Source organism: Niallia endozanthoxylica (genome assembly GCF_008710145.1).
Classification (GTDB): domain Bacteria; phylum Bacillota; class Bacilli; order Bacillales; family Cytobacillaceae; genus Bacillus_BD; species Bacillus_BD endozanthoxylica.
In genome coordinates this window covers 1-115,343 of sequence record NZ_VYKL01000010.1, presented here as the reverse complement: position 1 = coordinate 115,343, position 115,343 = coordinate 1, and the positions used below count along the sequence as shown (strand labels likewise).

114 protein-coding genes, 1 other RNA gene and 2 pseudogenes are annotated in these 115,343 nt (G+C 37.4%); 43 read left to right on the top strand and 74 right to left on the bottom strand.

Annotated elements, in window-relative coordinates; translation table 11 throughout:
* Window positions 1–143: 143 nt before the first annotated feature.
* On the bottom strand, window positions 144–1,070 hold the full coding sequence (locus F4V44_RS04060) for a hypothetical protein (RefSeq protein WP_150438708.1): 927 nt from the start codon (window positions 1,068–1,070) through the stop codon (window positions 144–146).
* A 93-nt stretch (window positions 1,071–1,163) separates the two neighbouring features.
* Window positions 1,164–1,685, bottom strand: coding sequence for a TetR/AcrR family transcriptional regulator (locus F4V44_RS04055; RefSeq protein ID WP_223881788.1), 522 nt, complete (start codon window positions 1,683–1,685; stop codon window positions 1,164–1,166).
* A 239-nt stretch (window positions 1,686–1,924) separates the two neighbouring features.
* Here F4V44_RS04055 and F4V44_RS04050 point away from each other — a divergent pair, with 239 nt between their 5' ends.
* Entirely contained in the window at window positions 1,925–2,230 is a 306-nt protein-coding gene (locus tag F4V44_RS04050; RefSeq protein ID WP_150438706.1) for a BC1872 family protein, read from the top strand.
* 330 nt (window positions 2,231–2,560) lie between these two features.
* Window positions 2,561–2,698, top strand: coding sequence for a hypothetical protein (locus tag F4V44_RS27210; protein WP_191090553.1), 138 nt, complete (start codon window positions 2,561–2,563; stop codon window positions 2,696–2,698).
* A gap of 56 nt (window positions 2,699–2,754) precedes the next feature.
* Here F4V44_RS27210 and F4V44_RS04045 read toward each other — a convergent pair whose 3' ends face one another.
* Together F4V44_RS04045 and F4V44_RS04040 are read right to left on the bottom strand one after the other, a co-directional pair.
* Entirely contained in the window at window positions 2,755–3,846 is a 1,092-nt protein-coding gene (locus tag F4V44_RS04045) for a copper resistance D family protein (RefSeq protein WP_150438705.1), read from the bottom strand.
* Between the two features lie 2 nt (window positions 3,847–3,848).
* Window positions 3,849–4,415, bottom strand: a complete 567-nt coding sequence (locus F4V44_RS04040) for a copper resistance CopC family protein (protein ID WP_150438704.1) — start codon at window positions 4,413–4,415, stop codon at window positions 3,849–3,851.
* Between the two features lie 208 nt (window positions 4,416–4,623).
* Here F4V44_RS04040 and F4V44_RS04035 point away from each other — a divergent pair, with 208 nt between their 5' ends.
* Complete coding sequence (locus F4V44_RS04035) at window positions 4,624–5,493, top strand: pentapeptide repeat-containing protein (RefSeq protein ID WP_150438703.1); 870 nt, start codon at window positions 4,624–4,626, stop codon at window positions 5,491–5,493.
* 51 nt (window positions 5,494–5,544) lie between these two features.
* Window positions 5,545–6,030, top strand: coding sequence for a GNAT family N-acetyltransferase (locus F4V44_RS04030; protein WP_150438702.1), 486 nt, complete (start codon window positions 5,545–5,547; stop codon window positions 6,028–6,030).
* An 83-nt stretch (window positions 6,031–6,113) separates the two neighbouring features.
* On the opposite strand, the gene F4V44_RS04025 is transcribed toward F4V44_RS04030, so the two are convergent.
* The 9 genes from F4V44_RS04025 to F4V44_RS03985 all read right to left on the bottom strand — a co-directional run bounded on the left by F4V44_RS04025 (window position 6,114) and on the right by F4V44_RS03985 (window position 14,528).
* Complete coding sequence (locus tag F4V44_RS04025) at window positions 6,114–6,536, bottom strand: pyridoxamine 5'-phosphate oxidase family protein (RefSeq protein ID WP_150438701.1); 423 nt, start codon at window positions 6,534–6,536, stop codon at window positions 6,114–6,116.
* A gap of 41 nt (window positions 6,537–6,577) precedes the next feature.
* Window positions 6,578–6,985 carry a YugN-like family protein gene (locus F4V44_RS04020; RefSeq protein WP_150438700.1) on the bottom strand — a complete coding sequence of 136 codons (408 nt, stop codon included), beginning with the start codon at window positions 6,983–6,985 and terminating at the stop codon, window positions 6,578–6,580.
* Window positions 6,986–7,103: 118 nt separating this feature from the next.
* On the bottom strand, window positions 7,104–7,901 hold the full coding sequence (locus F4V44_RS04015) for a DUF4097 family beta strand repeat-containing protein (RefSeq protein WP_150438699.1): 798 nt from the start codon (window positions 7,899–7,901) through the stop codon (window positions 7,104–7,106).
* Between the two features lie 225 nt (window positions 7,902–8,126).
* A complete protein-coding gene (locus tag F4V44_RS04010) occupies window positions 8,127–9,371 on the bottom strand; it encodes a multidrug effflux MFS transporter (RefSeq protein ID WP_150438698.1) in 1,245 nt (414 codons plus the stop codon).
* A 250-nt stretch (window positions 9,372–9,621) separates the two neighbouring features.
* A complete protein-coding gene (locus F4V44_RS04005) occupies window positions 9,622–10,269 on the bottom strand; it encodes a glycosyltransferase (RefSeq protein ID WP_223881786.1) in 648 nt (215 codons plus the stop codon).
* Between the two features lie 155 nt (window positions 10,270–10,424).
* Window positions 10,425–11,063 carry a pyridoxamine 5'-phosphate oxidase family protein gene (locus tag F4V44_RS04000; RefSeq protein ID WP_150438696.1) on the bottom strand — a complete coding sequence of 213 codons (639 nt, stop codon included), beginning with the start codon at window positions 11,061–11,063 and terminating at the stop codon, window positions 10,425–10,427.
* Between the two features lie 21 nt (window positions 11,064–11,084).
* Window positions 11,085–12,464: a M14 family zinc carboxypeptidase gene (locus F4V44_RS03995; RefSeq protein WP_150438695.1), complete on the bottom strand. Its 1,380-nt coding sequence runs from the start codon at window positions 12,462–12,464 to the stop codon at window positions 11,085–11,087.
* A gap of 28 nt (window positions 12,465–12,492) precedes the next feature.
* A complete protein-coding gene (locus F4V44_RS03990; protein WP_150438694.1) occupies window positions 12,493–13,515 on the bottom strand; it encodes a FecCD family ABC transporter permease in 1,023 nt (340 codons plus the stop codon).
* On the bottom strand, window positions 13,515–14,528 hold the full coding sequence (locus F4V44_RS03985) for a FecCD family ABC transporter permease (protein ID WP_150438693.1): 1,014 nt from the start codon (window positions 14,526–14,528) through the stop codon (window positions 13,515–13,517). The genes F4V44_RS03990 and F4V44_RS03985 overlap by 1 nt, the downstream gene beginning before the upstream one ends.
* A gap of 98 nt (window positions 14,529–14,626) precedes the next feature.
* On the opposite strand from F4V44_RS03985, the gene F4V44_RS03980 reads away from it, so the two are divergent.
* From F4V44_RS03980 to F4V44_RS03970, 3 genes are all read left to right on the top strand, one after another.
* Window positions 14,627–15,598 (top strand): iron-hydroxamate ABC transporter substrate-binding protein, encoded by a 972-nt coding sequence (locus F4V44_RS03980; protein ID WP_150438692.1) that lies wholly within the window; start codon window positions 14,627–14,629, stop codon window positions 15,596–15,598.
* 221 nt (window positions 15,599–15,819) lie between these two features.
* Entirely contained in the window at window positions 15,820–16,653 is an 834-nt protein-coding gene (locus F4V44_RS03975; protein WP_150438691.1) for an ABC transporter ATP-binding protein, read from the top strand.
* A gap of 224 nt (window positions 16,654–16,877) precedes the next feature.
* Window positions 16,878–17,858, top strand: coding sequence for an extracellular catalytic domain type 1 short-chain-length polyhydroxyalkanoate depolymerase (locus F4V44_RS03970; protein WP_150438690.1), 981 nt, complete (start codon window positions 16,878–16,880; stop codon window positions 17,856–17,858).
* Window positions 17,859–17,979: 121 nt separating this feature from the next.
* Here F4V44_RS03970 and codY read toward each other — a convergent pair whose 3' ends face one another.
* The gene (gene codY / locus F4V44_RS03965; protein WP_150438689.1) at window positions 17,980–18,771 is read right to left on the bottom strand and encodes a GTP-sensing pleiotropic transcriptional regulator CodY; all 792 of its coding nucleotides are present in this window, start codon (window positions 18,769–18,771) and stop codon (window positions 17,980–17,982) included.
* 334 nt (window positions 18,772–19,105) lie between these two features.
* On the opposite strand from codY, the gene F4V44_RS03960 reads away from it, so the two are divergent.
* Window positions 19,106–19,858, top strand: a complete 753-nt coding sequence (locus tag F4V44_RS03960) for a coiled-coil domain-containing protein (protein WP_150438688.1) — start codon at window positions 19,106–19,108, stop codon at window positions 19,856–19,858.
* Between the two features lie 61 nt (window positions 19,859–19,919).
* Here the strand turns inward: F4V44_RS03960 and F4V44_RS03955 are convergent, their stop codons facing one another.
* Complete coding sequence (locus tag F4V44_RS03955) at window positions 19,920–20,300, bottom strand: hypothetical protein (RefSeq protein ID WP_150438687.1); 381 nt, start codon at window positions 20,298–20,300, stop codon at window positions 19,920–19,922.
* A gap of 237 nt (window positions 20,301–20,537) precedes the next feature.
* Between F4V44_RS03955 and F4V44_RS03950 the strand changes: the two genes are divergently transcribed.
* Both F4V44_RS03950 and F4V44_RS03945 read left to right on the top strand, forming a co-directional pair.
* Window positions 20,538–20,846, top strand: coding sequence for an MGMT family protein (locus F4V44_RS03950; protein ID WP_150438686.1), 309 nt, complete (start codon window positions 20,538–20,540; stop codon window positions 20,844–20,846).
* An 87-nt stretch (window positions 20,847–20,933) separates the two neighbouring features.
* A complete protein-coding gene (locus tag F4V44_RS03945) occupies window positions 20,934–21,608 on the top strand; it encodes a Crp/Fnr family transcriptional regulator (RefSeq protein WP_150438685.1) in 675 nt (224 codons plus the stop codon).
* A gap of 94 nt (window positions 21,609–21,702) precedes the next feature.
* Here F4V44_RS03945 and yyaC read toward each other — a convergent pair whose 3' ends face one another.
* From yyaC to F4V44_RS03930, 3 genes are all read right to left on the bottom strand, one after another.
* Window positions 21,703–22,305 carry a spore protease YyaC gene (gene yyaC, locus F4V44_RS03940; protein ID WP_223881785.1) on the bottom strand — a complete coding sequence of 201 codons (603 nt, stop codon included), beginning with the start codon at window positions 22,303–22,305 and terminating at the stop codon, window positions 21,703–21,705.
* 246 nt (window positions 22,306–22,551) lie between these two features.
* Complete coding sequence (locus F4V44_RS03935; RefSeq protein ID WP_150438684.1) at window positions 22,552–22,752, bottom strand: cold-shock protein; 201 nt, start codon at window positions 22,750–22,752, stop codon at window positions 22,552–22,554.
* A gap of 168 nt (window positions 22,753–22,920) precedes the next feature.
* Complete coding sequence (locus F4V44_RS03930) at window positions 22,921–23,295, bottom strand: nucleotide excision repair endonuclease (RefSeq protein ID WP_150438683.1); 375 nt, start codon at window positions 23,293–23,295, stop codon at window positions 22,921–22,923.
* Window positions 23,296–23,532: 237 nt separating this feature from the next.
* Here F4V44_RS03930 and F4V44_RS03925 point away from each other — a divergent pair, with 237 nt between their 5' ends.
* Window positions 23,533–23,745 carry a CDGSH iron-sulfur domain-containing protein gene (locus F4V44_RS03925; RefSeq protein WP_150438682.1) on the top strand — a complete coding sequence of 71 codons (213 nt, stop codon included), beginning with the start codon at window positions 23,533–23,535 and terminating at the stop codon, window positions 23,743–23,745.
* 70 nt (window positions 23,746–23,815) lie between these two features.
* Here F4V44_RS03925 and F4V44_RS27205 read toward each other — a convergent pair whose 3' ends face one another.
* A complete protein-coding gene (locus F4V44_RS27205) occupies window positions 23,816–23,968 on the bottom strand; it encodes a hypothetical protein (RefSeq protein ID WP_191090552.1) in 153 nt (50 codons plus the stop codon).
* 421 nt (window positions 23,969–24,389) lie between these two features.
* Here F4V44_RS27205 and yppF point away from each other — a divergent pair, with 421 nt between their 5' ends.
* Window positions 24,390–24,614: a YppF family protein gene (gene yppF / locus F4V44_RS03920; RefSeq protein WP_150438681.1), complete on the top strand. Its 225-nt coding sequence runs from the start codon at window positions 24,390–24,392 to the stop codon at window positions 24,612–24,614.
* Between the two features lie 186 nt (window positions 24,615–24,800).
* On the opposite strand, the gene F4V44_RS03915 is transcribed toward yppF, so the two are convergent.
* Both F4V44_RS03915 and purU read right to left on the bottom strand, forming a co-directional pair.
* The gene (locus F4V44_RS03915) at window positions 24,801–25,304 is read right to left on the bottom strand and encodes a hypothetical protein (protein WP_150438680.1); all 504 of its coding nucleotides are present in this window, start codon (window positions 25,302–25,304) and stop codon (window positions 24,801–24,803) included.
* 305 nt (window positions 25,305–25,609) lie between these two features.
* Window positions 25,610–26,509 (bottom strand): formyltetrahydrofolate deformylase, encoded by a 900-nt coding sequence (gene purU / locus F4V44_RS03910; RefSeq protein ID WP_150438679.1) that lies wholly within the window; start codon window positions 26,507–26,509, stop codon window positions 25,610–25,612.
* 215 nt (window positions 26,510–26,724) lie between these two features.
* On the opposite strand from purU, the gene F4V44_RS03905 reads away from it, so the two are divergent.
* Window positions 26,725–27,288, top strand: a complete 564-nt coding sequence (locus tag F4V44_RS03905) for an HPP family protein (RefSeq protein ID WP_150438678.1) — start codon at window positions 26,725–26,727, stop codon at window positions 27,286–27,288.
* 57 nt (window positions 27,289–27,345) lie between these two features.
* Here the strand turns inward: F4V44_RS03905 and ftsZ are convergent, their stop codons facing one another.
* Window positions 27,346–28,497, bottom strand: a complete 1,152-nt coding sequence (gene ftsZ, locus F4V44_RS03900; protein WP_150438888.1) for a cell division protein FtsZ — start codon at window positions 28,495–28,497, stop codon at window positions 27,346–27,348.
* A 763-nt stretch (window positions 28,498–29,260) separates the two neighbouring features.
* Between ftsZ and F4V44_RS03895 the strand changes: the two genes are divergently transcribed.
* On the top strand, window positions 29,261–29,608 hold the full coding sequence (locus F4V44_RS03895) for a replication initiation and membrane attachment family protein (protein WP_150438677.1): 348 nt from the start codon (window positions 29,261–29,263) through the stop codon (window positions 29,606–29,608).
* 86 nt (window positions 29,609–29,694) lie between these two features.
* On the opposite strand, the gene ssrS is transcribed toward F4V44_RS03895, so the two are convergent.
* The 7 genes from ssrS to F4V44_RS03860 form a co-directional block, all read right to left on the bottom strand.
* Window positions 29,695–29,890, bottom strand: a non-coding RNA gene (gene ssrS, locus F4V44_RS03890) — 6S RNA.
* 161 nt (window positions 29,891–30,051) lie between these two features.
* Window positions 30,052–30,909, bottom strand: a complete 858-nt coding sequence (locus tag F4V44_RS03885) for a YitT family protein (RefSeq protein ID WP_150438887.1) — start codon at window positions 30,907–30,909, stop codon at window positions 30,052–30,054.
* A 129-nt stretch (window positions 30,910–31,038) separates the two neighbouring features.
* Window positions 31,039–31,887 (bottom strand): DODA-type extradiol aromatic ring-opening family dioxygenase, encoded by an 849-nt coding sequence (locus tag F4V44_RS03880; protein WP_150438676.1) that lies wholly within the window; start codon window positions 31,885–31,887, stop codon window positions 31,039–31,041.
* 221 nt (window positions 31,888–32,108) lie between these two features.
* Window positions 32,109–33,056 carry an amidohydrolase family protein gene (locus F4V44_RS03875; protein WP_150438675.1) on the bottom strand — a complete coding sequence of 316 codons (948 nt, stop codon included), beginning with the start codon at window positions 33,054–33,056 and terminating at the stop codon, window positions 32,109–32,111.
* A 418-nt stretch (window positions 33,057–33,474) separates the two neighbouring features.
* Window positions 33,475–34,665, bottom strand: coding sequence for a MalY/PatB family protein (locus tag F4V44_RS03870; RefSeq protein WP_150438674.1), 1,191 nt, complete (start codon window positions 34,663–34,665; stop codon window positions 33,475–33,477).
* Window positions 34,666–34,757: 92 nt separating this feature from the next.
* Complete coding sequence (locus F4V44_RS03865) at window positions 34,758–35,690, bottom strand: D-2-hydroxyacid dehydrogenase (RefSeq protein ID WP_150438673.1); 933 nt, start codon at window positions 35,688–35,690, stop codon at window positions 34,758–34,760.
* Window positions 35,691–35,726: 36 nt separating this feature from the next.
* Complete coding sequence (locus F4V44_RS03860; RefSeq protein WP_150438672.1) at window positions 35,727–36,518, bottom strand: HAD family hydrolase; 792 nt, start codon at window positions 36,516–36,518, stop codon at window positions 35,727–35,729.
* A gap of 169 nt (window positions 36,519–36,687) precedes the next feature.
* On the opposite strand from F4V44_RS03860, the gene F4V44_RS03855 reads away from it, so the two are divergent.
* Both F4V44_RS03855 and F4V44_RS28110 read left to right on the top strand, forming a co-directional pair.
* Window positions 36,688–37,878: a glycosyl hydrolase family 18 protein gene (locus F4V44_RS03855; protein WP_150438671.1), complete on the top strand. Its 1,191-nt coding sequence runs from the start codon at window positions 36,688–36,690 to the stop codon at window positions 37,876–37,878.
* 281 nt (window positions 37,879–38,159) lie between these two features.
* Entirely contained in the window at window positions 38,160–38,288 is a 129-nt protein-coding gene (locus F4V44_RS28110) for a hypothetical protein (RefSeq protein WP_263406654.1), read from the top strand.
* A 172-nt stretch (window positions 38,289–38,460) separates the two neighbouring features.
* On the opposite strand, the gene F4V44_RS03850 is transcribed toward F4V44_RS28110, so the two are convergent.
* A complete protein-coding gene (locus F4V44_RS03850; RefSeq protein ID WP_150438670.1) occupies window positions 38,461–38,688 on the bottom strand; it encodes a DUF2187 family protein in 228 nt (75 codons plus the stop codon).
* Between the two features lie 383 nt (window positions 38,689–39,071).
* Here F4V44_RS03850 and F4V44_RS27200 point away from each other — a divergent pair, with 383 nt between their 5' ends.
* Together F4V44_RS27200 and F4V44_RS03845 are read left to right on the top strand one after the other, a co-directional pair.
* Entirely contained in the window at window positions 39,072–39,245 is a 174-nt protein-coding gene (locus F4V44_RS27200) for a hypothetical protein (RefSeq protein WP_191090574.1), read from the top strand.
* An 87-nt stretch (window positions 39,246–39,332) separates the two neighbouring features.
* The gene (locus tag F4V44_RS03845) at window positions 39,333–40,580 is read left to right on the top strand and encodes an NAD(P)-dependent malic enzyme (RefSeq protein ID WP_150438669.1); all 1,248 of its coding nucleotides are present in this window, start codon (window positions 39,333–39,335) and stop codon (window positions 40,578–40,580) included.
* A gap of 69 nt (window positions 40,581–40,649) precedes the next feature.
* Here the strand turns inward: F4V44_RS03845 and brnQ are convergent, their stop codons facing one another.
* Entirely contained in the window at window positions 40,650–41,993 is a 1,344-nt protein-coding gene (gene brnQ, locus F4V44_RS03840) for a branched-chain amino acid transport system II carrier protein (protein WP_150438668.1), read from the bottom strand.
* Between the two features lie 383 nt (window positions 41,994–42,376).
* Here brnQ and F4V44_RS03835 point away from each other — a divergent pair, with 383 nt between their 5' ends.
* On the top strand, window positions 42,377–43,045 hold the full coding sequence (locus tag F4V44_RS03835) for a GntR family transcriptional regulator (RefSeq protein ID WP_150438667.1): 669 nt from the start codon (window positions 42,377–42,379) through the stop codon (window positions 43,043–43,045).
* Window positions 43,046–43,113: 68 nt separating this feature from the next.
* On the opposite strand, the gene F4V44_RS03830 is transcribed toward F4V44_RS03835, so the two are convergent.
* From F4V44_RS03830 to F4V44_RS03805, 7 genes are all read right to left on the bottom strand, one after another.
* On the bottom strand, window positions 43,114–43,446 hold the full coding sequence (locus F4V44_RS03830) for a YnfA family protein (protein WP_150438666.1): 333 nt from the start codon (window positions 43,444–43,446) through the stop codon (window positions 43,114–43,116).
* Window positions 43,447–43,463: 17 nt separating this feature from the next.
* A complete protein-coding gene (locus F4V44_RS03825) occupies window positions 43,464–43,601 on the bottom strand; it encodes a DUF3934 family protein (RefSeq protein ID WP_150438665.1) in 138 nt (45 codons plus the stop codon).
* A gap of 143 nt (window positions 43,602–43,744) precedes the next feature.
* Entirely contained in the window at window positions 43,745–43,915 is a 171-nt protein-coding gene (locus tag F4V44_RS27195; RefSeq protein WP_191090550.1) for a hypothetical protein, read from the bottom strand.
* An 81-nt stretch (window positions 43,916–43,996) separates the two neighbouring features.
* Entirely contained in the window at window positions 43,997–44,764 is a 768-nt protein-coding gene (locus F4V44_RS03820) for a YhfC family intramembrane metalloprotease (protein ID WP_191090549.1), read from the bottom strand.
* Between the two features lie 284 nt (window positions 44,765–45,048).
* Window positions 45,049–46,185, bottom strand: a complete 1,137-nt coding sequence (locus F4V44_RS03815; RefSeq protein WP_150438663.1) for a zinc-dependent alcohol dehydrogenase — start codon at window positions 46,183–46,185, stop codon at window positions 45,049–45,051.
* Window positions 46,186–46,202: 17 nt separating this feature from the next.
* A complete protein-coding gene (locus tag F4V44_RS03810; protein ID WP_150438662.1) occupies window positions 46,203–46,562 on the bottom strand; it encodes a spore coat protein in 360 nt (119 codons plus the stop codon).
* Between the two features lie 15 nt (window positions 46,563–46,577).
* Window positions 46,578–46,787, bottom strand: a complete 210-nt coding sequence (locus F4V44_RS03805) for a spore coat protein (RefSeq protein ID WP_150438661.1) — start codon at window positions 46,785–46,787, stop codon at window positions 46,578–46,580.
* Window positions 46,788–46,953: 166 nt separating this feature from the next.
* Here F4V44_RS03805 and F4V44_RS03800 point away from each other — a divergent pair, with 166 nt between their 5' ends.
* Both F4V44_RS03800 and F4V44_RS03795 read left to right on the top strand, forming a co-directional pair.
* Entirely contained in the window at window positions 46,954–47,157 is a 204-nt protein-coding gene (locus F4V44_RS03800; protein WP_150438660.1) for a hypothetical protein, read from the top strand.
* Entirely contained in the window at window positions 47,157–47,456 is a 300-nt protein-coding gene (locus F4V44_RS03795) for a spore coat protein (protein ID WP_150438659.1), read from the top strand. Before F4V44_RS03800 ends, F4V44_RS03795 begins: the two co-directional genes overlap by 1 nt.
* A gap of 22 nt (window positions 47,457–47,478) precedes the next feature.
* On the opposite strand, the gene F4V44_RS27190 is transcribed toward F4V44_RS03795, so the two are convergent.
* Window positions 47,479–47,634, bottom strand: coding sequence for a hypothetical protein (locus F4V44_RS27190; protein ID WP_191090548.1), 156 nt, complete (start codon window positions 47,632–47,634; stop codon window positions 47,479–47,481).
* A gap of 180 nt (window positions 47,635–47,814) precedes the next feature.
* On the opposite strand from F4V44_RS27190, the gene F4V44_RS03790 reads away from it, so the two are divergent.
* The 9 genes from F4V44_RS03790 to F4V44_RS03750 all read left to right on the top strand — a co-directional run bounded on the left by F4V44_RS03790 (window position 47,815) and on the right by F4V44_RS03750 (window position 57,695).
* Entirely contained in the window at window positions 47,815–48,513 is a 699-nt protein-coding gene (locus F4V44_RS03790; protein ID WP_150438658.1) for a response regulator transcription factor, read from the top strand.
* On the top strand, window positions 48,503–49,507 hold the full coding sequence (locus tag F4V44_RS03785) for a sensor histidine kinase (protein WP_150438657.1): 1,005 nt from the start codon (window positions 48,503–48,505) through the stop codon (window positions 49,505–49,507). The genes F4V44_RS03790 and F4V44_RS03785 overlap by 11 nt, the downstream gene beginning before the upstream one ends.
* 101 nt (window positions 49,508–49,608) lie before the next feature.
* The gene (locus tag F4V44_RS03780) at window positions 49,609–50,370 is read left to right on the top strand and encodes an ABC transporter ATP-binding protein (RefSeq protein WP_150438886.1); all 762 of its coding nucleotides are present in this window, start codon (window positions 49,609–49,611) and stop codon (window positions 50,368–50,370) included.
* Complete coding sequence (locus F4V44_RS03775; protein WP_150438656.1) at window positions 50,360–52,309, top strand: ABC transporter permease; 1,950 nt, start codon at window positions 50,360–50,362, stop codon at window positions 52,307–52,309. The genes F4V44_RS03780 and F4V44_RS03775 overlap by 11 nt, the downstream gene beginning before the upstream one ends.
* Window positions 52,310–52,441: 132 nt before the next feature.
* Window positions 52,442–53,821 carry a selenium-binding family protein gene (locus F4V44_RS03770; protein ID WP_223881784.1) on the top strand — a complete coding sequence of 460 codons (1,380 nt, stop codon included), beginning with the start codon at window positions 52,442–52,444 and terminating at the stop codon, window positions 53,819–53,821.
* A gap of 15 nt (window positions 53,822–53,836) precedes the next feature.
* On the top strand, window positions 53,837–54,478 hold the full coding sequence (locus tag F4V44_RS03765) for a hypothetical protein (RefSeq protein WP_150438654.1): 642 nt from the start codon (window positions 53,837–53,839) through the stop codon (window positions 54,476–54,478).
* Between the two features lie 179 nt (window positions 54,479–54,657).
* Window positions 54,658–55,119 (top strand): tripartite tricarboxylate transporter TctB family protein, encoded by a 462-nt coding sequence (locus F4V44_RS03760; protein WP_191090547.1) that lies wholly within the window; start codon window positions 54,658–54,660, stop codon window positions 55,117–55,119.
* A gap of 15 nt (window positions 55,120–55,134) precedes the next feature.
* A complete protein-coding gene (locus F4V44_RS03755; RefSeq protein WP_150438652.1) occupies window positions 55,135–56,649 on the top strand; it encodes a tripartite tricarboxylate transporter permease in 1,515 nt (504 codons plus the stop codon).
* Between the two features lie 32 nt (window positions 56,650–56,681).
* A complete protein-coding gene (locus tag F4V44_RS03750) occupies window positions 56,682–57,695 on the top strand; it encodes a tripartite tricarboxylate transporter substrate binding protein (protein ID WP_223881783.1) in 1,014 nt (337 codons plus the stop codon).
* Between the two features lie 51 nt (window positions 57,696–57,746).
* On the opposite strand, the gene F4V44_RS03745 is transcribed toward F4V44_RS03750, so the two are convergent.
* The 3 genes from F4V44_RS03745 to F4V44_RS03735 all read right to left on the bottom strand — a co-directional run bounded on the left by F4V44_RS03745 (window position 57,747) and on the right by F4V44_RS03735 (window position 62,575).
* A complete protein-coding gene (locus tag F4V44_RS03745; RefSeq protein WP_150438651.1) occupies window positions 57,747–58,655 on the bottom strand; it encodes a sulfite exporter TauE/SafE family protein in 909 nt (302 codons plus the stop codon).
* A gap of 350 nt (window positions 58,656–59,005) precedes the next feature.
* The gene (gene cysI, locus F4V44_RS03740) at window positions 59,006–60,721 is read right to left on the bottom strand and encodes an assimilatory sulfite reductase (NADPH) hemoprotein subunit (RefSeq protein ID WP_150438650.1); all 1,716 of its coding nucleotides are present in this window, start codon (window positions 60,719–60,721) and stop codon (window positions 59,006–59,008) included.
* 27 nt (window positions 60,722–60,748) lie between these two features.
* A complete protein-coding gene (locus tag F4V44_RS03735; protein WP_150438649.1) occupies window positions 60,749–62,575 on the bottom strand; it encodes an assimilatory sulfite reductase (NADPH) flavoprotein subunit in 1,827 nt (608 codons plus the stop codon).
* 501 nt (window positions 62,576–63,076) lie between these two features.
* Here F4V44_RS03735 and F4V44_RS03730 point away from each other — a divergent pair.
* The 3 genes from F4V44_RS03730 to F4V44_RS03720 all read left to right on the top strand — a co-directional run bounded on the left by F4V44_RS03730 (window position 63,077) and on the right by F4V44_RS03720 (window position 64,859).
* Complete coding sequence (locus tag F4V44_RS03730) at window positions 63,077–63,979, top strand: LysR family transcriptional regulator (RefSeq protein ID WP_150438648.1); 903 nt, start codon at window positions 63,077–63,079, stop codon at window positions 63,977–63,979.
* A 75-nt stretch (window positions 63,980–64,054) separates the two neighbouring features.
* A complete protein-coding gene (locus tag F4V44_RS03725; RefSeq protein WP_150438647.1) occupies window positions 64,055–64,258 on the top strand; it encodes an H-type small acid-soluble spore protein in 204 nt (67 codons plus the stop codon).
* Between the two features lie 25 nt (window positions 64,259–64,283).
* Window positions 64,284–64,859 carry a GNAT family N-acetyltransferase gene (locus F4V44_RS03720; RefSeq protein ID WP_150438646.1) on the top strand — a complete coding sequence of 192 codons (576 nt, stop codon included), beginning with the start codon at window positions 64,284–64,286 and terminating at the stop codon, window positions 64,857–64,859.
* Between the two features lie 84 nt (window positions 64,860–64,943).
* On the opposite strand, the gene rbsB is transcribed toward F4V44_RS03720, so the two are convergent.
* From rbsB to trhO, 9 genes are all read right to left on the bottom strand, one after another.
* Window positions 64,944–65,864, bottom strand: a complete 921-nt coding sequence (gene rbsB, locus F4V44_RS03715; RefSeq protein WP_150438884.1) for a ribose ABC transporter substrate-binding protein RbsB — start codon at window positions 65,862–65,864, stop codon at window positions 64,944–64,946.
* 17 nt (window positions 65,865–65,881) lie between these two features.
* Entirely contained in the window at window positions 65,882–66,811 is a 930-nt protein-coding gene (gene rbsC, locus F4V44_RS03710) for a ribose ABC transporter permease RbsC (protein ID WP_396897474.1), read from the bottom strand.
* Window positions 66,812–66,848: 37 nt separating this feature from the next.
* Window positions 66,849–68,330: a sugar ABC transporter ATP-binding protein gene (locus F4V44_RS03705; protein WP_150438644.1), complete on the bottom strand. Its 1,482-nt coding sequence runs from the start codon at window positions 68,328–68,330 to the stop codon at window positions 66,849–66,851.
* Window positions 68,331–68,347: 17 nt separating this feature from the next.
* On the bottom strand, window positions 68,348–68,743 hold the full coding sequence (rbsD, locus tag F4V44_RS03700) for a D-ribose pyranase (protein WP_150438643.1): 396 nt from the start codon (window positions 68,741–68,743) through the stop codon (window positions 68,348–68,350).
* A 2-nt stretch (window positions 68,744–68,745) separates the two neighbouring features.
* Window positions 68,746–69,624 (bottom strand): ribokinase, encoded by an 879-nt coding sequence (gene rbsK / locus F4V44_RS03695; protein ID WP_150438642.1) that lies wholly within the window; start codon window positions 69,622–69,624, stop codon window positions 68,746–68,748.
* Window positions 69,617–70,603, bottom strand: a complete 987-nt coding sequence (locus tag F4V44_RS03690) for a LacI family DNA-binding transcriptional regulator (RefSeq protein WP_150438641.1) — start codon at window positions 70,601–70,603, stop codon at window positions 69,617–69,619. Before F4V44_RS03690 ends, rbsK begins: the two co-directional genes overlap by 8 nt.
* Window positions 70,604–70,778: 175 nt before the next feature.
* On the bottom strand, window positions 70,779–71,936 hold the full coding sequence (locus F4V44_RS03685) for a M20 peptidase aminoacylase family protein (protein ID WP_317978300.1): 1,158 nt from the start codon (window positions 71,934–71,936) through the stop codon (window positions 70,779–70,781).
* 36 nt (window positions 71,937–71,972) lie between these two features.
* Entirely contained in the window at window positions 71,973–72,896 is a 924-nt protein-coding gene (locus F4V44_RS03680; protein ID WP_150438640.1) for a DMT family transporter, read from the bottom strand.
* A gap of 180 nt (window positions 72,897–73,076) precedes the next feature.
* On the bottom strand, window positions 73,077–74,027 hold the full coding sequence (gene trhO, locus F4V44_RS03675; RefSeq protein WP_150438639.1) for an oxygen-dependent tRNA uridine(34) hydroxylase TrhO: 951 nt from the start codon (window positions 74,025–74,027) through the stop codon (window positions 73,077–73,079).
* A gap of 233 nt (window positions 74,028–74,260) precedes the next feature.
* Here trhO and F4V44_RS03670 point away from each other — a divergent pair, with 233 nt between their 5' ends.
* Entirely contained in the window at window positions 74,261–75,268 is a 1,008-nt protein-coding gene (locus tag F4V44_RS03670) for an LLM class flavin-dependent oxidoreductase (protein WP_150438638.1), read from the top strand.
* A gap of 53 nt (window positions 75,269–75,321) precedes the next feature.
* Here the strand turns inward: F4V44_RS03670 and F4V44_RS03665 are convergent, their stop codons facing one another.
* Window positions 75,322–76,296 carry a Gfo/Idh/MocA family protein gene (locus F4V44_RS03665; protein WP_150438637.1) on the bottom strand — a complete coding sequence of 325 codons (975 nt, stop codon included), beginning with the start codon at window positions 76,294–76,296 and terminating at the stop codon, window positions 75,322–75,324.
* Window positions 76,297–76,393: 97 nt separating this feature from the next.
* The gene (locus tag F4V44_RS03660) at window positions 76,394–78,436 is read right to left on the bottom strand and encodes a molybdopterin-containing oxidoreductase family protein (RefSeq protein WP_150438636.1); all 2,043 of its coding nucleotides are present in this window, start codon (window positions 78,434–78,436) and stop codon (window positions 76,394–76,396) included.
* A gap of 313 nt (window positions 78,437–78,749) precedes the next feature.
* Here F4V44_RS03660 and F4V44_RS03655 point away from each other — a divergent pair, with 313 nt between their 5' ends.
* Window positions 78,750–79,187, top strand: coding sequence for a hypothetical protein (locus F4V44_RS03655; RefSeq protein WP_150438635.1), 438 nt, complete (start codon window positions 78,750–78,752; stop codon window positions 79,185–79,187).
* On the top strand, window positions 79,175–79,462 hold the full coding sequence (locus tag F4V44_RS03650; RefSeq protein WP_150438634.1) for a YxcD family protein: 288 nt from the start codon (window positions 79,175–79,177) through the stop codon (window positions 79,460–79,462). Before F4V44_RS03655 ends, F4V44_RS03650 begins: the two co-directional genes overlap by 13 nt.
* A gap of 40 nt (window positions 79,463–79,502) precedes the next feature.
* Here the strand turns inward: F4V44_RS03650 and F4V44_RS03645 are convergent, their stop codons facing one another.
* The 5 genes from F4V44_RS03645 to F4V44_RS03625 form a co-directional block, all read right to left on the bottom strand.
* A complete protein-coding gene (locus F4V44_RS03645; protein WP_150438633.1) occupies window positions 79,503–80,108 on the bottom strand; it encodes a methyltransferase in 606 nt (201 codons plus the stop codon).
* Between the two features lie 116 nt (window positions 80,109–80,224).
* On the bottom strand, window positions 80,225–81,421 hold the full coding sequence (locus tag F4V44_RS03640; protein ID WP_191090546.1) for a hypothetical protein: 1,197 nt from the start codon (window positions 81,419–81,421) through the stop codon (window positions 80,225–80,227).
* Between the two features lie 559 nt (window positions 81,422–81,980).
* Entirely contained in the window at window positions 81,981–82,985 is a 1,005-nt protein-coding gene (locus F4V44_RS03635) for an ABC transporter substrate-binding protein (protein ID WP_150438632.1), read from the bottom strand.
* Between the two features lie 25 nt (window positions 82,986–83,010).
* A complete protein-coding gene (locus F4V44_RS03630; RefSeq protein ID WP_150438631.1) occupies window positions 83,011–83,772 on the bottom strand; it encodes an ABC transporter permease in 762 nt (253 codons plus the stop codon).
* The gene (locus F4V44_RS03625; protein WP_150438630.1) at window positions 83,756–84,541 is read right to left on the bottom strand and encodes an ABC transporter ATP-binding protein; all 786 of its coding nucleotides are present in this window, start codon (window positions 84,539–84,541) and stop codon (window positions 83,756–83,758) included. The genes F4V44_RS03630 and F4V44_RS03625 overlap by 17 nt, the downstream gene beginning before the upstream one ends.
* A 276-nt stretch (window positions 84,542–84,817) precedes the next feature.
* On the opposite strand from F4V44_RS03625, the gene cysK reads away from it, so the two are divergent.
* On the top strand, window positions 84,818–85,741 hold the full coding sequence (gene cysK, locus F4V44_RS03620) for a cysteine synthase A (RefSeq protein ID WP_150438629.1): 924 nt from the start codon (window positions 84,818–84,820) through the stop codon (window positions 85,739–85,741).
* Window positions 85,742–85,849: 108 nt separating this feature from the next.
* Here cysK and F4V44_RS03615 read toward each other — a convergent pair whose 3' ends face one another.
* The 3 genes from F4V44_RS03615 to fabF form a co-directional block, all read right to left on the bottom strand.
* The gene (locus tag F4V44_RS03615; protein WP_150438628.1) at window positions 85,850–87,133 is read right to left on the bottom strand and encodes an MFS transporter; all 1,284 of its coding nucleotides are present in this window, start codon (window positions 87,131–87,133) and stop codon (window positions 85,850–85,852) included.
* 204 nt (window positions 87,134–87,337) lie between these two features.
* A complete protein-coding gene (htpG, locus tag F4V44_RS03610; RefSeq protein WP_150438627.1) occupies window positions 87,338–89,212 on the bottom strand; it encodes a molecular chaperone HtpG in 1,875 nt (624 codons plus the stop codon).
* A 203-nt stretch (window positions 89,213–89,415) separates the two neighbouring features.
* Window positions 89,416–90,657, bottom strand: a complete 1,242-nt coding sequence (gene fabF, locus F4V44_RS03605) for a beta-ketoacyl-ACP synthase II (RefSeq protein ID WP_150438626.1) — start codon at window positions 90,655–90,657, stop codon at window positions 89,416–89,418.
* A 279-nt stretch (window positions 90,658–90,936) separates the two neighbouring features.
* Here fabF and pxpB point away from each other — a divergent pair, with 279 nt between their 5' ends.
* The 3 genes from pxpB to F4V44_RS03590 are packed head-to-tail and all read left to right on the top strand — an operon-like array spanning window position 90,937 to window position 93,428.
* Entirely contained in the window at window positions 90,937–91,665 is a 729-nt protein-coding gene (pxpB, locus tag F4V44_RS03600) for a 5-oxoprolinase subunit PxpB (protein ID WP_150438625.1), read from the top strand.
* On the top strand, window positions 91,649–92,668 hold the full coding sequence (locus F4V44_RS03595) for a 5-oxoprolinase subunit C family protein (protein ID WP_150438624.1): 1,020 nt from the start codon (window positions 91,649–91,651) through the stop codon (window positions 92,666–92,668). Before pxpB ends, F4V44_RS03595 begins: the two co-directional genes overlap by 17 nt.
* Window positions 92,655–93,428, top strand: coding sequence for a LamB/YcsF family protein (locus F4V44_RS03590; protein WP_150438623.1), 774 nt, complete (start codon window positions 92,655–92,657; stop codon window positions 93,426–93,428). The genes F4V44_RS03595 and F4V44_RS03590 overlap by 14 nt, the downstream gene beginning before the upstream one ends.
* 139 nt (window positions 93,429–93,567) lie before the next feature.
* Here F4V44_RS03590 and F4V44_RS03585 read toward each other — a convergent pair whose 3' ends face one another.
* Together F4V44_RS03585 and F4V44_RS03580 are read right to left on the bottom strand one after the other, a co-directional pair.
* A complete protein-coding gene (locus F4V44_RS03585; protein ID WP_150438622.1) occupies window positions 93,568–95,709 on the bottom strand; it encodes a sensor domain-containing protein in 2,142 nt (713 codons plus the stop codon).
* A gap of 433 nt (window positions 95,710–96,142) precedes the next feature.
* The gene (locus F4V44_RS03580) at window positions 96,143–97,006 is read right to left on the bottom strand and encodes a fumarylacetoacetate hydrolase family protein (protein WP_150438621.1); all 864 of its coding nucleotides are present in this window, start codon (window positions 97,004–97,006) and stop codon (window positions 96,143–96,145) included.
* Between the two features lie 217 nt (window positions 97,007–97,223).
* Here F4V44_RS03580 and F4V44_RS03575 point away from each other — a divergent pair, with 217 nt between their 5' ends.
* Window positions 97,224–97,751, top strand: a complete 528-nt coding sequence (locus F4V44_RS03575; protein WP_150438620.1) for a nitroreductase family protein — start codon at window positions 97,224–97,226, stop codon at window positions 97,749–97,751.
* A gap of 176 nt (window positions 97,752–97,927) precedes the next feature.
* Window positions 97,928–98,824: an EamA family transporter gene (locus F4V44_RS03570; protein WP_191090545.1), complete on the top strand. Its 897-nt coding sequence runs from the start codon at window positions 97,928–97,930 to the stop codon at window positions 98,822–98,824.
* 56 nt (window positions 98,825–98,880) lie between these two features.
* Here F4V44_RS03570 and rpoN read toward each other — a convergent pair whose 3' ends face one another.
* From rpoN to F4V44_RS03555, 3 genes are all read right to left on the bottom strand, one after another.
* Complete coding sequence (gene rpoN / locus F4V44_RS03565; RefSeq protein WP_150438619.1) at window positions 98,881–100,209, bottom strand: RNA polymerase factor sigma-54; 1,329 nt, start codon at window positions 100,207–100,209, stop codon at window positions 98,881–98,883.
* A gap of 235 nt (window positions 100,210–100,444) precedes the next feature.
* The gene (locus tag F4V44_RS03560) at window positions 100,445–101,824 is read right to left on the bottom strand and encodes an APC family permease (RefSeq protein ID WP_396897473.1); all 1,380 of its coding nucleotides are present in this window, start codon (window positions 101,822–101,824) and stop codon (window positions 100,445–100,447) included.
* 106 nt (window positions 101,825–101,930) lie between these two features.
* Window positions 101,931–103,385: an aldehyde dehydrogenase family protein gene (locus tag F4V44_RS03555; protein ID WP_223881781.1), complete on the bottom strand. Its 1,455-nt coding sequence runs from the start codon at window positions 103,383–103,385 to the stop codon at window positions 101,931–101,933.
* Between the two features lie 254 nt (window positions 103,386–103,639).
* Here F4V44_RS03555 and F4V44_RS03550 point away from each other — a divergent pair, with 254 nt between their 5' ends.
* Window positions 103,640–105,058, top strand: a complete 1,419-nt coding sequence (locus F4V44_RS03550; RefSeq protein ID WP_150438617.1) for a sigma-54 interaction domain-containing protein — start codon at window positions 103,640–103,642, stop codon at window positions 105,056–105,058.
* Between the two features lie 40 nt (window positions 105,059–105,098).
* On the opposite strand, the gene gabT is transcribed toward F4V44_RS03550, so the two are convergent.
* The 8 genes and pseudogenes from gabT to F4V44_RS27185 form a co-directional block, all read right to left on the bottom strand.
* A complete protein-coding gene (gabT, locus tag F4V44_RS03545; RefSeq protein ID WP_396897472.1) occupies window positions 105,099–106,451 on the bottom strand; it encodes a 4-aminobutyrate--2-oxoglutarate transaminase in 1,353 nt (450 codons plus the stop codon).
* A 334-nt stretch (window positions 106,452–106,785) separates the two neighbouring features.
* On the bottom strand, window positions 106,786–107,736 hold the full coding sequence (gene glaH / locus F4V44_RS03540) for a glutarate dioxygenase GlaH (protein ID WP_150438615.1): 951 nt from the start codon (window positions 107,734–107,736) through the stop codon (window positions 106,786–106,788).
* Window positions 107,737–108,056: 320 nt separating this feature from the next.
* A complete protein-coding gene (locus tag F4V44_RS03535) occupies window positions 108,057–108,389 on the bottom strand; it encodes a DUF3870 domain-containing protein (RefSeq protein WP_150438614.1) in 333 nt (110 codons plus the stop codon).
* A gap of 250 nt (window positions 108,390–108,639) precedes the next feature.
* Window positions 108,640–109,854 (bottom strand): L-2-hydroxyglutarate oxidase, encoded by a 1,215-nt coding sequence (gene lhgO / locus F4V44_RS03530; protein ID WP_150438613.1) that lies wholly within the window; start codon window positions 109,852–109,854, stop codon window positions 108,640–108,642.
* Window positions 109,855–110,169: 315 nt separating this feature from the next.
* A complete protein-coding gene (locus F4V44_RS03525) occupies window positions 110,170–111,591 on the bottom strand; it encodes an NAD-dependent succinate-semialdehyde dehydrogenase (RefSeq protein WP_150438880.1) in 1,422 nt (473 codons plus the stop codon).
* Window positions 111,592–111,807: 216 nt separating this feature from the next.
* A pseudogene (locus F4V44_RS03520) lies at window positions 111,808–113,220 on the bottom strand (sigma-54 interaction domain-containing protein); the annotation flags it as partial.
* Window positions 113,221–113,432: 212 nt separating this feature from the next.
* Complete coding sequence (locus tag F4V44_RS03515) at window positions 113,433–114,722, bottom strand: Glu/Leu/Phe/Val family dehydrogenase (protein WP_317978302.1); 1,290 nt, start codon at window positions 114,720–114,722, stop codon at window positions 113,433–113,435.
* A gap of 376 nt (window positions 114,723–115,098) precedes the next feature.
* A pseudogene (locus F4V44_RS27185) lies at window positions 115,099–115,343 on the bottom strand (RNA-guided endonuclease TnpB family protein); the annotation flags it as partial.

Genomic DNA, 115,343 nt, shown 5'->3' with positions numbered 1-115,343 from the left:
AACATAAAAACGGGAGGATAGTCCTTCCTCTCTCTATCCTTTTTAGTATTTTTATAGTTCCTTCCGTAGGTTTTATCGTGGAAATAACATGATTATACAACTTTTTTCATAATATTCTTCGTCAACGACTAAAAGACAGGAGCTCAGCCTCCTGCCTTTTTATGTTTATTTCTGTCTTCATTGGTAAAGGGAATCAATAACAAGCTTTTTCTAATATATAACCAACCTCCAGCAATGGCTGTTCCAAGCCAGATAAGTAAGAACAGGGCTGTTAGAATAGGAAGAGTCGAAAACTCAAATATTGTTCTGCCTAATGCCGTTTGAAAACCAATGAACAGGATCGACATCATCCAAGATATACTTCCAACATGAACAAGCCTATTTTTCATGTTTGCATCCACTTGCACCCTTTCTAATAACCATGCAGTGATAATTAACGTTTGCAGCGCATGAAATCCAATTCCATGAAGGAGAATAAAATTCCCTGAAGCTCCAATATAGCGATCTTGGAGTAATATCATCCATATTCCAGCCGCATTGGCTAACAATACTGAGAGAAACGCATAACGTGTACCGGTTATGAGTAAAGGACGTTCAAAGGGCCTTTTAATACGGAAAAATTGAATCATCAAGAATAGCCCTAACAGGACAATTGTCAATGAAACAATACCAAATAGCATTCCAGCAATAGCATCAAGTGGAGCGGCTTCTTGAGAAAAACGCGGATTCAACCCCCTGCTATTTTGAATGGTTTCAATTCCATAGCTATAAAGACTGGCCGCAACAAAGCTCCATCGAACAAATTTCCTTTTTGGGCTGCTTAGCCGTGCTAAAGGTAAAATTGCAGCAATGGAAAGAATAAAACTGCCGATTGCTGCATTAAAGGAAAATGCGTCGTTTAAATTCCCTTCAGGTAAAATGACAGGCCCTTGAATGAAGCTGATTATTTTAATAGAGAAAGCCAGAATAAACCCAAGAATTCCAGTCATAATAAGCGCCTTTTCACCTTCAAATAACTTTATGGACGTCCCAGCAGACTGATTTGGATATGTGTTCTCTTTATTAATCAAGCAAAACCCCTTCTTTCCACTTTATTTATTTATTAATCAATAAATAATTATGCTAAAAAAAGAAAGTTGCATAACTCCCTTTTTTTAAAACCTTTAGCAATTCCTACCTTCGTCACCATAGATTAATTCCGGCAGATCCAGCACTTCTGCCAACGTGATAAGCAGACCCGTGCCAATAAAACGTGCTGCTGCTGCCTTCGCATTTGGAATTCCCACTCTTTCCATTTTCGTCGTTAGTGATTCATACATCTTACAGTAAAGTTTTCGAGAATGGTCCCGAATCCCCGGTTCAGAGATCGTATGAGCCTGCATAACCATCAAGACCTCGGATCGGTGTGTTTGAATCAATTCATCAAAGCCCCGCCCCATTGTTTCAATGAGCTCATCCGCTGGTGCTTCAATCTTCACAAAGGTATCATAAATCCGGCCGAAAGCACGATCAATTACTACCTTGAACAATTCTTCCTTGTTCTCAAAGAAATGGAATACATACGGCTGCGTTACTCCTGCCGCTTTTGCTACCATTGCCGTTGTAGCCTTATAATACCCCCTTTCAGCAAATACACTTACTGCATTCTCGATAATAAGTTCCTTTTTGTCCTCCTTGGTTGCCACAATAATCATCCTTCATCCAACTATTTATTGATTGATTAATAAATAAATCATATTCAGTTTGGTTACTTTTGTCAAGAGTAAGGTAAATAAAAAAGCATCCTAATTTTATTTACCTTGGTAGTCGGAGTCCTGTCTAGAGAAGCACTGTCCCAAAATTTTAAATAATAAAATCATTTTAATAGGCTGATAAACTTGAACATGGTAAAATAATAAAATCAAGTCATAAGGAGTAACAAACGATGAATAAAATTGATATTATTGCACGGAGAATTATGGGTTGGAAATTAAACAGATGGGACAGATGGTATGATTTTGAAAATGGCGTATTCATTCATGAACATGAATTTCAGCCTGAACAAAACCTTGAACATGCCATGATTATTGTGGACCGTCTGAAACAATTTGGCTTTACCTATGAAGTAAAAGATACAAATCAAGTATGCTTTAATGACGTTTGTGCATCCGGTGAAACTCTGCAACAGGCCATTACCAATGCAGCCTATTCCATTGCAGAGGTTCACTCCATTGATGATGCATGGCTTTAAAATAGATGCTATTCTATGTCCCTTTCTGAAGGTGATTTGTATCTTAAAGAGAGCTTGGAGATTTCCTCCAAGCTCTTTTCATTTTTCCTTTAATCTTCCCCTAAATGTTTTCCAGTTCCTTTAGTCGCAAGTCACCAAGTGATTTCTTAATTTCGTCCTCGATTTGTTTTCGATTTCTTTCCCGATTTGGTCCTATCATTCAGGAAGCGTTTGAATAAAAAACAATCTGAAACAAATACTTTATTTACATAACTGCTTTGGCCTTTAAAAAGCGGTAATGGAATCCATTAATGATACTGATTCTCTATATGAAAAGGAAAGGTGATTGACATGGATAAAAACCAATATAATTTTGCCAATCTATCGAGTTCAGACCTTGAACAAGTTAATTCCCTTCAAAAATCACTTAGCGAGAAAAAGGGAGAAGAAGTCATTCTAATTGCCTATGAGGACCATAAAAATAAATAGATAGGCAAAATCCCTTAGGTGACTATTCACCTAAGGGATTTTGCCTGAACAAGCCTTTAGTTAATACTAAACATGACAGATAAATAAGCACAAATAAATAATAAAACACTCGTTAAAATTGAAACGATTACAGGTGTTTTTCTAATAAATAAGATAATCAATAAGACACTAGAAAGGACCGTTAACACAAGTAACAAAATACTGACAGACGTAAAGCCGAGCTGAACAGCCATACCTGGCTGAAAGTCCGGATAAAACGTGGTAAATAATTTTGAAGCTCCTTCTACCGTAACAATCGTTTCATGCGGAGGAGCATGCTGACCCATGGCAGCAGTAGCTGCAAAAATAAACAAAATAACAAGACTTTCTAATTTACCCCAGGGTCTTGGATTGTACTGTTCATCATTGTTCAGCTTCTTTTTCACAAAAAAACTATTAATCATTGCATAAACAAGCAAAGGAATAATCAATAGATGTTTGATTAAAAGTGTCTGACCATAAGGGAGCATCCAAGAATTCAAATAATCTTCAAATTCAACCACAAAGGTCATGAGAACAAGCCCGGTAATAATGGTACTCAGAAAACAAATAATGGCTACAGGTGTAAACCATTTTAAAAAACGAGACCAATTCTCATAATTAGTTGAACACCAGCTGACAATTAAAAGGATGCCCACCCATACACTGACAGCAGTTAAGTGTAAAGTATGGCTCATAAACCCTACTACTGGGTCATAAGTACTTGCATGGCTGGACCAGCCAAGGGCAAGAATTAAACAGAATGCAAAGACCAATCCAATGGAAGCATATACAGGTTTTTTTCGATAATCGACCCATATGATATACAAAAAAAGCACTGTCGCAAGCAAATAGGTAACTACCCAAGCTTTTCCTACTTCAAATGTAAACAAAACGGATTGAAGTAAAGAAAAGGATAATCCAATATTCTGTTTGACATATAAGATTAATTGCAGTACAGGAAAAAAGGAGAAAAGACCAATTCCGCCTATTGCTGACAAAAGCACCCATTTTGGAACAGAAATATCTGGTTTAAAATTGCTTGATACAAGCGAAAGAATAAAAGTACCAACAACAATAGCAAAACTTAGATATAATAAGGCCTGCGTAAGCGTACCAAGAAGAATCATATCTATTTCTTCCTTTTCATTACCCAGACAAAGCTTATTATAATAATAACTATCCCGAGTAGAATAGGAGTGTAAAAGGATGTACTATTGTTTTGCTGTTTTTCTTGATTCTTTTCTTCAATGGTTGATTGAGACTGTGCTTCTTCTGTAGTTTCTGCCTCTTCTGTTTCTTCTGCCTGCTCTATCCCTGCTTCTTCAGGTACTTCAGAAGCCGGAATATCTACAGTAAAAGCTATTGCTCCATCAACAGGATGGCCGTCCGCTCCGATAATATTCCAATTTACTTGGTATTCCCCACCTTCTAAAGGGTTTGACAGACTTCCCGTCATTTGTTTTTCTGCTAAGGAAATATTTTCAACAACGATAGACTCTCCTGACGAATTTACCAGTTCAAATGTGCTTCCCTGTTCTATTTTTGTCTCAAAAGTTAAAGTAATAGTTTGGATTTCTTCCTTTATGACAGCTCCATCTTCCGGAAAGGAACTCTCTAACCCCGTATGTGCCATAGCATTCTGGACAAACATCAGAAAGAATAATATCAATGTCAAAAATGATAGTTTTTTCAACATAACTAACCTCCTAATAGTATTAATTATTCTATTGTATCAGAGGCAATTATTATACTCAAAGAATATTGTCACAAGTGAAAATAGATCCAAAGCAAGCCTGCCTTAAAATGAACCCTGAACAGTATTTGATAACGAGAAAAGACAGTGATATTATGAAAAAATGAAAATAACAAATGAATATTCCTATTCTAGACTGTGAAAAAAGGAAGTGCCCGAATTGTCAAACTTACCCCATTCCTTATGTGATAAAAGCCGTGATACGCTTCGAGCTGATTGTGCAAACTGCTTTGGTCTATGCTGCGTAGCGCTCCCGTTTGCCGCTTCTGCAGACTTTGCAGTGGATAAAGACAGCGGAACACCTTGCTCCAATTTGCAAGAAGATTTTCGGTGCCGGATTCATACAAATCTCAGACAAAAAGGCTTTCGGGGCTGTGCCGTTTATGAATGCTTCGGGGCAGGTCAAAAGATTTCTCAGATTACCTTTGATGGCAAGGATTGGAGAGACAACCCGGAAACAGCAAAGGATATGTTTGAAGTATTTCCTATCATGCAGCAGCTCCATGAAATCCTTTGGTATCTGACAGAAGCTTTATCAAGAAAAGAAACGGTATCCATCCATAGTGATCTTCAGAAATCTATTGAAAAGACAGAAGAACTTACTTTTCTTCCACCCGATTCACTCATGGAACTGGACATTCCTGTACTTCGGGCAGAAGTAAACACATTACTTCTACGGACAAGCGAACTTGTACGTGCGGAAGCGATTCAAAAGAACAGAAAATCTACTAGACGTCAGAAACCGTATGGAAGAGGCACTGATCTCATTGGTGCCAATTTAAGAAAGAAGGACCTTAGCGGAGCTAACTTAAGAGGGGCACTCCTAATTGCCGCAGATTTAAGAGAAGCTGATTTACGTTATTCAGATGTGATTGGAGCAGATTTCAGGGATGCCAATTTAAGCGGTGCCGATTTAACCGGCAGTATCTTTCTTACACAAGATCAGCTTAACTCGGCAAAAGGCAATCCCCGAACAAAATTACCGCAAGACCTTAAGCATCCCTCTCACTGGCTGTATTGATTCAAAGCTATTTGTGAAAAAGAGGAAGAGTTTTTTGGGAGGAAGATTAGTATGTTACACATACGAAAGGCAAGAATCGAAGATTTACCTGAACTGATTAAGATAGAAAACCAATGTTTTTCAAAAGAAGAGGCTGCTTCAGAAGAAGCTTTTAAAAAACGAATTCAAACCATTTCAGATAGTTTTTTTGTCGCTGAAAGGAATGACAAATTAGTTGGTTTAATCAACGGACCTGTCATTGAAACAGCCTTTATTACGGATGACTTGTTTAGTGAAATAAAAGCAAATCCTAGTACCGGCGGTCATCAAAGTATATTAGGACTGGCAGTTAATCCTGATAATCAAAAACAAGGAATAGCAACTGCCTTACTGCTTCATTTAGAAGTTAAAGCAAAGGAGAGATTCCGCCAGTCTCTTACACTAACCTGCAAAGAAGAGCTCATACGGTTCTATGAAAAACATGGGTACAAAAACAAGGGCCTCTCAAACTCTCAACACGGAGGAATTCGTTGGTACAACATGACTAAAGAATTATAGGCAGAAACGATTTATCCATGTAATGTAGAGAGGACTGTGCTATTTCTTCCAAATAATTAGCAATAGAACAGTCCCTTACTCGTTTACACCTGAAACTCCTGTGCAGGTCCGCCTTCGTTGTTTAAAATGCGAATCGTCTCTGGCTGTACTTCAAGAAGCACATAGTTTGGATCATCTGGTCCAGCAAACCACTTATTAAAGGAATCATCCCAGAATTGCTGCTTCAAATCCTGTGATTGATTAATGATGGTCTTTCCAGAAACCTCAATATAGCTGTCATTTACCCCTTTATCCTCATAGCCTAACAAAACCGAAGCAGAAGGATTTTTCTCTAATTCCTGCACTTTCTCTGTATCCAATTGGGTGGGTGTATACAGTGTTAAATCCTTATTGTAAAAAGTCATATAACGAGTGTGCGGTTTGTCATTTTCTACATTTGCTAATACACCTGTTCGATGATTCGCAATGATCTCCAATGCCTGCTGTTTTAAATTATCCTTATTCAATCCAAGCACTCCCTTTCTTTCTCAAGGTTAAGCAAAAAAATTTATTCATTGAACAATGAGGCTTCTATTTTTTGAATCATAGTCATTCCTAAATCAAGCGGCGGATCTGACTCTTCCGCATCTTTGTCAACCGGCTCGCTAAATTGATTGAAAGCCGCAGAAGAATTACTGTTATGGGCGTGGTCATCCAATCCTATTTGATATTTATGAGTCAATAAGAAAGGTCTACCAATTTTCACCCTGCAGCCCCTTGCGTCTAATTGTCCGTCAACCGCCTTAAAAGGAACCCTTAAAAACTGATAACCAGCTTCTTCACCTATCTTGCAGTCAAAATACCCATGATCATATTCCCAATTTCCCCCAACTGAAAAACCGTACGGCTTCAAAGAAAGCTCAAGCTCGTACATATCAAATACCTTGCCCACTAATCTAGAAGGTAATTCAATCATCTTCATACCCCTTTCAAAGTCTTTTTCTTAGCTTCTCCCTATATCATCGAGTTAGTCTCATGGCGGCAAAATAAAAAGAGCGATATGCCTTATCGCCCTTTTTGCACAGCTGCGCAAATTATTTAACTTCTATTTTACCGCTTGAGACACTAAGCTCTACATTATATTTTCCTGATCCATGCACACCGCTTATCGCTCGTTTATTTTCCTGCTTATTTTTCAAAGGAAATGAATTTGTAATAGAACCGCTGTTAACACTGCCATCTAATGTAAAATCAGCCTCATTAGGTAAATCGATGACAGCATGACCTGAATGAACCTCCATTTCAATGGAATCCGTTAGTTCATCCATTTGGACCTTGAGATTACCAGATGACACATCTGCTGCAAACTTTCCTTGATAGTGGGTAACACCAACATTTCCAGAATGAATGTCAAAGGTGCCATTTTTGGTTCGTACATTAGCTATTTTAACATTACCTGAACTTACCTCTAATGAAAGTTTATTCAGCAGAATCGGCCGTTCCTTCGATTTGCCTTCATAAGTTAAATTTCCAGATCCAACTTCAATATCTATATTACGATCATAACCTTCTGGAATATAAATAGTCAGTACCGGTCCTGAGAAGAAGGGTAAGAACTGAAACCAGCTCCGCTTGTATTCAATCTCAATCGTGCGACCAGACTCCCTTACCTGAAGCTGCCCTTTACCATCTAATTTCGCTTCTACATTGTCACGCTCTTCTGTAACAATTTTTGTACTAACACCTGAAACATCCAGCTCAATTAACTCCGTATTCCTTGCTACTTCAACGGACTTCTTTCCAAAACTAAACCAAGAGGAGGGAATCGAAAAATAAAGAACAAAACAGGCTAATAAAATAACAACTAACATCATTAATTTCCGCAAAATCACATTACCTGCCTTCTAAAAGTATTTTATTCACTATCGATAGGTAAATTTTAGCTAAGATACATGCCTGCAACAATGAACCGCAGATTTATTTATCACTACGACTTAAGATGTATCATATATCATCCGCCTGCACGATCTTTATCACCAATTAGAATCAGGTTTATTCTTTTAAAAGAGTATAAAAGAGGAGTATGTTTCCTTTCTTGAAACATACTCCCCTGGTTTCTATTCATATTTCAACGATTTCGCTCGGGCGGCTCGAACCCCTCTCCTAGCAATAAATAAATAGGATAGTACAGCGATAGCCTCACAGATAAGAATAACAAGCCCCATCGGCCAGGCTGATTCGCCATTACCTAATCCTACAAGTGGTGCCATAATTGAACCTAAAATAAACGGCATTAATCCTAATAAAGCAGATGCACTTCCGGCTGTTTTGCCTTGACTTTGCATGGCAAGTGCAAAGCAGGTGGTTGATACAATCCCTACACTTGATACAACTAAAAATAATGCAGGCAACACTCCTGGCAGCCCTGCATTGAAAGCAAGCATAACGGTAAGCAGGATGCCCCCTGAAAGCGCAATACCAAGACCTATGAGCAACATTTTACTTTCCTTTACCTTCCCAGCCAGTCTTCCGGTTAACTGGCTGGCAATAATAATTCCCACTCCGTTGATGGCAAAAATGAAACTGAACGTTTGTGCGGATGCTCCAAAAATATTTTGAATCACAAAGGGTGATCCCGAAATATAAGCAAACATTGCAGCACTAACGAAGCCTTGAGTAAGCACATACCCCATAAAAACGCGGTCATGCATCAACCCTTTAAAGGTACTAAGAGTCGCTTTCACTCCGCCTTTACTTCGGTTTTCAACAGCAAGTGTTTCCTTCACACCAAAGAACGCCATTGCAATCATGATGATGCTTAGAATTCCCAATACAATAAACACTCCCCGCCATGATGTAAACTGCAGCAGCTGTCCGCCAATAACAGGCGCCAAAATAGGTGCAGCTCCATTAATCAACATTAATAGTGAAAAAAACTTTGTCAACTCAACCCCCGAGTAAAGATCCCGGACAATCGCCCGTGAAATAACCATACCTCCTGCTCCTGACAACCCTTGAATAAATCTTAATAGGATTAAAATCCATACAGAGGGAGCACTTGCACAGAGAATAGATGCAAGACAATAGATTATTAAAGATATAATCAATGGCATACGTCTTCCTTTTTGATCACTTAGAGGTCCTAGCAGCAGCTGTCCAATAGCCATTCCTAGTAAACAGGCAGTTATACTTAATTGTGCGACAGAGGTACTGCTTTGCAAATCTTCACTCAGTGCAGGCAGTGACGGCAGATACATATCAAGTGATAATGGTCCAATCGCAGCAAATGACCCCAGCACCAACGCCATTTGCAGGCGCTTTGTTCGATTCATTTTAATAGGTACAGCGTTACTTTCACTCATGGTAAAATTCCCATCCTCTATTTAGTCTGTATGTAACAGAATATAATGGATTAAATTGGGAAGCAAGATATATGTTTTGTGACTATAATTCTTTTACTCTCACATGCTTACAATCATACTCTATGGGAAGGCGTAAGAAATGGACATTTCTCACGAATGAGCCAAAAATCTGTTTTATCAACATGATTCGCTAACATAATCTAAAAATTAAATGCAAAAAAGCGATACCAGTAGATATCGCCCTTTTTGATTATTTAAATTTCTCAGGGAATTGCTTCACAATTCCATCTACTAAAACTCCTGACATACGAATCAGATGCTCTTCATTCAGGTCTGCTAAGCGGATATCCCCTTTCCAATCTTTATTTAATCTGGCTGTAACCTCATCTGTTGTAAATCTTAAATGGGCATAGAACATATCTGTCAGTTCTTCTTTTGACCAATTCGGGTTGGCTTCTGTTAAGAATTCTACAATAGTGTCTGCATTTCGAAACCATTCTTTATTATACTTCTCCACATTGTTTTGATCCTTTACTTTTGCTGCTTCAATAATTTTTCCGGCAATTAAAATATGTTCTTTTAATAATTCAGTCAGCTTATTGCCTACTTCTGCTCCATAATAAGGTTTAATGCTATTTCCTATATCCGTTTGATTTTGCAGAAGACGTTCTAGAACGTCTTTCTGATCCTCTAGGTTTGCAAGATTACTGATAATAAAACTCCTAGTCCACCAAGCATATTCAATCCAAAGCTCCTGCATATCATATTTGAGCCTGAATACAGCCTCATTATTACATTCTTCTTTTGAGCTTTCTGTTCCTTCTGCATGCACCATGGCAGCAGGGTTTAAACAAGCAAATAATATAACCAAAACGATAGAAACAAACCACTTTTTCAAAATTCTTTACTCCTTTACCAATTTTTTGACAAACATAGTATTCGTTCATTCTTTCTTCTTATGCTTGGAATGAAGGATTTCCTGAATAAAGACAAAAAAACACCTTAAACATGGCTAAGGTGTCATTTTGGTTTCATAATATAGTTCTTATTCAATTAATACAGTTCCGTCTTATAGTCCTCTTTAAGACTACTTTTGATGGTTTCTTCAGTCATACCTGGGAGTTTTACATGATCAGCCAGAATTTTTGATGCATTTGGCAGTGAATCCTTGTCGCTCCATGATTCAGGTCTCCACAGCCCAGACCTAATCATGGCTTTTGCACAGTGAATGAAACATTCCTCCACTTCCACAAGAATGCCAAGCAGCGGCTTCTTGCCATTAGCAGCCATACGCTCAAGTAATGAATCATCCTTCACCAATGTTGCTTTCCCATTTACCCTTAATGTTTCGCCTAGACCTGGTATTAAAAATAAAAGACCGGCATTGGGATTGGATAAAATATTACGAAGGGTATCGCTCCTTTTATTTCCAGGACGTTCCGGGATTACTATATGACTTTCATCAAGAATTAAAACAAACCCTGGCCTATCACCTCGAGGAGAAACATCACAATAACCTGAATCATCTGAGGTAGAAATAACTAAAAAGGGTGAACGAGAAATAAAATCCTTACAGTGACTATCTATATGTGTAATCACCTTTCTTTTGACAAGTTCGCTTGGATAACCAATAATGGATCGTAATTCTTCCTCTGTTTCAATTTTACCCTGATAGGAAACTGAAGGTTCCAATATTCTTACACTCCCTTTGCTTTACTGCTTGCTGATGTGTCCAGCTACGATTAGACCGCTTTCTACTTGAATTTTTACTAGCTTTTGAATAGAAATAACGGAATAGTTCAGTTCGTACTCCAGCCTTTCACAGTATTCTTTTAATCTTTTCTCTCCTTTTTCAAGTTTCTTTTTGACTTTTGTTAAGTCGTCTCTGTTAACTGATTCATCTTGTTGAAGTCGTTCAAGTTCATATTCGATGGTACGAACGGATAAACCCATGTACAAGCCATTGTAGAACTTAGCTGTTTGCAGGTTATCAAAGATTTCCGATATCTTCGCAGGTCTATCGAACTCAGGCTCACTGTTTGCCCATTTAATCTTGGCTTCACTTCCCTCTAAGACAAACTTAATGACCTCATCAACCAGCTTCACGAATGGATTGCTTTCTGAAATATAAGGACGTATTTCAGAAAGCATATTTTCTAATAGGATAAAATGAGCTTTGCTTATTTCAACATTCTGGAGAACCGCTTCTCTCCTTGTGATGTCACCTTCTGTCATGTCCTGTATCCTGGAATCATAGAAATAAGGAAGCTCAGTAAGAAGGGTGACACAATCTGCTTTCTCCAGCGCATAGTCTGAACTTGAGGTACCATTTTTTATGTCCGGTGCAGCTCCAGTGTATTTTTCAGTAAAATCATAGGCATCCTTAATGCTCATACTTTTAAATACAGCTGGAGACCATTTGGTGATGAAAGGCTCCTCCGGCTCACCTAAACTTAATGGAATATCCTGTTTCAAGGCTGAATGACGCAAACCTTCATATAATACTTGCAAGTCATGTGATACATACCAATAAGCTCCCCCAAAACCTGCATTATGTAAAGAATACATAAACTCTGGTTTAGTCTCATCAATGATCTTCATTAACGCCTGAGTTTCAGGAAGCGGGTTATGGAAATGCAGTTCCTTATAATCAATTGGAAAGGTCCATTCCACCTGTTCATAACCGATTGGCCGAAAGTAATTTCTCGTATAGTTATATAAATTGAATGGACCCTTAAACCATTTTTCATTCAAACGAACTCCGTCAGGGTCAATGCACTTAATGATGTACCACGTAAAGCCTAACTTCTCGCGCAGCTGATTATTCTCTGCTAAAGCTCGAGAAAAGTATTCCATTGTCATTGCACCGATTGGTTCATTCGGATGCGGACAAGCAAAGCAAAGTGCATTTTTGGGCCCGTCCCCTATTTTTATACATAATATAGAATGTCCCTTTCTTGATGTTCCTGCTTCAAAAACAGTCACAATATCAGGAAATTCCTTAGCGAGTTCCCATGTACTCTTATCCAATTCATCAACGGTCAGAAAAACCTTATAATCTGGAACATTGCTTACAACCTCTTGTATATTCATGAAAAATATCCTTTCAGCATCGAATTTGTTACTTTGCCTTTATCAGTAAATAGATAAAATAGGGAGCACTTAATATCGATACAACAATCCCAACAGGTATTTGGGTTGGTGCCAGCAAATTTTTTCCAATCGTATCAGATACCATCAATAATAACGCTCCTATAAGTGTAGATAGAGGGATAATATATTGATGCAGGGGCCCCATTAATTTTCTAGCAATATGTGGGACAACCAACCCTAAGAAGGCTATTCCTCCTCCTGCTGCTACAGATGCTCCAGCTAATGCTACGGCAATAAGCAGGAGCATCTGCCTTTCTCTCTCAACACTTGTACCTAGCCCCTTTGCAAGATCATCACCTAAATGTAATACATTCAATCCATGGGCTTTTGATAAGGCAATGGGAATTAAAATCAGAATCCATGGTAATAAAGCCCCTACAAAGGTCCAATTGGCATTCCAGATGTCACCGGTGAGCCAAACAGAGGCCTGTCTGAAATCCTGAGGATCCATTTTTAACTGAAAAATAGTCAAGAATGCACCAAAACCTGCATTCACTCCAATCCCAACTAGAACAAGCCGAATAGGATTCACACCATTTTTCCATGCTAATAGGTAAATAAGGAAAGCAGCACCAATGGCCCCAAGCAAAGCTGCAAACGGCATCATAAAAATAGACCATTTACTTGCCGAAATAAAATCTCCTTGAAAAAAGTAGATAAATAAGACAACCGCAAGTCCTGCTCCCGTATTGATTCCCAGTATGCCGGGATCTGCAAGTTCATTTTGCGTGATAGCTTGGAGGATAACTCCTGATACAGCAAGTCCTGCTCCAATTAACAACGCTAATACAATTCCCGGTAAACGAAACTCAAATAGGATTAGTTCCTGCTTAGCTGTTCCATTCTGTAGAAGTGTTCGTATAACATCGCCTGGTGCGATTTTAATGACTCCTGCACTTAAACTAACGAAAAACATAATGATAATTAACAGAAATAGCAGCGCAAGGATTGATATAAATTTTTTCTTTTTCTTCACTTCAGCTGTCTGCATTATTTTCCACCCCCGCTGCCACGTGCTAAGTAAAGGAAGAAAGGAACTCCAATCAGAGATGTGATGGCTCCCACAGGTGTTTCAAAAGGAGCATTAATCAGTCTTGAAACAATATCAGCTATGACAAGCAAAAGTGCACCGAATATGGCTGATGAAGGGATGATCCATCGATAATCTGTCCCCATTATAAAGCGAGTGATATGAGGCACTATCAGTCCAACAAAACCAACAGCACCGGCAACGGAAACCGCAGCACCTGTCATGATTAAAATAGAAATAATTCCTAAAGCCTTTATAATCAGGTTGTTTTGGCCTAAACCAATTGCCATGTCCTCACCCAGACTAAGGACAGTAATAGATTTAGAAATGAAGACAGCTACTAAGAGGCCTATAATCCCTGAAATCAAAAGAAGTTTGACCTGTGTCCAGTTAGAACCATCGAGCCCTCCTGCAATCCAAAATCCCAATTCTTTTTCTAAATTAAAATGAAAGGCTGTTACTGACGTGATAGAGCGCAGCATCGTTCCGATAGCTACCCCTGCTAGGGCCAACTTTACGGGCGTTAAACCGCCCTTTGAAAACGAGCCAATCATAAAGATAAGAGCAACGGCAAGGCCTGCTCCAATAAAAGAAGAAACTGTTAACCCTGCCCCAGGTAAACGAGGGAAAAACGCCAGCGTCATGACAAGGGCAAATGCAGCTCCATCCGTTACCCCCATAATCGAGGGAGATGCCAACGGATTTCTGGTCATCCCTTGCATGATGGCTCCAGATACCGCTAGAAAAGCACCTACGAGCGCAGCTGAAAAAGCACGGGGCAAACGCAGTTCTTGAATTACTTGATGCGAGGTTAAATCAGAATTAAAATAAAAAATGGCTTGCCAGACAGTGGCAAGATCAATCTCTGTTGTTCCATATGATACAGATACGCCGATAAACAGCAGTAATAAAATCATAGCAGCAACATTAAAAATAATTTTTAACGGACTTGAATGATTCATAAATGATAGCATGGTTCTCTCCTGTTGTTGTTTGAGTAAGAGCAAATTGACTTGATATGGGAATTTGATTATCATAAACCATAAAATTATAACATAAAGGAGAAATACATATGAAATCTACTAAAAATTTTCGTTTCCTTTTTTTCAGTATAGTTATCGGATTATTACTTATCATAACCGCATGCGGTAATAATGATGATTCAACAACTGAGACGAAGAATGAGAATAAGGAATCAACGGAAACAGCGGAAGTAACTTTGGATTCTGCAATGGGAGAAGTAACGATTCCTGCGGATATAAAAAGAGTGATGGCTCCTTTCCATGAAGACGCTTTATTAGCTTTAGGAGTTACTCCTGTTGCGAAGTGGGCAATTGGTGAAACCGTTCAGGAATATTTGGAAAAAGACTTAAAGGATGTACCAAGCATTGAATGGAATCTGCCTTTAGAACAAGTACTGAGCCATGAGCCAGATCTTATTATTTTAGAAAACAATATGGACGGTTATGAAGGAAAGTATGAAGAGTATAATAAAATTGCTACAACCTACGTCATGACAGAAGAAACGCAAACAGATTGGCATAAACAAATCGAAACGTTTGGAAAAATACTAGGTAAAGAAGAAGCCGCCAAGAAGGCATTAAGCGATTATGAAACAAAGGTAACCGAAGCGAAAGATCAACTAAAAGAAGCGATTGGAGATCAAACGGTCGCTGCCATTTGGGCAGTCGGCAACCAATTTTTCTTATTTGAACATAACCGTCACAGTGCCGATGTTGTATACAACGAGCTGGGATTAAATCAGCCTGCACTTGTGAAAGAACTGGGAGATGCCCAAAATGCCCAATGGAATCCCATCTCTGTCGAAAAGTTATCCGAACTTGATGCAGATCATGTATTCTTATTAGCCCTTGAAGGAGAGCAAGGAATCGAAACACTTGAAAACAGTGCCGTATGGCAAAGTACTCCAGCAGCCCAAAATGGCAATGTCCATATTTTAAACGACGCAAGTAACTGGACAAACAAAGGACTGCTTGCATCCGAAAAAACAATCGATGATATCGTAAAAACACTCATAAAATAATCGGCAAAAAGCTGCTTCACTACGTTGAAGCAGCTTTACTTTAGTGCGATGGGGGACAGTCCCCCATCGCACTAAAGCATTAATCTATCCATTTAAATAGTGAAAATGATTATCATTGACTATTAGATTAAAAGGAAATACAATATTAGTAAATACATTGGGAATAGTAATAGTAAATATGTATAAGTTGTTTTTATGCATGTCGTAGAGGAGAGATTCCAATGCAATCACTATCAGCAAAGGACTTAACACTTGGTTATGGGGAAACCATTATCATTGATGAATTAGATATAAAAATTCCTAAAGGTGAAATCACTGTTTTCATTGGCGGAAACGGCTGTGGAAAATCCACTTTATTGCGCTCACTGGCTCGTTTGTTAAAACCGTTAAGCGGCAGCATCTTATTAGATGGCCAAGAAATAGCCAAAATGAAGACAAAGGAAGTCGCTCAAAAACTTGCTATTTTGCCACAAAGTCCAACTACACCGGAAGGATTAACTGTTTATGAACTAGTTAAACAAGGAAGACACCCCTACCGAGGCCTCGTCAAGCCCTGGTCTAAGGCCGATGAAGAAGCTGTTATCCAAGCATTAAAATCAACCAATATTCTTAACCTAAAGGATCGGACTGTTGATTCATTATCTGGTGGACAACGGCAGCGTGCATGGATTGCATTAACATTAGCGCAAAAAACAGACATTATTTTATTGGACGAACCCACTACCTATTTAGACATGACACATCAAATCGAAATTTTAGATTTATTGTTCGAATTAAATGAGGAAAAAAAGCATACGATTGTCATGGTATTGCACGACCTAAACTTATCCAGCAGATATGCCCATCATATCATTGCAATAAAAGATAAAAAAGTATATGCCCAAGGAAAGCCAGAGGACATTATTACGAGCGAATTGGTCCACGACGTTTTTCACATGAAATGCAATATTTCATGTGATCCTATTTTTGGAACACCGATGTGTATTCCGCACGGAAAAGGCCGCTCTATCTATTCTCCTCAGCAAAAACCCACTAAACTGTCTTATATGAATTAGCTGCAATATATAATATATGCAGCTTTTCATATAAGACTTTTTTCTTTTCCTCCATAATAAAAATGACTATATAGAAGAAATGCAATCGCATTCAAAAAACAGTGGCAATTATAGGCATTCCTACATAGATTATAAGGACACCAATTGATTCATTTTCGCAAAAAAACCTACTTCCTTGATACAAAGCTTTTGGAGAAAAGTTAGATATTTAAGGAGAGCAAAATATGGGGAACTTTAAAGACTTTTTGCATGAAGGATTCTTTTATAAGCTTTATATTCCAAGTGGTCCCATAAACGAAAGTCTGCCAATGGTTGTCATGCTTCATGGATGTGAACAGAGTCCTGATCAATTCGCTGAAGAAACTAAAATGAATCAACTAGCTGAAAAAGAACATTTCATCGTCCTCTACCCTACGATGAAACGAATCTATAATCCTCTCTTTTTAGATCCTCATAAATCGAATCCTGCCGGGTGCTGGAACTGGTTCTTAGATGAAAACCAGCATCGTGGAGAAGGACTGCCAAAAAGCATTGTTAACTTGATGCGTGATGCTGAAAAAAAACTTAGTAATCAAAGCCTATCCATTGATTGGACTAGAATTTATTCAGCAGGCTTTTCGTCAGGCGGAGCAATGGCCACTATCTTAGGCGTCACCTATCCCGACCTTTTTAGCGGAATTGCTGTATGTTCTGGATTGCCATATGATGCCGCTAACACAAACTTATGGAAGGACCCATGGAACATTGCGGCCGAATTGGTTATGAGAAATGGTGTAAGAGATCCCTATAAATGTGGTTCAAATGCCTTCCTTGAAATGCAAAAGGCATATAGTGAAACAGGCATAAAAAGAAAAGTCCCTCTTATTGTCTTCCACGGCACAAATGATTTGACAGTCCATCCAAAAAATGCAAGTCAAATCATCATTCAATGGAATCAAGCACACTTTCTTCTTGAAGGTGGCAAAGGTCATGTGAACGCTGCGCCTACCTCCGTAAAAATTGATGCAATAAATAATAATGGCAGACGATATTCTCAGCACAGCTATACAGATACGAACGATTTACCGGCTATTGAACTGTATTTGGTACACGATATGGAACATATGTGGTCTGGAGGAAATAGCGGAGGGAAATTTACAGATCCGCTTGGCCCTGATGCATCATCCATTATTTGGGATTTCTTTAAAAGAGCAGTCGTCAACTAATGGCTATCAGATTTTTTCTGCTAAAAACAGCACTTGCAAAAGACCCTTATACCCTATAGAGTGCTGCTATTATTAGCATTGCAAAAAGGATCTCCCTCATTCTCGGGAGATCCTTTTCATATTATGCTAAACGGAATTTGTTTTTCTTTAACTTTTCAAGTGCAACTAAGAATTCATCATTAAGGACTTTAATATAGGTTCCTTTCATTCCTAAAGAACGTGATTCAATCACACCGGCGCTTTCGAGCTTACGAAGTGCATTTACAATAACGGAACGAGTAATTTTCACACGATCCGCTACTCTTGAAGCAACTAATAACCCTTCTTTCCCCCCAAGCTCTTCAAAAATATGTTCGACCGCTTCCTGCTCACTGTATGATAATGAATTAATCGCCATTTGTACAATCGCTTTTCGACGAGCTTCAATGGCACGCTCTTCAGCCTGTTCGCGCAGCATTTCCATACCTACAACGGTTGCACCATATTCTGCAAGGATCAGATCATCATTTTCAAAAGTTGTAATTTTCCCAATAATCAATGTTCCCATTCTCTCTCCTCCGCCAATAATTGGGACAATCGTTGTCACTCCATTTTTGAATAAATCTTTATTTTCAACAGGGAATACAGAATGTTCATTATCTATATCAAGGTTTGATGCAGTTTCTTTGATTTTTAGCAGATTCTCTGTGTACTCCTCTGGAAAACGGCGATCCTCTAACATTTGTTTTATTCGCTCATTTTCAATTTCTTGATTAATCGAAAATCCTAACAACTTTCCTTTTAAACTAATAATAAACGTATTTGCTCTTATGATTTCGCTTAATGTATTAGACATTTCCTTAAAATCAACAGTCTTTCCAGAAGTTGTTTGTAATAAAGAATTGATTTGTCTTGTTTTGAATAATAAGTTCATGTTATTTTCCCCCAATTAATAATCTTTCATTTTTGTCTATAGTGCCTTTAGGCGCACTAGAATAATCTATAATATTTACTGCATGAATTAATAAAAATAAATACCTTCCTTCTATATCTAAAGATATATTTATATTAATTGATTAAATATATTAAATTAATGATAAAAATCACAGTTTTCCATTTAAATGTGAATATTTTATTAATTATTAAATCCTTAAGAAAAATCATACACTATTTATTTTTTTCCTTCCCTAACAAAATATCTTGTGACACTCATCCGTTTTTTTTTACATAATATGAGAAAACAAGGGTTATAGGGGGTGAGAGAAGAAATGGGAATATTTATAAACCATGATGATAAACATCCTACTATTTATAAAAATAATGTATTACCGAAAGAACCGAATCAAGAAATTGTCAGATGTAATTCCCTCACCAAATTGATACAAGAGCAAGAAAAAGCAAACCAGGAACTAAAAAAATCAATTGAAGAGCTAAAACCTCGTTACAACAATCTACAAAAAACCATAGTAAAACAGTGTAATAATATGAAAAGACAAATCCATGATCTTAAGAGCAGCTATGATCATCATGAACATTTTGAGAATGAAATGATTCATTCGCTTCATTCCTTAAATGAAAAAAATGTCACTCTCCAAGCCAGTATAGAAAGTGAAAACCAAATCAAAACCTCCATACTAGAACAAATGAATAATATGCTTGCATCAGACGAGGAAATGGCTTCACGGCTGAAGCGAAATGAAGCCGCCATTCAACAGTTGTCCTTACAGGTGAACGAACAGATAACACGTAATAAGGAAACAGCAGCGAAACAAGAGGCATTTCAAGTAGACGTCCTGAAACGACTTGATAAACAGGAAGCATTAACCGAAAAGATTTCCCGGCAATTAAATCATATCCGCTCAATTATTTTTGAACGAACGAACTATTTAGCAGGTAAACTAGAGGATGGTTATAAGTTGACTTCTTCCTATGTTTATAAGCTGATGAATGGTTCTGACCAACCGTTGGAATTTACTTTGTTAAGTGACAAAAAGCAAAATAAGCAAAAACAAATAGATTAATCCCCATATTTTATTGACTAAGAGGACCAGTCATCCTTTGACGAAAAGTCCTCTTAGGCGTTTAATTCTCCTGTTCCTGTTCATGATAGAATTCCTCATCATTTTCTATCACAATGTATTCTTCCTCTGTTTGTTTTGTTTCTGCGTTGATGACCTCCATTGTAACGATTAGAGCGACACCGCTTTCTGTATCCTTTGCCCCCCAGATACGAATGATTTCATTTCCATTATAAAAAACAGTTTCAACAGTCAACACTTCTTCTTTCTCTTCATCCTTTGATTCAATATGCACAAATGCATGCAGAAATTGAACCTGCTGGTTATTACGGTCCAAGTAATCCATTAAAAAAGTTAAATATTTGGGGAAATCCAATAAACGTTCTCCGAAGAAATAATTTCCGAGCTCTGCAGGATTGGTTGTGTGAAATAATTGCTTTTGCATGATGTTATCTCCCTCTTGTTCTATTTATCATGTTTCTCTATTCACGAAACAATAAACTTGTGATTATCGTTTCTTCCATTTAATTCATTGTACCTATCTAGTATTATACCACTTTGACAGGGATAGTCCAAAAAGTGCTTATACTAGGAATCCTCTTGTCCCATTGTATTGTTTCTCGTATATTAAGGTTACTTTAAAGTACAAGAGAAATTGTTATTCGTAGAAAAGAGGCTGAATATGAACCCATTCACTGAAAAAGCGATCAACATCATTAAATCCATTCCAGAAGGAAAAATCATGACCTATGGACAGATTGCTGCTGAAGCAGGTAGTCCCAGGGGAGCCAGGCAGGTCGTTCGAATCCTTCACTCCATGAGTGAAAAACACCAGCTTCCATGGCATAGAGTCGTTAGTGCAAAAGGAGAAATTGCTATTAAAGACGAAGAAACACATTATTTACAAATAACCCTTCTTAAACAGGAAGGCATTGCTGTAGATGAAAATCACCGCATAGACGTTGAACAATATCGTTATGATTTTATTTAATAACAAAAAAGTCCCTTTTCCATTACAGGTACTATTTCACAAAGATTGTTATCTAGGTTACAATTTTCATGAAAGGAGAGGCTGAATATGGATAGTACAAAAATTCATCGAACGATGAAGATTGAGAAAGAATCCAATCTATACAGCGCCATCGAGAAGGTCGGTACTGTGCAGAAGTATGGAAAAGGTGAAATGGTTTATTTTCAAGATGATGCAGCCAGTGAATTTTATCTCATTAAATCTGGGCGTGTTCGACTATTTCTCACCTCTGCAGAGGGCAATGAAATCACGCTGAAATTATTAGGACCAAATATGATTTTTGGGGATGCTTCCCATCTCAGTCATACTCCCCGCTTAACATCAGCTAGTACGGTAACCGATGTAGAGTTGCTCACGGTTGATATTGACCGGATGCTTACATATATGACCCTGAATCCGAGCTTAATGATTGAGTTATATTCCTTAATGGCCCAAACCATCCGCCTGCTCTCCATCCAGGTATACAGCATGGCTTTTTTATCGTCTGACAAAAAAGTCGCGCATATATTAGTTCAACTCGGAACCTATTTTAAAGAAACAGAATCCGATTCACATTATTCTATTGATTATACCCATCAAGAAATAGCTGAATTAATAGGCATTGCCAGAGTAACTACAACAAAAATCCTTAAGCAATTTGAAAAACAGGGCTGGATTTCACTTGGCTATCATCATATCACCGTCAATAATGAACAGGCTTTGAAACAATATCAGCTTTCGTAATTTGCACACTAATGTAACGATAATAAGGGCTCTCCGAAATTGATAATCGGAAAAAGCCCTTTCCTGCATGTTCTTAAAATATCCTGTTCACTTCTCATCCTAAAAGTAAAAGCGGCTGATTAGACGGATATTGAAAATATTGACGAGCTGTAAGCGAAATCCCCTTCGCAATTGTCGTTGCCATTGTATAAATAAGATGAAGATCAGTCAGAAAGAGCGATCGTGTTTCAGATGGAATATTTTTAAACACTACCCCCATCACACTGCAATCACCAACTAGAGGCAACTTATTCCCTAAGCCTGCGCCAGGACTTATAGCTCCATCCCGGATCAAAATGGAATTTACTGTTTGTTCAGAGCCTAATACACTATCAATAGCTACTACAAAGCTATTATTAGGGAAAGAAATCTGATTTAGATCCGTTTCAAGAGTGACTGCATCTAAAGGATACTTTAAGGTTCCGGCAACTGTTATATGATTTGTATATAATCCTTCCAATAATGTACCGACAAACGGCCCTAGGCTGTCCCCATTTATTTTATTGGAACCAATTCCCACCACATAAATATGTTCAGTGCCTTCTGGTATCAAAGAAAATAAACGGTCCCTGATGAAGAATGGGGCTAATTTATGATTATAAGGAATGAGCTTTTCCATTCCTCCAACTTTTTTTGTCTCAAACCTAAGGCTATTCATTCTTCATACAGCTCCTCTTTACTAGTTACTCTTTCTTATAAAGTAATATCAAAATAATTTAATTGTTCTTACTTTTTATTTAACAATAAAAGAGTGCTTTTCGACAAGAAGAAGCTTGTAAAAATTCAGAATTCACCTTAATTTTTAGGTAATTCCTATTAATTCACGAAGTTTTTATAGAAATTATGTGAAAAAGCAACCATAATAAAAACAGACCCATAAAAGAGTCTGTTATGTAGGCAATCATTATGCTTTTTGTACGTTAGCAGCCTGCGGTCCACGCTGACCTTGTTCTACTTCAAAAGTAACGCTTTGACCTTCGTCTAATGATTTAAACCCGTCGCCTTGGATAGCTGAGAAATGTACGAATACATCTTCTGCTCCTTCACGCTCAATAAATCCAAAACCTTTTTCAGCATTAAACCATTTTACTTTACCATGTTCCATTTTGTTGCCTCCTAGTGCGTTTAACACATATTATAACTATCCTTGCTCAAGGGCTTAGACAATCAGCGTTTTATCACTATCTAGTCCAATACAAAGAACAAAAATAATTCTATTCCATCATAGCAGTAAGTTTTTATGAAAGCAAATTTACAATGGTAAAAATTGGATTTACTTATAAAAAACTTTATCTATATTGTATTTTGCACGCAGTTTATTAATAATATAGGTTTCGTAAATCTCTCTCTCCATCGGATCATCTACAATGCAGATATCCATTCGATATACCTCGTCCCGATGAAGTTTAATCGGAGAAACATTATCTTCAAAATGTTTTTTAATCCGTTGTCTTAGTTTTCTAGCCTTTCCAACGAAAAGCAGCTCGTCATTGATATTATAAAATAAGAAAATACCGCCCTTATCCCGTGGAATCAAATGGAAATCAATAAAGCCATAAATGGGTTTTATGATTGGTTCATTTTCTTTAGGAGTTTGTTTTCTTTCTGTAATCGTAAGATCAGGCTGTGGAATTTCAATTTTTATCACAATTTTCACGTCCTCTTTCTATCATGAAGATTCATCATAACATATATTGGCGAAAAAAGATAATTCATACATAGTATAAGAAGTAAAGGATCATTTATACGAATTTGCTGATTATACCAAGTATAATATATGTCCATAATTGATATAGATTAAATTGAGAAGATATATCTACAACATGTATATCTATTCAATCAAGTTTTGCATAAAATTCATTTGTATAGAAAGGATGATAAGAAAATGAGTAACGAAGAAAAAATAACCATTAAAATCAACGATAATGGTTCTATTCGCGTAACTGGTGATGTTGAATTAATTGACGGTGAGGGAAATCCATTTCAGACAGGATCAACTTTTTCACTTTGCCGCTGCGGACAATCTAATAAAAAACCATTCTGTGACGGAACCCATAAGAAAATTCAATTTGCCAGCGCTCCAAGAGCCTCTCAATAAGAGATAATAAAGTAAAAATAACCTAATCATTCTTCCATGAGAATTGATCAGGTTATTTTTCTTTAAACAATTATTTATGGGCAGTTATATCCCGATAAGGCATAATGGTCTTTTTTATCTCTTCTATATCAATTCCCTCAGCTTCATTTAAAAAACGATGAACGGCCTGTTCTGGATACCCATATTCACGAAGCAGCTGCTCAAGACTTTCTAGATTGTCCATAAGATTCACTCCAGTTATGTTTTGATAAACTCCAAAATCATTATTAGCCTTCCTTTTTTAGCCTTATTTATACAGAAAGTGGAAAAATTTGCTATTATATTAAGTGAATTTTCTCTTTTAAACCCATTTTATATGCATTTTTGTAAAAAACTTTCCGACAAATTCGACATGAATCGTTGCGTGCTTAAAAAACATCAATTCCAAATAGTTCCATTTTTGGTAAGTTTCATTTTTTAAAAACCATTCATATCAACAAACAACGAGATTGATCATTATTTAACGATATATTAAAAGATTTAAATATGTAAAAAGGTGTCGTTAGTTTGAATTTTATAAAAATTTAAACTGTACATATCACATGTTATACTTGTTTTTGAGAGCGTATTCATTAGCTAGATAATCTATTTAAGGAGTGAAAACTATGACAATAGAAAACTTAATATATCAATTTACCCAGGAAAAAAATTACAATCCTTCACATGCCAATGACCTATTAGATTATGTTCAAAAATGTTATATCGAAGAAAAACTATCTCTTGCTGAATACAAGTATCTTTTCAGTGAACTGGATAAAATGAAGGCAGAAAAACCGCATTCTTACTTTATTAAAACAACTCCATATGAAAGAATCAATCTTCCAGGATAATAGTAAGGAAAAAGTTACTCATTTTTGTTTTTAAGAATAAAGGCATTTATTATACAAAAGTCCATGGCAGAAATAAAAATTTGATATTGAGTTAACACTCCAAATAGACCGAAAAATAACCAGTAATAAAGAAGCTTGAGAAATATTCCAAGCTTCTTTTCGATTTTAAAAAAACAGACCTCTAATTTATTTAGATGTCTGTTTTCGCCAATAATCATAAATAACGTCTTTAAAGAATCGATGTAAGTCTGCCGTCTTCTGTTCCTGCAGCCATTCCACTTGATCAATCGGTAATTTCAACTTTAAACTGATTTTTTCAATCGGCATTTCAACTTTACGAATTTCCTCTATTGTAATGCCATCTTCAATATTTGGAAACTCTGAATCATTTTCATGTATTCTATCCAAATCAGGATATTCATTCGGATCATTTATTTCACAGAACAGACTAAGCTGCGGTAACCTGCCGACCAACGCTTTTACGTACATAATGGAGCTTATAATTCTGCCATCGTCTAACTGTATTTCAATAATTAAATTCTTCTCATTTTTATATTTCTTTACTGCCACTTCACTAACAATCATATCTAACTCTAATGTAAATCCCGTACTTGATTCAAAAAGATAAATGGCACTGTTAAATACATGAATACTTTCACCATCAATCTTAACTAATTTCACAGCAGCCATATTTATCCCCCCTGCTAACATTCTTACTGCTTGCAGATACAAGAATGGGTTCTATATTCCTATGTAGGCTATATAGAACCCGTCCTTTTTTATTTTTTAGGTTATGCTAACGAATCCTGTTGATAAGCCAGATTTTTGACTCATCCGTAGGAAATGGACATTTCTCACGCCTTTCAGCTGTGCCGAAAGGTTGCTGTATGGTTTATGAAGTGACAGGAGAAAATTCATTTTCTCCTGTCACTTCATAACCATACAGCTTTAGATGAGTCAAAAATCAACAATGTTAATAAACAAGGCTATTTTTTTTAAAATACAATCGTTTTGTTTTCATGTACAATGACACGATCTTCGAGATGCCATTTTACAGCTCTTGCCAGCACGCTCCGTTCAATCGTACGGCCGCTCTTTTTCAAATCCTCAATTTGACTCCGATGGTCTACACGCAGAACATCCTGTTCAATAATAGGTCCCTCATCAAGATCATTTGTCACATAATGTGATGTAGCCCCAATAAGCTTTACACCGCGCTGATAGGCGCGGTCATACGGTCTTGCTCCAATAAATGCAGGCAAGAAAGAATGGTGAATGTTAATGATTTGGAATGGATGTGCCTCAACAAAGGAAGGCGTCAAAATTTGCATATATCTCGCCAAAATAATTAAATCAATGTTATATTCCTTTAAGAGTTCTAACTGTTTTTCTTCTACCTGTGCGCGATTTTCTTTGCTGGCAGGTATATAGTAGAAAGGAATATCTAACGCTTCAACAATGGCTCTTGAATCCTCATGATTGCTGACTACTAGTGCAATATCAGTAAGTAAATCGCCATTTTGCCACTCCCATAACAATTCACGCAGACAATGAAGCTCTTTTGAAACAAAAATAGCTGTCCTTTTCATATCATAAACAAAGGTTAACTTCCAATCCATCGAAAATGTATCTGCTATTGCTTGAAATTGATTTTGTAGCATTTCTTTTTTCGATAAAATATCAGGACATTCAAATTCAACACGCATGAAGAAGTTTCCGCCTTCAGGATTTGTTGTGTATTGATTGGATTCAATAATATTTGCATCATTATCGTACAAAAATTTTGAAACAGTAGCAACAATTCCTGGCTGATCAGGACAGTTGATTAATAGTCTGCCTCTATTTTTACGACTTTCTCTAAACGAATGAATTTGATTTTGAATAACTGATTCCATATAAATCCCCTTTTTGTATGTATTATTAATTATAATAATCTAGTGTTATAATTTTTTAAAGGCTTATCCCCTTACTGATTCAAAAAATTACTCTAGTAATGAATAAATATTTTATAATTTATTTCTATAAAAAGGATTTAAATAATCTTTATTTTCCATTAGAATGAATTTTATGAATAATATAGTTAATAGAACAGTTTGAGGAGATTGAAAGAATGAGCTTGGAACGAGACACCGTTAAAGTTAGTAATAGTTTACCCAGTAATGTATTCTTAAGTACTTATATAACAAAAATGAAGGGACAAAAGGTCAAAGGCCACAGACTAAACTTAATCGAGAATGTTATTTCGGCAACTGGCGGACTGATTGCCATGATCATTATTTCCATACTTGCCGTATCTCTAGGTTACCCAATGGTTCTCGGTCCTATTGGCGCAACCTGCTTACTTGTTTTCGCCATCCATGAAGGACCATTTTCCCAGCCTCTTCCGGTAATTGGCGGACACTTCATTTCTACCTTTGCAGCTCTTTTATTATGGAGCCTATTTGGAAAAAGCCCTGTCATAATTGGAATAACTCTGGCGATAGCTGTCTTCCTTATGTTTATTTTGAAGGTTGTGCATCCGCCCGCTGCAGCTAGTGCGGTTGTAGCCATTAATACTCAGCCAGGCTGGGATTATCTGTTTATGATTGTTTTTTGTTCAATTCTGGTTATTGCCATTTCTGTTATATATAATAACTTGTTCAAAACTAGACAATATCCGAAGCAATGGTTTTAGTGACTTTCAGCCTTAAAAGGATGCCATAATAAATATGGCATCCTTTTAAGGCTTCACTTAATATCTTCTGTTTCGATTTCGTAAAAAAGTAGGAGTATCTAATGAATCTTCTTTAAATTGGGGATAGCCAGCAAATGGCTGTAAAACTTCTTCCCTTTTTTGCGGTTCATTGGCTGGATGTCGCTGTTCTTCTCTCCGTAGGTTCTGTCTCCTAGTCAAAAGAGGTCGGGAAGACGTATTCATGGATGGAATATCACTATCTTCAAAACCTGTTGCTACTACTGTAACAATTATCTTGTTCTTTAGATTTTCATTTATGATAGAACCAAATATCATATTTAATTCTTCATCCGAAGAAGACGCTACAATATCAGCTGCCTCTTGAACTTCATAAAGACTAAGATCATTACCGCCTGTAATATTTAACAGCACCCCTTGTGCTCCTTCGATAGATTGTTCAAGCAACGGGCTTGATATGGCCTGCTTGACTGCTTCTACAGCTCTGCCTTCACCTTCTGCAATACCAATTCCCATTAAAGCTGTTCCTTTATTAGACATAATCGTTTTGACATCTGCAAAATCAAGGTTAATTAATCCTGGGACTGCAATTAAGTCAGATATACCTTGAACCCCCTGGCGTAATACATTATCTGCTTCACGAAAAGCAGCAAGCATAGGCGTTTTTTTATCTACCACTCCTAATAACCGATCGTTTGGAATGATAATCAATGTGTCCACTGCTTGTCTCATGGCTTCGATACCTTTCGCCGCATTCATTGAACGTCTCTTGCCTTCGAAGGTAAATGGTCTTGTAACGATACCAATAGTCAAGGCCCCTTGTTCACGTGCAATAGCGGCAATCGCCGGCGCAGCTCCAGTCCCAGTGCCTCCGCCCATTCCAGCTGTCACAAATACCATATCTGCCCCTTCAAGCACCTCTTCAATATGCATTCTGCTTTCATCTACTGCTAGTTTTCCAACTTCTGGATTAGCACCCGCACCCAGTCCTCTCGTTAACGCCGTTCCAATTTGCATCGTAATCCCTGCACGGGACAGTTTAAGTGCCTGTGCATCGGTATTAACCGCAATAAATTCAACTCCTTCAATTCCATCCTCTATCATTCGATTCACGGCGTTGCCTCCTCCTCCGCCAACGCCGATTACTTTAATTCTTGCGTTCTGATCTAAATTCGCATCAAATTCCAACAACATTAACATCCCTCCTAAATTATGTCCATTCCATTTTCAATCAAAATCTTTATCATAGGATACTGATTCATATTGTTCGAAGGTTTGATTAAATACTGTATTCATATAGCAGATATTAAAGACTATAACTCTCATTTCTTTCCCCTGCCTAAATTCAGTATGTATAGTTTCGTGAAAGACTATTTTTATACCTGCAAGTCAAAAGTCCTAATCATCAGCGCCAAAATACAGAATGCTACTATTATATTTTTTTTGACAAATAATCTTGTCGTGTTGTTTAGAAAAATGTAAATTCCCTTCCGAATGCCCTCGTAATTTCTTGAAAAGTTTTTTTACTAGGGTACGATACAGACTGACGTTGCAGCAAATGGAATGTTTAAGTTCTTTTCTGTTATATGTGAATACATATTTCTTTTCAATCATTACATATTTTTACACTTACATTAAAAAAATTTTTTATTCCAATCATTCGACAAAAATTGAATTAGAACTACTATATAATGTATGAGTGTTGAGAGAAAAAAATAGATAAATAGAATACATATGAACAAATAAAAAGAACCTTGAAAGCTGCGATTGATATCCATTTACAAATAAAAGAAAGAGGATCTATTATGGAAACGTTATTCTATGTATGTATATACACTATGGTTGCTATTAGTTCACTATGGCTAATCAACCTTGTCTTTGACCAATTTATCAATTAACAGTCATCCAATTATGAATAAAATGGAATAATAATTTTATAGAAAGGAGTACTTTCATGTTTGATGAAACCGTCATCATAGAGGAGAAGGAAAGAAAATTAGCTGAGTTTTTAGAAACCAATACGACAGAAGATGTACTGATGGAAGTTCAAGAATACATCCCATCCCTCCATCCCCAATCAAAGGTAATCAGAAAATTGAAAGAAATGAAGCTGCCGCAGCCTGTTATTAATACTTTAATTTATTTTGTACTCGCTACGAATAAACAAACAGTAGCTATGAATAAATTAATGACGCTCGCAGATTTATGCAGAAAGAATAATATTAATAGCGCTCAATCAGCAATTACATTCTTTAAGCAGTATTACTATGCTTTTCATATGCAAATAAGCCGGCCCTATTGAATGACAAGTCATTCAATAGGGCCGGCTTATTTGATAGAATGAAATTAAAAACCAGTCTCCGATTGGAAACTGGCTTACAAATTACATGGTTAGCCGCTTTTGTCGTAAACAGGTATAAGAAAGTTTTAAACCACCACTCCTCAAAGTGGGTGTTTGCAGAAACATTCCTGCATGTCCTCCTTGTCGTATAGACAGAGGCCTGGCATTCCCGTTTCGATTTAAACTCCCTATTACAGCTTAAAGGTTAAAACTTTATTATGGCTACGAGCAATGCAGCTTGTGTTTTTATCTTAATTCATCTCCATAATGAATTCAATGGTATTTATATCCTATAAACAAAGTAGTTAAAAAGACCTATAAGCACACTTTCATCTTCATCATCCTTTTATGAAAATAGCTTTGTTAGCGAACAATGTTGATAGGCCTGATTTTTGACTCAACCATTAAGCACCTTCAGCTGCCTTGGACTTGCTTGCCTTGTAACCTCTGCCCATTACTTCATGAACGTGATGGGCGGTAACATAAGCATTTATATCAATATCTTTGATTATATTTTGCAACTGGACTAGTTCCTGTTTATTGATAACAATATATAAAACTTCTTTATCAGCGCCTGTATAACCGCCTTTTCCCTCGAGAACAGTCAACCCTCTTGACATACTGTTCGTGATACTGTGCAGCATTTTTTGTGGTTGATTTGAAATAATAATCACAGCAACTCGCTCATCCAATCCATCTACGATAAAGTCGATTGCCTTCGCACCTACCCATACGACTACAAGTGTATACATCGCTTTTTCAATCCCAATGATAAAAATGGAACCAGCTACAACGACGACATCCATCACCAAAATACCTTTACCGATACTCCAACCTAACACTTGATGAGCAATTCGTGCTAACACAGTTGTTCCGCCTGATGTTCCACCGGCCCGAAAAATAATTCCTATTCCCATACCGACTAATAATCCAGCAAAAATCGAGGCTAGTAACGTATCCATCGTCAATACATGCCCAACTTCCTTTGTTACATGTAAAAAGAAGGAAGAGGAAGCAATTGAAAATAACGTATAAAAAATCGTTCTTTTATCAAAAAATTTAGATCCGAGTAAAAATAGAATGGTATTTAATAAAAAATTTAACATTCCTGTCGACCAGCCAAACACATAGTGTGCAATCAGAGTAAGACCAATAACGCCCCCTTCCGACAGCATATTTGGGATTGTAAAATAATTTATTCCAATCGAAAAAATAAAAGAACCTAGTAATATTAATACTAGATCATAAATAGTCTTCTTCATCTCACATTCTTCCTTGCCCAATAATACTTTCTTAACCATTCTATTCTATTACTCCTCATTTGTGTAGAACAAAAATAATAACAGCTGTCTAATAGATCATCACATCTAAAAAACAGCTGTTTTAGTCTGTTATTTTACGTATTCCTCTTTTGATTTCACTTCTTTACTAGATACTCTTGTTTTCCTAAACGTTATGAGTGGATTCCAGCTGCCGGAAGATTGTGCATCCGCATAATATACTGGAGTACTATCTTCATCAATAATGCCAAATAACATGGCTAAATGACGGCCGCCTGATTCAACTTTTGCCATGCTTGAAAATTGCGGCAGCATTGCATAGGCTGCTTGATATTCTTTATTCATAACAAATTCAACAAATTGCTTATCCATCGCATGTTCAGCCAAAGTTGGCATATGATGTCTGCCGCGGACTAGATTATGAGCTAAGGCTCCGCTTGCAACAAATACTACCTTTTTATCAGATTCACGTAAAACCTTTGCAATGACCTGGCCCCATCTATAGGTTTCTTCAAGATTTGCAGCTAGTGTGACTGATAGATTGATAACAGGGATATCTTCGTTTGGAACAAGATAACGCAACGGAACAACCGTACCATAATCCCAAACAAAATGTTCATCGTATACCCCTTCTACCGAAAGTTCTGCATCTTTTCCTGCCTGCACTAATTGAGCAGCTAATTCTGCATCACCAGGATAGTAATACGGCACATCTTTAATTAGATCCGGGGCTTCTTGTGCAGTAAGAAGTCCTTTATGTACAGGATAACAATCTACATAGTGTGCAAATGTTGTCGGCCAGTGACAGGAAACTAACACAATAGCATCAGGTCCTATTTGAGCAATTTCCTTAGCAACCTCTTTCAACCCTTCTACAATTCCTTTTTGAAAATCCGGCGCTTGATCTTCGTGACAAATACTTGGAACGTGTGGTGCAATAATACTTAATTCAATTGACATAAAAAAGCCTCCTGTTTTCTTTTTTTCCTGAAAATTATTTGTTTTTTTAAAATATTCAATCTATTATTTCTATGTTAGCATGTTCTTTTTTCTTATACAAGTCAGGTATTAAGCTATGCGGAGCATGATCTTTTTTTGCCATTTATATTATGAAATACCATAATAAAAACCCCCCTAAAGAAATCGTAAAAAGTGATTTCTTTAGGGGGGGTTAATACGCATTATTTAATAGCAAATTCCAGCAGGGATTGGGCCCCTTTATCGCTTATCTCTTGCGGCGGCCATACACATAAATCAAATGGGTAATCAGAACCTGCCACAACTCGATCTTCACCAACCATACTAACAAGAAAGTCAAGACTGTTTTGATTCCATAGAACACTGTCATACCAGAAACGTTTTAAGTACTCTGAAGGCGGTGCTTGCAGATTTGAAGAGACTAATTCCCATTTTTCATAACCTTTATCCAAACGGCCAATTTGGTATGGCAATAATCCTCCACCATGAGCAAATAGAATTTTAATATTTGGGTATTTATCGACCATTCCACTTAAAAGTAAATCCGTCGCACAAACAGTTGTTTCCCACGGAACACCAATCAGATTCGGCATCATTCTTCTCTTTAAACGAGGATCCTCGCTTAGAAGTGGATGGATGAAAAGGATAGCCTTTAGCTTGTCCGCCTCTTCAAAAAATGGCTGGAAGAAGGAATCTGAAAGCATTTGCTGCCCCATTCCAGGTCCTATAATTGCCCCCTTCAGTCCAAGGTTCATTGCTTCCCTTAAAATTTCAGCAGCTTTCAAAGGATTTGTTAATGGAATGGTTCCAAGCGCTGACATTTTTCCATTTGATTCTTTTACAAGCTTAGACAGGGATTGGTTATAAACTCTAGACATCTCCGTAGTGATTTCTAAAGGAAAATCATATAAGAATAGCTGCGGGATAGGAGAAACCAACGAATGAGTGACCCCTGCTTTTTCTTGGTCTGCCTTATAAACATCCTTATCAATAAAGGATTTTTTTAATTCAAACCCCCACTTTTGATTAATAGTTAGAAAATCCTCTTTATTATCTTCTTTCACTACCCATTGGGCATTAATGTTCTTTTTATTATCTTTAATCCAATTAAGAACTTCTGTTGGAATAAAATGAGTATGAAAATCATGCATGGACATTCGCTCCTTATTTTTTAAATCTTTTAATATATTATAATTTTTAGAATATATTGTCGAGAAGGACTTTATATTCATTTGATTTTATGTAATCCTAGTGGACTGATTGTGCCTTCTTTACGTAACACAGATAGAACGATAAAAAAGAAAATACTATTCTTATAAAACAATATACAATAAAATAATACTTTTGAAAAGATATTATATTCAAAAAATTTAAAAATGAATACCCTTACTTAATTAAGTAGCTTTGTTAGCAAACAAGTTGATAAGCTCGATTTTTGACTCATTCGTAAGAAATGTCCATTTCTCACGCCTTTCAGCTTCGCTGAAAAGTAGCCGTATGGTTATAAATAAATCCAAATAAAAACAGATCCCGTATATGGAACCTGCTTTTACAGTAGAATTAGAGACCTTATTGTAAATCTTCAAACTCTCTTGCTATTCTTGCAAATGCTTCTTTTATTATGGGTCTTGGAGATGGAATACAAATTCTTTGAAATTCCAGTCCTTCTTTCCCAAACATGACTCCGTCCTGGAGCAGAACATTCGCTCGGTTATAAATACGGTCATGAACCTCTTTTGGTGATATTCCATATCCGCTGAAATCCATCCACATCACATACGTTCCTTCAGGGATTCTCACTTTTACTTTAGGCATGTTTTCTTTTATGAACCCAACAATCCATTCCATTGTACCATCAAGATACTCCTTCAACTGCTCCAGCCACTCTTCCCCATCCCTATATACAGAAATAAGCGCAGCAACAGTGAATGGTGACGCTGATTTCATACCAATAGCATCACTGAACTTTTTCCTCAGCTCTAGATTTGAAATAATAACATTTGTGCAATGTAAACCGGCTAAGTTAAAGGTTTTATTAATGGCTGTAAAAGTGATAATATGGTCGGTCTGATCAGCTACCTTAACAATTGGAGTAAAGCTTTGATTACATCTGATAATATCACCATGAATTTCATCAGCGACAAGAATGACATTATACTTCGCACAGATATCAGACAGTTTTTTCAATTCATCCTCTTTGAAAATTCTTCCAGTCGGATTATGCGGATTACATAAGATAAACATTTTTGTCTTTTCATCTTTGGCTTTTGCTTCAAAATCTTCAAAATCAATCGTATAATAACCATCCTCATCACAAATTAAAGCATTATTCAAAAGTGTACGGTCATTTTCAACAATCGCTCTTGTAAAAGGAGGATAGACAGGTCTTTGGATAATTACACCATCACCTGGGTTTGTTAAGGCTTTTACCGCAATATTGGTTGCGTACACAGTACCCGGACAATAAACAATTTCCTCTTTCTTTATCTCCCAGTCATGTCTCTTTTTGAACCAATGCTGAATCGCTTCATAATACTCAGCAGGAAAAATAGAATATCCGAAAATTCGATGATCAACTGTTTTATGTAAAGCTTCGATTAAAGGCTGAGGGACTGGTAAATCCATATCAGCAGTGAACAATGGCAAAGTTTCTTCATCAAACCGATCAGTCAAACCCATTGCTTTAAGTAATTCTCCACCATCCCATTTGACAGAATACGTACCATTGCGATTGACTATTTCATCAAAATTATATTTCATATTGATTCACCCTTTCTTTATTCTTTCAAAAAAATCATCAAACGGAGTGTTTTCATTGTAACAAAGAGAATCATAGAATTCATTGCATCAGCTTAATACCCTTTTTGACTATCTACTTTATTGTAGAGTGGCTGATTTCCTTCAATACTCTTTAATGTTTCGATAAAACAATCGACACCTTCACTTGGCGTCGTGACAGCTGAAATATGCGGTGTTATCCATACCTTTGGATGCTGCCATAATTTGTTTTCCTTTGGCAGCGGTTCATCTGTAAAAACGTCAAGAACAGCCCATCGCACCTGCTGCATTTGCAAGGCTTGAAGCAAGGCGTCTTCATCCAACGATGCCCCCCTCCCCACATTAATAAAACCAACATTGGAAACAGCATTAAAAAACTTTTCATTAAAAAGACCCACTGTGTTTTCCGTAAGCGGCAATGTATTAATGATGTAATCCATTTCAGATGCTCGTCCTTCATAGTTGTCAATTGACATAACCTTTGTAAAATATTCTTTTTCTATTCCACTTAAGGACAGACCGTATACTTCAGCCCCTAAAAATGCAAAGGTCTTCGCGACTGTTTGACCAATCTCCCCCGTACCGAATATCATTACCTTTTGCTCACTTATTAAGCCAGGTGTTGCGGGCTGCCATTTTTTCTGCTCTTTATCTTGCTGAAATTGATCATGAAACTGCAAATCCCTTATGATGTAGCTTAAACAATACTCTGCAATCCTTTGTCCAAAGGAACAAATAGTTCTCGTTAACAGTACCTGCTCTGGCCATTCTTTATGAAACAAAAAACTATCTACACCCGCACCAAGAGAATGGACCCACTTAACAAGACGGTAATCAAACTCAGTCTTAATGTTAAAGGCAACAAAAGCATCCGCCCATTCTAAATCACTCTTGGTTACTTGATCCTCAGACAAGTATCGAAAATTCTTCTGTATTCCTTTTTCTAGAAGTAATGTTTGAATTTCTTTATACATTGGGCTAACAACTAGTATATTTGAAATCTCCATTTACACACTCCATCTCTTCTTCTATCCAAGTCCTTGTTATTTGACTAGACCTAATGTCTTCAATCCATGATAAATGCCTGAATCAGTTACAGAAGCTGTTTTATACTTAGCATATTGAAACAAATTAGGATTTGCATTTTCCATTGCAAAGCTTTCACCCACAGCCTGCAGCATTTCTTTATCATTCATTCCATCTCCGAAAGCAATGGCTTGTTCTTTAGAAATCTGTAAATACTGAAGAACTTTTTTCACAGCTTCCCCTTTATTCACATTTGTACGAATAATATCGTAGGCATGCTTGTTCCCTTCTACATTTACTTGAGACAATCGAATCTTATCTTCAAATTCATATAGTGCGGTCTGCTCCGGATCCACGTTCATCACGGTTACGCCCAAGATACGTTCGATTACCGCTTCTGTAAATATAGCATTATTATTCATTTGAAATGTTTCAAGAAAATACTGAACCTTTGGATGATCCATCGAAGTAACATAATTTTTTTCATTTGTAAAAAGAATCAATTCATGACTATTTTCTTTAGCAATGTCTAAAAACCGCTCTATCTGCTTTCTGTTCATTGGTTCTTCAACAATGGTTTTATTATTGTAAACAGCTAATGCGCCATTTTGGCCGATAATCGACTGGATATGTAATTCCTTTGCAAGGTTTTTCACCTCATGAATCGGTCGTCCCGTAGCTATAAATACCTCCATCCCAGATTTCAGTATTTGAGTAATAGCCTCCTTCGTTGATTCCGTATAAGTGTGATCCGGCTTTATTATCGTTCCATCTATGTCTAAAAAAAGCACTTTATATTCATATTCCATCTCGTACTCCTTTCACGATTCAACTTTATACTTCTATTTACTATTATCCCATATTACACATTTTTCTTCATTATCAATAGCCCGCTTCTTCCTGACTTTACCAGCCACTATTCATTCGCTATTTTGCTATAATCATTTGTATGAACTATTTTTAGGGAGGGATGTATCTTTGAAGATTCGTAATCTCCTATTGTCTTTGTTGATTATTTTTACTTTTAGCGGAGGATTTTTTGCAGGAATCTTTTATTCTAATCATACTAGTCAGCAAGATTCTCAAAAAATAAAAAATAAGCAAGATTTAACACAATCATCTAAGAAAGAAAAGGATAAACAGGAGCAAACTTCAGAACCTGAACAGGAACCAAACACCGAAACAAACCAATCAAAGGTCCTAATGGGATATGTTCAGGATTTTCGTGACCCTAACATGGTAAATTATGCAGACTTAACCCATGTCATTTTTTCCTTTGCTCATCCGGCAAAGGACGGCAGCCTTTTATTAAACGGAGAAACTGCTTTAAATAATTTACGGGCAATCGTTTCAAAAGCTCATGAGCAGGATACAAAGGTCATGCTGGCTGTCGGTGGATGGTATCACATCCAGGGCGGTGAGTCCTATACCTATTTTAAGGAAGCTATTTCCAATCCCCAGTCTCGAACAAAACTGGTTATAGAACTTACAGACATAGCAGACCGGGAAAATCTTGATGGTATTGACATAGACTTTGAACATCCTCGTTCAACAGAAGATGCGTACAATTTAACCTTGTTTACACAAGAATTAAGTGAAAAACTTCATAGTAAAAATAAAGAATTATCTATTGCTGTCAATGCTAAAGTTCATAGTGTAGCTGGAACAGAAATTAACAATGTCATCTATGAACCTGCTATGTTTAATCATGTGGACCATGTCAATATCATGGCTTATGATGGTCATTGGGACGACGGCTATAATGCAGCCAATTTAGCACCTTATCCTTATATTGAAAATATCGTTAACTATTGGTCTCACCTTTTTGATAGCCATCAGATTGCAAAAAACAAACTGGTATTGGGAGTGCCTTTTTATGCACAGCCAGAGGATCCAAACGTCAAACAAATCTCCTATGCAGCAATCATTAATAACAATCCAGAAAATGCTGGACAGGATACAGTTGTGATGAATGGAACCACCTACTACTACAATGGTATCGGAACAGTTCAAAAGAAAACAAAATTAGCACTAGATAATGGTTTTGGCGGGATGATGCTTTGGGAAGCAGGTCATGATACGACTGGTTCACATAGTTTAACAGCTGCTATCTCAAACTCCTTAGACCTGGACCATGGATATACCTTACAATCAGCGAGTGAAGAATAAAACAGAAGAGGGGTCCTTTCTCCTCTCTTCTGTTTTTTTGTATATACAAATTCAATAATTAATATATTTTAAAAATGAAATATAATAAAATTAAGAATAATAATCATTCATAACGCTCATAATAAGCTCAGCTACTTATTTAATAGGTTTTCACACTCAAGAATTTATTCGATTGATTGCCTACATAGCCTTTTCACCTGTGAAAACAATCATAGTAGCCGTAACAAATAAGGCTATTTCAGCCTATCAATCAAAAGATGTATACATAAAAGGAGGACCATATGACAAACAAAAATAACAACCGAAATCAACCACATACTGGAAGCAGCGATACTGAATTCGGTGCAGAAGCAGGATTAAGCAAAAAGGCCAGAAAAAAGGCAGCAAGGGAAATGAAGAAAAGTAAATAAAAACGAAGAATAACCATATCCGCTGATATGGTTATTCTTCGTTTTTATCAAGATTGTTCTGGAAATGCTTCACTTACAGTCTAACCATTTAACATTTACATTAAAAAATAATAAAACAAAACGTTTCTACTTTTGCAGAAACGTTTTTAAGGTTTTCATATGTATACTAAATCTATTTTGCCTTTTTATAATTCTTATGATTAACTACCGTTTTTATCGGTTCATCTGTTTTAGAGTTTGTCCCGATTTCAACAATAACTGAGTTTTCCCTGGATACAATGACTTTCCCTTTCTTTCCTTTCATAGGACCCTTTTTAATTTCAATTGTATCTCCTTCAATTGCTTTATTTACGATAACCTCTTCATTCTTATCCTTGCTTACGTCTTTTTCATCTGCCATCTTCATGACTCCTTTACATAATTTTAAACAGCACACATGGACTTTTGTGAATTATCAAAAGAACTTAAGAATATGTCAAATCCATTGTACAATATTGTCAATTCGTTATGTCTGATTTAGTATTACCTTTTTTTCGACAATAAACAGCATTTTTACAAAGCAAATGAAAATATTCATAACTATTTTACAAAATACAAAAATTATCCTTTGAAAAAATCCAATAAAACAAGATAATTTTTATAGAAAAACGCGAGAAAAATATTTTTTTTTTGTAATCTTTTGACTTCTTTTGTAGAAAGTATTTTCAATTTATTTCAGGCTGTTATAATTGCTTATGTTAACAGGTAATAGCAAAAAAAGTAAAAGGGAGAATTGATCTTAAAATGGAAGAAGTTATGATGTGGGTAATCACCGCCTATGTAGGAGAAGAAACAAAAATTTATGAATTCAAAACAGAAAAAGAAGCAAAAGAAGCACTTAAAAGTATTAAAGGTTACACAATCCTTACTGAGGTGATTTCCTTCTACAACCGCTCAGTTAAACTAGTTGCAGTTTAAGATCTTTTCTAAGAGACACAGTATTCTAATTAACTTTTTACTAGCACTATTAATCTATGAAATTATCCCAAAGGAGAGACCACACAAATGTCAACGTTACGTGAAAAAGCATTGAAGTTACACAAAGAAAATAGAGGAAAGCTGGGTGTTCACTCAAAGGTTACAGTACGAAATGCGCATGACTTAAGCCTTGCTTATTCCCCAGGTGTAGCTGAACCATGCTTGGACATATTTGAAGATGACAGCAAAGCATATGAGTACACAATGAAAGGAAATCTAGTTGCTGTTGTTACAAATGGAACAGCTGTACTAGGTCTTGGAAATATAGGTCCAAAAGCTGCCATGCCAGTAATGGAAGGAAAAGCTTTATTATTTAAATCTTTTGCAGATGTTGATGCATTTCCCATTTGCTTAGATACAACGGACCCAGACAAGATTGTTGAGACTGTAAAATTATTGGAGCCGACCTTTGGCGGTGTAAACTTAGAAGATATTGCTGCACCGCAGTGCTTTGAAATTGAGGAAAGACTCAAAAAAGAATGCAATATTCCGGTTTTCCATGATGATCAACATGGTACAGCCATTGTAACTGCTGCGGGATTGCTTAATGCACTAAAACTTGTTGACAAAAAGCTGGAAGACATTCGTGTGGTAGCAAACGGTGCCGGTTCAGCCGGTGTTGCGATTGTTAAATTATTACTGAACATGGGTGTAAAAGATGTCGTTTTATGTGATACGAAAGGAATCATCTATGAAGGACGTCCATTTGGAATGAATCCTTTCAAAGAAGAATTAGCTCGTATTACAAATAACGAGAAAAAGCAAGGTACACTAGCGGATGCTCTCGTCGGAGCAGATGTATTTGTAGGCGTATCAGCCCCAGGTGTAGTAACAAAAGAAATGGTTCAAACAATGAATCAAAAATCAATCATTTTTGCAATGGCAAATCCAATTCCGGAAATCATGCCGGAAGAAGCAAAGGAAGCGGGTGCCTTTGTTGTTGGAACAGGCCGTTCAGATTTCTCAAATCAAGTAAATAATGTTCTTGCTTTCCCTGGTATTTTCCGCGGTGCATTAGAAGTACATGCAAAGGAAATTAACGAGGAAATGAAAGTAGCAGCGGTTCATGCCATTGCAGGATTAATCACAGACGAAGAATTACATGCTGATTATGTCATTCCTGATCCATTTGATCCAAGAGTGGCAGCCCATGTGGCTGAAGCTGTTGCGAATGCCGCAATGGAAACAGGAGTTGCACAAAAACAAATAAATGCAGAGGAAATTAAAGAACAGCTCTTATCTTTATCAAAAGAAAAAGAAACAAGCTTGATTTAATCCTCTTAATTATGAAAAGGTCCACCAGATTCAAATCTGGTGGACCTTTTCATATTATACTTATCTATCTTAGTTTTCTGCTGGCGTAGAATCTAAATTTCCTTTTACAATCAAACTAGTTATCAGTCCAATTACGGCACCAACGATTGCTGGTACAATCCATCCTAAACCTTGACTATACAAAGGAAGGATATTAGCAAATAACTCATTAACTGGTGCAAAGCTGATTCCAGCGGCATTTAATCCATCAAATAAAGCAACAATAAAGGTTAATCCCATGCTCCATTGATACACTTCTTTTCTTCCTTTAAAGAAATTGTGCAAGAAAGTAAGAGCCATTAAGCAAACAGCTAAAGGATAAATCGCTACTAATACTGGTACAGAGAAAGAAATTAACTGACTTAATCCGAAGTTCGCAATAACTGTACTAAAAGCAGAAAAGATAATAACAAATTTTGTGTAAGAAATACTAGGCGATAATTTCGTAAAATACGTTGCACAAGATGTAATTAGACCAATACTTGTTGTTAAACATGCACCAAGTACAATTAAGCTTAGTAAGATTCCGCCATACTGACCAAAGAAGTGATTTGCAGCACCCGCCAGTACAGCACCTCCATTATCCAATAAACCAAGCTCCTGTACGCTTGAAGCTCCAATAAAAGTAAGCGAAGTATAAATAACAGCTAAAAGTCCTGCAGCAATAAGTGCAGCTTTCGCCACGGCACTCATCATTTCTTTTCTTGTTGTTGCTCCTCTTTCTTTAACCGCATTAATAACAATAATTCCGAAAACAAAGGCAGCAAGTGCATCCATTGTTAAATAGCCTTCTTGAATTCCTTTAAAAAATGCGTCGCTCATATAATTCTCTGTTGGGGCCTGGAATTCTCCCATTGGCTTGAAGAATGCAGTAATAATAAGAATGGCAATAAATAATAATAATAGCGGTGTTAAGACTTTTCCTACGATATCAACAATTTTTGTTGATTTTAATGAAAAGTATACTGTAATTCCAAAAAAGATGATTGAAAAAATTAATAATCCAATTGTCGTAAACTCTTCAGTGATATACGGTTTAACTCCCATTTCAAATGATACCGTAGCTGTTCTTGGTATCGCAAATAATGGTCCAATTGATAAATAAAGTGCAACTGTAAAAGCAACTCCAAAAAATGGACTTACTCTGCTTGCTAATGATTGTAAATCACTTTTCCCTGAATAACCTAAGGCAATTACACCTAATAATGGCAACCCTACACCAGTAACGATAAATCCAAGATTAGCTGTCCAAACATTGGATCCTGCTGATTGTCCCAGCATCGCAGGGAAAATTAAATTTCCAGCTCCAAAGAATAAAGCGAAAAGCATAAAGCCGACCGCAACTAAATAAGAAAATGACATTTTCTGTTTCATATTTTCCCCTCCTAGATGTCTCTAATCACGATGCATACATGCATGTAATATAAGCAGGATACTATTTACATATATTTCCTACCTATAAACCAAATGTAAAAACAATAATACTAATATAAAAACTTACTCTTATTTAAATTTTCAGACACTTAGGTCTGTAATAATCTATTTCCGTTTCCTCCTTTGTTTTAAAGTCCGTAATACATCGGTACACTTAAGATATCACATGCATTATATTTATGCAATATATTACTCTAAAATAATGTCGATACATGCGATATATTGCATTTATCTATATTAATATATATAATGATGGTATTAAAGAATATAAAAATAGTATTTTAATAACAACGTATTTATTTGAACAAAGGGTGGGTTAAATCATGCCAATACCAACTAATTTTTCTACCCCGACACGTGTTTCTGCAAAAGAGCGTGCCTATTCTCAGATTCAAGAATGGATTATTGATGGGACACTAAAACCTCAAGAAAAACTTCATGATGCTGATCTTGCACAAGCTCTAGGGGTAAGCAGAACACCTATTAGGGAAGCTTTACAATTATTAAATGTGCAAGGATTTGTGGAAATGTTTCCTGGTGTAGGCACGCAAGTTACATCTGTTAAAAAAGAAGATATTGCAAAGATTTTGCCGCCATTAGGCGCGCTCCAAGCACTAGCAGCAGAACTTGCCACACCTATTATTGATGAAAAGACAATCGGAACACTGCGTGAATTGAATGAAAGTTTTGCTCAAGCCATTTATCGTAACGATTTTTATTCAGCACTTAAATATGATGATTACTATCATAATTTAATTATTGAAACTGCCCAAAATCCATACATTTCAAATGCAGTATCTACTCTTCAAGCACATGTCATGAGGCTTTTTCATCATCAATCTGTGATTTTAACTACTCAATCGATTAAAGAGCACGAAGCGATTATTAAAGCCTTTGAAAAAAGAGATGCCAAAACAGCATCTAAAATGGCACGAATCAACTGGACTCGAGCAATTGACGAGTTTTTTGCAGAATATAATCAAAATAATTAACGAAAGAAGCTTGTAGATTTTTCTACAAGCTTCTTTCGTATTACTTTTTTATCCTGCAATATCATTTTTTAATGACGCGGAGCAAATAAAATAACAGAAGCGCCAATTAAACATATTCCTGCACCTATCCAATCATATAAATCTGGTGGTTTACGATCTATTCCCCAGCCCCACAACACAGACAGAATAATAAAAACTCCTCCATAGGCAGCATAGACTCTTCCAAACGAGGGAAAATTTTGGAATGTTACAATCACACCGTATAAAACTAATATAATACCGCCTATAATACCAAATGAGTAGGGCCTGCCTTCTCTTAACCATAACCAGATTAAATAACCTCCGCCAATTTCGGCAAGTCCTGCAAGAATAAATAAAATAAGTGCATTAATCAAATTCATTCACTTCCTGACATCAACTACTTTGCCCGATTTTTAACACCTTTACTTTTATAAGGTTTTGCACTCTTCGCTTTATTTGCACCAGCCTGCCAACGAGTCCATCCCTTCTTACCCGTTCCTCTGCCAGTTCCACCTTTACCTTTAGCACTGCTCATTGAATCAACTCCAATATCATTTAAATGTACATTATGTTAGTTTAACTCATATTGCTAGAATTAAAAACAAAATAAAAAACAAGCTGATTAGTTTTTTTAATCGTTTACTCAACAAAAAAACGCCGCAAAAGGGCGTTTACTATTCATTCTTGATTGTTAGTATCTTTCATACTATTCATACTGCTCTCATTTACATCCACGTTATTAGAGCCATAGCCTTGAACATTACCAGCATGCTCTTCATGATATTTTGACCCTGCACTAGGCTGATTATTTATAGGCTTCCCTTGCATATTTGATTGTTGTTTTGACAAATTCTTCACCTCCTAAACACCTATTATTGTTCGTAGTATCTCCCCAAATATACATATTGATTTGAAACAACTATTCTTCTATTATTGTAGGCTTTTCTTCATTTTTTTAATAAAGAATATCGACAAAATCCCAATCACAGCCAAATAGATTTCCAATACCCATAAACTTGTGAAATGACCTGTTTGGATAAAAACAAATGGAAAATCGATAGCTGCATGAATGAGAATGGCATAGATTAAATAAGATTTTTTCTTTTTAATGACTGCAACTAATACAAATAAACTTAAGGCAATTTGCAAAAATAAGGCAAAGAACCTTTCAGATACACCTAATAAATAAAAAGCAGCATTTTGACTTAATATGGTTTCTTTTATCATAGAAATTTGATCACTTGGAAATTGAGCTGCCATAGCTGTATCAAACGTACCTGAATTAATCATAAAAGAGAAAATGATATTTGGTAAAGTCATCGTAAGAGCTAAGACTACAGCTTCAATGCCTCCCCAGCCTATACCAAAAGATAAACCGCCTTTGTAATCCAGGTACTTCTTCAGCAGCCATGTAAATAAAATAAACCTGCCGACTTCTTCAAAAATTCCTGCAGCCAATCCTCCATAGATGCCAAATAGAACGGGGTGATCTGCATAATTTGGAAATTGAGTAATCACCACTAGATGCAATAATTTTTCTAGAACCTGTGTAATGACAATAAAACCAACACTCCCAACAATCAAAGGTTTAATGGAGATACCTGTTCTCCTTTTATTAAATAAGATAAACCCAGCAAATAATAAAAATGAATAAAGAATAAACCCAATCATGGATGCGATTGTAACATTACTTACCATTGTCATTCCTCCCCTTTAAATAATTTCATTATTATTATTATCAATAATGATAATAATTATTTTTAAAAAAATATATACGCCATCATATTCGTATATATCCTTACTTATTATCTATTAATCTTAACTTTATTGTTTATCTTTTTATTATCATTATTAATAATGATAATAAAGTAAAACCCTTTAATTGTCAATCTCCTTTTTTGAAATTTTTTAAAGTATTCCATTTAAAATAGGTTCTTGCCCCTTTTAAAAACTAGTTGGGACAGGAACCTATTCTTATTACTTTAAGGTTTTAATACCACTTTGATACAATCATCTGTTTTCGTATCAAATACTTCATAACCATGCTTCGCTTGATCCAACGGAATCACATGGGTAATAATATCGCCAATATCCACTTTTCCTTCATTTGCTAATTGGTATAGATATGGCATATATGGGATAACAGGCGCTTGCCCTGTCTTTAAAACTACATTGCGCTGAAAAATATCACCCAACGGAAAAGCGTTATATCGTCCACCATATGCACCAGTAACTTGAATGGTTCCTCCTTTTCTTACGGCCTGAGTGGCTATCACAAGAGCTCCCATAGAACCGCCATGAAGTTTTAAACCTGTTGCGAGAAACTCAAGAGGTGTGAATTTACCATCCATCCCAACGGCGTCAATGACAATATCTGCCCCGCCTTTCGTCATTTCTTTTATATATTCTCCTGTATTATCATGCTGTTCAAAATTAATAATTTCTACATTATTTGTACGTTTCGCATGCTGCAGACGGTAATCAATATAATCAACAGCAATGACTCTCCTTGCCCCTTTCAGCCAGGCAAACTTTTGTGCCAAAAGGCCGATCGGACCGCAGCCAAGTATCACAACCGTGTCTCCCTGCTTCACACCTGAATGGTCGACACTCCAGTAAGCAGTTGAAGCAGCGTCAGCTATTAACACTAATTTTTCATCTTCTACCGTACAATCTTCCGGGATTTTAAAAGGAGTAAAATTCCCGTAAGGCACCCGTAAATATTCTGCCTGCCCTCCGGCAATTCCCCCTGTCAGTTCAGAATAACCAAAGAAGCCGCCCATCTCCCCGTGTGGATTTGAATTATCACACTGACTCGTCAAATCATGGTTACAGTACCAACAATGACCGCAGGCTGCTTGAAAAGGAATAATGACACGGTCCCCTTTCTTTACCTTTGTTACTTCAGGACCAACCTCTTCTATAATTCCAAGTGGTTCATGTCCAATCACATAATCAGTTGGAAAATTAGGTATCATTCCGTGGATTAAATGCAGGTCAGACCCGCAAATCGCCGAGGTCGTTATTTTCACAATAATATCGTCGGGATTTTTGATGGTTGGATCTTTAACCTCTTTTACCTCAACATTTTTTATACCTTGGTATGTAACAGCTTTCATGAAGTATTATCGCTCCTTTATTTATTCGGCGTCGCGAACATTCCCTGACGATCCGTATCCATTGGAAATAAATTCATTTGAGCAATTTGTACAGCCGTTTCAGCAGATTTCAGATCAACCTTAAATTGTTCATCGAAATGATGAGGATTCAGCCAGCCATTTTTTATCATAAGCGCAGAAATTTCACCATGTAAATCAATTGCTGCCTCCAATTGCTTGGATAGGAGATTTCTTAGCTCCGGGCTTGCCGTTTCGGTTAGAGCAAACCCGTAGTTGCGTATACCATTCTTTACTGATAAAAGAAAATCCATTGCAAATGCAGAATCAGCCAAATTCGGCATTCCTTCCGCATTTCTTGGATCTAAATAGTCTTCCATCCTTCCACCTCCAGATTAATGTAAAATTTCATTTTTCTTATAGTAGGCAACTAACTCATTAATATCTTTTATTGATTGATGAACGTCTTTCACCATCAAAGCTTTTAATTCATTATTAAAACACATTCCCTGCATTAATTTTGATTTAAGCAGACAGACCGTTTTATAATTTAGAATTTCATGTGCTTCAAGGGTTTCGTGCAGGGCAAGCGTTTCTTTATTCATAATGGACACCTCCTATTTTGGCATAGACAAAGGTATTTTCCCCTAAACTTTTTTCCTTATTATCCGTTCCAAGAAATCTTTTCTGTGATGTCTGAGTGGGAAATGAATAATTAAGCACCAACAAAGAAAATATAAGAATGCCAATAAGCCATAACGGAGTGATAAGATGACCAAATATCTTGGCCTACATGAAACTCTTGATGTCCACGAATTATTGACCTTCAAAAATCTATGTTTAACCAAAGCAGTTACCATGAGTAAGTTAGCGCAAGATGAAGAACTCAGAGCTATTCTTGAAAGTGATGTGACAACAGGAACGCAGCATATCCAGCAGCTGCAGAAGTTTATAACAGATCGGGAGGTTCAATAATGAATCAGCTTATCCAAAATATGATGGGAATGGGCGGTCTGACCGATCAAGTGATTGCCACCGATTTCTTAATTTCAGCCAAGTCTGGAGTAAGAAACTATACAGTCGCTATTACTGAGGCAGCTACACCTGAACTCCGTGATGCATTAAGAGAACAATTACGTACTGCAATAGAAACACATGAAAAAATTACAAATTATATGATTGCAAAAGGCTATTATCATCCTCATGATTTAAGTGAACAGCTTCAGGGAGATTTAACTGTCTCAAATACAGCGCTTAATCTGGCACAAAAATAAAGCAGGAGTGAACAAAATTGGTTCACTCCTTTTCGTTATCTTCTTTATAATCCTCATTAAAATAAGGATTATCTGTTGTTGCAAACTTGACTGATTGAAGACTCATTTCTTTTTCAATGCCATATAAATCCTTTTCTTGTTTGTTATTTTCTGTATTTGTTCGTTTTTGCTCCATCATTTCACCTTTCCTTTTCCAATGCTCTCATATAGAGTTCCTCTTAAATGCCTTCTTTATGAAATAGATTTAAAATCTTCTTTATAGCGTACATCTTGTTTTTGTTTTACAATCAAAATAAATACTGGATTTCTTTACCAATAGAACAAGCCTGACAAAGAAAATAGATAGTGTGGTGATTCCATGTTTAAAATCCTATTAATAGAGGATGATACAACTCTATTTCAAGAGATCAAAGACCGTTTGACTGGCTGGTCCTATGATGTACATGGGATTTCAGATTTTAGTCAAGTCATGCAAGAATTTACGAGAACGAAACCTGATTTAGTCATTATTGATATACAATTACCAAAATTCGATGGGTTTCATTGGTGCCGAATGATTCGTTCTCATTCGAACATACCAATTTTGTTTTTATCATCCCGTGATCATCCAACTGACATGGTCATGTCGATGCAGCTTGGTGCAGATGATTTTATACAAAAACCCTTCCATTTTGATGTACTCATTGCAAAAATCCAGGCTATCCTGCGCCGAGTTTATAACTACAATACCGAGAAGGTTGTACTAAAAACTTGGAGCGGAGCAACTGTTGATTATGAAAAAAACACAGTATCCAACCAGATAGGTACTGTTGAATTAACAAAAAATGAACTATTTATCTTAAAACTGTTAGTTGAACAAAAAAATAAGATTGTCACCAGGGAAGAATTAATTAAAAGCTTATGGGATGATGAGCGGTTTGTCAGTGATAATACGTTAACCGTCAATGTCAACCGTCTGCGGAAAAAGCTTGATAGCATTGGGTTAGGACAGTATATTGAAACAAAGGTTGGGCAAGGATATATGGCGAGGGAAGAGATAGATTCATATGATACATAAATATATCAAAGAAAGATTAAGCTGGATTTTACTTTTTATTTTCCTGCAATTATTAATCATAGCCGTTGCTTATCTAGATCCAGCCATCCCAATGGAGCCAATCCTCTATATTATCTTTTTATCTCTCATTATTTTTATCTTTTTCTTTCTTATTCGTTATCATAAGGAAACGAAGTTTTTTAAAAGTATCGATGAATGGGACAGCCATTTGGATACGAGCGTCCTTACACCGGCAGCAACTCCTTTTGAAACCATTGTCGAACAGAAGATGATCGAGCAGACAGCAAGATTAAAAAGGGATATTGCCAAAGACAGGGTGACAATGGAGCAGGAAAAAGATGAGCTATTAGCATGGATACATGAAGTGAAAACACCGCTTACAGCCATGAGTTTAATGATTGACCGCATGACTGATCATAGTGTAAAAGCGCAATTAACCTATGAATGGCTGCGAATTCACCTTCTCTTGGATCAGCAGCTTCATCAAAAGCGGATTCCTTTCATGGAAAATGATCTTTATATTGAAAAGACTGACCTTCAGCAATTAATTTTCAAGGAGATTAAATCCTTACGTTCATGGTGCATTCAAAAAGGAATTGGCTTTGAGGTGGAATTAGAGAAATCTGAAGTATTAACAGACGCTAAATGGCTGTCCTTTATTATGCGGCAGCTTTTAACCAACGCTATCAAATATAGTGATTCATCCGATATTGTCATCAAAAGCTGTATGGATAATGAACAAGTAAAGCTTTCCATTCAGGATTCTGGCCGCGGGATTGAGGCAAAGGATCTTCCGCGTATATTTGAAAAAGGATTTACATCCACTACCGTGCATCAAGACCATGCTGCAACTGGCATGGGGCTGTATTTAGTTAAAAAGGCTGCAAAGCCCCTAGTGATTCATATTGCAGTAGCTTCTAAACCCGGCTTAGGAACAACATTTACCCTAACCTTTCCAAAACGAAATGAGTTCGTCAACATAACAGGCATGTGACAAAAATGTCACATGCTTTTGTCATTTGTTCGGTAAAAGAAAGGAAAACAACGGCAGCACTTTTTATACTAAATGTAACGAATAAAGGAGCGTGGATAGAAATGAACATTTTAGAAGCAGTGAAGATTCATAAAAGCTATGGTAATAAATTTAATAAACAGGAAGTGTTAATGGGAATAGATTTGGACATTAGAAAAGGAGAGTTTGTCAGTATTATGGGAGCATCCGGTTCAGGAAAAACGACCCTGCTGAATGTTCTTTCTTCCATTGATAAAGTAAGCGACGGCACCATTTACATTGAGGGTAAAGAAATGACCTCGATGAAAGAGAGACAATTGGCCCAATTTCGTAAGAATTATCTAGGTTTTATTTTTCAAGACTATAACCTGTTAGATACACTGACCGTCAAAGAAAATATCCTCCTGCCACTATCCATTACAAAAACGCCGAAAAGAGCAGCAGAGGAAAAATTCAAAACAGTGGCAACAGATTTAGGCATCTATGAATTAAAGGATAAATATCCAAATGAAATTTCTGGTGGTCAAAAGCAGCGTACTTCGGCAGCGCGAGCCTTCATTCATGAGCCAAGTATCATATTTGCTGACGAACCTACCGGCGCTCTTGACTCAAAATCTGCTTCCGATTTACTAAATAAGCTCAGCGACTTAAATCAAAAAAGAAAAGCAACCATCTTAATGGTGACACATGACCCTGTTGCTGCAAGCTACTGTAGCCGCGTCATTTTTATCAAGGATGGCCGAATCTACACCCAATTAAATAAAGGGGAACAATCAAGGCAAAGCTTCTTTCAAGATATCATGAAAACACAAGGTGTGTTAGGAGGAGTGCAAAATGAGCATTAATCAACTCATTCTCCGCGGCCTGAAAAAGAACCTGAAAAATTACTATTTATATGTATTTGCCCTTATGTTTACCGTTGCCCTCTACTTTGCCTTTGTCACCCTGCAGTATGACCCGGCAATGGATGAAACAAAGGGATCGATTAAAGGTGCAGCAGCCATTCGCACGGCATCTGTCCTGCTTGTTGCCATCGTTTCCATCTTTCTTTTATATGCGAATGCTATTTTCATCAAACGGCGCAGTAAAGAAATCGGACTGTTTCAGCTAGTTGGAATGACAAAAGGAAAGATTCTGCAAATCCTGACCATCGAGAATCTTATTCTTTATTTTAGCTCGACGCTCATCGGGATTTTCATTGGGTTCTCTGTTTCCAAGCTAATTACGATGATTCTTTTTAAACTAACAAAGGTAGACGGTATTGCGTCATTACATTTTTCTTCAGAAGCCTTTATTCAAACGCTGATAGTCTTTAGTGCAATCTATCTGTTCATTACTTTGATGAATTGGTTTTTCATCAAAAAGCAGAGCATCTTATCCCTTTTCCAGGTAAAATCGTCTACAGAAGAAAAGGTAAAAAAAGTATCTATTTTTGAAATGTTGTATGGGATTGCCGGGATTCTCCTCATTATATTAGGCTATTATATTTCCTCTAAGTTATTTGGTGGGGATTTTGTCACTATGAATGAATTGTTCCTAGCAATGGTCTTTATCCTTGCAGCTGTCATCATTGGAACTTATCTATTTTATAAAGGATCTGTTAGATTTATCTTTTACCTGATTCGGAAAAGGAAAGATGGCTATTTAAATATCCACCAGGTACTTTCCCTTTCGTCCATCATGTTCCGGATGAAATCAAATGCATTATTATTAACCATTATTACAACGGTATCTGCACTAGCTGTTGGGTTGCTCTCTTTAAGTTATATCTCCTATTACTCTGCCGAGGAAAACGCTGAGTACACAGTTGGCGGTGATTTTGCTTTTACTAATATGGAAGACGCTCAAACGTATAAATCGAAATTAACAGAGAATAACATTGATTTTATCGAGAGGAAATTCGAAGTTATTCAGGTTGAAGCAAATTTAGAGAACATCATTGTGAGCAATCTTGATGAAAATCTCTTAACTAATGATTTGACCTCTATGCCTGTTCCTGTCATCAGTGATCAATCATTGGATCATATTGACGTATCAAAGAGAGATGTTCTATTTACCGGCTATAACGATATGTTAAATATGTTTTTATCTTTCAAGGATTCAGGAAATCTTGAATTGATTGGAAAACAGCACACATTTCCACTTGCCTTTCAAGGATTACAAAAAGAACAATATCTATCCTACTATTTCACAGCTGGAGGTATTCCTGCTGCTATTGTGGACGATACCGTTTTTCAAACCATAAAGGAAGATAAAGACCCCTCTATTCAAGGAGAATATTCTTTACACATTGGAATTAATCTCGTTGACGAAGTAAAAGCAGAGAAAGCTGCCGAAATATTTAGAAGCACATTTACAGACGATACCAATCATCTATCCCGCATCGAAAGAAGTAACGAACAAAAGCATCTTTATGGACTTCTTATGTTTATCGTTGGCTTTTTAGGCTTAACCTTTCTAATTACATCAGGATGTATCCTCTATTTTAAACAAATGGATGAGAGCGAGGAAGAAAAACCAAACTATACCATTCTACGAAAACTTGGTTTCACAGAAGGAGACTTAGTAAAAGGAATCCAAGCTAAACAAATCTTCAATTTTGGTATTCCGTTATTAATTGGCTTACTGCATGGATATTTTGCTGTCCAATCAGGCTGGTTCTTCTTTGGCACAGAGGTTTGGACACCGATGATTCTTGTCATGGTTCTCTATACAGCCTTGTACTCCATTTTTGGGATTCTATCTGTATTCTATTATAAAAGGGTCATTAAAGAAGCACTTTAATAAATAGCGTAAAAAACTCCAGTAGAACCTATGCTGGAGTTTTTTTTATTAATTAAAAAGACTATTTCCCCCATCAGGTTAATAAGAATAATAATAGCATCAAAACCATTCTATTTAGAAAGGATGATTATTGTGAGTAAATGGTTTGGGACAGATCCTACCTTTTATCCTTCTCCTCGATCTGCCATGGAAGCCCCAGCTGAAAAACTGGCTTACGTGGCCTTATTGAATCCTGATGGAATTGGCGTTGTTGATTTAGATCCCGTTTCCGAGACTTATGGAAAGCTTATTTATAAGCTTGATATGCCGCACGGTGCTGAGGATGAACTCCACCATTTTGGATGGAATGCCTGCAGCTCAGCCCTATGTCCTACCGCTTTTCATCCTCAATTAGAACGTCGCTATTTAATCGTCCCAGGAATTCGCTCTTCCCGAATTTATATTATTGATACGAAACCTGATCCAAAAAGACCTAAAATCGTCCGAACAATTGAACCAGAAGAGATTAAAAAACGTACCGGGTACAGCCGTCTTCATACAGTCCATTGCGGCCCCGAAGGAATATTTATTAGTGCCCTTGGTGAAGCAAACGGTAATGGAGGTCCAGGAGGATTACTACTGCTTGATCATTTTAATTTTAATGTTTTAGGTGCCTGGGAAATGGACCGAGGGCCGCAAATATTTGCCTATGATTTTTGGTGGCATATCGCACATGATGTGACGATCACAAGCGGCTGGGCCACACCTGACTTATTTGAAAACGGACTTAATTTAGATGCCTTGCTCCAGAGGAATTATGGCCATAGTATTTTTTTCTTTGATAGTAAAACTCGACGCTTTGTTCAAGAAGTGGATTTAGGAGATCAACATCAGATGGTGCTCGAGCTTCGTCCTGCCCATAATCCTCGGAAAACTTATGGGTTTTCAAGTGTTGTGATTGACGTGACGAATTTAGCAAGCTCCATCTGGGTTTGGTATCAAGATAACGGAAAATGGAACGCCCGAAAAATCATTGAGATCCCAGCTGTCCCTACAGACCCTAATCTTCTTCCTCCTGCCCTTAAAGACGTTGGAGCTGTTCCGCCGCTTGTGACAGACATGGTCTTGTCTCTCGATGATCGTTTTCTCTATGTATCTTGTTGGGGAACAGGAGAACTGATTCAATATGATGTTAGTGATCCTTTTAATGCCAAGTTTATCGATAAAGTGAAAATTGGCGGTGTAGCCAATCCCGTTCCACATCCTTCAGGAAAAAACATGACAGGCGGAGTACAGATGGTGGAGTTGAGCAGAGATGGAAAAAGAGCCTATTTTACCAACTCTTTATATAAAGCATGGGATGATCAATTTTATCCGGCAGGAATCAAAGGGGCAATGGTAAAAGTAAATATCAATCCGAACGGTGGAATGGAAATCGATAAAAACTTTTTTATTGAATTTGATGGTGTTCGAGCACATCAAATTAGACTAGATGGAGGAGATTGCTCTACAGACACTTTTTGTTATCCTTGATGAGGGGATACTAATATGACCGATATCCTTATATCACATGACAGTCAATTAATTGTTGCCACTGTCCTAGGTGCATTCCACGGCCTTAATCCTGCAATGGGTTGGTTATTTGCTGTATTTTTAGCGGTTCAACGAAATGATGCGAAAGTTTTATTTATTGCTATTATCCCCATTGCGGTAGGTCAGATTCTTGGCGATGGAGTTGTCATTATCGTTCAAACAGCTGCAAGGTTTCATTTTCCATTACATTATGTTCATCTTTTTATTTCATCCTTTATTATTCTATATGGACTATTTCGTTTATTTCGGTACTATCGCCATTTCAAATGGTCAGGGGGATTAAAGGTTGGTTACGGACAATTAATCTTGTGGTCTTTCCTAGCTTCCTCTACCCATGGTTCCGGATTATTATTTGCACCATTTATTCTTTCTGCTGAAAGATTGACAGACCTTATTCCCATCTGGGTGGTTCATGAACTAGGTATGCTAACTTCAATGGTCATCATCGCTACATTAGTCTATTATGCCGGCATGACTAAATTCAGAAAATGCATCATAAATTTTGAATTGATTTGGGCTCTTTTATTAATAACAGTTGGATTAATTTTATTCGTCATGAGTGGAGATATAAGCGGCGGGCATAAGCATAATCACTAAATATAAATATGGTACCTTAATGCACTCCTCGGAGTGTTTTTTTTGGCTATGTACACTTCAAACGAGCCAGGTCATTTTTGTCCGCTAATTTTCTTTTTTTGGACTTTGATGAAAAAAAGTAACATACATATTAATTAAATCAAACAGAAAAAAGCTTTTATATGGAAAGGGGGCAACCCATGACATCTACGTTCATCTCCGATAAAAAAGTCGGAGGTATAATAGCCATATTGTTTGGTTGTTTATCATTATATGAAGGGATAAAGCTGTATCCACTAAATAAAAACCTTTTAACCGGTGACCATACCTTTCCAGGTTTTATCGGTCTTCTCCTTATCATTTTTGGCTTAGCAGTATTTTTTGATAGAAAAATTGAGACTAATCAAACAAACCTCCCTTCTGGAAGAACTAGGATAAATATAATATTATCGATTTCCATATTATTTATTTACTGCTTACTCATCGTACTCTTTGGATATGTCATTGCTACTTTGATTGTTTCGATTTCCTTAATAAAAATGATTGGAAACTATCGATGGCTTTTCTCTGTTTTGATGGGAACGACAATTACCGCTGTATTATATTACTTGTTTATCGTCCTTCTGAAAATACCGTTTCCAAGTGGCTATTTTGCCTTTTAAGGAGGAGAGCTTTTGATGGATTCAATCATGTTTCTATTAAATGGATTTAGTGAAGTCATAACTCCTTCTAACCTTCTTATTGTATTAGCAGGCTCTCTTCTTGGCACCTTAGTCGGAGTTCTTCCAGGGCTCGGTCCTACGTCGGCTATCGCCATACTATTACCGGTAACAACCGTTCTTGACCCTGTGCAAGGATTAATGATGATGGCGGGTATTTACTATGGGTCGATGTATGGAGGCTCTACGACAGCCATCTTAATGAATATCCCCGGTGAATCTTCTTCTGTCCCTACAACACTAGACGGCTACCCTCTTGCCAAAAAAGGGAAGGCTGGAACCGCTCTAGGCATTGCTGCTATTGGTTCTTTTATAGCGGGAATCATTGGGTTAATAGGTCTAGTCTTGTTTGCTCCTATTTTAGCTGATCAAGCTCTAAAGTTTGGGCCTCCTGAATACTTTACATTGCTTTTAATTGCATTATTGATTCTATTTAATCTTACAGGCTTTTCGTTTAGGAAATCAGTCATCATGGGGTTATTTGGCTTTTTATTCTCTTTAGTCGGCATTGGTATTACTACAGGCACACCGAGATTTGACTTAGGATTTACCTTTCTGATTGGTGGATTTGAAGTGATCAGTATCATTATTGGTCTTTTTGCCATTGCTGAAGTATTAAAAGGACTTGAAGAAAATCACATGGCAAAAAAGCACGTAAAAATTAAGAGTGTATATCCAAGCAGACAGGATTTAAAACAAAGTATTTTCCCCATTTTTAGAGGCAGTTTACTCGGCTTTTTTCTCGGCATCCTGCCCGGTGTTTCAGCAACGATTACTTCCTTTCTCTCCTATGATTTAGAAAAAAAGGTTTCCAAACATCCTGAAAAGTTTGGGCAAGGTACAATTGAAGGGGTAGCAGGACCAGAGTCAGCAAACAACGCAACAAGTTCAGGCGGATTTATACCATTGTTATCATTAGGTATACCTGCTTCGCCGCCGCTCGCAGTCCTGTTAGCTGCGCTCATGATATATGGATTAACACCCGGTCCTGTTTTGTTTGAGCAAAATAATCAAATTGTATGGACCATTATTGCCTCTATGTTTATAGGAAATGCTATCCTGCTTCTATTGAATCTGCCATTAGTTGGATTGTGGGCAAAACTCACCGAAGTGCCATTTGGAATTTTGGCGCCTATCATTCTCTTAATTAGTGTACTCGGTGCGTATTCCGTTCGAAATAGTATGTTTGATGTTATAGTAGCAATTATTTTTGGTGTATTAGGATATTTATTTCAAAAATATCGCTGGCCAATTATTCCATTTATTTTATGCCTCGTCCTAGGTCCAAAAATTGAGAGATATTTTATTCAGTCTTTAGAAATGTCATCCAGTAGTTTATTGATCTTTGTGGAACGGCCAATCTCACTAACTATATTAGTGTTTGCTGTCATTGCATTAATCATTTCTATTGTTCTCATGAAAAGAACAAAGAAACGAATTCTTCAGGAAACCGGGGAACAAATGGAATTTTAATCTATTTTATTGAAACGATTGGGGGTATTGGATTGAAACGAAAATTATCCTTATGGCTCACAGGTTTACTAATGACTAGTCTCATCGTTTCTGGATGTTCTTCAAAACCAGCGACGAAGAAACAGGAAAATCAAGACCTAAATTACCCAACAAGACAGATAGAACTTGTCGTTCCATTTGCTGCCGGCGGTGGTGTTGATTTAGCTGCTCGAACTGTGGCTGAGTATTTGAGCAAAGAATGGGGGCAGCCTATTGTTGTGACAAATAAGACTGGCGGCGGCGGTATCATTGGTGCCCAGTACGCTTTAAAGGATTCAAAACCAGATGGATATACAGTACTTGTTAATAATAATTCTTCCACATCCATGCATGAAGCAGGTACATCCAATCCAACGTTGACAATTGAAGATAATAAATTCATATCACGTATTGCCACTGGCTCAATCGCTTATGCAGTTCAAACAGATGCTGAATGGAACAATTTTGAAGAATTTTCAAAGTGGGTCAAGGCAAATCCAGAAAAGTTAACCTGGGCTAGTGTCGGACCTGCCGGAATATCAGCATTTGCAGTTGCACAGTGGCTTGAATCTATCGGTGTGGATTATCATAAGACGAAAATGATATCTTCTGAAGGTGCATCCGACTCTGCAGCAAAGGTTGCCGGGGGGCATGTCGTACTGGGAGTCCACACGGTTGGGGAGTTTGCTCCGCTTGTTGATTCTGGAAAGATAAAATTACTTGCTGTTCAATCACCGGAAAGAAACCCTCTTTATCCGGATATTCCAACAACAAAAGAGCAGGGCTTTGAAGGATTAACGGTTAAATGGTGGACCGGGCTTTCTTTTGCTCCTGGTACACCTGACGAGATAGTAGAAAAATGGGATAAAGCAATAGAAAAAATGCAAAAAGATGAGGAGTTTATCAAACAATTGGAAAAAGTAAAATTAGAACCAGGGTATTTAAACTCTGAAGATTTTACTAGTGAAGTACAAACTGAAACAGATATTTTTACGAAGCTGGCTGAGGAAACAGGAATCCGAAAATAACAAGAAAATGCACGATTCTTTGACAAAGAATCGTGCTTTTCATTTTATCTATTAATCAGCAATATTACCAGTCCTTTTTTGTTTGACGAAAATAGAGGATTTCTTTTTCGATAGTTTATTAACTGTAAAAAAGATTGCTGTTGCCCATCCGACGAATATAAGTGTATATAAATATGGATAAAGGGAAGCATTTTCAATCCATGTTGTAAATAGAGTCCTAGAGTTGACAAAGATAATAAATCCTCCGACTAGTACACCCATTAATTGAGGATGAACCTTTTGAACTAACCACGCTGCAATCGGTGCTGCAATCACTCCCCCAATAATCAACGCAGTCACCCATAACCAATTTACTTGTGCCCAGCCTAGCGAAATAAAGAATCCTAATGACGCTGATACGGCGATGGCAAACTCACTTGTGTCTACTGTTCCGACTACCCTTCTTGCACTCATGTCATTTTTACTTAAAAGAACAGGTGTAGCAATAGGACCCCAGCCTCCTCCGCCTGTTGCATCCATAAAACCTGCAATAAAGCCTAGAGGAATAGCTTGCTTTCTCGTTAACGTTGATTTGCCATTACCAACTGACGGACGGTAGTTAAAGAGAAAACGAAACATAACATACAAACCTAATACCAAGAGGAAGATAGAAACATATGGTTTTGCCAATTCTCCAGGTATATTACTTAAAAAAGTTGCTCCTAAAAAGGCTCCAATTGATCCAGGAATGATTAACTTATACACTAGTGATTTATCAACATTTCCAAATTTAATATGTGAAACACCAGACGCAGCTGTTGTCACTACTTCTGATAAATGGACCGACGCAGATGCAACTGCCGGTGCGATACTGAACGCTAACAATAAAGATGACGATGTAACTCCATAAGCCATGCCTAAAGCACCGTCGATCAACTGGGCTAAAAAACCGATAAAAGCAAAAACAATTAACTTTCTCATTGCAATCCTCCTACACTTTCTTTCATACCCTTTTGAAAACAGAGGACCTTCGGTTGACCGATCGGCGGAAATAGCGGGTATTTTCAGATACTTTTATTCATTTTATTCTAAACTATTCCTACATGTCAACTAAGATTTATATGTTTATTTAAAATAGGCAGAAAATTATTATATCTAATGTATTGTCGGATAATGAAACCTCTGAGTGATATTTATTTAGATAGCTTATTTACCCTCAAATTATGTATCTCGATGATATGATGTGACTTATTCAGCTTATCGAATATATTTTTTGTCTTTCTAAAAAATAGGAAAAGGAGACAGGGAATCCCTGTCTCCTTATATAAGTATTAATCATGGAAGTTCGTGCCGTCTGTTGTTGCTTTTATGATACCCGCACGAACGACATAGTCACCAAAGTGCTCGCCATCTAAACGTTCTTTTGCATAACGCGGAAGAAGGTCTCGAAGTTCACTTAGAATCTCTTCTTCACCGATGTTTTCACGATACATTTTGCTTAAGCGGCTGCCATCATGTGCTGCACCAAGGTACATATTATATTTACCAACTGCCTTACCGATAAAAGCAATTTCTCCAAGAGCCGGACGAGCACACCCATTTGGACATCCGGTCATACGGATATTAATTTCTTTATCCTGTAGTCCGCTTTCGTCGATAATTTCTTCAATTTTATCAAGAAGAGTTGGTAAATAACGCTCTGCTTCTGCCATTGCCAAGCCACAGGTTGGAAGGGCTACACAGGCAATAGAGCTGCGGCGTATTGCTGAATAATGCTTACCATCAGTTAAACCGTATTTTTCTACAAGTTCATTAATCTTTTTCTTCTTCTGACTGGAAACATTCGCAATAATCACATTTTGATTCCCAGTTAAGTGAAAAGCACCTGTATGGATTTTCGCAATTTCACGCAGACCCGTTTTCAACTTATAGTCATCATAATCTGCCACACGTCCGCCTTGGATAAATAGTGTTAAGTTCCATTTGCCACCAACACCCTTTTCCCATCCGTAACGGTCTCCATTATGATCAAATGTAAATGGTTTTGCTTCTTCTAAACTCCAGCCAAGGCGGTTTTCTAATTCTTCCTTTACATTTTCAAGGCCCAAGCGGTCAACTGTATATTTAAAACGAGCATTTTTACGAACGGAACGGTTACCATAGTCACGTTGGATGGTAATGACTTTTTCAGCTAAATCTTGAATCTTATCCGGTGTAACGAAACCAATCACTTTAGCAAGCTGAGGATATGTTGCTTTATCACCATGTGACATCCCCATACCGCCGCCGATTGCTACGTTAAATCCGACAAGCTTGTTATCTTCAATAATGGCAATAAAGCCTAAATCTTGAGAGAAAACATCAATATCATTTGTCGGTGGAACCGCAATTCCAATCTTAAATTTCCGCGGCAGATACGTTGGTCCGTACATCGGTTCAACCTCTGCATCCGGAGTTCCAGCTACTTTTTCTTCATCAAGCCATACTTCATAGTAAGCTCTTGTCCGCGGTAATAAATAATCGCTTAATTGTTTTGACCATTCATACACTTCGGCATGGTGCTCAGATTGATACGGATTTGCTGCACACATAACATTACGATTTACATCCCCGCATGCCGCAATGGTATCCATTAATGCTGCATTAATTCCTTGAATGGTACTCTTCATATTCCATTTTAAAATCCCATGCAATTGGAAAGTCATTCTTGTTGTCAGCTTTAACGTTCCGTTTGCATATTTGTCAGCTAGTTCATCCATTACAAGCCATTGCTCCGATGTTGCGACCCCTCCTGGCAAGCGAACGCGAAGCATGAATTGATATGCTGGCTCTAGCTTTTGTTTTTGACGCTCATTACGGAGATCACGATCATCTTGAAGATAACTGCCGTGATGCTTCATCAAACGGTTGTCATCGTCAGGAATTCCAGCGCTTAAACGATCAAGCATTACTTCCTTCAATGTTCCGCGTAAATAATCACTTTTTATTTTTATCTCCTCAACATCACTTGGTGGTCCTTCCGGTGCTGTTAAAATTGTTTTCACCATGTTGAAAACACTCCTTTCAATCCAAAATCAATATACATCTCGCTGGTAGCGTTTTTGCTGCTGCATGCTGGCAAGATAAGCTTCCGCCTTTTCACGGCTCATGCCGCCTTCTTTTTCAATTATTTCAATCAGTGTATTATGGACGTCTTTTGCCATGTTTTTCTCATCACCGCAAATATACACATTAGCCCCTTCTTCAAGCCATTCGAATAATTCTTTACTGTGTTCAAGCATACGGTGCTGTACATAAACCTTTTCATCCATATCACGTGAAAAGGCAACATCCATTTTTGTTAACACGCCATCTTTTAGCCATTTTTGCCATTCTGTCTGGTAAAGGAAATCTGTCACAAAATGTTGATCACCAAAGAACATCCATGATTTTCCTTCCGCACCGATTTCTTCACGCTCCTGCATAAATGAGCGGAAAGGTGCAACACCCGTACCAGGTCCAACCATAATAATAGGTGTATCCGGATTATTTGGAAGCTTAAAGTTATCATTCTTTTGAATATAAATAGGAAGTGTGTCGCCTGGTTCTAAACGTTCCGCACATAGGATAGAACAAACACCTTTACGATCACGACCATGCGCTTCATAACGAACAGCACCAATTGTTAAATGAACTTCTTCTGGATTTGCTGCATAACTGCTCGCAATGGAATATAAACGCGCAGGAAGTTTTCTTAAAATTGAAACAAAGTCTTGTGCTGAAACATTCCATGGACCAAAATCACGGACTAAATCAAGCAAATCGCGGCCGTTCAGGTATTCTTTCACATCACCGGAAGCCAGAAGCTCACGTAATTTTTCATTATTTGAAAGCTCTAATGCTTTTTCAAGCAGCGGCTTTGTTAAAACAGTCAATTCAAAATAAGAAATAAGTGCATCTTTTAGAGAACGAATTTCACCTTGTTTATTTATGTTTACTTTTTCTTCCGGATTCCACTTTAGCTCTTCTAGAAGTAAGTCAACAAGCCCTGGGTCATTTTCAGGATAAATACCTAATGTATCCCCAGGCTCAAATGTAAGCCCTGAACCTTCTAAAGATAATTCAAGGTGACGTGTTTCTTTATTAGAACCTCGTCCGTTCAAATTAAGATTTTCAAGTACTTCCGCTTTGAAAGGATTTGTTCTTGAATACTGTGATTCCAAGCTTTGAGTTCCTTCAGCGGACACTTGATGAGAAGTATTTCCACCTTGTGCTTCATTTAAGCTGTTCAGAACGCCTTCTAGCCACTCTGCTGCAGGCTCATCATAATCAACATCGCAGTCAAAGCGCGGATAAAGCCTTGTCCCGCCAAGCTCTTCCAAGCGCTGATCAAACTGCTTACCCGTTTCACAGAAGAACTCATAAGAACTGTCACCAAGTGCTAATACAGAATATTGGAGTCCTTCAAGCTTTGGAGCACGTTTCCCATGAAGAAACTCATGGAAAGATATCGCATTGTCAGGCGGCTCTCCTTCACCATGTGTACTCACAATAATCAGCAGGTTGTCAACCTTTTTTAAATTATTTGGTTTAAAATCGCTCATGGATGAAAGCGTGACTTTAAAGTCCTGTCCTTCAAGGGTTTTCTTCGCTTTATCAGCTAATCCCTTCGCATTTCCTGATTGAGAACCAAAAAGGATAGTTACTTCTTTTGTAATTGTTTTCACATTATTTACTGACACTGGAACTTCTAATGTTTCTAAAGCAGCAGCAGCCTGTGACCCAGAATGTGCTTGCACCTGGGATGCAGCTAGAAAACCGCTCAACCATACTTTTTGTGACTCTGTCAAACTCGGCAGCAAACGGTTAAGAAGCTCTGCCTGCTCCTGATTAAACGGACTGTTCAATACCTGAAGTTGCAACGAAATCCACCTCACAAAATAATTAAACTAATCGCACATCTTTTTTATTGATTGACTATGTTAACAAACAATGTTGATAAGTCAGATTTTTGACTCATCCGTGAGAAATGGACATTTCTCACGCCTTTCAGCTGTGCTGAAAGGTTTCTGTATAGTTATGAAGTGACAGGAGAAACTTTATTTTCTCCTGTCACTTCATAACCATACAGCTTGAGATGAGTCAAAAATCAACAATGTTAGTAAACAAAACCTAATTATTATAATTAACGATTAATTCCTATAAATTATATATTTTTCTTATATCCATCTTATATTGATTATTCCTATAAATCAAGTAGGTTTTTAACAACATAGAAAGAATTTATAAATTTTCACTAACTAATATAGATTGTTCTTTATTATCTTATACTATATGAAACTTTACCAAAGGAATGAGAATTAGTAAAATAAATATTAATTATTGCAACTATTAATAATACTAATAATAAAGGTGGTATCCTTTTGCACTATGAGGAATTAAAAACTTTTGTCACCCTTGCAGAAGTGAAAAATTTTACTAAAACAGCCGAAATCCTTCTCATGTCACAGCCGAGTGTCAGTTTACATATTAAAAATCTAGAAAAAGAGTTTCAGACCAAATTATTTCTTCGTTCACCTAAAATTCTAAAAATCACCCCTACGGGCGAGATTCTGTACGACCGGGCAAAGCAAATGATTACCATTTACGAGCAGACAAAGCAGGATATACTTGAACATCAGAACTCGATAAAAGGAGAATTAAAGATTGGAGCCAGTTTTACGATAGGGGAATACATTTTGCCCGCTTTATTATATGACATGCAAAAAAAATACCCAGAGCTTGAACTTCAGGTTACAATCGGAAATACAGAAGAAATTGTCCAATCTGTTCGTTTATTCCAAGTGGATATAGGGTTAATTGAAGGCCATACAAATGAAAAGGAGCTCACTGTCCATCCGTTTTTGCAGGATGAGTTATTTATTGTTGCCTCAAACCATCATGAACTCACTCGCAAAAAGAATGTAACAATGGCTGAATTACAGAATCAAGAATGGGTAGTAAGAGAAGTCGGATCAGGGACACGTGAATATTTTAACCATGTCATTCGATCTAATGGATTGAAGGTAAAATCACTGCTTTCCATTAGCAGCAATCAAGGAATTAAAGAAATGCTGATTCATGGCATGGGAATCTCCCTTCTATCCCGAAGTGTCATTCAAAGGGACCTAGAGCATCGAAGTCTTTCCATTATTCCATTGCAAAATCATTCCTTTTCTAGAACCTTGTCATATGTTTCCTCACCTATCATGGAGGATAAAACAAATGTAAAAGCTTTTATTTCGGCATTAAATGAAAAATGGCCTGACAAAATTGCAACGACATGATTATAAGGAAGATACTAGTATATTTGTTTTGCACAATGCAAAAAATACATTGAATACTTTTAAGGAGAGTACGATATGGATATTCAACGTGCAATGGAAATTATCAGTTCAACCGAAATGGTCAATGTAAGCTTCAGAGGAATACCTGTATATATTAAAGAAGTCCATTCCAATAATCAAACGGCAACAGTATTTCCCCTCGATGAAATGGATCATTCGCAAATTGTAGACCTTAAGGGGTTAGCCGAAGAAGGCCCTACTATGAACAAATACACATAGGAAAAATCTTAAGGAGACGAGCGATATGGATTGGTACGAAAAATTAAATCAATACTTCCCCATTGTTGAAATGAAATCTAAAGAACATATGGAAACCTTACTGAAGGAACGTTCGGATATCTATCATAAAGATGAGGGTCCAAACCATATTATGATGTATGTAGAATTAGACAACTTTATCTTTATTGATTATTTATTAGTTTCAAATAAGGCCCGCGGTCAAAGACTTGGTCATAAGCTATTAGAAAAATTAAAGCAAAAGAGAAAACCAATTATCCTTGAAGTTGAACCTATAAACTACGAAGATAGTGATACCGAAAAAAGGCTGCGTTTTTATAAACGTGAAGGCTTTGAGCATGCCCAATCTATTGGATATACACGAAGGTCGTTAGCTACAAAAGAAATGAATTCAATGGAAATCCTCTATTGGGCACCTAACAACGAGTCTGAAGATATGATATATGATGCAATGAAAAAAACCTACAATATGATTCACACATACAAAGATCAGCATTTTTATGGAGAATCCTATCAACCTGTTGAAGAAGTGCTGACCTTTAACCAAGAGCCTGAAAATGAAAATTTGCTAGACAGTCTCTAAAGCCAGTGAACCTAGTACACAAGACAAAAAAATCTGACCCCGGAATTTTTTTCCTTAGGGTCAGACCAGCTATTTTATGAGAACTTATTTTTCTTTTGTGACTAATTTTAGCGGTGCTGCTATATTTTTCTCAACCTTTTTTCCTTGCAATACGTCTTTTGCAGCATCCACGGCAAGTTTACCAATTAAATCAGGCTGTTGGGCAACTGTTGCCTCCATTTCCCCTGCATGAATCGCATTAAGCGCGTCATCATTTCCGTCAAATCCAATGACCATAATCTCCTTGCCTGAGCTATTGATTGCCTCAATTGCACCCAATGCCATTTCATCATTATGAGCGAAAACAGCTTTAATATTAGGATTTGCCTGCAGTAAATTTTCCATTACCGTTAATCCTTTTGTACGATCAAAATCTGCTGCTTGTTTAGCAGAAATAGTCAACTTTTGATCTGCAATGTTATGAAATCCTTGCCCTCTTTCACGTGTAGCAGATGCCCCTGGTACGCCTTCTAATTCAGCCACTTCAGCTTGTTCGCCAAGCTTTTCGATAATATAATGGGCTGCCATTTCTCCGCCTTTAATATTATCTGAAGCTACTAAGGCTTCCACTTTTCCTTTATCTGCTGAACGGTCTAATGTAACGACCGGTATGCCAATATTATTAGCAGATTGAACAGCCGTTGAAATAGCTGCGGAATCAGTTGGATTAATTAGCAGTGCATCTACACCTTGTTGAATTAAATCCTCCACATCATTCACTTGTTTTGCTGAGTCATTTTGAGCATCCACAACAATGACTTCCATTCCTAATGCTTCTACTTCTTTCAAAACCCCATCCTTTAATGAAACGAAAAAAGGGTTATTTAAGGTTGAAACAGACAAACCAAGTTTTATATCGTCTAGACTTTCTTTTTTATCGGGTTTTGCCCACCCTGGCGGCTGCATGGAACAAGCACTTAGGAGCAAAAGTGTAAGTGATAGACATAAAGCCAGTAATTTTTTCATCATAATCTCTCCTTATGCTACTTTTTACGGTCAAGTAATACGGCGATTAAAATCACAATCCCCTTAACGACCATTTGATAAAAAGATGATACTCCAAGAAGATTCAGTCCGTTATTTAAGGTACCTATAATTAAGGCACCAATTAATGTCCCGAAAATTCTTCCTTTACCACCTGATAAGCTTGTCCCCCCTAACACAACAGCAGCAATGGCATCAAGCTCATAAGAAGTACCTGCTGTAGGCTGTGCTGAATTTAAGCGAGAGGTTAAAATGGCCCCTGCGAGCGCTGCAAGCATACCAGAAAGACTATAAATCATAACTTTCACTTTTGGAACTTTAATCCCTGAAATTAAGGCCGCTTTCTCATTTCCACCAATCGCATAGGTTTGACGGCCAAATGGCGTTTTATGAAGAATAATGAATAATACAATAAAAGTAATGATCATTGTGATAGCTGGTACAGGTATTCCTAAGAAATATCCACGGCCAAATAACTGGAACAAATAATTATCGCCAAGACCGGTAATTGGGTTTCCTTCTGTATAAACAAGTGTCAAACCTCTAAATATCGTCATGGTTGCAAGTGTAGCAATAAACGGTGCCATTTTTCCCTTTGTAATGAATAATCCGTTTACCATTCCCATCAATCCGCCAAGAATACATCCAATAATCATCGCAAAAATTGGGTCTAAACCAGAAACAATCATCCCTGCTGTCAATGCACTTGATAAAGCAAGAATCGCCCCGACAGATAAGTCAATTCCTCCGGTTAAAATAACAAATGTCATACCAAAAGCAATGAGTGCATTAATCGCAACCTGCCTTAGCAGATTTAATATATTTAAAGGTTCTAGAAAACTTGGATTTAATATTGACACAATTACAACTAATATGATTAGACCAAGTAATGGTCCCAACTTTTGGGTGATGGCATTCATCATATTCATCTTACCTGGCTTTGCAGTTTCTTGAATGGAATTCATTTTACTGACCTCCTGTTGCCAATGTCATAATTTTTTCTTGGGTCGCTTCTTCTTTCAATAATTCTCCCTTTACTTTTCCCTCATGAACAACGAGAATTCGATCACTCATTCCAAGCACCTCAGGTAATTCAGAAGATACCATGATGATGGCTACACCCCGCTCAGTCAATTCGTTCATAAGCTGGTAGATTTCTCTCTTTGCCCCAACATCTACTCCTCTTGTCGGTTCATCTAGAATAAGTAATTTCGGCCCGATTCCAACCCATTTAGCAATGACTACTTTCTGCTGATTTCCACCAGACAGTTTACCGACTGCAATATCCGCGGATTCCGTTTTAACTGTTAACCGTTTGATTAACATCTCAACAAAGTCTACTGTACTTTTTTCATTGATAATCCCTTTTGGAGCGAAACTAGAAAGGGTTGGCAGGATCATATTATCACTTATCGAGAAATCTAGGATTAATCCCTCATTTTTACGGTCTTCCGTAATGAATCCAATTCCTAACTTTACAGCCTGGTCAGGAGTCGAAATCTTTACCTTTTCCCCTTTCAGCCACACTTCACCGCTGTCGATTGGATCAAGTCCAAAAATGGCCCTCATGATCTCAGTTCTTCCCGCACCCATCAAACCCGAAACTCCGACGATTTCTCCCTCACGAACAGAAAAGCTTACATTCTCAAAAACTCCTTTTTTCGTTAAATCTTTGACTTCTAGAACCATTTCACCCAGTACAGGAGTACGTTTGGGAAAGCGTTCAGTTAATTCCCTGCCCACCATTTTCCTCACAACTTCATCAAAGTTTGTTTCAGGAATTGGCTTTGTATCAACTGTTTTCCCATCACGCATGACTGTAATCCGGTCACAAATGGCAAAAATCTCTTCCATTCGGTGAGAAATATATACAATGGATACTCCGGATTTCTTTAATGAAGAAATGACATCAAAAAGTTTACTAATCTCCCTTTCCGTTAAAGCAGCAGTTGGCTCATCCATAATAATCACTTTGGCATTCGTCATTAAAGCTTTAGCAATTTCAATCATTTGCTGCTCCCCAACAGAACAGCTTCCCGCCTCTTTATCTAACGGAATTGAAACAGCTAATTTTTCAAATTGCTTTGCTGCTAGCGCTTTCATTTCATTTATTTTTAAAAGGCCAAATGAATTCTTTAATTCCTTTCCAATAAATAAGTTTTCTAGAACCGTCATATCTCTCCAAATATTTAATTCCTGATGAATAAAAGTGATTCCGTTTTTCTCTGCTTCTTTTGGACTCTTAAAATAGGTTTCTTTGCCATCAATGGTGATAATTCCTTTGTCACGAGCATGTAGCCCGGTAAGCACGTTCATCATGGTTGATTTTCCTGCTCCATTCTCCCCCATAAGAGCATGTACTTCCCCCTCAAGTAATTCAAAATCAACACCTGTTAATACTTGATTGGTTCCAAAGGCTTTATAGATGTTTTGCATTGTAATTTGCATGTTTGATCACCTCTTTATTAGAAAAATACTCCCGATTGTAAAATACAATTTGCATATGGAGTGATTTCGCCCGTCCGAATAACAGCTTTCGCTTGCTTCGTTAACTGTTTAAAATCCTCATGAGAAACTTGTTCTATTTTCTGGTCCTTAAATTTTTCTTTGATATATTGTGCATGATTAGGATTTCCTTCTTCTATTTCAGAAGCAATCATTACTTTTTCTATCACCATATCCTCTGCAACAGCATTCACTATCTCTTTAAATGAAGGATTCCCCGCTTTAACAGCTAAATCAATCTTTTTTACACCATCTGGAATCGGCAAACCGGCGTCTGCTATAACGATTGTATCCGTATGGCCAAGATCAGCTAAAACTTTCGAAATATGACTGTTTAATATTCCATAGCGTTTCATTTTTATAAATTCTCCTCTACTTCTTTTCTCGTTGGCATACCACCTTGTGCTCCAAATTTAGTTACAGATAACGAGGCAGCCCGGTTTGCAAAAAGAATGCTATCTTTTATGGTTTTTCCTTCGGCAATGGCAACGGCAAATGCTGCATTAAACGTATCACCTGCACCGGTTGTATCAACCGCCTCTACTGGAAAAGCTGGGACAAGCACTTCATTGTCGCCATCATTATAACGGACTCCATTTTTACCTTCTGTAATAAGTAATTTATTTGGATATTCTTTTAACGCTGTATGAATGTCTTTATTCTCAAAAAGAACCGAAGCCTCCCATTCATTTGGTGTAATATAAGCAGCCATATCAATCACTGTCTTACTAATAGGTCTTGCCGGCGCTGGATTTAATAACAATGGAACGCTGTTCTCAAAACATATTTTTGCTGTGTATTCGATCGTTTCCTCAGGGATTTCCTGCTGGATTAGAACGATATCTGATTTCACTATCACATCAAGCGCCTTATCAATATAAGCTGGAGTGACATAATCATTTGCACCCTTTACTACAATAATGCTGTTATCTCCTTCTGCAAGAGTGATATGAGCTGTCCCAGTTTCTAAATGTGTAACCGGTTCCACATATGTCGTAATTACCCCATTTGATGTAAAATTGTTTAATATTTCCTCACCAAACGTGTCGCCTCCAACACAGCCAACCATATACACTTCTGCTCCAAGCCTAGCGGCAGCGACAGCCTGATTGGCCCCTTTGCCGCCAGGGACCGTTTTAAAGCTGTCACCGAGAATCGTTTCGCCCTTATTTGGTCGCTTTAGAGCAGTCACAACTAAATCCATAGAAGAACTTCCAATAACGGTCATTTTAATCATTTTTCTCAACCTTTCTTGTTGTTTGTCTCTCAATAAATGTAACAGGCAGTTTAATATTTTTTTCTGGTAATGGTTCATTTTTTATAGTTTTTATTAGTAGCTTAGCTGCTTCTCTTCCCATATCATAGGCAGGCTGTCTTATAGTAGACAACGGCGGAAAAAGCAGTTTGCTAAGCGGTATATCATCATAGCCAATAATTTGCAGGTCATCTGGAATCGATTTTCCAACCCTTAGAGCCTCATGTAAGATGGCTGCTGCACTAAGATCATTGCTTGCAATTACTCCATCTATATCAGGGTATTTCTCAAATAACGTTTCAGCTACTTTTTCAGCATCAGAAAAACTAAAAGAAGACGAAATAACATGAAAGTCCATATTTGCATGACAAAGCTCTTCTATTGCTCCTTTAAATCGATCCTGCGCTGTCCTTACTGAATTGGGGCCTCTAAGAACAGCAATTCGCTTACTTCCTCTTTTGATGATTTCCTGAGCGGCTTTCCTTCCCCCATCTAGCCCGTCTGCATAAACAGATGGATGACTATTTGTTGTTCGATCAAGAAATACAACTGGAAAGGAGAGATTTTCATAAGGAGTCGTATCAGCATGGTTTGTAGCCGAAATAATCCCTATCACATTGTTTTGTTTAAATGTTTGAATGTATTCTACTTCCTTTTCAGGCTTTTCATCAGCATTTCCAATGATTAGATGGAGACCCTGCTCCTGCATTTCATCCTCCACTCCCCGAGCCAGTTCTGGGAAAAAGGGATTTCGAATATCAGGCAGCAGCAAGCCAATTAATCGTGATTTCTTTTTATAGAGAGATCTTGCCACTTCATTCGGTTTGTAATTTAATTTTTGGATTGCTTCGTTTACAAGCTTTCTAGTATCCTCGTGTATATAACCCTTATCATTTAATACTCTTGAAACAGTCGCTACAGATACTCCAGCCTCTTTAGCAACGTCACGTATTGTAGCCATCGTTTCGCCTCCTCTGTAACCGGTTACACATATAATAACATCATTTTTTTATGTTTGCAATATAGTATTATGCCCCAAAAAAAGAAACATAAAAATCAAAATTTTTGTACTCCTAATACACCTTTGACTATTGATTACATTGACTCAAAAAAAATAACGAACAGCACGCTGTTCGCTATTTTTCCCATTGATCCAGTACATTAATAGTAAGGTTAGTAAAATAGTCGGTTGCTACCTGGAGAGCCTCTTCTTTTAAATGAAACGCAGGATGATGCCATTCTTTCGAACCATCAACACCCATCCAGACAAAAAATCCAGGAAGTTTTGTTTGATAAAAAGCAAAATCCTCTCCAGCCTGACTCTGAACCGCTTCCACGACCTCATATCCAAGCTTACGAGCTGTTTCTGATGCAACCTTAGTAAACATCGGAGAGTTATCTACAACAGGCATATATGGATACCAATGAAAATCAGCTCTTGCACCATAAGCGCTCGCAATTCCTTCCGCTGTACGCTTCATTAATTCTGGAATAATCTGACGCGCTTCATTTTGAAAGGTTCGAACGGTTCCTTCAAGCTCTGCTTTTTCAGGAATCACATTCCATGTAGTCCCTGCATGTACCTGCGTTATGCTGATGACGGCATTATGAAAGGAACTAAGATTACGACTAACAATTGTCTGCAAGGCTGAAATGATCTGACCGGTAATGACAATAGGATCAATCGTATTGTTTGGAATTCCTGCGTGACCGCCAACACCTGTTATCTCAATCTCAAAGCGGTCAACACTCGCCATCAGCGCTCCTTCGCGAACTCCAATCGTCCCTACTGGTAAATCCGGTTTATTATGCATCCCGAAAATGGCTTCGACCCCATCTAGTACACCAGCTTTTTCAATTAATACAGCTCCCTGTGAAATTTCTTCTGCCGGCTGAAAAATGATTCGCACCTTCCCTTTTAACTCGTTTCGTCGTTCCTGAAGAAGAATGGCTGCACCAATGATGGAAGCCGTATGAAAATCATGCCCGCATGCATGCATGACTCCCTCATTTTTCGAAGCGAACGGCAAAAAGGTTTCCTCTTTAATTGGCAGGGCATCAATATCTGCCCTTAAAGCAATAATCGGTCCTGGCTGGTTTCCTGTAATTTCTGCAACAACGCCAACCTCCAACTGATAATCCAATACAGGAATTTCTGCTTCCTCCAGCCACTTGCGGATTCGTTTGGTCGTTTCATATTCCTTCATTGATAATTCCGGATGCTCGTGCAACTCTCGACGATATGTAATCAGTTTTTCTAATAAAGGCGAGTTCATATCTAACCTGATCAACATGTCAACCTTCTTTCTATAAAATTACTATATACTATATTAATAATTTTCCACATGATCCAGTTCTTCAACAATGTTTTTCTGTCTTTTTTGAGATCCTTTACGATTAATCATAAATAGGCTGAGCAAAATGAGTACTAACCCTAAAAGAAGCGTGATCGTGAAAGGTTCGCCAAGGAATAACGTTCCAATCCCCACAGAAATCAACGGGACAAGAAAAGTGAACGAGCTTACTTTACTAGACTCACCTGAATTCATTAATTTAAAATAAACAGCTGTTGCTCCAATTACTCCTAAAATGGCACCAAACATTAAACTAGATACATAGGGAATATTCCAGATTATACTTGACAAATTCTCCGTACTAAGACCTATACTGCATAAGAAGATTCCACCGATTATATTTTGAAGAGCCACCAGCCATAATCCATCTACTAGACTGCTTGTTTTTTTTACATATACAACACCGACAGCCCATCCAGCACCAGTTAAAAAAGCTAAAAGAATACCATAAAAAGAAATATTACCGGATATACCATCAAGACTCACAACAACTACACCAAGAAAGCCTATAATCATTCCAACTATCTTTATTGGTGACAACGATTCCTTCAACCATACCCACGCTAGGAGTACAACAAGCACTGGCTGTAAATAAACTATGACTGAAAATAAGCCGGAAGGCAAATATTGTAAACCATATGTTTGAACTCCATTAAATATAATAATATTAAACAGAGCAGAAATCATATAAACCGGCCATGTTTTCTTCCATTGAATGTGATTCCGTTTAGGAAATAGAACGATTGCCAACATTATTCCACCTAATAATGTACGCATGCCCGCAAACAGAAATGGTGGAGTATATTCTAGTGCGGTTTTATAGATTGGCCAGCATAATCCCCAAATAAGCACAACAAAAGCTATGGCCATGGCTGCTTTTGACTTAGTCATTTTTCCCATGATCTATGATCCTTCTTTCCAACTATCTGCTACTCTGTAAACTTAATTAGTATAATCCAGTCTTGTTCAGATTACTAATGATTAAACTTAGTCATTTTCAATACTCTAAAAAATGAATCCCGATAGAAAAAAAGGAGTGTCCTACCCGAATAGATAGTACACTCCTTTTTTCTCTATTCTTTAATCTGCCATTCCTAACAGGCTTTCCTCAACTTCTTTTTCTGTTAAGCCATGTTCGGCAATATATCGATTTCGAGGATGTGTGCGGCATTCTGATGAACAGCTGCGCAAATATTTGTGTTCATTTTCCTCAGAGCAAAGGATTTTTTTATTACACTCTGGATTCGCACAATTAACGTACCTTTCACATGGCTCTCCTGTGAAATAATCACGTCCGACAACAATATGCTCTTTTTGATTAACCGGGACACCGATTCTCTCATCAAACACATAAAGCTGTCCATCCCAAAGCTCTCCTTGAACTTCCGGATCCTTTCCATACGTTACAATTCCTCCGCCCAGTTGGGAAACGTCCTCGAAACCTTCTTTCAATAGCCAACCAGAGAATTTTTCACAGCGAATTCCTCCCGTACAATACGTAACAATTTTTTTATCCTCTAATAAATCTTTATTCTCACGAACCCAATCTGGAAGATCACGGAAATTCTGGACATCCGGTCTGATGGCTCCTCTAAAATGACCTAAATCAAATTCATAGTCATTTCTTGCATCAAGCAGTATCGTATCTTCATGATTTATCGCCTCGAAAAATTCCTTCGGGCTTAAATGTTTACCCGTCAGTTCATTTGGATTGACATCATCCTCTAATCGAAGGGTAACCAGTTCCTTTCGATGACGAACCTTCAACTTTGGAAAAGCATGTTCTTCTGCATCATCTATTTTAAATATCATATCAGCAAAACGAGGATCTCTCTTCATCGTCTCAATATATTGGTCAGTTTGCTCCACTGTTCCAGACACAGTACCGTTGATTCCCTCTGCAGCAATAATAATTCTTCCTTTTAACCCCAAATCCTGGCAAAGGTTTTTATGTTCTCTTGTAAACTCTACAGAGTCTTCAATTGGTACATACATATAATACAACAATACTCTATATGGTTTTTTCTCCATTTTTTCTTCCACCTATCCATTTATATTTGCAAGATATAACTATATACATAGGTTTTATGTTAGATATTCTTACCGCTCTTTAGTATATCAGAAAAATAGTAATCAAAGGTGATATACGCGCTTCTCAGTTTTTTCAAAAGATACTGACATATAGACAAGTTATGCATCTTGTTTTGTATCTTTCATGATAATTGTTATGATTAAATAGTATTTAACAGGAAAGGATGAATCCATTGGCAAATATAAATATCCCTGTTTCAGTCTTAAACCTTGTACCTATTCGCAAAGGTCAAAATGCTAAACAAGCCATTGAATCGATGGTTGACCTTGCCCGTGCATCTGAAAAAATGGGCTATACTAGATATTGGATTGCGGAACATCATAATGCACCAACACTCGTAAGTTCCGCTACCTCCATTCTAATCAAACATACATTAGAGCATACAGAACGAATTCCTGTTGGTTCAGGGGGAATCATGCTTCCTAATCATGCACCATTAGTAGTAGCTGAACAGTTTGGAACAATGGCAACCATTTATCCAAATCGTGTGGAGTTGGGACTAGGCCGGGCACCCGGTACTGACATGATGACTGCCAACGCACTAAGAAGAACCAAAGGTCATGAATCTGTTTATACATTCCCTGATGACGTTCAATCATTACTTACTTATTTCGGACCAGAAGAAATACAAAGTTATGTAAAAGCCCATCCAGGCGTCGGGACGCGTGTTCCTATCTATATTCTTGGCTCATCAACAGACTCAGCTTATTTAGCTGCTAAGTTGGGATTGCCTTATGTATTTGCTTCCCACTTTGCACCGCAGCAGATGGGGACCGCCATCTCTATCTACAAGGAAAAATTCCAGCCTTCCCAATATCTTGATAAACCGTATATGATGGTATGTTTGAATGTGATTGCAGCAGAAACCAATGAAGAAGCAAACTATTTAGCCACATCATTAGAGCTGTTCTTCTTAAATGTGGTCAGAAGCTCTTCTATGCCGCTGAGCCCCCCGGTTGAAAATATAAATGAATACTACTCAAGCCCAATGGAGAAAGAAATGGTTAAATCAATGACGAGCGCCATTCTAAAGGGCAGTAAAGATACAATCCGAGAGCAGTTAGCTAACTTTCAAGAACAGTATCATATCGATGAGCTTATGGCTATTTCATATATTTTTGACGAAGAAAAACAAAAACGCTCTTATGAAATTCTTAAAGAAGTAGTGGATGGAAGATAGATTGGGGAATAATTACAGTCACTAACAAGGTCCGTTAGTGACTGTTTTTTTATCTACGGAAACACGACACCCATTTGTTTTCTAGATTCTTCTATGATTTCGGCTGTTATTAGAGAATTAACATAGGAGTTAACCTTTGATTCATATATACCTGCTTGAATAAGCTTAATAAATTCCTCCACTTCATAATACATAGAATGCTGTTGTTGCTCCTGGGAAACATTTTCAACCTCACCATTACGATAATGTATTTCCACTTTTTCAATTGGATTCAATTTGTCTACGATGATGTTTCCATCTTCACCCTGGATTTCTGAGGCAATCGAGGAGTTCGTTATTTTCGAGAACATCAGCACTGCTTCCATTTGAGGATACGATAAGATAATACTCCCCTCCCCATCTACCCCTGATTCAAGAATATAGCCATTTGCTTTTATACTTGTCGGTTTACCAAACAGCACCACTAAAGGGTAAATACAATAAACCCCGATATCCATAATAGAACCATTTGCAAAAGCCGGATTAAAGGCATTAAGTACCGTACCTGCTTTATAGGAATCATAACGGGAACTATATTGACAGTAACTGGCTGTGAATCTGCGAACAACACCAATTTTATGTACGTTTTCTTGAATAACCTTAAAGTTAGGCAATAAAGTAGTTTTTAATGCTTCCATTAATAAAACATTATTTTCTTTTGCGGTTTGAATCATTGCTTGCACTTCTTCAGTATTCGAAGCGAGCGGTTTTTCGCATAATACATGCTTGCCATGTTTCATCAACAGAATTGCCTGCTCCGCATGAAATGAATTCGGACTGGCAATATATACGGCATCTATCCTATCACTTTTAGCCATTTCCTCTAAATCTGTAAACGTTGCTTCAACTCCAAATTTCTGAGCAAATTCCTCTGCCCTTTCTTGTGTACGGGAATATACGGCAGATAAAACAAAATCCTCTGCCATCAAAGCTGCCTCGATAAACGCTTCCGTTATCCAATTTGTTCCGATGACACCAAATCTAATCATTTAATACCCTCCACCCATATTGTTTCTACTTAAGAAATCTTTAACGATTATACCAAAAAAACGAACAGTACCATAAAGCACTGTCCGTTTAAAGTATTTATCTTTTTGCTATGTTCACTCGACCTGAAAAGAAAACAGCACCGCCGCCCATATCTGACAAGCGGTCAGGTGTCAGTGTGTTTACCAATTGTTTTGTTCCATCTAAATGCTGCCACAGTCCTTGAGTTGCTGCGACTCCAGGCAGTACGTTCTCACCTACACTAACCTTCAACTCGCATTCACCACGATGATTCCAAACCCTTACGATTTCTCCATCTTGAATATCTCGCTCCACAGCATCGGCTACATTCATATGAAGAAGAGGTTCCTTTTCAAGTCCGCGGTGTTTTTCATTATTTGAAAAAGTTGAATTTAAAAAGCTATGGTTTGGCGCAGGAATAAATAAGAATGGTAAATCTCCATCATCTTGAAGCGGTATATAGGTAGGAAGCGGCGGATGACCGGCCTTCTCCATTACCTTAGAATATAATTCAATTTTTCCGCTAGGTGTCTTCAGTCTTCCTGGAAACAATGGTTTCATGTTCGCTTTTACATATTGCTTCTCAACCAATGATTCATAGGTAATACCCTCTAAATATGGGTTTCTTGAATAATCCAGAGATTTCGCAATCATCTCCGCTTCTGTCTCCTCAAATGCAGATTCATGATAGCCCATGCCTTTTGCAAGGAGCTTAAAGACATCTACATTTGATTTCGACTCACCACACGGCTCAATAACAGGCTGTTGAATTTGCACATAATGATGCCAATACGACGTATAGAAATCAGTATTTTCATAGGAAGACGTCGCTGGCAAAATAATATCTGCGTATTTGGCTGTTTCCGTTAAAAATAAATCATGTACCACAACAAATAGGTCCTCATGAAGCAGACCCTTTCTTACTTTATTGCCTTCAGGTGCCACAACAGCAGGGTTTGAACTATAAATATACAAGGATTTAATAGGTGGGTCTAGTGCAAGCAATGCTTCACCAATCCTATTCATATTTACTCTTCTAGTCTTTTTATTTTTTAATAAATCCGGACGCTGCAGATAATGAGCATCATGTGCCAAGTAGCCAGAATTTCCTTTGATTGCCCCGCCTCCCTTAACCAGCCATTGTCCAGTCAAGGCTGGAAGACAAGAAATCGTACGTATACACATACCTCCATTATCATGATGCTGCGGGCCATTTCCAATTCGTATATAAGAAGGAGAGGTTCCTCCATACATACGGGCTAATGTATAAATATCATCAACAGGCACGCCGGTAATCTTCGAAACGGTTTCCGGATCATATTGAACAACATGATCACGAAGCTCTTCATACCCAACTGTATATTCCTTCAAGAAAGCATTATCTACCATATTTTCTTTATATAAAATATGCATCATTCCTAAAGCAAGAGCACTGTCTGTTCCCGGAATAATCGGAATGAACCAGTCGGCAAACTTTGCTGTTTGATTTTTATGAACATCAATCACAACAATCTTTGCTCCATTTTGTTTCCGTGCTTGCTGAGCTAAAGCAATCTGATGCATATTCGTACTTACCGCGTTAATACCCCAGAAGATAATTAATTTCGAATGAATCGTATCCTCTGGATCGATACCGTAACTTCCGCCCATTGTATATTGATAACCAACACCGCCTGCTGCCGAACATATTGTTCGATCAAGCCGAGTGGCACCTAAACGATGAAAGAAACGGCGATCCATTCCTTCTGCAGTAAGATTTCCCATATTCCCATAAAAGCTATATGGAAGAATACTTTCCGGCCCATCTGAATCGATTAGCTCTTTCCAACGGGAGGTAATGGTTTGAATGGCTTCCTCCCAGCTAATTCTTTCAAATAATCCTTCTCCTTTTGCACCTGTCCGCTTCATCGGATATTTTAAACGATTTTCATCATGAATCCTTGCAGGCATATTTCTTACTTTATTACAGATATTTCCTTTTGTTACTGGATGATTAGGATCACCCTCGACCTTTACTATCTTTCCATTCTCTTTATGAATGAGCAGACCACATTGATCAGGACAATCTAAAGAACAAACAGAAGGAAAAACGCCATCAGGCTGATTTATATAAAATGTCATGAATCATCACCACTTTTTAATAATTAACTTTGTTAGCGAACAATGTTGATAAACAAAGCCTAATAATTAATATAATACTATCATTATACATTTATTTTAGAATACTAACTAGATTAGGATTATCCCCAATTCCTTTTCTATCACTACTTATCGGTAAATTTTAACAATAATAATTTTTGTTTTAAAAGTGAATCTTTTTTTATTTTCACTCGTAAATACTATACAATATAAGGGTGATGTAAATCTGATTTAAATATCATAGTTTACTTCACTTTTATCTAATTCATTCAAACACATGGAGGGACAATAGTAAATGAAGAAGCTTTTAACAGCAGTACTTACGGCGGCATTACTCTTTTCGCCAATCGGAAACGTTGTTTTCCAAGATCACACAATAACAGTTGAGGCAAAAAAGTACAGTTCCGGCAAGAAAAGTTATAACAGCAACAATAATAGCACAAACAACAACAATTCTTTCTTTCAAAATAAAAAGAATGATACGACTACGACTAATAAATCAGCTGCAACACCTGCTAAAAAGAGCGGCGGTTTCATGAAAGGCATGATGCTTGGCGGTCTTGCCGGTTTATTATTTGGAGGACTATTCGCAAATATGGGAATGTTAGGCTCTATTTTAGGCTTATTTGTAAATATTTTGGCTATTGTCGTGATTATTATGGTTATTCGTAAGATTTTCTCCCTTATTAAAAAGAACAAGAAAAAAGAGGATCCTAATCCATGGAGAAGCTAATCATCTCTGAGCAGGATATCGTAAATGCCCTCTGCGTCTATATTTCTCGAAAAAGACAGATAAAACCAGAAGAGGTTGAAATCGAATTAATGTATGATGATGATTATGGTTTCTCGGCAGAGGCCTATGCAAATGGGAGAAAACAAATTCTTGTTACGATCAACATCATTGAAGCATTAAGATTATGGCTTGATGAATTCTTAAACAGAGATCCGTATTCGGGCATTGAACTTGTACTTGACGATGAAGAAGGAATAATCGCTGTTATTGGATAGAAAAAAGGGTGTCCCGACCGACACCCTTTTTTCTATTATCTTAACTTAATCCATAAATCAAAACTCTCTCATAAGGATGATTCTCATATAAATCTGACAGCTTCACCTCTTGTTTTAATTCAAATGCTGTATCCTTTTCTAAAAAATAAATATAATCTTCTGATGGATAATACAGAATCAAATCAATATCACGCTTTGCTTTTTCTACTGACAGCAAAATATTATTAATCACTTTCCTAAATATTTGAATTGAGAACGGGTTGAAAAAATAAAATCGATTATCTCTGGAATCAATCTTATACTCCTCAGCTAAGCAATTAAGAAAATGAATTTGATTCCTGCTGTTCTTTCTTTTTGTTAAATAACCTTCCTTATTTTCCAAAGCTTCGCAAAAAAAACTCGTGTTCATTTCAATACCAATAACTGTTGCTTGAAATCTATGTTCAATAAAGAAATTCAGCCTGCCTTTGCCACAGCCAAAATCAACGATTCTGTCGCTGCTTTTTAACTCATATTGATTAAATAAGGTTTCTAAAGCACTATAAGGGGTTGGCTCATATGGATGATAATGAAAAGACTTATAAAAACGTTTCTGTTCTTCATTAGTGTGGATATTTAGCAACTTGTCATAGAATTTTTCTTTCATTTCATTTCTCCCGCTGTGATCATTTACATTCAAGTATAATCCTATAGCAAAAAGTTATCATTAACAAAGCCCAAAAATAAGGTAATCGCTTATGCGATTACCTAATAAGTTCATGGTTATTTGACTTTCCCAGAAGCAGTTCCATTTGGACCCATTTCTTCTAAGAAATAAGTCAGAAGTGCGTTATAAGATTCTGTTGAAGCGGTAGCACCAGATACTGCATCAGCTGTACCTTGCTTAGCAATCGCACTTTCCGTTAGTTGAGCGTATGCGTCTACTGGGTTAATTTCCATATGAGAACCATATTCTTTATCCTCGGATTTCTTAGAACCATCTTCTTTTACTTCATCATACGTAACAGCGGTAATTCTTCCGCCTGCAATGACTACTTTCATTGTTGGTTTGTAACCATGGCTGTCAAATTTTTCATATTCAACTGTATAAGTACCGTCTTTAAGGTCACCTGCAACGACTTCTTTTGATCCTTTATTATCCTTCTTTACTTCTTCTTTTTCACCTGTTAAATCTACTTCCACACGATGTTCATATGCATCTTTAATAGCAGCAATAATATTTCCATGCGCATCTGTAAGACTGAAGGTTGCTCCTGTTGTTACATCAGCAAGTTCCGCTTTCTCGGAATCTGTCAGCTTGCTGTACTTTTCGATATCCTCAGGCTTTTCGGACTTCTCAGTAAGCGGTCTTCCGTTTACATCAGAAGTATATTTCGCATTCCATTCTTCAATTTCAGCAATGGTTTTACCTTTAAAGAAGTTTTGGTAAAAGTCCATTTGTTTATGCCAATCCATCATCATATTCATGCCATATGAATCACCGCGGTCACGTTTTGTCTGCCAGCCATCAATTTCTGCTTTTGCAGATTCCACCGTGTTTTCAGATACACCTGAAACCTGGCCTGTTGCATGATCTGTAATATTATAACCTTCTTTAGACGGCCAGCCGGAGAAATGTGGCATTGTTTCCCCGTCATAGTTAGGTGTACTAACCTCTAATGCATCCACATATAGGTTAAGAATTCTTCCGTCTGCATCAAAAAGGGCATCTGCAGTAATATAGTTAAAGCTGTAAACAGGCACTTCCTGTGCATCTTTACCAGGTCCTTCACGAAAATTTTGCGAAGTACCTAATCCTTGATAAACAACTGTTGGTACTTCAACTGCCGTTTCTTGAGTTTGGGATGCTGCTGCTTCTTTCTCTTCAGGTGCGTTCGTTTCATCCGTACCACATGCAGCTAGTAAACTAGCACTTAATGTTAGAGCAGTAATGATGGAGAGTCTTTTTTTGACTGACATTCTAAATCCTCCCTACTTATGTAAAATTCTAGTAAAGTACTTTACGAGGCTATAATACTCCTAGGTGAAGGCATTTACAATTAAACTTCCATTTATTTCATATATTGTTCATTCTTTCACATTCACTTATTTGACAAAACTATTTATTTTATTTTTCGAAGCCTTGATAAACATAGATTCTAACTGAATAGACCAACGTAAATCTTTGTATTAACGCTTGATACCTTATCTACTATTATATAACAAAGTGATTTTCCTTAATCACAGCCACAAATTTGAAAAATATATATCCAACTTATTAAATATCGACATAGGAATTCTTTTTCTATCATGTACGGGTAGTAAACATAGTTCTTCCGCTAGGTATTTGACTCATCCGTGTGAAAAGGACTTTTCACACACCTTTCAGCTCCGCTTCATGACCATATCGCCTAGATGAGTCAAATATCCACTAGTGTATGTCGAAATATTAAAAAGGACATATATATTTTATATAAAAATACTGAGTAAACAAAATAAAAAACACCACCCTATTTTCCAAAAGGGTGGTGTCAATAAATTAATTTAGAAACGAAGTATCAACTAAACCTGCTAACTCAGGCTCTTCTTTAAGGAATTCTAATTCAAAAGATGATTGAGCAAATTGTTTTAATACCTCTTCATTAATTTCAGTCGTGTAATTGATACGGTCCATAGATTTTGCAACAAGGTTTTTATCAAGCTCTTGTTTTGTTAAATCTTTAATCGCTTGAATCGCAATGGTTTGCGCTTCTTCTTTATTGTTGTTGATAAAATCAACAGCTTCCTGCTGTGCTTTTACAAGTGCTTCTGCCACTTCTTTATTTTCTTTCACAAGCTTTCCATTCGCTGCTAATACGGTGTTTGGAAGTGTTTGTCCATAAGCAATTTCATCTGTACTAATGATTTCTTTCGCACCCGCTTCAATTAAAGTAGAAGCCCATGGTTCAGGTACAGCAGCTAAATCAACTTGGCCTGATTCAAACATACCTTGATATTGTGCAGGGTTTCCAGTTACATGCTTTAAAGACCCGCCGATACGTGCTGATGCTAATTTATCCATTCCCAAATCCATTAAGTACGTTTCAAACTGAACATCATGTGTGCATCCAATTCCAGGCGTAATAAATGTTTTACCTTCAATATCTTCTAAGCTATCGATTCCGCTTTTTTCACTTGCTACAACAACTGTTCCACCTGATGATGCTCCAGCTAGAACTTTAACATCTGCTCCATTTGAGAAGTTGTTCATAACAGGTGCAGGTCCAACTAAACCTGCATCAATATCTCCCGATTTTAATGCAGTCATGAATGTTCCGCCATCAGGGAATGTTTTGTATTCCACTTCAACATTTTCACCAAGAGCTTTCTCATAATAACCTTTTTCACGTGCAACCATTGCAGGTACGTGATCAATATTTGGAAAGTAACCGATGACTACTTTCTCTTTTCCGGATTCTCCCTTTGAGCTTTCATCAGAACCGCCGCAAGCAGCTAAAAATCCTGCTGATATGATTAATGATGCAGCTAACAACCATTTTTTCATGTGATTTCATTTCCTCTCTTTTTATCTAGGCAGCCTGTTCTAGACCCCATTTAATCATGACACGCTTTTCAATTCGTTGAAAAATGAGTAAATCCACTGTTACACCAATAACACCAATGACAACCATGATAGCCATGACCATATCCATACGTCCAAAGTCTGAAGCATATTTTAACGTATAGCCAAGTCCAGGACCTGTACTTAACAACTCTCCGGCCATCAATGCACGCCAAGCAAATGCCCATGCCAGACGAAGACCCGTTACTGCATATGGAATGGAAGCAGGAATAACTACTCGAATAAATAAATCAATTCCGCCTGATCCCATCGTTTGTGCTGCTTTAATATAGAGCGGAGCAACATTCTTAATACCCGTTCTCATATTAATCGTCATGACTATTGCAGCTCCTAATACTACGATAAAGATAACCGATTTTTCATTTAATCCAAACCACATAATAGCAAGCGGCAGCCAAACAATACTTGGAATACTTTGAAGCGATAGAATTAACGCCCCTAAAGTTTCATCTGCAGTTTTTGATTTGGCAAGAAGTACCCCAAGCAAAACACCAATGATTAGTGCGATAATCAACCCAATTAATAAACGGGTAAAGCTTGCTCCTACATCCTGAAATAATGAGCCATCTGCCACACTTTCCTTCAGGCTCAGTGCTACATCGGACGGTGCGGGCATCATGACCTTTGGAACATCAAATACTCTTATAATTAGTTCCCATATCCCAAATAAAGCGACAAAAAATACAATTCGTTTAATAGCTAGACGCATATTTCATTTCCTCTTCCGCTACTTTATCAATCTCTGTTTTCAGCAGCTCCATAATCGTTTGTTCATACTGAGCGATTTCTTGGATATGCTTTTCACGCGGTCTTTCGATTTTAACTTGTATATCCTTTAATACCGTACCTGGATGAGTTCCCATCACGATGATTCGGTCAGATAATTTTACCGCTTCCTGGATGCTGTGGGTAACAAATAAAATTGTCTTTTTCGTTTCTAACCAAATGCTTTCCAGTTCATCATGAAGCCTCATTCTTGTCTGTTCGTCCAACGCACCGAATGGTTCATCCATTAAAAGAACCCGTGGGTTCATCGCTAACGCTCTCGCAATTGCAACCCTTTGCTGCATTCCACCAGATAATTCATGTGGTGAGTGCTTTGCGTAGGGGCTTAATTGAACAAGCTTTAAATATTTATGTGCTATTTCACGAGCTTCTTTCTTTTTCATTTCTTTTTTCAATGGAAACATCACATTTTCTTCAACTGACAGCCATGGGAAAAGTGCTGCCTGCTGGAATACCATTCCTCTGTCTTTACCAGGCTTTGTTATTCTTTGATTATCGATAAGAACACTGCCTTCACTAGGATTTGTCAGGCCAGCTACAATGGAGAGTAACGTCGATTTCCCGCATCCTGATGGGCCTAAGAGGGAAACAAACTCTCCTTCCTTAATATGCAAATCAATATCCTTTAATACCTGCTCAGTTTTTCCACGGTTTGTAAAACTCTTTTGAACGTTGTGTATATGAAGAAACATTTTCTCACCCACCCCTTTATGAATTCTTTCTATATAAATCTCATTAGTTTTATCGGATTAATTAAACTTATTATATAATGGTTAATTATAAAGTCAATAGGTTTTCATGTTATTTTCTTTCCTAGGAAAATAATTTATAAAAATCCAAATTGTTAATCTTCATTATAGAAAAGAAGTAAGGTTGTTTTCTTCATGATCGTATTATAAAATGACTGTAAACTTACTAGACTAATATGAATTATAGTTAATTTTAATTAAAGGAAAGGAAGAGTCTACATGAAGATTTACAAATCCATCATTGATTTAATAGGAAATACCCCTATTGTTCAATTAAATAAATTGCCGGATTCAAACGGTGCTAATGTATATATGAAATTAGAATCATTTAATCCCGGCGGCAGTGTGAAAGACCGTGCAGCCCTTAATATGATTGAACGGGCTGAAGCAGAGGGAGAACTAATTCCCGGCAAAAGCACGATTATTGAACCAACATCGGGCAATACTGGAATTGGAATTACTATGGTAAGTGCAGTAAAAGGTTACCGTTGTATCATTACGATGCCTGATAACGCTACACCTGAACGGGTAAAAATTATGAAAGCCTATGGCGCGGAAGTTATTTTAACACCAGCTAATCTTCGTATGCAAGGAGCAATTGATGAAGCCAATCGCTTGGCAGAAGAAATTCCTGACAGCTTTATTCCTATGCAGTTTGAAAATGATGCCAACGCTGATGCCCACCGCGGTACGACTGCAGTTGAAATTTTGGAGGCCTTTGAAGGAAAATTGGATGCATTGGTATTAACAGCCGGAACGGGTGGCACTGTAACAGGTACAGGCGAAGAACTAAAAAAACAAATTCCTGACTTAAAGATTTATGTAGTAGAGCCATATGGATCACCGGTTCTTTCAGGAGGAAAACCTGGACCCCATAAAATTCCGGGAACAGGTCCAGGTTTTATTCCAAAGATATTAAACCGAGACATCTATGATGAAGTTCTTCTTATTGAAGATGAAGATGCCCAAGTAATGGCACGCCGACTGGCTGCTGAAGAAGGAATTTTTGTTGGAGCATCCGGAGCAGCTTCCGCCCATTTCGCTGTCCAAGTCGCAAAAAAACTGCCATCTTCAGCAAGAGTTCTCTGCTTAGCACCTGATACAGGTGAACGATATTTATCTTCTGATTTATTTCCAGGATAACCGCTCATAATAAAGTCTGCCCTAAGTTCCTTAATTAAGAACGCATTTAGGACAGGCTTTCATTTTTTCTATAGCTGCACTTATAAAAGTTATTACATAAATAATCCATTAATCCATATCACGACTACTAGGTTGCGTCATTACGGATACCTCTTGCTTGGGAACTCGAAGCAACAAAACTCCTCCAATGATAAATAAAATAACTAGACTAAAGACACCGCTGTTCGTGCTGCCCGTAATTTGTGCAGCCGCTCCGACCAGTACCGGTCCGATAATGGCTGCAAACTTCCCAAAGATACTGTAGAAACCAAAGAATTCATTTGACGATTCTTTTGGGACAAGCTTGGCAAAATAAGAACGGCTCATCGCCTGAATCCCGCCTTGCGAGGTCGCAACAAGCATTGCCAGCATCCAGAAATCTAAGGCAGAGTCTAAAAAATAGGCATAACAGCAAATAAAAATATAAACCATAATTCCGACCATAATCATTGTCTTTTCGCTGTATTTTCCACCTAATTTACCAAATAAGACGGTAAAAGGAGCCGCTACAATCTGCGTTACAAACAAGACAATTAATAAAGTAGTCGAAGTAATGCCAAGATCTGATCCAAATACTGTCGACATGTTGATAACCGTATGAACACCATCAATATAAAAGAAATAAGCAAGTAAAAATAAAAATAAAGGGCGGTAAGATTTAATGTTTTTTACTGTTGAGTACAGTTGTTTAAAACTTGCCGAAACTGGATTTGGAACATGATTCTTATAGTATCTTTGCTCCACATTTTTTAACATTGGAATGGTAAAAATCCCCCACCATAATGCTGTAATGGCTATGGCAATTTGACTTGATACAGTGGTTGATAACGGAATGATGTTCTTCTGAGACAATAAAATAATGCCAATTGATATAATAAAAGGAATCGTGCTGCCGATATATCCAAGCGCAAATCCATTTGAAGAGATGCGGTCCATCCTTTCCTCTGTGGTCACATCAACAAGAAAAGCATCATAGAAAACATTTGCTCCCGAAAATCCAAGTGACGTAATCACAAAACAAACCAACAGCAGCATCCACTGATTACTAGGAACAATCGCTAATAGCAGCGTAAAAAGGATTCCTAATGACGAGAAGATGATAAAAAACCGTTTCTTAAAGCCTTTAAAATCTGCAATCGTACCTAAAATAGGCGCTAATATTGAAATTAACAATGTAGCAAACGAATTGGCATACCCCCAATAGGCTGTTGATGTCGAGGCCGCTATTCCAGCTTGTGTGGCCGATGCTTTGAAATAAAGCGGAAAAATAGCCGTAACGACAACCAGTGTATATGCGGAGTTTGCCCAATCATAAAAAGCCCAGCCTCGTTCAGGTGCTGTCATTTTGCTCATATAGATTCCTCCCAAGCCAACTTTAATAAAACGATGATCATGCACTAACTATTGCTGTTTATTCATTCCACTTTCATTTTACTATGTATTCACTTAATATTATTTATATTTTGTAAATTAATCTTAATATTTTCATCCATTTTTTATTCCGCAAAAAAGCAGTCCCGCACTCTTTTAAAGTACGGGACTGCTTCGCTTTTATCCTTATACCATCACTTTGCAAATATCATTAGTAAATTCAACAGGGTCCTGAATTGGTAATCCTTCAATTAGTAACGCTTGATTGTATAGAAGATTTGTATACAAGGCTAGCTTATCTGATTCCTGTTCAAATGCTGTTTTCAAGGATTGGAATACTTCATGATTCGCATTAATTTCTAATACCTTGTCCGCTTTAATCCCCTGGCTGTCAGGCATTGCATTTAAAACCTTTTCCATCTCAATTGAAATTTCTCCATCAGTGGAGAGACAAACCGGATGAGTCTTTAATCTTTTTGATATACGTACATCCTTCACTTTGCCTGCTAAGATATCTTTCATTTTCGCAAACAGATCCTTATTTTCGCTTGTTTCCTCGTTTGCTGCTGTTTGATCTTCTTCAATTCCGAGGTCACCGCTAGAAACTGATTTGAATTCTTTTTCTTTGTAAGTCATCAACATTCTGATAGCAAACTCGTCAATTTCATCTGTAAAATAAAGAATTTCATAGCCTTTATCAGATACCAATTCTGTTTGCGGTAGCTTTTCAATCCGTTCATTTGAGTCACCAGAAGCATAATAAATATACTTTTGATCCTCAGGCATTCTAGATACATATTCATCAAGAGTAACTAGTTTCTTTTCTTTTGAAGAATAGAACATCAATAAGTCCTGCAATACTTCTTTATGTGTACCGAAATCGCTGTACACTCCGTATTTCAACTGTCTGCCAAAGGAATTAAAAAACTTCTCATACTTTTCTCGATCATTTTTTAATAAAGTAAGGAGCTCGCTTTTAATCTTTTTGTTAATATTTTTCTCGATTCGTTTTAACTGGCGGTCATGCTGCAGCATTTCCCTTGAAATATTTAATGACAAATCTTCGGAATCAACCATCCCTTTAACAAAACTGAAATAGTCAGGCAGCAAATCTGCGCATTTATTCATAATCAGTACACCGTTGGAATAAAGCTCTAACCCTTTTTCATATTCCTTTGAATAGTAATCAAATGGGATATTTTCAGGTATAAAAAGAATTGCATTGTATCTTATAGCTCCATCAACGCTTGTATGAATGGTTTTTAACGGCTTGTCAAAGCCATAGCGTTTTTCATGATAAAACTTTTCATAATCCTCATCAGTCAAATCGTTTTTGTTCTTTTTCCAGATTGGAACCATACTGTTAATGATTTGTTCTTCTTTAAAATCGACATATTCATTTTCGCTGTCTTCTTTTGGCTTTCGAACAGTTACATCCATTTTGATTGGATAGCGAATAAAATCAGAATACTTCTTAATAATTTCTTTTAAGCGATATTCTTCTAAAAACTCGTCAAACTGGTCTTCTTCCGTATTTTCTTTTATTTTTAGTATGATTTCCGTTCCAACAGCATCTTTTTTCCATGGCTCAATCGTATAGCCGTCTGCCCCTTCAGATTCCCACTTGTAGGCTTCGGCACTTCCTAATGCCTTACTAATAACCGTTACTATATCGGCAACCATGAAGGCAGCATAAAATCCTACACCAAATTGACCGATAATGTCATAACCATCCTTCAGCTCATTTTCGTTTTTAAATGCTAAGGAACCGCTTTTGGCAATCACTCCAAGGTTATTTTCCAGATCTTCCCTTGTCATCCCGATTCCTGTATCAATAATTTTCAATGTCCTATTTTCTTTATCGGCCTCTACCTTTATGTAGTAGCTATCTTGATCAAAGCGCAAAGAGTCATCTGTCAAAGCCTTATAATAAATCTTATCAATGGCGTCACTAGCATTTGAAATTAACTCTCTTAAAAATACTTCCCTATGTGTATAAATGGAATTAATCATTAGATCTAGCAGCCTTTTTGATTCTGCTTGGAATTGTTTCTTTTCCATATATATCTCTCCTTTCATAGTTAAAACTACGTGAACCATGCTGTTACGTAGTAAAAGAGTTGTATTGAAAATAAACAGTAGAATTAGCACTCTATTACAAAGAGTGCTAATCGTGATATAAATTAAATAACATATCCATTTTCATGTGTCAATATTTATGAAAAAATAAGATTTTCTAATCAGCTATTTATTATAATCTCTACTTATTCTGTGTACTTTCTAAAGATAAGTGTTGCATTATGACCGCCAAATCCAAGAGAATTGGACAATACAATTTGAACATCCTTCTCTTTTGCTTCATTTGGAACATAATCTAAATCTAATTCTTCATCCTTTGTTTCATAATGGATTGTTGGCGGAAGAACTCGATCTCTAATGCTTAATATAGAAAAGATTGCTTCAACAGCGCCTGCTGCCCCCAGCATATGACCTGTCATAGATTTGGTAGAACTGACTGACAATTGGTATGCATGCTCTTTAAAAACATGTTTAATGGCTTTTGTTTCATACAAGTCATTCAATGGAGTAGAAGTACCATGTGCGTTTATGTAATCGACTTGTTCCGGTAAGATATCAGCATCTTTTAATGCTAATTGCATGGCTCTAGCAGCACCTTCGCCATCCGGGGCAGGCGATGTAATATGGTAAGCATCTCCTGTAGCACCATAGCCAATCAGCTCTCCATAAATTTTAGCTCCGCGTGCTAATGCATGCTCTAATTCTTCTAAAATAATGATACCGGCACCTTCTGCAATCACAAAACCATCACGGTTTTTATCAAATGGGCGACACGCAGTATTCGGGTCAGGATTCGTTGAAAGAGCGGTCATATTTGAAAAACCGGCTACCGTCATTTCTGTAATAGAAGCCTCAGTACCGCCGGCAATCATGATATCCACACTTCCTTTCTGCACTTCCCTGAAGGCGTCGCCGATAGAATTTGAGCCAGAAGCACAAGCTGTTACAGAGCAATTATTCATCCCTTTAGCTCCAAGTTCTATGGATACTCTCCCTGCTGCCATATCAGGAATAAACATTGGAATCGTAAAGGGGTTCACCCTTCTTTGACCCTTATCCAAAAACTTTCGATACTGTTCTTCAAATTCACCTAAGCCGCCAATACCAGAACCAATCCATACCCCCACACGTTCAGGGACTGCATTTTCACCGATTTGCAAGCCGGCATCCGCTGCGGCCATTTTACTGGCAGCAACAGCCAATTGACTAAAGCGCCCCATTCTTCTTACTTCTTTTCGATCAATATACTCTTCTGGCACAAAATCTTTTACTTCTCCGGCCAATTTTACGTCTACTTTTTCCACATCAATACGGACTGCCGGGGCAATACCAGATTTTCCTTTTTTAATATTTTCCCATGATGTTTCAGCATCATTTCCTACAGGAGTAACAGCTCCTATACCTGTAATCACAACTCGTTTTTTCATATATATTTCTCCCCATTATTAATATACTTTATTGTAACCCGCTATTCTCTTGATTTCAAAAGGACCGTTTAATATATAGAATATTTTGAATACACCTTAAAATTCTAGCATTTTTTCTACTAGTAATATATATTTTTTATATATTAATTCAACTTCTATTGTTTTCTTTAAATACAACACTAACTTCAGTATAATATAAATATTCACTATTATTATGTTTTTTACCATTTGAATCTCTGAATTTATAAAATCAATCTACTTTTCTTTACTGGAGGTACTATGAATTACAAATTATTTCCACTGGGGGATCAAGGTATTATCATCGAACTTGGAAAAGATATCTCTGCAATGACACATCAAAAAGTACAGAATATTTCTTTTTATCTTCAAAATCATCCTTTTGAATGGATGGTTGAATATATTCCTTCATTTACTACAGTTACCATCTATTATCATCCCTTGAAAATTGAACGTCTCACACAAGGACGAATCCACCCCTACCAATATGCCTGTGAACAACTAAACAATCTATTATCCAGTATTGCACTTAATCAATCATTCGAATCAAGAACCATTGAAATCCCTGTTTGCTATGGAGGGGAATATGGGCCAGACATAGAAATAATAGCTGAATTAAATCACTTAACACCTGAAGAGGTAATCCAAATCCATACCTCGAGTGATTATTTAGTCTATATGATTGGATTTGTACCTGGTTTTCCATATTTAGGCGGGATGTCAGAGAGAATTGCTGCACCTAGAAGAAAAACACCAAGACTACAAATACCCGCTCGTTCAGTCGGTATTGCAGGTAGTCAAACCGGTATCTATCCTCTCGAAACACCTGGCGGATGGCAAATCATTGGACGTACACCGGTTTCCTTATTTCGTCCTGATGAAGAACCTCCTACACTGCTAAAAGCAGGTGATAGAGTTAAATTTACCAGTATCTCCAGTAAAGAATTCAAGGAAAGAGAGGCAAGAAAAAATCATGATTACAATTACTAAACCAGGCCTTCTTTCTACTATTCAAGATCTTGGACGGTTTGGTTATCAAAAATACGGCGTTATCACAAGCGGAGCGATGGATTCCCTTTCCCATCGTTTAGCTAATATATTAGTAGGAAATGAAGAAAACAAACCAACGATTGAAATGACTCTGCTTGGACCAACCATGCAATTTCAGCAGGATTCTTTAATTGCTATCTGTGGAGGCGACATGAATCCTGCCATACAAAACCGTCCTGTCCGCATGTGGCGCCCTGTTCTTGTTAGAAAAGGAGCACAACTTACATTCGGACAGGCAAAGTCCGGCTGCCGGGCCTATTTGGCGGTCGCGGGCGGTTTCTCTATCCCAACCATTATGAACAGTACTTCCACATATATACGAGCGAATGTAGGAGGATTTCATGGACGCGCTCTAAAAACGGGTGATCAATTATCGTTTGCTGAAAAAACGGCCCAATCCTCCCTTCTAATGAAAAAATTGCATACTAAGGGTGATCATCAGCCTTTTATTGAGATGGAATGGTCTGTTTCTTCGAATCTTTTTCCAACATTCGAGAAGAATCCTGTTATCCGCGTCATAGACGGACGACATACTCATCTTTTTACAAAAGAAAGTCAAGAATGCTTTTGGACGAAACCCTTTCAAATCACACCGCAGTCTGACCGTATGGGTTACCGGTTAAGTGGAGAGCCGCTTCACCTAGAGGAACCAACAGAAATATTATCTGAAGCGGTTACATTCGGTACCATTCAAGTACCTGCAGATGGAAAGCCCATTGTCCTTATGGCTGATCGGCAAACAACCGGCGGTTACCCAAAGATAGGCGAAATTGCTTCTGTAGATTTACCTTGTCTGGCCCAAGCTAAACCGTCAGACACGATCTATTTTTCCCCTATTTCGCTTGAAAAAGCACAGCTTCTTTTGATAGAAAAAGAGAAGAAAATCAAACAGCTAAAACACGGAATTAATTATTTAGGAGGAAATCAAAATGTACACAGTTGACATAAATTGTGATATGGGAGAAAGCTTTGGTGCGTATAAGATAGGTGCTGATGAAGATATTCTTAATTACATCACATCAGCTAACATTGCCTGCGGTTTTCATGCAGGCGATCCGGCAACCATGAGAAAAACGGTTCGGCTTGCACTGGATAAAGGTGTTGGAATTGGAGTACATCCCGGTTTTCAAGATCTTGTTGGATTCGGCAGAAGAGAAATGAAGATTTCACCACAAGAAGCCTATGATATAACAGTCTATCAAATTGGTTCGCTTTATGGCTTTGTGAAAGCGGAAGGTGGAAAACTCCAGCACGTTAAACCACATGGCGCCCTGTACAATATGGCTGCCAAAGATATAGCCTTATCTGAAGCTATTGCAGAAGCAGTCTATAAAATTGATCCAGAATTGATTCTCTATGGTTTAGCAGGCAGCAGACTAATTGATGCAGGAAAAAACATTGGACTACGCACCGCACATGAGGTATTTTCAGACCGTACCTATCAACAGGATGGCTCGTTAACCCCGCGAACAAATCCTCATGCTCTGATTACAGATCCTCTAGAGGCGGTAAACCAAGTCATTACAATGATTAAGAAAGGAAAGGTTCATTCCCTTCAAGGCACAGATGTTTCCATTCAAGCAGATACTATTTGTATTCATGGTGATGGAAATGGAGCGTTAGAATTTGCCAAAAAACTATCTGCAGCATTGATAGAAGCTGGGATTAATCAAGAGAAATTTAGCAACAGCTTCCATTACTAATGCAGACTTTAAATTTCATTAGATTCAAAAACTCTATTGGCGAACATTTTTTAAAGGTGTCCGCCAATTATTTTTTCCAAAAAGGGCAAATGTTCTTTAGCCCTTTCTCCAACTTGAGCAAGTTCAATCAAATATAATTTTAATTTGGCTTAGTAACGCTTTTCAAATAGACTTCAAATTCATCCCTAAATAATGGTTTACTAAACAAAAATCCTTGTCCCTGATTACAACCATTTTCAATTAAAGTCTGCATTTGTTCTTGGCTTTCTACACCTTCTGCTATTACATTTAAATTTAGGGTATGTGCAATATCAATAATTCCCTTTACGATGGCCTTGTTTTCTTTATTTAGATGAATATCTCGAATAAACGAAGCATCAATCTTCAATGTATCTATAGGAAGATTTTTAATATAACCAAATGAACTATATCCTGTACCAAAATCATCTATTGAAACATAAATACCTAGATTTCTAATTTCTTCAAGAGTACGTGCTGAATTCTCTATATCTGCAAGAATACTTTCTGTAACCTCTAATTCTAACCACTTTGCATCTAAACCAGATTCACTTAAAATCTCTTTAATTTTCCCCGCAAAGTTAGGTTGAGTTAATTGTCGGACAGACAAATTGACAGATAGTTTTAATGGCATGTATCCTTGATTCTGCCATTCTTTATTTTGAAAGCAACCTTGACGAAGAACCCATTCTCCAAGGGGATTAATCAATCCTGTTTCTTCAGCAATTGGAATAAATTTATCCGGTGCAATCCTTCCTAATTCCGGATGATCCCAACGAACTAGCGCCTCCATCCCAATCAACTCACCGGTATAAAGATCTTTTTTAGGCTGATACTCGATATAAAATTGCTGCTGCTGAATGGCCTTTCGAAGTTCATTTTCTAATAAAATTCGTTCTAATGATTTTTGTTCCATATCAGAATGAAAGAATAGAAAGCCGTTTCTCCCTTGTTCCTTGACAGTGTAAAGCGCGATATCTGCCCGCTTTAACAGTTCATCTACCACTCTCCCATTTGATGGATAAAGAGCGATACCAATACTGCAAGATAAATTAAATAAATGACCTTCCAACTCTACTGGTTCACGGAAAAGAGTAACCATTCTTTGTGCCACAATTTCAACATCCTTCGCACCCGAAATGTTTGACAATAAGATGGTAAACTCATCTCCCCCAAAACGAGCGACTACATCCGATGAGCGAAGACATTTTCTAATTCGTTTCGCTACTTCTATCAAAATCTGATCTCCCATTTCGTGTCCATGTGAATCGTTAATATATTTGAATTTATCGACATCGATAAACATAACCCCAAGTTTTACATTCAAATCCTCAGCATTGCGAACGGCTTTGTAAAGACAGTCCATAAAGAACCTGCGATTGGGCAATCCAGTCAATGTATCGTGGTATGCTATATGATAAATTGTTCTCTCATTTTTTTTTCGTTCCGTAATATCCCGAATCACCAATACTAATGAATGAACATTACCTGATTCATCAACAATTGGGTTAATCTTTGCTTCTACCTCAATATACTTTCCATTTACCCTTTGAAGACGAAATTCTAACTGCGAAAATTGCTTTCGTTTAGTAAAAATACCCTTCACTTCATTAGAGAACGATTCGTGATCCTCTTGTACTATCCATTTGTAAAGGTTATTAGATTTCAACTCTAATAAATCCATCTCTAAAAAGTTCATGTAGGAAGGCGAAATATAGAGTAAATTCCCTTCTATATCAATAGTAGTAATCAAATCTGCTGTGTTTTCGGTTATTAAGCGATATTTTTCCTCACTACTTTTAAGTTCTTCTTCCATTTGTTTTCTCAGCGTAATATCATATCTAATGGATATATATTGATATGGAGTTCCCTTTTCATTTAAAAAGGGAACAATGGTTGTATCTACCCAATAAAAAGACCCGTCCTTCGCCCGGTTTTGTACTTCCCCTCTCCAAATTCCCCCTGATCCAATAGTTGCCCACATATCTTTAAAGAATGCTCTAGAATGATAGCCTGAATTTAATATTCGATGATCTTGGCCAAGTAAATCATCCAACTGATATTGAGAGATTTGGCAAAATTTATTATTAGCATAAAGAATCTTTCCATGCCGATCTGTTATTGCCACAATCGCTGATTGATCTAAAGCGTGCTTAACATCAGCTAATTCTTTCAAAACCTTTAGTTTTTGTTCTTTCTCATCAAGTATAGTCCCAATTAAATCTTCATATTTTGCTTCTATCTCCAAATCCTTCTCACTCATTGTTATCACCTGTTTTAAAATTTAAGAAAAAGGCTATGTTAATAAGTCAGATTTTTGACTCATCCGTGAGAAATAGACATTTCTCACGCCTTTCAGCACAGCTTTAGATGAGTCAATAATCAACAATGTTCATACACAAAACTAAGAAAAAAAAAAAGACCCTATTACTTTAGGGTCGGTTGCACTACTCGCTCCGAACCATTCAATAGTGCCATATACAAATCGTTCTTCATCGCTTTCATAATTATGAGTTTTTTATATGAATTTATGCTTAATCATATTTTATTATAGTCATAAAGCTCTAAAAATCAATAGAGAACAGGTAAATATAACCATTAATAAAAATGGAAAGAACCTACTGTTAGGTCATTCCCTTTTAAGTAGGCTCTTTTCATTTAGCTGTTTGATATCCATATTTTTACCCAATTACATATTATTTAAGAATATTCACTAATGTACCAATTTGCTCAACTGAAACCTGAACCTCATCCCCTGATTTCAGCCACTCCTGCTGATCTTCCGGGTAGCCTAAAACGACCCCTTCAGGCGTTCCTGAGAAAATAATATCTCCAGGTTTTAACGTCATATGCTGGGATATATAGCTAATTAGTGTTGCACAATCAAATATCATATCACGAGTATTGGCAGACTGCTTTACAACTCCATTTACTTTACATTCAATATCTAAGTCCGACGGATCTATCTCATCAGCCGTCACCAAATAAGGACCTATTGGACCAAAGTTATCAAGCGATTTACCAAGCAGCCACTGCCCGCTGCGGAATTGAAGATCTCTGGCTGACAGGTCATTACCAACCGTATAGCCAAATACATAGGACAAAGCTTCCTCTTTTGAAACATTCGCAGCTTCTTTTCCAATAACTATTACAAGTTCTACTTCATAATCAAACTTCTCAGCACTTTTCGGCAGTTCAATCGTTTGATTATGAGCAGCCAATGTATTATTAAATTTACTAAAAAGTACAGGTGATGCAGGTATTTCCATACTTGATTCCTTTGCATGGTCCACATAATTCAATCCCACACAAATGATTTTTTCAGGATTTGTCACACTTGGTGCATAAACTAATTCTTTCTCTGAAAGATAAACGGTTTCCTTTTCTAACAATTCACTTAGCTGCTTTAGAGCCTTATCTCCGCCTGCTATCACATCTTCTATTTTCGTTGGCACATCAAGCGAATAGGTCTCAGCAGCCTGCACTATATCGATAATCCCCCTATCTGTTTTGATACCTAATCGTATTTGATCTTCAGTTCTAAAATTAATAAATTTCACCTTACACCCTCTTTTCTTTATATAATTCCAATTTACAAAAAAGTCAGTATATTACATTATTCTACTAACTTCGAGGGATTTCCTTCTTACTATCCGTAAAATTTTAGACTGATGTATAAAAGATGATACTGTTGATTTATTGTATTCCAATAAGATTAATAGTATTTTAATCTTATGCACCATTCTTATGTAAGAAAAAATAGGGAGTGATGATGAAATGAATATTTTTGAAGCCATTCAAAAAAGACGGGAAATTACTCATTATCAACAGAAGCCGATAGCAGCAGAGGAACTGGAGCAAATTGTAAACGCAGCCTATTTAGCTCCTGCGGGTAATAATCTTCCATCAAGGGAATTCATACTCGTAACAAAACGGGAATCACTACAGTATTTATCACAAGCAACACCGTTTGTTCCTTGGCTTGCCGAAGCTCAAGCAGCCATTATCATTACCGGACGTCCAGATATCAGCAAATATTGGCTGCAGGATTCCTCCATAGCTAGTGGATTTATTTGGCTGTCAGCAGTTGAATTGGGAATTGGTGCGGCCTTTGGAGCTATTTACCACTCCGAGGATCAAGAGGAGTCTGAGAGAAGAGAGAACTATGTTCGAGAACATCTCCAAATCCCAACTGACAGACGTATAGTTGCTATTATCGGATTAGGATATCCGGAAAAAGAACCGCCTGCTAAAGCATTATTGCCAAGAGAATCAATCGTACACTACGATAAATTTAACAAATAATATAAAAGCACCGGCGCTGATTGCAAAGCAAATTAATCTCATTTACATCGCTTAGATGTTAACGTTATAATTTATAGAAGGCTTTTGTATGAATTCGTCGTACTTTTGTCATATGACCACTCACCTTCAATATAGGCGGGTGGTTTTTATTGTCTGTATTTAGTAAGGAGGAAATTATGAGTATTTGGAAATATGCTCTCCTTGTTTTTCTAGGAGGCTGTTCTTATGGTGTTGTATCAACATTTGTTAAACTAGCGTACTCCGAAGGATTCACTGTAAATGATGTAACGGGAACACAGTATTTTTTTGGTGCCATCATGTTATGGACACTTGCGATTTTTATACCCAAAAACAATTTAAGCTTAAAACAATTGTTAATTTTGCTTATAAGTGGAACACCTATGGGATTAACGGGTATTTTTTATAATCAATCACTCAAATACGTCGATGCTTCCTTAGCCATTATCCTATTACTGCAATTCACATGGATTGGAATCATTTTACAATTACTTTTGGATAAAAAGATACCAAATCAAAAAAATTTAATCGCAACCGCTGTTATCCTTTTTGGCTCCGTGCTGGCAACGGGAATTTTGTCCAACAGCCTTTCTTTTTCGTTCATTGGATTGGGCTGGGGACTACTTTCGGCATTATCCTTTGCCTCCTTTATTTATATTAGCGGTCGCACTACGATACCTATCCATCCCATTCGGAAAAGTGCACTTATGACAACTGGAGCAACGATACTTGTGTTTTTCATTTTACCGCCAGACTTTCTTATAAATGGCTCACTGACAGATGGATTGCTTCCATTTGCCTTGTTCTTTGCCTTTTTTGGATCATTCCTCCCTCCCCTTCTGTTTAATATTGGGATGCCAAAAGTCGGCAGCGGGCTAGGCAATATCTTAAGTGCATCTGAATTACCTACTGCTATCACCATGTCTACTCTTATTCTCAAGGAACATGTTACGCTTTCCCAGTGGGTAGGTGTGACCATTATTCTTATTGGGATTGCCTATCCCAATCTACAGCAGCTGCAAAGGCCTTTTAATGAAAAAATGAAAGGAGGATAGTCCTTCCTTTCATTTTTTCATAGATTATTAAGCTACTAGTATCACGCACCTGCTTTTTAGTATCTCTTTCTTTTTGAAGAACCAGGTATCCCCATTTCTTCTCGATATTTTGCAACGGTTCTGCGGGAAATTTGCACTCCATTTTTCATAAGTAATTCAACAATCATTTGGTCTGATATTGGCTTTTCTTTATTTTCTTTATCAATCAAATCTTTAATTTTTTCCTTAATAACCACCGCTGACTCATTTTCCAAACTATTCTTTCTAGATAAACCAGTTGAAAATAAATCCTTTACTTTAAAGAGCCCATGCTGTGTCTGAATATACTTATTACTTGTTGCCCTGCTGATTGTAGATTCATGAAAACCAAGCTGTTCTGAAATATCCTTAAGCGTCATCGGTTTTAATTTGGTCATGCCAAATTGAAAGAAATCCTTCTGCATCTCTACGATAGCCTCTGTCACTTTGTATAATGTATACTTTCTTTGTGAAATGCCGTTCATCAGCATGGACACCTCATGTTGTTTCCTTTTTATATAATCCTCTGCCTTTTTCATAGCATTATTCTTATAAATAGGATGTATAGAAATTTGAGGAATCATGCTGTCATTTACAATAATTAAATATTCATCATTTACTTTTTCTACTATTACGTCAGGAGTAATATATTGGGTCATTTCATGATGATATTCACTGCATGGGCGGGGATTTAAAGTTTTTATAAAATCAGCCGCTTTTTGGATATCCTGAACAGTCACATTAAATTGTTTAGCCATTTTATGATAGCGTTTTGCAGCTAGATCCTCCATATGGTGTTCAATAATAGGATAGGCTAATGGATGAGAATCTTGTTGTGTGGCTGTCTGAATTAGCAAGCATTCTTTTAAATCTCTAGCCCCTACACCAATCGGATCAAGCGATTGCAAAAGAGATACAGACTCTTCCATTTCTTCCATTGAGACAGACAATATATGAGCGGCAGTGGCTGGCTCTATTTCCAAATAACCATATTGATTTAAATGACCGATTAAAAATCTTAAAATCTGTTTTTGAGCTTTAGTGATATCATTGTTTGTCATGATTTGCTCAAGTAGATGCTTTTCAAGTGTCATGATGGTGTCAGAATAATGTATAATTGGATCATAGTCCTTATCAACATTATTGTAAGCGCTGTAATTTGTTTCCGTTTTATTATAATTACGTGTTACAAAATCCATGCTATTATTTTCTTTTATTTCCAGTAATGGATTTTCCACTGCCTGCTGTTTTAAGAAATCAATTAACTCATGAGATGAATATTGCAAAATATTGATTGATTGCCGCAACTCAGGTGTCAATGTCAGCTTCAGGCTTTGATATTGATTTAATTCCATTCCAAATTGCATATCACTCACCCGTTATTCTAATATTTTGAATTATCATAATAATCATATATATAATAATAACGTATTTTCCATTATATGAATAGTATATTATGTAATTTTTTGTACAAGAAAAAGATCGAAATTTATATAATTAAAGCCAAATAAAGAAAAACCTGCTAAACTAGCAGGTTCAACAATATTATTCTACAATATTTTTGAAAATTCTTCAAATTCAACTCATGTCCTGATTGATAATTTAGCCGTTCCGTATTTCTTCAATCGATTGAGGCAGTTCAGAACGATAAGTAATTCTTCCAGGCACAAAGTTTTCCCTCATCTTATACATAAGAGCGAAACCAATTCCCCACCAACCAACAAAGATAATCCACTCATACGGCCATATCAATGCAGCCGGCATTCCTGGCATATACATTGCGATAAAACCAACACCCAAAATCGTTGCAATCCATCCGACAATACTTGATTTACCTGCACGGAATGGACGCTCCATATTGGGTTCTGTCTTGCGTAACCGAACGAAAGCGACCGAAACTAGTAAATACCCAATAACAATAGCTAATCCGCCTGCATCTACAAGCCAAACTAGCATTGGTCTTCCTAGTAATGGAGCAAAAGTGGCTAATCCGCCAATAAAAATGACCGCATTTGTTGGTGTTCCGTATTTAGGGTGAATTTTGCCAAACCATTCTGGAATCATTTTCTTCTCAGCCATTGATAGAAGCACACGACTGCCGCCCACAATAAATGCATTCCAACTCGTAAGAATTCCTGCTACTCCTCCAAGTATTAAGACGGTTGAGAATATTTCAGATCCAAAAACCGCTGCCATTGCATCTGCTGTCGGTAATACAGAAGCAGCCAATGCATTTTGATCCAATGCAACACCAACTGCAAAAATAACACCAACATAAAAAACTACGGCTACCACTACAGAGAATATAAGAAGCTTTCCAATTGCTTTCGGTGAAACATTCATTTCACTAGAAGCTTGCGGTATAACATCAAAACCTACGAATAAGAAAGGAGTCATGACAAGAACTGTAATAATACCTGCTGTACCGCCCGAGAATAGTGGTTCTGCGTTAGAAAGATTTCCATTAAATCCTGCTCCTACCATAAGCATGATACCAATTAGAGCGATAATAACAGTTAATACCATTTGAAAAATCGCGGCTGATTTCATTCCAAAGTAATTAATCGCTGTCACAATAATGGATACGACAGATCCGACCAGCACCCATGTGAGATATACATCATATTCAGCAATGGTATACATATAACCCATTTTATAACCTGGAAAAATGTATTCAACCACTGTAGGAAGGGCCACTGCTTCAAAAGCAACAACAGATAGATACCCCAATGCTAATGCCCATGCTGATACGAAGGCTGTTTTAGGGCCTATTCCTCTCAAAGTATAATATAGCTCCCCGCCGACATCCGGCATGGCTGCTGTCAGTTCCGCATAAACTAAACCAACAAAAATAACTAGAACGCCCCCTCCAAGGAAAGCAATCATGGCTCCAAGCGTACCAGCAGATGTAATCCAATTTCCAGAAAGAACAACCCAGCCCCAACCAATCATAGCACCAAAAGCAAGAAAAATGATATCCATCCTAGACAATACTTTACTAGAGTTTCGCTTATCCAACTTCATTCACCTCTTCCATTAGATTACTTACACCTTCTTTATACAGTTCTAAAATCTATCATTGAAACATTTACAAACTAGAAGTAATCGAAATCGTTTTATAAGCGGTAAAGAATTCCATTGCTGCCTGACCTTGTTCCCGTGTACCCGAGCTAGATTCTTTCATGCCCCCAAATGGTGCCTGCGGTTCCGCTCCTCCAGTCTCTCCGTTAATTTGAACCATTCCAACTTCACTATTTTTGATAAAATCAAAGGCTTTGTTTAAATTAGTTGTAAACAATGATGCGCTTAATCCATAGATTGTATCATTTGCTTGAGCAAGCGCTTCCGTATAGTCGCCAACTTTAATAACTGCTAAAACCGGACCAAAGATTTCTTCTCTGGCAATAGTCATTTCGTTTGTTACTTGGCTAAATATGGTTGGTTCAATAAAATAGCCTCCGTTATAAGAAGGATCATACAAAGTTTGACCACCGTAGAGAAGTTCCGCACCTTCTTCGATTCCCTTTTTAATATAGGATGTAACCGTTTCAAATTGTTTCTTTGATGCAACAGGCCCCATCGTAACAGCCTCGTCTAATCCATCTCCAACCGTAATTTGTGACACATTCCCTATAAGCTTTTCAACAAATGTATCATAGACCGACTGTTCAACATATACCCGACTTGTCGCTGTACATCGTTGACCCGTCTGCTTCATAGCTCCTTCAACTGTTAATTTAGCAGCTAAATCCAGGTCGGCATCCTCAAGAACAATCACTGGATTTTTGCCTCCAAGCTCCAGCTGATACTTTTTATTTTGGGCCACAGCTTTGGAAGCCAGCTCTCTTCCGACTCGGTTCGAACCAGTAAATGTGATAGCTGCCGTTTCCGAGTGTTCAACAAGTGCGTTCCCCACAATTTCTCCGCTTCCATTTATAAGGTTTAATACACCAGCCGGCAGACCCGCCTGTTCAAAAATACTAGCTATCTTTACTGCTGTAATACCAGTTTCTTGGGAAGGCTTCCAAACAACTGTATTGCCGTAAACGAGTGCCGGTGCAATTTTCCAAATCGGAATAGCTACAGGGAAATTCCAGGGCGTAATGACAGAAATAACCCCCAATGGAACTCTCATTGAATAAAGGGTATTTTGACTGTTTGCTGAAGGTAAAACTTCGCCTAGTTTTCTCATTCCTTCTTGTGCATAGTAACGTAAAATGGCTGCTCCGCGAAGAACCTCACCCTTCATTTCAGCCAGTCTTTTACCCATTTCTTTCGTAGCTGTTTCGGCAATATCCTGTGATTGCGCTTCCAAAAGATCAGCTGCTTTTCGCAAAATTTCCCCGCGTCCTACAGGAGAAAGCTGTTTCCATTCTTGGAAGGCTAATTTCGCATGTATAACCGCCTCATTTACTTCTTCTGCAGATGCGGAAACTGTATAACCAATAATTTGAGATGGATTGGCAGGATTCTTATGTTCTTTTAATGATTCATCAATAGAGTTTCTCCATTCTCCTCCAATGAAATTTAAATATTTAGTCACGATTTTCCTCCTCGTCTTCTTCGGTTGATTGACCAACCTAGTAAATTCATTATCTATATTATTTTTTAGCAATAAGCATGCCAAACCATTTTTTGCTTAAATAAGGAAAAAAAAGGCTAGTTATAGAGATTAATTCATTATCGAATTAATTATTCTGAATTTTAATTCAATTGTTGATTATTTGATAATTTTGATTTACATTTGAATCAACGAGTAAAAATAATCACATGAATAGTAAATAGAGGGAGAAGTCTATGAATGCTTCTTTAGCAGAAAAATTATTACATTCCATTATTGATACATCTAACAATAACATCACCATTGCCGACGCAAAGGGGATGATTCTCCAGACGAATGAGGAACACTGGTCTGTTTACGGTATTAAAGCCAGTGGATATAAAGGGAAATCTGTTTTTCAGCTTGAAAAAGAGGGAATTCTTACACCATCTATTACAGCTTTGGTTTTAAAAGAAAAAAGGCCGGTCCAAATCATGCAGCATACCCAAACCGGTAAAGTAATTATGACTCAAGGTTACCCTATTTTTGATGAAGAAGGGAAAATCATCCGGGTTATCAGCTACGCACAGGATCAAACGGAGATTAGAAATCTCCAAGAACAATATGAACAATTGGAACGGAAACTACAAGGCTATCAAACAGAGGTAGAAGAACTCCGAAGAAAAGAAGGAATTCATTATCGCAGCAAAGCAATGCAGCAAATCGTTAATACCATTCACCGAGTAGCTGAATCAGATGCGACCGTGCTATTTTTAGGGGAATCTGGCGTTGGAAAAAGCATGTTTGCTCATGAGCTTCACAACCAGAGCCAGCGCAGCAAAGAGCCATTTATTGAAGTAAATTGCAGTACGATTCCCGAAAGTTTATTTGAATCAGAAATGTTCGGTTATGAAGCGGGTTCTTTTACGGGTGCAACTAAAAATGGCAAGCAGGGGCTCATCGAACAAGCCCATAATGGAACTTTATTTCTTGATGAAATTGGGGAACTTCCACTATCCATGCAGGTAAAATTACTAAAGGTATTACAGGAAAAGAAGTTTATGAGAATTGGAGGCAAGAAAGAACGGCATGTTGATTTTCGACTTGTAACAGCGACCAATCAAAATTTAGAGGAAATGGTAGAACAAGGGAAGTTTCGTCTTGATTTATATTACCGGTTACATGTTATTCCTCTGCAGATTCCTCCATTAAGGGAACGCAAAGATGAAATCCCCTTTTTAATCAACCGTTATGTCGATTTAATGAATGTAAAATATAAAACATCCAAAAAGCTTCATCCGGCTACCTATGAAGCATTGATTGGCTATAGATGGCCGGGCAATGTAAGGGAGTTAGAAAACCTAATGGAACGATTGATTTTAACAACAGAAGGGAATACCATTTATCCTAATGACCTTCCCCCTTCTATCAGCGGCGAGCCTATTTCTAATACAACAGTAGACGAGCTGCAAAAAGAAGCCTCTATTATTGATGAGCTGAATCATTTAGATCTAAATTCCGCTATCGAAAAAGTGGAAGAATATATGATACTAAAAGCCTCACAGCAATGCAAAACAACCTATGAAATGGCTGAATTACTCGGCATCAGCCAGCCGTCAGTCGTACGAAAGCTCAAGAAATATAAAGGTGTCAGGCACCATCAAAGGACAAAATAAACCATTTTGTCCATTTGGGGTGCCTGACACCTTTACTCATTTATGCAGTTACGCTGTTTGCTGCAACCGCTGCTTCAACGGCTTGTTCAAGAATAGCCAACCCTTCTTCTAATTGCTCATCTGTAATAACCAATGGCATTAACAAGCGTAATACATTGCTGTAAACTCCTGCACTGAAAAGTAATAATCCTCTGCTGTTGGCTTCTTTTATGATTAAGTTCGTCAACTCTTTAGCTGGTTCTTTCGTTTCCTTGTCTTTTACGATTTCCATCGCACACATAGCGCCCAATCCTCTATAATCTCCGATGCAATCGAACTTTTCAACCAGTTTTTCAAAACGACCCATGACTTTTTCTCCGATTTCTTGTCCGCGTTGGTTCAGGTTTTCTTCTTCAATAATATCAAGCACAGCTAATGCTGCCCTGCAGCCTAATGGGCTGCCGCTATATGTTCCGCCAAGTTCACCTGGCTCAGATTTGTCCATAATTTCTTTACGGCCGATTACGCCGCTGATTGGTACACCTGCACCCATTGATTTTGAAACTGTAATTAAATCAGGAACTACTTCAAAATGTTCAATGGCAAAATACTTTCCTGTTCTAGCAAACCCTGTTTGAATTTCATCAGCAATAAACAAAATGCCATTCTCTTTACAAAATTCAGCGACGCCTTGAACAAAACGTTTACTAGGTACAATAAAGCCGCCTTCACCTTGTACAGGCTCCATTACAACCGCTGCAATCGTTTCTGGTGCTACATCTGTGATAAAGAAGTTTTTAAAGTCAGCAAGAACTTGCTCTTCATGTTGTTCAACAGTCATTCCTGCTGGTCTTCTATATGAATATGGGAATGGCGCTCTATACACTTCTGGTGCAAATGGGCCAAATTCAAATTTATAAGGCTTCACTTTACTTGTCATCGTCATCGTCATTAATGTACGGCCATGATATCCCCTTGAGAAAGAAATAATTCCTTGTCTTTTTGTATATTTGCGGGCGATTTTAACCGCATTTTCAACTGCCTCAGCACCGCTGTTTTGTAAAAGAACTTTTTTCTCATGGTCGCCAGGTGACAATTCAGCCAGCTTTTCAGCTAGTTCAATATAGGATTCGTACATCATAACATTAAACCCGGTATGAATAAATTGATTGACTTGCTCATGCAGGGCTTGTTTCACCTTCGGATGGTTATGACCAACATTCATCACACCAATAGCACCTACAAAGTCAATAAAAGTGTTTCCATCTACATCAGTAATTAATGCTCCTTCAGCTGATTGGGCAAAAGCAGGAATTCCATTGCTAACACCTTTAGGAACTATATTTTGTCGTCTCTCGACTAAAGATTTAGACTTTTCTCCAGGGATACTTGTTTTGATTTCTGCATAACTCATTATGATCATCCTTTCTTTTTTCAAGTTGTTTTCTTAATTTTTTATTAAGCAATTTTTGTGCCAACATAAATTTTGATCTATTTAAAATTGAAAACTAATCTGCACATATCGTTTCAGTGCAAACAAATTTATGTTCTTACTTTATTCACAAGCAATCTTCATGCCATTTCTATCATTCTTAGAAAAAGTCAAAAAATAAAAAGACTCATTCTCTAGACTAATATCCAGAAAATGAGTCTTTTTTATATAAATATATCCAATTATGGGGCGGGGTTGGATATTACTTAAAAGTAAAGGAATAACTTAAATCAAAATCAATCCATGTTAAATAAAATTAAATAGCATTCTGGTTAAATCTACCTCGTTGACGCATTAATTCACGATACAGATTTGGATTTTTCTCAAATGCTGCACGTCCATGAAGCCAGAAAATGTTATTCAGTACGACTAGATTTCCAACAGGAAGCTTTAATTCAATCACACTTTCATCATTCTCCATCGAGTTAGAAAGGTCACGCAAATATTTAGCTTGTTCAATTGATTCCGGATATACAAACTGATCAATAAAACACATTCCAGGCTTATTATTATAATCAAAGAACGTTAAACGTTCGATTTCTTGATCCACATTTTTACTGCTAGGGGCTTTATACGTAAAGCGGTGATTCCCTAGTGGATGTTTCATAAATTTATTAAGTTCCTTCCAGTCATCAAGATGCAGCAGGCGAGATTCCCCGCCTCGAGCATTTTGCTCTACCATTTTCATCATTAAAAGCCAATCTGTCGGTTCATCAACAAATGTACCGTCTGTATGAAGCGTGAATAATCGATAAGCTTGACGAAGATAAGAATCACTGTTGTCCGTATCTTTTACAGAAAATCTTGCATAATATTTTCCTGTCATCGAATCGAAGTTTGGAATACCTACTATATGTGAAATCGCTGTTGCAAAAATAACATATTCATCAGTATCTTCCGTAACCCCCTCTAAACCAAGAGTAAAACCGCCTGACTCGCGGTCATGAATGATTTCACGGAGCAGATTGCCAAATTCTTCTCCTACCTGTTCTAAAAGATAAGCCGCAACAAGATGGCGTGCATATGGAGTATATTCCAAATGCTGAACAGAATAGTTTTCACTTCCTACTCTTTCAAGGAATCCTTTAATAGCATTTCTTGTAATCGTAATGTGGTATAAACGATTTGTCTGCGGGTGATTTTTTACCTCATAAGTTTCTGTTTTCACTTCAAATTTTGCCTTTTTTGTTTTAGTTACCATGTTCATTTTACGTTCCTCCTGCTATTTGTGATATAGGTGAAAAAATCTACAGGAAATAGTAAAAGCCAGTCGAACAAGCATCCTATTATCATAAATAGGAATCCACTTGTACAACTGGCTTATATTCACTTCACCGCTCTATGGAAGTAGAGTCACAGTGAACATACAGTTCGTTTTTTGTTATTTACGTTTCCCGTCTTTCATGTTGTAGCTGTTCACGGTTTTGAAAGGGAATTATCCAAAAGGCAAACATGCTGCAACATTTATTAACCTAATAATAATACGGCAGTATTTAATTGTCAATATATTTTTAATATTTAAATTATTTATTTTTCTACATCTATAGATTTTATCTGCTGAAAATGGGTATCAAGATCCTTTAATGCAGCAATAAGGGCATTGGTCGCCTTCCCACGGTAATACGTTTGTATCGCTTCAATCGCTTCATCAACACCATCATTCAAACTAATCCCCTTTAACAGCCTGCCGATAAATTCACGTCCATGCTCTGTTGCGAGAGTACACGAGGCCTCCAACACAACTCCATATTTCTTATCTATTTCAGCTGTTATTGTTAACGTTTCGAAGACACTTTTTGCCGCCATCCCCTGCGGTAAGCGGGCATGACCTGCAATGAAAATCGTTTTTCCATTGAACATACGGGACCAACCTTTCTATTTATTTAATCAAATTCGTCCGTCGAATTTGCGTCCGGATTTTTATCGAGCTCGCTCGATAAATTACCTTTTAAAAATCGCAAGACTCGCCGGAGGCTTAACATCATTCAGCCGAGTTTTGAACCCCACTGAATCGAAGAGCAGCGTTTTGCATTCATCTCTTAACTTTCAAAGTGGAGGACTTCTGTACCTGCCGCAAGCTTTCGGTACAAAAAACATTTGCTGAATGAAGTTAAATAATTACAGCTTCAAGTAAGTGCGATTGCACAGGAATTCTTCTAACTACTTCTTTACCGATTTCAATAGATGCAGTTGCAGCAGGTGATGGTGCATTACATACGTGGATAGATCGTCTTCCCATGATAATATGGAAATCGTCCACCATATTTCCATCGTTCCTTAAGGCCTGGGCGCGAACTCCTGCGGGTGCAGGAATTAAATCATCCTCTTGAATTTCAGGAATCAACTGCTGAAGACTTTTTGTAAATTGTTTTTTACTGAAGGATCTAACGTACTCATCAAACCCCTCTTTTGCAAACTTACCTGCCATTTTCCATAAACCGCTGTAGCTTAATGCTTCAGCCAAATCCTTTGCATTAAAATCTGTTTTTTTATAGCCCTCACGTTTAAAGCTGAGAACGGCGTTTGGACCTGCATCCACTTCACCGCTGATCATCCGGGTAAAATGAACTCCTAAAAATGGGAATTTTGGATTTGGAACAGGGTATATTAAATGTTTCACCAAATAGCGTTTTTCCGGTTTCAATTTAAAATATTCCCCGCGGAATGGCAGAATCTTCATATCTGTTTTATATCCAGCCGCTGCTGCCACTCGGTCACTGTGCAAGCCCGCACAATTGATAACCATATTTGCTTTAAAGGTTCCGCGATTCGTTTCAATGATTACACTGTCAGAATCTTCGTAGATTCTCTCAACCTTTGTATTTAATTTAATTTCGCCGCCATTTTCCTTGATTATTTCAGCAAACGTTTCACTTACTTGGCGATAATTCACAATACCTGCCTGAGGAACTCGAATGGCGCCAAGACCTTTCACATGCGGCTCAATCTCCTTTAACTCTTCCGCTCCAATTTTTGTAATAGCAAGACCATTTTCAAGCCCGCGGGTGTACAGGTTTTGAAGAAGCGGCATCTCCTCTTCTTTTGTTGCAACAATCACTTTCCCGCAAATATCATGATCAATTCCATGAACTTGACAAAATTCCGTCATCGATTGACTGCCTTGACGGGCAAATCTAGCCTTGAAGCTGCCCGGCTTATAATAGATTCCTGAATGGATAACCCCGCTATTATGGCCTGTTTGATGCTCAGCTACCTTAGATTCCTTTTCAATCACCACTACTTTTGCATTGGGAAAACGTTGATATAATGCCATTCCCGTAGATAACCCTACTATTCCTCCACCAACAATCGCAAAATCATACATGTATAAAATCCCCCTTTTTCAGAATAGTTTACCATTTTATTAATTTCATAAAAATATAGAATCGCCTTAATGGCTTATTTTTGTTTTACACTATTATTTAAAGCAAGTTTCATGCCGATTTCTTATGCGACAGCTATTTTTTAAAAAAAAGCATTATAAAAGTTTATTAGCCTGTTGTTTCAAATTTGCATAGGTTATTCATTTTTGCATAAATGAAAATGGAGAGTATAATCTTTCTTCATAATAAATAATTCTTCCTAAACAAAAAGCATGTTTATTGATAGATACCTATCAATAAACATGCTTTTTGAACTTTTAACCTTCGCTCAAGGAAATAGAAATATATTTTATTTCTAAAAACTCTTCTATTCCGAAATGTCCGCCTTCTCTGCCAAGACCACTTTCCTTAAATCCGCCAAATGGTGCCTGGGCGGTTGACGGCAGACCATCATTCAAACCAACAATACCGTATTCAACTCCCTCACTCATACGGAAGGCACGGCTTAAATTTTCTGTAAAAATATAAGCCGCCAAACCATAGCGCGAATTATTTGCCCTTTCTATTACTTCCTCTTCCGTTTTAAAAGTTGCAATCGGGGCTAGTGGTCCAAAGATTTCATCCTTCATACATTCCATATTCTCGTTGATATCCGTTAAGATCATCGGTGCATGGTAATACCCTTCATCAGCAGGCTTCTCTCCTGTATATGTTATTTTCCCGCCTTTTTCTATGACATCATTTACAAGTCCTGCTACTTTGTCATATGCTGCGCGGTCAATTAATGGACCAATATCTGTTCCTGCTTCTAATCCATTGCCTACCTTCAGTCCTTCTAACTTTGACTGAAAAATTTTAATGAACTCATCCGCTACTCCTTCTTGGACATAAATACGATTTGTACAGATACAAGTCTGACCGGCATTGCGAAACTTCGACTGAATCAAACCTTCAGCTGCTTTTTCTAAATTCGCATCATCCATAACGATAAAAGGTGCGTTTCCGCCAAGCTCTAAGCTGACCTTTTTCACATTTTCAGCTGCCCCGCGCATAAGCGTCTTCCCAACCTCCGTTGAACCGGTAAACGTAATTTTCGTAACACGAGTATCCTTCAGCCAAGTCTCGCCAATTTCGGCTGATTTTCCTGTTATGACATTTAGCACCCCACTTGGAAGTCCTGCTTGATGAGCAAGCTCGGCTATTTTTAAAGCAGTCAGCGGCGTCTGATTAGCCGGCTTGACAACACATGTACATCCCGCTGCTAGTGCCGGAGCTACTTTTCTTGTAATCATTGCCGCAGGAAAATTCCAAGGCGTAATAGCTGCAACAACTCCAACTGGCTCCTTACGGACAAGTATTCTCTTATGAGGATGGGAGGCTGGAATTGTTTCACCATATACCCTTTTACCTTCTTCGGCATACCAGGAAATAAAGCTGTTTGCATACTGAACTTCTCCTAATGCTTCATGTAACGGTTTTCCCTGTTCTGTCGTCATAATTCTGGCAATCTCATTCTTGTTTTCATCTATTAATTGATGCCATTTCATTAGAATACGATAGCGTTCTTCTGCTGTTTTTTTAGACCACTCTTTAAAAGCTGCATGTGCTGCATCTACAGCCTGCTTTGCTTCTAATGCACCGCCTGTAGGTACAGCACCGATTACTTCCTTCGTTGCAGGATTCGTTACTTCCGTAAAGAATTCATTTTCATTGCCAACCCATTGCCCATCAATATACATTGGATAAATCTCATATTTTTTAATGCTTTCCATTTTCATTCTCCCCTTTACCTGCAAAATCAAAGCGTATTATAGTTTTACATCTATACTTTCTTTTGCAAAAATCGTGCCATTAGATAGACGTCTAATTGACTGTTTTACTTTACTAAATACTATTCCATCGTGCATACATCTATGTAACGATGAATCAAGCTGCTACAGAAAGAACATCCAACATTATTTCCCATTTTCATTTGTTTTTTCACTTGCAATTTTCTGATACTTTCTACTAACAGAGGATTGACTTATACCTAACGCTTTTGCCGCTTTTGTTGTCGTTTTATATTGACTCATAGCCATGATAATTAGCTGTTCTTCCACTGATTCCATTGCCTCTTGTAAAGGCATGACTCTTGTTACCACAGGCTTCATTTTCTTACGCTCATAACCTAATGATACAAATTGACTTACAAACTCAGCATCGATTGATTGTTGGTCAGCTGAAACAACTAATCTCTCAATCATGTTTTGCAATTCCCTTACATTCCCCGGCCAGGAATAGCATTCTAGCATATTGATAGCATCCGGGGTCAGCTGATAATGACGGTCATATTTTTCATTCAGCTGCTGCAGAAAATGGAAGGCCAGCAGTGATATATCCTCTGTTCTTTCCCGCAATGGGGGGATTTTAATTGGTATGACATTCAAACGATAAAATAAATCTTCACGAAAAGTACCTTCCTCAACCAGCTTTTCTAATTTTTTATTTGTTGCTGCAATAATTTGGACATCTATTTTAATTGGTTTCGTACTTCCAATCGGGATTACTTCCTGCTCTTGAAGAACTCTGAGCAGCTTTACCTGCAGGTGCATAGGCATTTCCCCAATTTCATCAAGAAAAAGAATTCCTCCGTTTGCCTGTTTAAAGTAACCTTCTTTTCCATGCTTATCCGCACCTGTAAAAGAACCCTTTACATAACCAAACAGTTCGCTTTCTAATAAATTTTCCGGAATTGCTCCGCAGTTTAGTTTAAGAAAAGGTTTGTCCGCTCTTCTGCCAAATTGATGAATCGCCTCTGCAATCACTTCTTTCCCTACCCCTGATTCTCCGTTTAGAAGAACAGTAGATGAAAAATCAGCTATTTTCTTCACTTGATTCATGATTTTTTCCATTTTAGGACTGCTAAAGATTAGTTTTTTGGATAATTGATCCTTCATTTTAAAGTGATGCAATTCCTTTTTATAAAGCTCTGTTTTTTCTCGTATTTCCTGCAATTCATTCTTTAAGCGGGAGGTTTCTGTAATATCTCTCGATGCAATCACAATCCGTTCTAATTCGTTGTTTTCATTAAAAATTGGATTACCGACAGCAAGAATCTTCCTGCCCGTACTTGTTTCTTGAACGACCGAAACCTTCTTTTGTTTCTCCATAACTAGTCTTGATACAGATGGTGTAAAATAGCCCCTGTCCACAAGCTCCATTATATTTTTTCCAATTAAATCCTTTAAATCTACCTGCCAAAAATCCTCAATAATCTTTTCGCTATAGCGAAGTAATTCGCCTTTTGCATTCACAACAAGAATTTCATCGTATATACTGGATAAAATTGCATTTAGATCGGTATTTAATTCCTTAATATACTCAATTTCACTTTCTTTCGATTGGTTTAATGTTTGGGCGAGGTCCTCCTCATCTTCGATAGAAACTGAAATTGTTTTTGATTTTTCATTTAGATTAGAAAACATGATTTCATCTCCCTCAATCTCTTAAGTTAGATATTATCATTATATTTGCAATCTTTAAAATATAAAAAGTAGAAAAAGATTAATATCTTCTTCTACTTTTAAGCGTTTTTTATTTCTTAGTAGTTCAGCCAGCCTCTTAATCTTGAAGCTTCAGCTATTTGTTGGATTCCTACAATATAAGCAGCAATTTTTAAATTAACCTGATACTTTTTTGCAGTAGCAACTACATTTGCAAAGCTTTCTTTCATTTTTTCCTGCAAGCGCTCATCAACAGTTTCTTCGGTCCAATAATATCCTTGATTATTTTGACACCACTCGAAATAAGAAACAACTACACCTCCAGAGTTAGCTAGTATATCAGGAACTAGGAGGATTCCTCGTTCGTCAAGAATTTGCAAAGCCTCTTTTGTTGTCGGCCCATTTGCTGCCTCAATGACAATTTGACAGTTAATTTTCTCTGCATTCCGTTTATGAATAACACCTGAAATCGCTGCCGGAATCAGAACATCACAAGGTTTTTCTAACAGTTCCTGGTTGGTAATTGAGTTAGAAAAATGATTGGATATGATGCCAAAGGAGTCCCTATTATCAAGAAGATAGGGAATGTCCAACCCATTTTCATCATATAACCCTCCAAGTGCATCACCTATACCAATAACTTTTGCCCCTAAACCATACAAATATTGCGCCAAGTAGCTTCCTACATTTCCAAATCCTTGAATAATAACTTTCGTGTCTTTTAAGGACATCTTTCTTATTTCACACACCATTTGAAGTGTATAGAGCACACCTTTGGAGGTTGCCGTTTCTCTTCCTTTTGAACCCCCTAAGGCAATTGGTTTGCCTGTGATAAACCCAGGTGAGTCAAATTCACGAATCTGATCATATTCATCAAGCATCCACGCCATGATTTGTGCGTTTGTGTACATATCTGGAGCGGGAATATCTTTTGTCGGTCCTACAAGTTGACTGACTGCCCTGACGTAGCCTCTGCTCAACCTCTCCAATTCTCCTAGGCTCATCCGGCGAGGATCACAGACAATTCCACCCTTAGCACCTCCATACGGAAGATTCGTCACACCACATTTTAAACTCATCCAGCCAGCAAGTGCCTTTACCTCTTCAGCTGTAACATCTGGATGGAAACGAATACCTCCCTTAGTCGGCCCTTTTGCATCATTATGCTGCGCACGGTAGCCTTGGAAAATCTGCACTTCCCCATTATCCATTCGAACCGGTATACTAACCTCTAAAAATCTCATCGGCTTTTTAATGAATTCATAGACCTGAGGAGGATAGTTCATTATATTAACGGCTTCTTGCAGCGTTTCTTGAAATTCCAGCAGTGAATTATCCTGCTCTTTTACTGATTTATTTTGGTTAAGGTTAACAGATTTAATAGACAACACGAACACCTCAATTTTATTATTTTATTCACTATGTAGTATGCAATTTGCATGCCACTATTTTGGTTGCTTCTACAAGTGGACTGACAAGCACAAATTGATATATGAGATGCTGCGGACTTATGAAAAATTAACTAGGTTATGCAGAACTGCATAATCTTATTTTAGCGGACCAAAAAAGCAGTGAGTTCCGATTTACTTGGATTTCTACTGCCTTTTCATCAACTTCCCCCACCTACTCACTTCGTTCCTTGAGGAGGGGGTTTGTAACGTATCGAACCTACAGGCTGAACGCTTAACGTTACGGGACCTGCGACATTGTGGCTCTAGTGACCACCAGGCCCTCTATTCCGTTGCTCTTGCTTCGGAACTGCTTTTAAATCATTTTATAGGTTAAAGGGTGATGAACGGCCACATCTTCTATCTGGAAGGAGATGGCCTCTTTATTCGCATATTTTCGCATGATATTCGCAGAACCGTTGACATCTGCATGGAGGATGGTGCTGTTTTTTGTGCGATATAAACTTCTGGAAATTCTACGGCCTGAAAAGATTGTCTCTCTTTTTTCACCATACTTAGGAAAATCATCTCCATCTAGAAAACTAGCCTTAGAAGTATAAG

Bases quoted from the DNA above. Each gene is read 5' to 3' on its own strand.
- F4V44_RS03575 (WP_150438620.1), top strand. From the start codon at position 97,224: ATGAATATTTTTGAAGCCATTCAAAAAAGACGGGAAATTACTCATTAT.
- gabT (WP_396897472.1), bottom strand. From the start codon at position 106,451: ATGAGTTATGCAGAAATCAAAACAAGTATCCCTGGAGAAAAGTCTAAA.
- F4V44_RS03895 (WP_150438677.1), top strand. From the start codon at position 29,261: ATGTTTGATGAAACCGTCATCATAGAGGAGAAGGAAAGAAAATTAGCT.
- F4V44_RS03705 (WP_150438644.1), bottom strand. From the start codon at position 68,330: ATGCAAATTACAATGCAAAACATCTATAAAGCCTTTGGAACCAATCAA.
- F4V44_RS03820 (WP_191090549.1), bottom strand. From the start codon at position 44,764: ATGGTAAGTAATGTTACAATCGCATCCATGATTGGGTTTATTCTTTAT.
- F4V44_RS03720 (WP_150438646.1), top strand. From the start codon at position 64,284: ATGGATTGGTACGAAAAATTAAATCAATACTTCCCCATTGTTGAAATG.
- F4V44_RS27200 (WP_191090574.1), top strand. From the start codon at position 39,072: ATGGAAGAAGTTATGATGTGGGTAATCACCGCCTATGTAGGAGAAGAA.
- F4V44_RS03905 (WP_150438678.1), top strand. From the start codon at position 26,725: ATGAGCTTGGAACGAGACACCGTTAAAGTTAGTAATAGTTTACCCAGT.
- F4V44_RS03970 (WP_150438690.1), top strand. From the start codon at position 16,878: ATGGGGAACTTTAAAGACTTTTTGCATGAAGGATTCTTTTATAAGCTT.
- F4V44_RS03725 (WP_150438647.1), top strand. From the start codon at position 64,055: ATGGATATTCAACGTGCAATGGAAATTATCAGTTCAACCGAAATGGTC.
- F4V44_RS03785 (WP_150438657.1), top strand. From the start codon at position 48,503: ATGATACATAAATATATCAAAGAAAGATTAAGCTGGATTTTACTTTTT.
- F4V44_RS03680 (WP_150438640.1), bottom strand. From the start codon at position 72,896: ATGGGAAAAATGACTAAGTCAAAAGCAGCCATGGCCATAGCTTTTGTT.
- F4V44_RS03635 (WP_150438632.1), bottom strand. From the start codon at position 82,985: ATGAAAAAATGGTTGTTAGCTGCATCATTAATCATATCAGCAGGATTT.
- F4V44_RS03560 (WP_396897473.1), bottom strand. From the start codon at position 101,824: ATGGATATCATTTTTCTTGCTTTTGGTGCTATGATTGGTTGGGGCTGG.
- rpoN (WP_150438619.1), bottom strand. From the start codon at position 100,209: ATGCAATTTGGAATGGAATTAAATCAATATCAAAGCCTGAAGCTGACA.
- F4V44_RS04010 (WP_150438698.1), bottom strand. From the start codon at position 9,371: ATGAGTGAAAGTAACGCTGTACCTATTAAAATGAATCGAACAAAGCGC.
- F4V44_RS03690 (WP_150438641.1), bottom strand. From the start codon at position 70,603: ATGGCTACAATACGTGACGTTGCTAAAGAGGCTGGAGTATCTGTAGCG.
- rbsK (WP_150438642.1), bottom strand. From the start codon at position 69,624: ATGATTAAAATGACCGTTATTGGAAGTTCTTCTATGGATTTAGTTGTG.
- F4V44_RS03655 (WP_150438635.1), top strand. From the start codon at position 78,750: ATGAAGAAGCTTTTAACAGCAGTACTTACGGCGGCATTACTCTTTTCG.
- F4V44_RS03660 (WP_150438636.1), bottom strand. From the start codon at position 78,436: ATGACATTTTATATAAATCAGCCTGATGGCGTTTTTCCTTCTGTTTGT.
- F4V44_RS03845 (WP_150438669.1), top strand. From the start codon at position 39,333: ATGTCAACGTTACGTGAAAAAGCATTGAAGTTACACAAAGAAAATAGA.
- F4V44_RS03925 (WP_150438682.1), top strand. From the start codon at position 23,533: ATGAGTAACGAAGAAAAAATAACCATTAAAATCAACGATAATGGTTCT.
- F4V44_RS03880 (WP_150438676.1), bottom strand. From the start codon at position 31,887: ATGTCAATTGAATTAAGTATTATTGCACCACACGTTCCAAGTATTTGT.
- F4V44_RS03810 (WP_150438662.1), bottom strand. From the start codon at position 46,562: ATGGAAGACTATTTAGATCCAAGAAATGCGGAAGGAATGCCGAATTTG.
- glaH (WP_150438615.1), bottom strand. From the start codon at position 107,736: ATGAACATGGTAACTAAAACAAAAAAGGCAAAATTTGAAGTGAAAACA.
- F4V44_RS03975 (WP_150438691.1), top strand. From the start codon at position 15,820: ATGCAATCACTATCAGCAAAGGACTTAACACTTGGTTATGGGGAAACC.
- F4V44_RS03980 (WP_150438692.1), top strand. From the start codon at position 14,627: ATGAAATCTACTAAAAATTTTCGTTTCCTTTTTTTCAGTATAGTTATC.
- F4V44_RS03815 (WP_150438663.1), bottom strand. From the start codon at position 46,185: ATGAAAGCTGTTACATACCAAGGTATAAAAAATGTTGAGGTAAAAGAG.
- F4V44_RS03885 (WP_150438887.1), bottom strand. From the start codon at position 30,909: ATGAAGAAGACTATTTATGATCTAGTATTAATATTACTAGGTTCTTTT.
- htpG (WP_150438627.1), bottom strand. From the start codon at position 89,212: ATGGAAAAGAAACAATTCCAAGCAGAATCAAAAAGGCTGCTAGATCTA.
- F4V44_RS03985 (WP_150438693.1), bottom strand. From the start codon at position 14,528: ATGCTATCATTTATGAATCATTCAAGTCCGTTAAAAATTATTTTTAAT.
- F4V44_RS03535 (WP_150438614.1), bottom strand. From the start codon at position 108,389: ATGTTCAATGGAAAAACGATTTTCATTGCAGGTCATGCCCGCTTACCG.
- F4V44_RS03935 (WP_150438684.1), bottom strand. From the start codon at position 22,752: ATGGAACATGGTAAAGTAAAATGGTTTAATGCTGAAAAAGGTTTTGGA.
- F4V44_RS03870 (WP_150438674.1), bottom strand. From the start codon at position 34,665: ATGAAATATAATTTTGATGAAATAGTCAATCGCAATGGTACGTATTCT.
- F4V44_RS03595 (WP_150438624.1), top strand. From the start codon at position 91,649: ATGATTACAATTACTAAACCAGGCCTTCTTTCTACTATTCAAGATCTT.
- purU (WP_150438679.1), bottom strand. From the start codon at position 26,509: ATGGAATCAGTTATTCAAAATCAAATTCATTCGTTTAGAGAAAGTCGT.
- codY (WP_150438689.1), bottom strand. From the start codon at position 18,771: ATGAACTTATTATTCAAAACAAGACAAATCAATTCTTTATTACAAACA.
- F4V44_RS03795 (WP_150438659.1), top strand. From the start codon at position 47,157: ATGAATCAGCTTATCCAAAATATGATGGGAATGGGCGGTCTGACCGAT.
- F4V44_RS27210 (WP_191090553.1), top strand. From the start codon at position 2,561: ATGGATAAAAACCAATATAATTTTGCCAATCTATCGAGTTCAGACCTT.
- F4V44_RS03645 (WP_150438633.1), bottom strand. From the start codon at position 80,108: ATGAAAGAAAAATTCTATGACAAGTTGCTAAATATCCACACTAATGAA.
- F4V44_RS03960 (WP_150438688.1), top strand. From the start codon at position 19,106: ATGGGAATATTTATAAACCATGATGATAAACATCCTACTATTTATAAA.
- F4V44_RS03570 (WP_191090545.1), top strand. From the start codon at position 97,928: ATGAGTATTTGGAAATATGCTCTCCTTGTTTTTCTAGGAGGCTGTTCT.
- F4V44_RS03835 (WP_150438667.1), top strand. From the start codon at position 42,377: ATGCCAATACCAACTAATTTTTCTACCCCGACACGTGTTTCTGCAAAA.
- F4V44_RS27190 (WP_191090548.1), bottom strand. From the start codon at position 47,634: ATGATGGAGCAAAAACGAACAAATACAGAAAATAACAAACAAGAAAAG.
- rbsB (WP_150438884.1), bottom strand. From the start codon at position 65,864: ATGAAAAAATTACTGGCTTTATGTCTATCACTTACACTTTTGCTCCTA.
- F4V44_RS03745 (WP_150438651.1), bottom strand. From the start codon at position 58,655: ATGAGAAAGTTAATTGTTTTTGCTTTTATCGGTTTTTTAGCCCAGTTG.
- fabF (WP_150438626.1), bottom strand. From the start codon at position 90,657: ATGAAAAAACGAGTTGTGATTACAGGTATAGGAGCTGTTACTCCTGTA.
- F4V44_RS03790 (WP_150438658.1), top strand. From the start codon at position 47,815: ATGTTTAAAATCCTATTAATAGAGGATGATACAACTCTATTTCAAGAG.
- F4V44_RS03865 (WP_150438673.1), bottom strand. From the start codon at position 35,690: ATGGAGATTTCAAATATACTAGTTGTTAGCCCAATGTATAAAGAAATT.
- F4V44_RS04045 (WP_150438705.1), bottom strand. From the start codon at position 3,846: ATGATTCTTCTTGGTACGCTTACGCAGGCCTTATTATATCTAAGTTTT.
- F4V44_RS03630 (WP_150438631.1), bottom strand. From the start codon at position 83,772: ATGCGTCTAGCTATTAAACGAATTGTATTTTTTGTCGCTTTATTTGGG.
- F4V44_RS03805 (WP_150438661.1), bottom strand. From the start codon at position 46,787: ATGAATAAAGAAACGCTTGCCCTGCACGAAACCCTTGAAGCACATGAA.
- F4V44_RS04040 (WP_150438704.1), bottom strand. From the start codon at position 4,415: ATGTTGAAAAAACTATCATTTTTGACATTGATATTATTCTTTCTGATG.
- F4V44_RS03625 (WP_150438630.1), bottom strand. From the start codon at position 84,541: ATGTTTCTTCATATACACAACGTTCAAAAGAGTTTTACAAACCGTGGA.
- F4V44_RS03775 (WP_150438656.1), top strand. From the start codon at position 50,360: ATGAGCATTAATCAACTCATTCTCCGCGGCCTGAAAAAGAACCTGAAA.
- F4V44_RS03825 (WP_150438665.1), bottom strand. From the start codon at position 43,601: ATGAGCAGTGCTAAAGGTAAAGGTGGAACTGGCAGAGGAACGGGTAAG.
- F4V44_RS03615 (WP_150438628.1), bottom strand. From the start codon at position 87,133: ATGAGCAAAATGACAGCACCTGAACGAGGCTGGGCTTTTTATGATTGG.
- F4V44_RS03780 (WP_150438886.1), top strand. From the start codon at position 49,609: ATGAACATTTTAGAAGCAGTGAAGATTCATAAAAGCTATGGTAATAAA.
- F4V44_RS03955 (WP_150438687.1), bottom strand. From the start codon at position 20,300: ATGCAAAAGCAATTATTTCACACAACCAATCCTGCAGAGCTCGGAAAT.
- lhgO (WP_150438613.1), bottom strand. From the start codon at position 109,854: ATGTATGATTTTGCGATTGTTGGTGGAGGAATAGTAGGGTTATCTACG.
- F4V44_RS03685 (WP_317978300.1), bottom strand. From the start codon at position 71,936: ATGTTGATCAGGTTAGATATGAACTCGCCTTTATTAGAAAAACTGATT.
- F4V44_RS03915 (WP_150438680.1), bottom strand. From the start codon at position 25,304: ATGGCTGCTGTGAAATTAGTTAAGATTGATGGTGAAAGTATTCATGTA.
- brnQ (WP_150438668.1), bottom strand. From the start codon at position 41,993: ATGAAACAGAAAATGTCATTTTCTTATTTAGTTGCGGTCGGCTTTATG.
- F4V44_RS03875 (WP_150438675.1), bottom strand. From the start codon at position 33,056: ATGCATGATTTTCATACTCATTTTATTCCAACAGAAGTTCTTAATTGG.
- F4V44_RS03665 (WP_150438637.1), bottom strand. From the start codon at position 76,296: ATGATTAGATTTGGTGTCATCGGAACAAATTGGATAACGGAAGCGTTT.
- F4V44_RS03525 (WP_150438880.1), bottom strand. From the start codon at position 111,591: ATGTATATTGATGGGCAATGGGTTGGCAATGAAAATGAATTCTTTACG.
- F4V44_RS04030 (WP_150438702.1), top strand. From the start codon at position 5,545: ATGTTACACATACGAAAGGCAAGAATCGAAGATTTACCTGAACTGATT.
- F4V44_RS03950 (WP_150438686.1), top strand. From the start codon at position 20,538: ATGAACCCATTCACTGAAAAAGCGATCAACATCATTAAATCCATTCCA.
- cysI (WP_150438650.1), bottom strand. From the start codon at position 60,721: ATGGTGAAAACAATTTTAACAGCACCGGAAGGACCACCAAGTGATGTT.
- yppF (WP_150438681.1), top strand. From the start codon at position 24,390: ATGACAATAGAAAACTTAATATATCAATTTACCCAGGAAAAAAATTAC.
- F4V44_RS03995 (WP_150438695.1), bottom strand. From the start codon at position 12,464: ATGAATATACAAGAGGTTGTAAGCAATGTTCCAGATTATAAGGTTTTT.
- F4V44_RS03760 (WP_191090547.1), top strand. From the start codon at position 54,658: ATGACATCTACGTTCATCTCCGATAAAAAAGTCGGAGGTATAATAGCC.
- F4V44_RS03850 (WP_150438670.1), bottom strand. From the start codon at position 38,688: ATGGCAGATGAAAAAGACGTAAGCAAGGATAAGAATGAAGAGGTTATC.
- rbsD (WP_150438643.1), bottom strand. From the start codon at position 68,743: ATGAAACGCTATGGAATATTAAACAGTCATATTTCGAAAGTTTTAGCT.
- yyaC (WP_223881785.1), bottom strand. From the start codon at position 22,305: ATGAATAGCCTTAGGTTTGAGACAAAAAAAGTTGGAGGAATGGAAAAG.
- pxpB (WP_150438625.1), top strand. From the start codon at position 90,937: ATGAATTACAAATTATTTCCACTGGGGGATCAAGGTATTATCATCGAA.
- F4V44_RS03765 (WP_150438654.1), top strand. From the start codon at position 53,837: ATGACCGATATCCTTATATCACATGACAGTCAATTAATTGTTGCCACT.
- F4V44_RS27205 (WP_191090552.1), bottom strand. From the start codon at position 23,968: ATGGACAATCTAGAAAGTCTTGAGCAGCTGCTTCGTGAATATGGGTAT.
- rbsC (WP_396897474.1), bottom strand. From the start codon at position 66,811: ATGAATATGATGAATGCCATCACCCAAAAGTTGGGACCATTACTTGGT.
- F4V44_RS03585 (WP_150438622.1), bottom strand. From the start codon at position 95,709: ATGAGTGAGAAGGATTTGGAGATAGAAGCAAAATATGAAGATTTAATT.
- F4V44_RS03590 (WP_150438623.1), top strand. From the start codon at position 92,655: ATGTACACAGTTGACATAAATTGTGATATGGGAGAAAGCTTTGGTGCG.
- F4V44_RS04050 (WP_150438706.1), top strand. From the start codon at position 1,925: ATGAATAAAATTGATATTATTGCACGGAGAATTATGGGTTGGAAATTA.
- F4V44_RS03990 (WP_150438694.1), bottom strand. From the start codon at position 13,515: ATGCAGACAGCTGAAGTGAAGAAAAAGAAAAAATTTATATCAATCCTT.
- F4V44_RS04020 (WP_150438700.1), bottom strand. From the start codon at position 6,985: ATGATTGAATTACCTTCTAGATTAGTGGGCAAGGTATTTGATATGTAC.
- F4V44_RS03800 (WP_150438660.1), top strand. From the start codon at position 46,954: ATGACCAAATATCTTGGCCTACATGAAACTCTTGATGTCCACGAATTA.
- F4V44_RS03640 (WP_191090546.1), bottom strand. From the start codon at position 81,421: ATGTCAGTCAAAAAAAGACTCTCCATCATTACTGCTCTAACATTAAGT.
- F4V44_RS03550 (WP_150438617.1), top strand. From the start codon at position 103,640: ATGAATGCTTCTTTAGCAGAAAAATTATTACATTCCATTATTGATACA.
- F4V44_RS03945 (WP_150438685.1), top strand. From the start codon at position 20,934: ATGGATAGTACAAAAATTCATCGAACGATGAAGATTGAGAAAGAATCC.
- F4V44_RS03860 (WP_150438672.1), bottom strand. From the start codon at position 36,518: ATGGAATATGAATATAAAGTGCTTTTTTTAGACATAGATGGAACGATA.
- cysK (WP_150438629.1), top strand. From the start codon at position 84,818: ATGAAGATTTACAAATCCATCATTGATTTAATAGGAAATACCCCTATT.
- F4V44_RS03650 (WP_150438634.1), top strand. From the start codon at position 79,175: ATGGAGAAGCTAATCATCTCTGAGCAGGATATCGTAAATGCCCTCTGC.
- trhO (WP_150438639.1), bottom strand. From the start codon at position 74,027: ATGGAGAAAAAACCATATAGAGTATTGTTGTATTATATGTATGTACCA.
- F4V44_RS03755 (WP_150438652.1), top strand. From the start codon at position 55,135: ATGGATTCAATCATGTTTCTATTAAATGGATTTAGTGAAGTCATAACT.
- F4V44_RS03830 (WP_150438666.1), bottom strand. From the start codon at position 43,446: ATGAATTTGATTAATGCACTTATTTTATTTATTCTTGCAGGACTTGCC.
- F4V44_RS28110 (WP_263406654.1), top strand. From the start codon at position 38,160: ATGACAAACAAAAATAACAACCGAAATCAACCACATACTGGAAGCAGC.